Below are 112606 nucleotides of genomic sequence, written 5' to 3'. Positions count from 1 at the left end.
TGAACTCGACTTCTTTGCCCGTTATATTTCAACAAAATCAGCTGTCACCGCTGGTGATGCAAACGGTACGGTCAACTTTACTCTGACTTACAACTAATTGCGCTGAAATTAATCCCCATCATTAGTAATTAACTAAGCCGGGTTGCTCCGGCTTTATTCTTCGAGGTAGAACACATGAAGAAATCTATTCCTTTTACTGTCGCGGCGCTGCTACTAGTAATGAGTTCCGCGCAGGCCGGGATTATTGTCGGTGGAACACGAATTATTTACAAAGGCGATAAAAAGGAGACCTCGATTAGCGTTAAAAACCCGGATAAAACCTCTTATTTAATCCAGTCCTGGAGCGACACGGGGGAAAAAAACGGTGATAAAACGCAGTTTATGATTACCCCACCACTTTTTCGCTTAGGCCCGGAGCAGGAAAACACGCTGCGTATTATTCGCGCTGGTGGCAACCTTCCTGAAGATAGAGAATCATTGTACTGGATGAATATCAAATCCATCCCAGCGACCGAAAAAAATGACAGCGCGAACACGCTGCAAATTGCCGTAAAAACACGCATTAAATTGATCTATCGGCCGCAATCGCTGACTGAACAGCCTGAAAAATTCACCGACAAACTGACCTGGCAGCGCAGCGGCAATTCAGTCACCGTTACCAACCCAACACCGTACTACATGAACTTTAGCTCCGTCAAAGTGGGCGGCAGCACGGTGAAAGACGCCAGCTATGTCGCACCAATGAGTCGCGCCACTTTTACCCTTCCAGCAGGTGCCAGTGGTGATATCAGTTGGGTCATTATCAATGACTTCGGTTCCGCAGGAGCGGAACACCGCTCGCGTTAATTATGGCGCAAGGTGATTACTCCGCCGAAAGGACATCGGAATGAATGCAAATAGTATTAAAAAAAACATGAAATTTAGCCGATTAGCGTGGTTTATTGCGCTACAGTGTATGCTGCCAATTTCTCACTCCGCGATGGCTCGCGATTATTTTAACCCTGTACTGTTAGGGATTGATGGGCCAGGAAAAGAGTTAACGGACCTCTCAGCCTTTGAAGAAGGTATCGGTCAGTTACCCGGTACTTATCGTGTTGATGTGATAGTCAACAAAACCTCAGTAGGTGTGCGTAATATTGACTTTGTGACACACAAAAATGCACAGGGTGAATCCACCTTGCAGCCTTGTTTGAGTATCGATATGCTGCGCGAGTTTGGTATCCGTACTGAGGCATTCCCACGATTAGCCGCCAACGGCGACTGCGCTAACCTCTCTGCAATTCCCCAGGCCAGCGCAGAATTTGCATTTGAGCGCCAGCAATTGCTGTTTTCTATTCCTCAAGCCGCCATCGATAACCTCGCACGAGGCTACATCGCCCCAGAGCGGCTCGACGCAGGGATTAATGCTCTACTGCTCAACTACAACTTTACCGGTGCGGATACCCAAGCGCGCACTAACGACATGAGCGATTACGAAAGTTATTATTTGAGTCTCCAGCCTGGGTTAAATATCGGGTCCTGGCGCATTCGCAACTACAGTACCTGGAATCGTGACGTCAATGACGGCAACGCTCAGGAAAGCTGGGATTCACTCTATACCTATGCCCAGCACGACGTTATTTCGCTTAAAGGCCAGTTAACTCTGGGCGACAGCACCGCGCCTTCAGATATGTTCGACAGCGTGCCATTTCGCGGTATACAGTTAGCTTCAGATGATGACATGTTACCCGACAGTCTTCGCGGATATGCGCCCGTGGTAAGAGGCATTGCGCGAACAAATGCCCAGGTCGTTATCAAACAGAATGGCTACACCATTTACCAGAGTTATGTCTCCCCCGGTGCATTTGAAATTACCGACATGTACCCAACCGGCAGCAGCGGTGACCTTGATGTCACCATCAAAGAAGCTGACGGCAGCGAACAGCATCAGACTGTGGCATTCGCCTCCCTCCCCGTTCTACAGCGTGAAGGTCGTCTGAAATACAACCTGACCAGCGGACAATATCGCCCGTATGACAGCGATATTGATAAAGAGATGTTTACTCAGGCATCGGTCATTTATGGCCTTCCGGATGGATTTACGGTCTATGGTGGTGGGCAGTTCTCGCAACACTACCAGTCACTGCTCTCCGGGTTTGGTAAGAACTTCGGTACGTTAGGTGCAGTTTCCCTTGATGGAACCCAGGCTTGGTCAACACAGAAAGATCAGGATAAAGAAGGAGGTCAGTCCTGGCGTATTCGTTACAGCAAAAACATCCTCGCAACCGGTACGAATATTTCCATTTCAGGCTATCGCTATTCGACCTCAGGCTACTACACCCTACAGGAAGTTCTCGACACCTGGCGTGATGATGAATGGCGAACCAATAATCATCGCCGCCGTAATCGGGCCGAATTTCAGCTCAACCAGAATATAGGTGAAAGCCTGGGTTCGCTGTCATTGAATGCGATAAGTGAAGATTACTGGAACAGCGATCGTCAGATGCAATCCATTGGCGTGGGTTACAGCAACAACTGGGCTGGCATCTCCTGGAACCTCAACTATAGCTATAACCGTAATACCACCGATAACAGTAGTAGCAGTCGTAACTATGAGCATGAAAAGATATACAACGAAGATCAGGTGTTCTCGCTCAGCATGAATATCCCTCTTGATCGTTGGTTAAGCAACAGCTACGCAAACTATGGTTTCAATACCAGCAAAAAAGGCGATACCAGCCATACGGTCGGCTTGAGCGGCTCAGCGCTGGAAGAACGTAACCTGAACTGGAATGTGCAGGAAAGCGAAACTAATCATGGTGAAGGCAGCGGTGGTTACGCTAGCCTGGATTATCAGGGAACCTACGCACGCCTTAACTCTGCCTACAGCTACGATCATGACCAAAAACGCGTGAGCTACGGTATTGAAGGCGGAATGGTGGCCCATGCCCACGGTATCACACTGAGTCAGGCGCTCGGTGAAACCGCTGTACTGGTAGAAGCGCCGGGAACAGAAGGGGTAGCGATAAACAATCAGAACGGTGTTAAAACCGATTTTCGGGGTTATACCGTCGTTCCGTATGTTTCGCCTTACCGCGAAAGCACAATCTCGTTGAACACTGAAACACTCCCCGAAGACGCAGATATTGAACTGACGACCCAAACAATCACCCCTACCCGTGGTGCAATAGTTCGAGCGCATTTTGATACTCGAATTGGCAAACGCGTGCTGATGACTTTAGTTCGTAGCAACGGAGAGAACGTTCCATTCGGTGCAATGGTTACGGACAGCAGTACACCAAATACATCTGGTTCCATTGTGGGTGATGGCGGTATTGTCTACCTCACGGGGATGAAAGACGCGGGTACAGTCACAGCAAAATGGGGACGTGGAACGAATGAGCAGTGCCAGGCGCAATGGCAATTACCGAACAGTGCACCGACTAGTAATATCATTGTAGTCAAAGCAAACTGCCGATAACAGGAAATAATATATGAAGAAGCTATTAACCATTGTGACCCTGACTGCGAGTTGCTTATTGAATATTACACCGGCATTGGCAGATTATGTCTCCAGAGTCGACTGGGGTACCATGAATTATGCGCTTGCTCCTTTGCATATCCCTGCTGCGGTTGGTGGTGTAAGCGGCTGGACTGACAGAGGCTCAATTTTAATGTATACCCTCCCTTATAGTAATCGGGATGCCTATATAGACCTGACAGTTAATGGCACTCTGCTAGGTGATGGCGTTACCTGGGCTACGAATAATCCTGGTATCGGGGTGCAATATCTTGTTGCTGCTCCCAGCACATTAGGGATTGTCTTAAATTCTTTGGAAAGCATAACCGCACCTAACTATCCCCTGTATCTAACGAAGACTAGCGGTTCGGGAACATACAGTGTCGGCGGTTACTACCACCTCAAGTATCGACTGGTCAGATTACTTGAAAAAGTACCGGCGGGAAAAGTAACCACTCTGCCAAATGTAACGCTAAACATCCATAATGGGTCTGCGACTGAAATAGCGTCACTCCCGAAAAGCTCCGGACTTATTCTGTCAGGTATATATTCAAACATTCCGATTGATGCATGTACTATTGTTGCGCCAAGCGAAATTAAGCTTCCGAACCTATATGGCAATCAATTGCAAAATGGTGCACAAAACGTTATTCAAGCACCAAAAATTTCTTTAAATTCTTGCCCTGGCGCTGTTGATGGTATTTCTTATCGTTTCACTGCTGTTTATGGAACCCATAATGCAGCAAATGGTGTGTTAAACACCATGACTGGGCAAGGCTATGCAAGCAATGTTTATATACAACTGCAAAATACGGATGGAACACCGCATCCGGCGAATAGCGCTATTGCAATCAATAATTATGACGGTTCCGGTAATTATGACATCCCTGATTTTAAAGTGGGATATTTTATTGATAATACCGAAACTGTCACTGCCGGTATTGTAAAAACAGCTATTGAGCTTCAAGTAACCTATAATTAAAAGGACTGCGTATGAAAATTATCAATGGAAAAACAGCGACAATATTTATTCTGGCCTGCAGTGGATTATTTTCTGCCACCAGCCAGGCGGGCCAGGCTGTGAATATTGACATTACCGGGCAGGTTATCGCATCACCGTGTGTGGTTAACAGTAGTAATACTTCTCTTGCCGTCGATTTAGGTACGTCCATTCAAGCTAACGACCTCGCGACCGCCGGCAGTGCAACAGCATGGAAAGACGTTATCTTAAAATTAACCAACTGCCCGGCATCAACCAGCTCTTTCACTGTGTCGTTTGCTGGAACCGCAGACACAGACCCGGATTTCTACCAAAACACGGGCACAGCGACCAACCTCAAACTTGAACTCACCGATAATGTCGGTAACGCTGTATACAAAAATGGTGCTTCTCTTGCCAACGTCACGATTCCCAGTGCTACCCACGCCTATGACCTGGAAATGCGCGCCCGTGCAGTATCCAAAGGTAACGTGATGCCAGGTACTATCGTCGGCCAAGTACAAGCTACCTTTACCTACCAGTAATTCAGGATGGGAAAATGGTGCAACAGATAAACAAAGTACTGCCTGTTTTGGCCTGTTTGTGGGCAGTAAGCGGCATGCAATCCGTACAAGCTACGGACATCAATCTGAGTGGTACTGTCGTCGCTTCCGCCTGTACAGTGGATACTAACACGGTCGATCAGACGGTTAATTTCGAACAGGCGCGCGCCGTTGATTACCCTAATATCGGTGATACCAGTGAATGGCAGGACTTTGAGCTAACGCTTTCTGCCTGCCCTGCATCAACAACAAAAGTAACCGCCCTTTTCAGTGGCGAAGTAGACAATGACGATGCCACCAAGTTTGCGAATACTCAGGGTGATGCAAGCGGAATGGCATTGCAAATAATGACGCGAGATCATCTCACCGAGATCTCACCAGGAGCTGTTTATCAGGTTAGCATTGATAGCAGCCATAACGTCGTGTTTCCACTTTCAGCAAGAATGTACACGCCAACCGGCCAGGTAACAGCGGGTGAGTTTCGTACTACCGTACAGCTCACCTTCACCTATCAGTAAACACAAGAAAAAAAAGCGGAGCGCCTGGGCGCTCCGCTTTTTTGCAGTGTAAATAACTAAACGCGTTTAAAGATCAACGAACCGTTAGTCCCGCCAAAGCCGAAGGAGTTACACAGTGCGTACTCCAGACCACTAACCTGACGCGCTTCGTGAGGTACGAAGTCCAGGTCACAACCTTCATCCGGGTTATCCAGGTTGATGGTTGGCGGAATAGCCTGATCGCGCAGCGCCAGGATAGAGAAAATAGACTCTACCGCGCCCGCCGCACCCAACAGGTGTCCGGTCATGGATTTAGTGGAGCTTACCATCACACGGCTTGCCGCATCGCCAAAGACAGATTTCACTGCCTGGGTTTCGGCTTTATCGCCAGCAGGAGTAGACGTGCCATGCGCGTTGACATAGCCGATCTGACCCGCTTCGATAGCCGCATCGCGTAGTGCGTTGACCATTGCCAGCGCAGCGCCCGCACCGTTTTCAGGTGGTGATGTCATGTGGTAAGCATCACTGCTCATGCCAAAACCAACGACTTCAGCATAGATTTTTGCACCGCGCGCTTTCGCATGCTCGTACTCTTCCAGTACCACCATGCCTGCGCCGTCGCCCAGCACAAAGCCATCACGTTCTTTATCCCACGGACGGCTTGCCGCTTGCGGGTTATCATTACGTGTAGACAGCGCACGTGCCGCACCAAAACCACCCACGCCCAGCGGGGTACTGGCTTTTTCTGCACCACCCGCAACCATCGCGTCTGCATCGCCGTATGCAATGATACGTGCTGCATGACCAATGTTATGCACACCTGAAGTACAGGCGGTCGCAATGGAGATGCTTGGCCCTTGCAGGCCGTACATGATGGTCAGGTGACCTGCCACCATGTTAACAATCGTTGACGGAACGAAGAACGGGCTGATCTTACGTGGACCGCCATTCACCAAAGAGGTGTGGTTTTCTTCGATCAATCCGAGACCGCCAATACCAGAGCCGATAGCGGCGCCAATACGGTGAGCGTTCTCTTCCGTAATTTCGAGACCAGAATCCTGCATGGCCTGAACGCCAGCGACAATTCCATATTGAATGAAAGCATCCATCTTGCGCTGTTCTTTGCGCGAGATAATGTCTTCACAGTTAAAATCCTTTACTAAGCCAGCAAATTTCGTTGCATAGGCGCTAGTATCGAAATGGTCGATCAGGCTGATGCCACTCTGACCGGCAAGGAGAGCTTTCCAGGTAGACTCTACGGTATTGCCGACAGGAGACAACATGCCCAGTCCGGTCACAACTACACGACGCTTAGACACGGTTGTCCTCCAGGGAGGGAAAATAATTCAAGTGGGATAAAAAGATAAAACTCAGGCGGTCGAATGACCGCCTGGAGATGTTCACTTACGCCTGGTGGCCGTTGATGTAATCAATGGCAGCCTGAACGGTAGTGATTTTCTCAGCTTCTTCGTCCGGAATCTCAGTATCAAACTCTTCTTCCAGAGCCATTACCAGCTCAACGGTGTCAAGAGAATCTGCGCCCAGGTCTTCAACGAAGGAAGCATTGTTGGTTACTTCTTCCTGCTTAACGCCCAGCTGTTCGCCGATAATTTTCTTAACGCGTTCTTCGATAGTGCTCATACTCTTAAATTTCCTATCAAAACTCGCTTTCGCGATGGTTTTCGTAGTGTATAAAATGTTGAAAAATTTGCAACTAAATCCCGGCAGGTCTTACCACGATTTTACGTTATTTTGAGGGCATTCACCCTAATAACGCAAATTTTTTTATCTCGTGGTTAAACCATGTACATCCCGCCGTTGACGTGCAAAGTCTCACCTGTGATGTAACTTGCTTCGTCAGAAGCTAAAAATGCAACCGCACTGGCGATTTCCTGAGCGCCGCCAAGGCGACCCGCAGGAACCTGCGCCAGAATACCCGCACGCTGATCATCAGACAGCGCACGCGTCATGTCCGTTTCAATAAAGCCCGGAGCAACAACGTTTACAGTAATGCCACGAGACGCAACTTCGCGCGCCAGTGATTTACTGAAGCCGATCAGACCCGCTTTCGCCGCAGCGTAGTTAGCCTGACCCGCATTTCCCATGGTACCAACCACAGAACCAATAGTGATAATACGCCCATGACGCTTTTTCATCATAGCTCGCATTACCGCTTTTGACAGACGGAAAACAGATGACAAGTTGGTTTCGATGATATCGTTCCACTCGTCATCTTTCATGCGCATTAACAGGTTATCACGAGTAATCCCGGCATTATTGACCAGGATATCGACTTCACCAAATTCTGCGCGAATATTTCCCAGAACAGATTCGATAGATGCCGGATCGGTCACATTCAACATCAGACCTTTACCATTTGCACCTAAGTAATCGCTAATGGCCTGCGCACCGCTTTCGCTGGTTGCAGTACCGATAACTTTCGCGCCACGGGCAACGAGTGTTTCAGCAATTGCGCGGCCAATGCCACGGCTTGCACCGGTAACCAGCGCGACTTTTCCTTCAAAACTCATGGTCTTCCTCTTTTATTGCTCTAGCGCCGCAGAAAATGCCGCCGGCTCATTCATTGCCGAAGCAGTCAGGGTGTCAACAATACGTTTCGTCAAACCGGTCAGAACTTTGCCCGGACCAACTTCATACAGGTGCTCTACGCCCTGGGACGCCATGAATTCAACGGTTTTAGTCCATTGAACCGGGCTGTACAGCTGGCGAACCAGCGCATCGCGAATAGCGTCTGCATCTGTTTCGCACTTCACGTCGACGTTGTTCACAACCGGAACAGTCGGCGCGTTAAAAGTGATTTTTTGCAGTTCAACAGCCAGTTTCTCAGCAGCAGGCTTCATCAGCGCGCAGTGAGAAGGAACGCTGACCGGCAGTGGCAGAGCACGCTTAGCGCCAGCCGCTTTACAGGCTGCACCGGCACGTTCTACGGCTTCTTTATGCCCGGCAATAACCACCTGACCCGGTGAGTTAAAGTTTACCGGTGAAACCACCTGACCTTCGGCAGACTCTTCACACGCTTTAGCGATAGCAGCGTCGTCCAGACCGATAATAGCAGACATGCCGCCAGTGCCTTCCGGTACCGCTTCCTGCATGAATTTGCCACGCAGTTCAACCAGACGTACGGCATCGGCAAAACCGATAACACCCGCACACACCAGCGCAGAGTATTCGCCCAGGCTGTGACCAGCCATCAGCGCAGGTGTTTTACCACCCTGCTGCTGCCATACGCGATAAAGCGCAACAGAGGCAGTCAACAGTGCTGGCTGCGTCTGCCAGGTTTTATTCAGCTCTTCGGCCGGTCCCTGCTGAGTCAACGCCCACAGATCATAGCCCAGCGCAGCTGATGCTTCAGCAAAAGTTTCTTCAACAATTGGGTAGTTTGCTGCCATTTCAGACAACATCCCAACGGTCTGGGAACCCTGCCCCGGGAACACAAATGCAAATTGCGTCATGTTTAAATCCTTATACTAGAAACGAATCAGCGCAGAGCCCCAGGTGAATCCACCCCCAAAGGCTTCAAGCAATATCAACTGCCCAGCTTTAATACGCCCGTCGCGGACGGCTTCGTCCAGCGCGCACGGTACGGAGGCCGCGGAGGTATTGCCATGTCTGTCGAGCGTCACGACAACATTATCCATCGACATACCCAGCTTTTTCGCGGTTGCGCTAATAATGCGGAGGTTTGCCTGATGCGGTACCAGCCAGTCCAGTGCAGAACGATCGAGATTATTTGCCTCCAGCGTTTCATCAACGATGTGTGCAAGCTCGGTCACCGCGACTTTAAATACTTCGTTACCCGCCATCGTCAGGTGGATCGGGTTTTCCGGGTTCACGCGATCGGCATTAGGCAGCGTCAACAGTTCGCCATAGCGACCATCAGCGTGCAGATGCGTAGAAAGAATGCCGGGCTCTTCTGATGCGCTCAGTACAACCGCACCTGCGCCATCACCGAAAATAATGATCGTTCCGCGATCGGTTGGATCACAGGTACGAGCGAGGACATCTGAGCCAACCACCAGAGCATGCTTCACTGCACCAGACTTAACGTACTGGTCGGCAACGCTCAGGGCGTAGGTGAAACCGGCACAAGCGGCTGCAACGTCAAACGCCGGACAGCCTTTGATCCCCAGCATACTTTGGATCTGGCATGCCGCACTTGGAAATGCGTGTGTGGATGATGTGGTGGCAACCACAATCAGACCAATTTGTTCTTTGTCGATGCCCGCCATTTCAATTGCACGGTTTGCGGCGGCAAAGCCCATCGTCGCAACTGTTTCATTTGGCGCTGCAATATGGCGTTCACGGATACCTGTGCGAGTGACGATCCACTCATCAGATGTCTCAACCATTTTTTCCAAATCGGCGTTAGTACGCACTTGTTCAGGCAGATAGCTGCCAGTACCAATAATCTTCGTATACATGTACGCTCAGTCACTTTTTGGTTATATACCGCCACGAGCAAATCGCTGATACGTTGGCAGCATTCACAAACGCACCGTTATCTGTGTGCTCGCGAGTTTGCGTTTTCGCCACCGTCCAGCAGTTCGAATCCAGCTGGGTATACAGATTCCAGGCGAGCGGCAATTCGCTGAGGAACTTGTCGCTGCACCGCCTGCACTGCCTGTTCAATCGCGACTTCAAATGCTCGCTGATTGGCCGCACCATGACTCTTAATCACCGTGCCGCGCAATCCTAACAGACAGGCGCCATTATACTGGTCGGGGTTGAGGTGACTAAATCGCCTTGTCAGGCTTTTTTGTAACCAACGTTTTAATAACAGCAGCCACCACGACCGTTTTTTGCCCTCACCCTGAGACTTCAGCAGTGAAAGGAACATTCTGACAACACCTTCCATCGTCTTTAATGTGACATTACCTGTAAAGCCGTCACAGACCAACACATCAGTTTTGCCAGTCAGTAACTCATTGGCTTCAAGATAGCCGATATAATTGATAGAAGGGATTGTTTTTAGCACTACAGAAGCATCCCGAATACTGTCGAGACCCTTGGTTTCTTCTTCACCGATATTGAGCAACGCAACACGGGGATTGGCAATTCCAACCACCTCTTCTGCCAGCACGGAACCCATGACGGCAAATTGCACCAACATCGTGCTATCACAATCCACGTTGGCGCCCAAATCCAGCACCACCGTTTTGCCCTTTTGCTGATGGGGTAAAACCGTCACCAGCGCAGGACGCTCAATCCCCTCAAGGGGTTTGAGCAATAACTTCGCAAGTCCCATTAGCGCGCCTGTATTACCGGCGCTCACACAGGCTTCCGCTCGTCCTTCTTTCACGAGCTCCAGGGCAACACGCATTGAGCTTCCACGACTGGCGCGAATAGCTTGCGAGGGCCGGGCATCACTGGCAATAACTGACTGAGCAGGGATAATCTGCAGACGTGAACGTTGTTCGAAGTCAGCTTTGGCAAGTAATGGCGTGATTGTATCGGGATCCCCGACTAAAAGAAGTGTGAGTTGCGAATTAGAATTCAGTGCCTGCAATGCTGCAGGCACTGTCACGGTAGGGCCAAAATCTCCCCCCATGACATCTAACGCCAGGGTTAGACGTGTCAAGGTATCGTCGCTGCCCGGTTAGGTGTTTCCCCAGTTACCCGGGGAAAGCCTCACTAAGCTTCATCACGCGTGTACTCTTTGTCTTTCTCACCGTAGTAGGAAAGTCATTGAGTCATGCGTGATTACTTAGCGATTACCTTACGGCCACGGTAAAAACCGTCGGCAGTGATGTGGTGACGCAGGTGTTGTTCACCAGAAGTTTTGTCTACAGACAGGCTGGTGACTGCGGTCAGAGCGTCATGAGAACGACGCATGCCACGTTTGGAACGGGTTGGTTTATTCTGTTGTACGGCCATGGACCTTACTCCTCAATTACTTACGCTTTAAGCTGGCTAATACGGCAAATGGGTTTGGTTTTTGCGCTTCATCAGGCAATTCGCCAAAGACCATGTCCGCCTCGGACACTTCACAGTGTTCAGAATCATGCACCGGAACTACCGGCAAGGAGAGGATAATCTCATCTTCAACCATTGCAAGCAGATCGATTTCACCGAATTCGTTAACCTCAATCGGCTCATACGCTTCCGGGAGTGCTTCAGCCTGCTCGTCAGAACGGACAGGACTAAAACAATATGTTGTGTGAACATGAAGTGGGAACGGTTTCCCGCAACGCTGACATTCGAGCGTAACCGACACCTTTGCATCACCGGTTATAACGGCAAGGCGCTGGTTATCGATAGCGAACGACATGGAGCATTCCACATCACTGTCCACACTGACTACAGAATCGGCGACACGCTCAACCAGATCAGAAGTATAGATACCTTCATAATCGAGGCGTTTCTGAGCCGTACGAACCGGATCAAGAGTCAGGGGTAATTTTACCTTTTGCATAGGGCGCGCATATTAACTTTGTAACGTCATATAGTCAAAGAAAAAGGCAGCCTGTGGTTGCCTTTTGCCAATAATTCGCACACATTGCGGGTCATCGACTTAAAATCACTCAACACAAGCCATTACAGCCAGCTTGTAGGACGAAGTCCATAGTTTAAAATGGCTCTCATCAATACGCTATATGCGAGGGAAAAAATATGCCTCAACTTATTCTTGCTTCTACCTCTCCCTGGCGTCGCGCTTTACTAGAAAAACTGGCAATCCCGTTCGAATGCGCAGCACCAGAGGTTGATGAAACGCCGTTACCAGGCGAAGCCCCCCGGCACTTAGTCTTGCGACTGGCGCAGAAAAAAGCGCAATCTCTCGCCCACCGTTATCCATCGCACCTTATTATTGGTTCCGATCAAATTTGTGTTCTCGATGGTGAAATAACCGGCAAACCGTTAACAGAAGAAAATGCACGCCAGCAGTTACTCAAAGCCCGTGGCAATATTGTGACGTTTTATACCGGACTGGCGCTGTATAATTCTGCGACCGGACATTTACAAACTGAAGTTGAACCGTTCGACGTCCATTTTCGTCACTTAAGCGAAACGGAAATTGAAGATTACGTGCGCAAAGAGCGCCCGCTGCATTGTGCCGGTAGTTTTAAAAGCGAAGGATTGGGCATTGCACTTTTTGAGCGCCTGGAAGGTCGCGACCCAAATACCTTAATCGGTTTGCCGCTAATCGCACTGTGTCAAATGCTGCGACGAGAAGATATGAACCCGTTAAAAGCCTGACGGGTTGACGGCTGTTTAGGCCTAATCCTGTAGGCCTGATAGGCACAGCGCCATCAGGTCTACAGGTAATGCGCGATAATATCAATGCGCATCAGCCTTTACTGCGTAACACCTCGAGGCAGCGCTTCAACTGCTTATCCATTGGCGCTTCAATACGCATTACTTCACCCGTCCCCGGATGAGTAAATTTCAACGCTGCGGCGTGCAAAAAGAGCCTGCTCAGTCCGGTATCCGCCAGTTGCTTATCGAACTCACGATCGCCATAGCGGTCGTCAAAGGCAATCGGATGTCCGGCATATTGTGTATGCACGCGAATCTGGTGCGTTCGTCCAGTCACGGGACTGCAGCGCACAAGCGTAGCGAACGCATAACGCTCTTCCACTTTAAAGCGTGTTTCCGATGGTTTGCCTTCCTGATTCACCCGCACAATGCGCTCGCCGCTTTGCAGAATGTTCTTTAACAGCGGGGCCTGCACGGTTTTGACATGGGACTGCCACTGGCCGCGTACCAACGCGAGGTAGTCTTTCTGCATGCCTTTTTCACGCAGTTGTTCATGCAACGAACGCAAGGCAGATCGTTTTTTGGCCACCAGCAGCACGCCGGAGGTATCCCGGTCAAGGCGATGCACCAGCTCAAGGAAACGCGCTTCCGGGCGCAGCGCACGTAAGCCTTCAATGACGCCAAAGCTTAACCCGCTTCCACCATGCACGGCCGTACCTGAAGGCTTGTTAAGCACCAGAATGTGGTCATCTTCATATAAAATGACATCGGTCAGCGCCGCGACCTTCTGCAAATTCGGTGAAATGGCCTCTTCTTCACGTTCAGCGACACGTACAGGTGGAATACGCACAATGTCCCCGTCTTCGAGTTTGTACTCGGGTTTAATGCGTTTTTTGTTCACCCGCACTTCGCCTTTACGCAAAATGCGATAAATCATACTTTTCGGCACGCCCTTGAGCTGGGTGCGCAAAAAGTTGTCGATGCGTTGCCCTGCTTCGTCGGCAGTAATGGCAACTGTTTTTACGGCTGGAGTCTCTGTTTTCATGGGGGCCGATTTTAAATAGCCATCAAGATTCGCGCCACACATTTTTCTATGCTTATATTAACTGCTATACCTTATTACTTAAGTTTGACATAGCCGATTTGGTGGTTATTAAAGCAATCACTACGCGGAAGTGAAAAAACTGTGAGTAACCGGGTGATAAATGGCAAAAGTCATCTTGCTATAACAAGGTTAGCAGTGGAATAATGAGGTTGTTTCCGTGTTGAATCTTGTTAAAACAAGAAATTTTCCGGAATGACCCAATTTTGCCCGACCGATCATCAACGCAGCAATGGCGTAAGACGTATTGATCTTTCAGGCAGTTAGCGGGCTGCGGGTTGCAGTCCTTACCGGTAAGTGCTCTATAGATTTCGCGTTGTAGGAAGGCGGCAAGTCTGGGAACCCCAGGTGCTTACTCCTGTAAGTGGTTGGGGTAAGAAGATGAAGCCAACGCACCCACAGCGTGAAAGACGATAAGCACGATGGAAGCTTCTCTGGAGAGTAACACCCAGACTGTTCCCCTGATAATTGCGCTGTGTTTCCGTATGAAATACAGGCAACCGACACTCTGCGCCTCTTTGAGCTGACGATAACCGTGAGGTTGGCGACGCGAATAGACACGAGGCCATCGGTTCACACCCGGAAAGGCATTACTCTGCCCGCAGCTTAGTCGTCAATGTAAGAATAATGAGTAAGTTACGATGAAAAGAATGTTAATTAACGCGACTCAGCAGGAAGAGTTGCGTGTCGCCCTTGTAGATGGGCAGCGTCTGTACGATCTGGATATCGAAAGTCCTGGACACGAACAGAAAAAAGCCAACATCTATAAAGGCAAAATTACCCGTATTGAACCGAGTCTGGAAGCTGCTTTTGTTGATTACGGCGCTGAACGTCACGGTTTCCTCCCGTTAAAAGAAATTGCCCGCGAATACTTCCCCGCTAGCTACAACTCCCATGGTCGTCCCAACATTAAAGACGTGTTGCGCGAAGGTCAGGAAGTCATTGTTCAGATCGATAAAGAAGAACGCGGCAATAAAGGCGCTGCGCTGACCACCTTTATCAGCCTGGCAGGTAGTTATCTGGTTCTGATGCCGAACAACCCGCGCGCGGGCGGCATCTCCCGTCGCATTGAAGGCGACGACCGTACCGAATTAAAAGAAGCGCTGGCAAGCCTGGAACTGCCTGATGGCATGGGGCTTATCGTGCGTACCGCAGGTGTCGGCAAATCTGCCGAAGCGCTGCAGTGGGACCTGAGTTTCCGCCTGAAGCACTGGGAAGCGATTCAAAAAGCCGCTGACAGCCGCCCTGCTCCGTTCCTGATCCATCAGGAAAGCAACGTTATCGTTCGCGCATTCCGTGACTATTTACGTCAGGACATCGGCGAAATCCTCATCGACAACCCGAAAGTTATGGAGATGGCGCGTCAGCACATCGCCGCGCTGGGTCGTCCGGATTTCAGCAGCAAAATCAAACTGTACACCGGTGAAATCCCGCTGTTCAGCCACTATCAAATCGAATCTCAAATTGAGTCCGCGTTCCAGCGCGAAGTGCGTCTGCCGTCCGGCGGCTCAATCGTTATCGACAGCACAGAAGCGCTGACCGCCATCGATATCAACTCCGCACGCGCGACCCGCGGCGGCGACATCGAAGAAACTGCGTTCAACACCAACCTTGAAGCAGCCGATGAAATTGCTCGTCAGCTGCGTCTGCGCGACCTCGGCGGCCTGATTGTAATCGACTTCATTGATATGACGCCGGTTCGTCACCAGCGTGCGGTTGAAAACCGTCTGCGTGAAGCCGTGCGTCAGGACAGAGCGCGTATTCAGATCAGCCATATTTCTCGCTTCGGCCTGCTGGAGATGTCCCGCCAGCGTCTGAGCCCGTCGCTGGGTGAATCCAGCCATCACGTATGCCCACGCTGCTCCGGCACGGGTACCGTACGTGATAACGAATCACTGTCACTGTCTATTCTGCGTCTGATCGAAGAAGAAGCGCTGAAAGAAAATACGCAGGAAGTTCACGCTATTGTTCCTGTGCCGATCGCATCCTACCTGCTCAACGAAAAACGTACCGCGGTAAATGCCATCGAGACGCGTCAGAATGGCGTGCGCTGTGTGATTGTGCCAAACGATCAGATGGAAACCCCGCATTACTCCGTGCTGCGCGTACGCAAAGGGGAAGAAACACCAACCCTGAGCTACCTGCTGCCGAAACTGCATGAAGAAGCGATGGCATTGCCGACGGAAGAAGAGTTCGTCGAGCGTAAACAGCCAGAGCAGCCGGCATTAGCCACCTTTGCAATGCCAGAGGTGCCGCCAGCCCCTGCTTTGCAGGAACCTACTGCGAAGGCCGCCGCGCCTAAAGCCGCAGCAGCGACCGCGGCCGTCGCCGCACAGCCAGGTTTGATTAGCCGTTTCTTCGGCGCACTGAAGTCCATCTTCAGCGGTAGCGAAGAAGTGAAACCGGTTGAACAACCTGCGCCGAAAGCGGAAGAGAAAACCGATCGCCCGCAGGATCGTCGTAAACCGCGTCAGAACAATCGTCGCGACCGTAACGATCGTCGTGATAATCGCGACAACCGTGGCGAACGTGATAACCGTAACGAGCGTTCAGAAAGCGGCGAAAACCGTGAAGACAACCGCCGTAACCGCCGTCAGTCGCAGCAGCAAAATGCGGAAGCGCGCGATAACCGCCAGCAGTCTACTGAGGTCGCCGACAAAGCGAAATCCGGTGATGACCAGCAGGCTCCGCGTCGCGAGCGCAACCGCCGTCGCAACGATGATAAGCGTCAGGCGCAGCAGGAAGTTAAAGAGCTGAACCTGGCAGAACAACCTGCGCAGGATACCGAGCAGGAAGAGCGCGTTCGTCAGCCTCAGACTCGCCGTAAACAGCGTCAGCTGACTCAGAAAGTTCGTTACACAGACAGCCCGGCTGTTGAAGCCGAAGTTGCTACTGCCGAGGTGGTCACTGAAACGGCTGTCACTCAGCCAACTGAACAGCCCGTACCGGCACAGCGTACTGAACTGGCGAAAGTTGATCTACCTGCCGTCGTTGCGACTGAGCAGGAAGACAACAGCGAAGCGCGTGACTCTAATGGTATGCCGCGTCGTTCCCGTCGCTCACCTCGCCATCTGCGCGTCAGTGGACAACGCCGTCGTCGCTATCGTGACGAGCGTTACCCGGTTCAGTCGCCGATGCCGTTAACGGTTGCCTGCGCATCTCCAGAATTAGCGTCCGGTAAAGTCTGGATCCGCTACCCTGTTGCTCGTCCTCAGGATCAGCAGGTTGCAGAGCAGCGCGAGCAGGAAACGGTTCAGGGGCAAACTGCACCTGTCGCCGTAGAGCCTCAGGTTGCTGCAGCTGCCGTTGAGCATATTGTGAACTCGGTTGAAACCGTACAGTCAGAGGTGGTCATTGCTGAACCTCAGGCTACCGTCGTTGAAACCACGCATCCGGAAGTCATCGCTACTCCGGTCGAGGAACAACCGCAAATTATCGCTGAATCTGACGCGCCTGTTGCTGAGGATACCGCGGCGAAAGCCGAACCTGTCGCTGAAATCGTGGCTGCGCCGGTTGTCGAAGAATCTGCGGAGGTTGTTATTTCTCAGCCTGAAGTGGCTGAAGAGATTGCCGAGGTTGTGGAAACAGCGCCAGTGGTTGAAGAAGTTGCCGCGCCGCAAGAGGTTGTTGCCGCACCGGTCGTCGAAGACGCAGTCGTTAAGGCTGAAGTTGTCGCAACCCACGTTGACGCAGAACATCTTCACAGCCACGCGGCCGCCCCGATGACCCGTGCTCCGGCACCAGAGTATGTGCCTGAAGCGCCGCGTCATAGCGACTGGCAACGCCCGGAATTCACCTTTGAAGGTAAAGGTGCTGCAGGTGGACACAGCGCCACGCATCAGGCGACTGCGCCAGCAACGCGCCCGCAGCCCGTTGAGTAAGTCATAATCAACATCAAAGCCGACCTTCGGGTCGGCTTTTTTTTATCTCTGCTCTACACACTGACAAACTGAGAAGGCGTGGTTACACTGGCAATCTTTAGCGGTGCGATTGCGCGGGTAATAAGATTAACGGGGAATCTGTCGCTGAGAAAAAACAGTGGCCTAAAAAAATGCCCGCTCCGGGGTGTTAAAGGAGCGGGCAGACAAACATATCCAGTTTCATGATATGTTCAAAAAGGTGTTACCGGTTCAGCTGAAATAGCGACATTCCCTGCATATCGGTAAACGTTTTGTACGATGCCTGCAGTGCGGCCTGCTGCATCACGTAGGACGAAATCGCTGCGTTCCAGTCAACATCCACCAGATTGCTCATTTGCTGAGTCTGGCCCAATGCGCGATCGGCGCCCAGTGAATCCAGTGAACTTAACTCGCTGAGCTGAGTCCCTAATTCTGCACGAACAGAAAGCACGTTATTCAATGAATTTTTCAGGCCACGACTGGTTTTATCAATGGCTGCAGAGGCGGTAGCTTTTGCCGCGTCATTGCCCTCAATCGGGGTTTTGAGCGCATCAATAGCGGTATCCAGCATTTTGAACAGGTTCTTTTCCTGAGTACCGCCGCCAGGTTCCGGTACGGCATTGCTGGTCAGATTAACAAATACTTTATCGCCAGTATGACCAATCACCATGGTACGGGAGGCATCGACCTGCTGGGTCACATTTGTTGTACCGCCGCTGTAAGCGCCATCTGCCTGAGCAAACGGTGCAGATTCTGTTTTATATCCGCCAAAAATATAGCGTCCATTACCGTCGGTGCTGTTCGCCAGGTTCATCAGTTGATCGCGGATCCCCTGCAGGTCGGTGGCCAGCGATGCACGGTCGTCATCGCTTAACGTGCCGTTCGCGGCATAGACAATTTTTTCCTGCGCGGTCTGAATTGCCGTCGTTACCTGACTCAGTACGTTCTCTTCCAGCGATACTTTTTGCGTCGCAAATGAACGCGCCAGCGTATATTGGCTGTTCTGCGCCTGAGCTTGAGAAAGCACCACGGCCTGCGAGGCGGCGATCGGATCGTCAGATGGGTTGATCACACGTTTTCCCGTTGACATCTGCTCGCCGAACTTCATCCATTCAGCCTGAGAGTTAGTGATGCCACGCATATTCTGCTGGTACATCATCTGGGTGCTAATACGCATTGTGTCCCTCTCCCTTAGCGAATATTAATCAGTGCATCAAACAGCGCATTTGCAGTTTGCAGCACTTGCGCGTTAGCCAGGTAATACTGTTGGTAGCGCTGTAAGTTACCGTATTCTTCGTCGAGGTTGACGCCGGAAATAGACTGCTGCTGCTTATAAAGCTGCGTTACCACGTTGTTCTGGGTAATGGCGCTGGTTTTCAGCGTCGCGGTTTTGTTCCCGACATCGCTTACCAGCGTGGCATAAGCATCGTTGAAGGTCTTATTACCCACGGTAGCTTTGGTCTGCAGATCCAGCAGTTTCTGACCGTTACGGTTATCGCTTTTTCCCTTATCAATATCCGGGTCCGGATCATTTTTTGAGACCTGGGCCATGGCGATTTTCGACTCATCGGTCACCATGACTTTCATATCAACAACGGCGTTACTGACAGGTTTCACTGTGAAGCTGTCATTTGCTTTTGCGCCAGCATTTACGGTGATTTCCATCCCGTCAAAGGACATCTTCCCACCGGTAACGGTAGCTTTGAAGCTGGTATTATCCACCAGGCGAGTAACCTGCCAGTCCGTCCCGTCATAAACGATTTTATAATCGGTCGCCTGTACAGCAGAGCTGTCGGTAATCTTCGCGCTTAACGATCCTGTTCCTGTATTTTTAGCGTTGTTGAATACTGCCGGGCTACCGATAGCAAAGAAATCCTTACCCTGATCGCCGTTCGCGTCAAAACCCTCTTTATGCTGGGTGTTAAACGCATCGGCGAACGCCAACGCCAGTTGGCCCAGCGTGTTACGCGTCTGGTCAAGCTCTTGAGAACGGAAGGTCAACAGCCCGCCCAGTGAACCGGTATTCAACAGTTTTTCGGGAATTTCAACCTCGCCGGCAACCCCGTCGACGTAGGCCACTGTGGTTCGATTGGGATCATCACTGGAGGGCACAGCCGCCAGCTGGCGTGCATTGCTGCCCTGCACCAGTGAATAGCCGTTCGCCATGGTAATGTTGTAAGTCCCGCCGTCCTGAACGCTGACTTCAACACCGACAATCTGGTTCAGTTCACTGACCAGTTGGTCGCGCTGGTCGAGTAAATCGTTAGGCGATGCGCCCGCGCCGACGCCGGTCAGACGGGAAATCTGATCGTTGAGGCTTGCAATCTGTTTTGAATAGTTGTTGATCTGGTCAACGCTGGCCTTGATCGCAGTATTAACCTGCTTGTCTTGATCGCGCAGATACTGGTCAGTTGTTCTGAACTGGTTGACTAAACCATCAGCTTTACCGATCAGCGCCTGGCGCGCCGCCGGGTCTTCCGCGTTACTGACAAGCGTTTGCAGGCTGGTAAAAAAGTCCTGCATTGAGGTCGAAATGGAACTGGTTTTGCTGGAGAGCAGATTGTCGATTTTCGACATTTGTTCATAGCGCGTTGTCAGGCCGCTGCTTTGGTTCTGCGCGGCACGTAACTGATTCGTGATAAAGGAGTCATACTCGCGCTGTACGCCAGAAACATAGACGCCATTGCCAACCCAGCCCCCCGCACCCAGCGTGCTGTTCGCTTGCGCCATAATTGTCGTTTGACGGGTGTATCCGGCAACGTTATAGCTGGAGATGTTATTACTGGCAGAATTCAACGCGGCCTGCGCTGCGGCGAGTCCACTCATCGCGTTATTAATCAAGCTGGACATGGAGGTTCCTTGTAATCCTTCAATACTCGTTATTATCGGCAGCAGGTTGGTAGACTTGAGCTATTTAAAAGAGATTATCGATATTCGTACTGTAGGTTTTGCTCACTTTTTCGCTCATCGATTTCAACTGCTGGATCATGCTGGTTAATTTACGCGCATAGTTAGGGTCAGTCGCGTAACCGGCATTCTGCAAAGCCTGTGCCCCCTGCTCGGCGGTAGCAGCGGCGGTTACCGCCGCATAGCGCGGGTTACGCGATATCAGACCGACATAATCCGACAGTGCCTCAAGGTAAGAGCTATAGACGCGGAATCGGGCTTTCACCTTTTTCGCCTCGCCGTTTTCATATTCGGTGGTGGTGATTTCGGTGGTTGGGCCTTTCCAGCTTCCCGAAGCCTTCACGCCAAAAATGTTAAAGCTCGGTTCACCGTTCTCACGCCGGATTTGTCGCTGCCCCCATCCGGACTCCAGCGCCGCCTGCGCCAGAATCAGATGATGCGGAACCCCGCTTTGCTGACTTGCCAGCTTAGCCGGCAGCGATAGCTGGGCGAGGAAGTCTTTGCTGTCACCTGACAGCGGCTCATCATTGCTTTCCGTCGCGCGGGGAATGGCTTTACGGACCAGTTGCGTCAGCGCCTGGTTTTGATAGCTGGTCACCGTTTCCAGAGAGAACTTCATTGGCACCTGCGGCGCATCGTCTGCAGGTTGCGCCTGCCCTTCAGTCATCTGCTTAACCATCATTTCAGCCAGTCCCAGACCTTTACCTGCGGTCATCTGCTGCGCAATTTGTTGGTCATACATGCTGGTATACAAACGTGTCGAATCACTGCTAAAAACGCCATCTTTCGGCAGCGCTTCACGCATGCTTTTCAGCATCATTTGTACGAACATCCCTTCAACCTGACGGGCAACCGGGCGGATATTCGCCGCCGGGTCCTGACCCGCTTTCGCTTTCAGTTCGTTCAGTGATTGCGCATCCCAGGCGGCACTGGTCAGCAGTTTGCTGTCACCAATCATTAGATGATTTCCAGTTTGGCGCGTAAGCATCCCGCGCTCTGCATCGATTGCAGAATGGACATCAGATCCATCGGCGTTGCCCCTAGCGCATTAAGCGCACGCACAACATTGTTCAGGTTGGCGCTGGAACGCACGCTTTGCAGCGAACCGCCGCTCTGGCGCAGATCGATCTGGGTTTGAGGTGTCACCACGGTCTGTCCACCGCCAAACGGTGTATCCGGCTGGCTGACGTTCGCCTGGCGGTTTACCGTTATCGACAAGTTGCCTTGCGCGACGGCACAGCTATCCAGCGTGACTTCACGGTTCATGACAACGGATCCGGTGCGCGAGTTGATAATCACTTTCGCATCCTGCGGCGTGACATTCACCTCCATATTCTGGATGTCAGCAAGGAAACGCACCTGCGAACTGTTGCCGCTTGGCACGCGTACCTGAATCGTCCGGGCGTCCAGCGCAGTGGCGCTACCAAAGCCGCGCGAACGGTTAATGGTGTCGGTTATCTGCTGCGCCATAGTGAAATCTTCATTATTGAGCTGCAGATTAATAGTGTTACCGCCGCCGAACTGGCTGGGTAATTCACGTTCGATGGTCGCGCCGTTGGTAATACGTCCGCCATTGAGCTGGTTTACCTGCACGCTGCTGCCACCCGCAGCCGCGCCTGCACCGCCTACCAGAATATTCCCCTGCGCCAGCGCATATACCTGGCTATCGACCCCTTTCAGCGGGGTCATCAGCAACGTTCCGCCGCGCAGGCTTTTGGCGTTCCCCATGGAAGAGACCACCACGTCAATGGTTTGCCCCTGACGACCAAAGGCCGGGAATTGCGCGGTCACCATCACCGCCGCCACGTTTTTCAGCTGCATATTGGTGCCGGTTGGCACGGTAATTCCCAACTGCGAAAGCATGTTGTTGAGCGTTTGCGTAGTAAACGGCGTCTGGGTGGTCTGGTCACCCGTGCCATCCAAACCGACCACCAGCCCATAACCGATCAACGAGTTTTCCCGCACGCCCTGAACGCTGGTCAGGTCACGAATACGGTCGGCATGCGCAAAGGTGGTTATCAGCACCAGCACCATTCCAACTAAAGATTTAAACACTGGCTACCTCGCTTACATCGGCGACAAGTTAAGGAAGAAACGCTGCAACCAGCCCATATTCTGCGCTTCATTGATGTAGCCGTTGCCGACATACTCAATACGTGCGTCCGCAACCTGAGTTGACGGTACGGAGTTGCTGCCACTGATGGTGCGCGGGTTAACGACCCCGGAGAAGCGAATGAATTCAGTGCCCTGATTAATGGCGATCTGTTTTTCACCCACAACATGTAAGTTGCCATTCACCAGTACCTGGTCGACCGTTACGGTCAGGGTACCGCTGAAGGTATTTCTGGCGTTCGCGCCGCCTTTACCGTTAAAGGAGTTACCGCCTGAAGCTTCTACGTCAGCACGCTCGTTGCCAAACAGTCCTTGCAAATAACGCGGTACGGTATCAAAACCAAAGTTGGTCTTGCCGTCGCGGCTGGCATTAGCCGAAGAACTTTTGCTCGCGCTGACGTTTTCCTGCAATACGATGGTCAACGTATCGCCAATATTGCGCGGACGGCGGTCTTCGAATAACGGCTGATAACCGTAGTTAATCGGTTGGGCCGACTGGAAGATTGATCCATTCGCCACTGGCGTCGGGCCAGGAACAGGCTGGGCAGACGTTGCGCCCTGCACGAGGGGCGTGGCCGGGATCCAGGCGCATCCTGTCAGTGAAACTACCAACAGGGCTAAAATTGGGTATGGGTGAAGCGCGTATTTTCGCATTGCGGTCATCTTCAAAATCAGTGTGCCGGTGAGGCTTTCACCCCACCGGGCCACACTTTAGAGTTGCGTCAGTTTTTGCAGCATCTGATCGGTGGTCGATACCGCTTTACTGTTGATTTCGTAAGCGCGCTGAACCTGGATCATGTTAACCAGCTCTTCCGCCACGTTGACGTTAGAGGTTTCAACATAACCCTGGTACAGCAGACCCGCGCCGTTCAGCCCCGGAGTGCTCTCATTCGGCGCACCGGATGACTGCGTTTCGGTGTACAGATTCTCACCAATGCTTTCCAGACCGGTATCGTTCATAAAAGTAGTCAGGTTAAGCTGCCCAACCTGAACCGGTGCTGCCTGGCCCTGCTGGGTTACGCTGACGATACCGTCGCGTCCAATGGTGATACTAAGCGAGTTAGCCGGGATGGTGATAGCCGGCTGAACCTGAAAACCACTCGCAGTCACCAGTTGACCGTTCTGATCCACCTGGAAAGAACCGTCACGGGTGTAGGCGGACGTGCCATCAGGCAGCATGACCTGGAAAAAGCCCTGCCCTTTAATCGCCACATCTTTACTGTTGTTGGTCTGCGACAGGTTCCCCTGGCTGTGTAAACGCTCGGTCGCGACCGGGCGCACACCGGTACCAATCTGCAAACCAGACGGCAGTGTGGTTTGTTCAGAAGACTGTGCGCCAGGCTGGCGAATCGTCTGGTACAACAGATCTTCAAAAACGGCACGTTGACGCTTAAATCCGTTGGTGCTGACGTTTGCCAGGTTGTTGGCAATCACATCCATGTTGGTTTGCTGCGCATCCAGGCCGGTTTTGGCGATCCACAATGAACTGATCATAAAATGTCCTGTATTAACTCATCGACAGCAGTTGGTTGGCGCGACCCGCGTTATCATCCACGCTACTGATAATCTTCATTTGCATTTCGAAACGACGGGCGTTGGCGATCATGTCACTCATCGCGGCTACCGGCTTAACGTTACTGCCTTCCAGCACACCCGACATAACGCGAATGCTGGGGTCGGCCTGTAACGTAGCGCCACGGGTAGCCTGCGCGGCCTGGGTCAGACGGAACATACCGTCATCGCCACGTTGCACTTCACTCCCCGTGGCCTTCACCAGTTTCAGTCGCCCAACTGGCGCAACGGTGTTAGCCGGATCGCCAGGGTTGAGCGCCGAGATCGTGCCGTCTGCCGCAATGGTGACTTCTGAACCTTCCGGTACGGCTATTGGTCCGGCTTCGCCAATCACCGGGTGTCCCTGAATGGTCAGTTCCCCCGTAGGGCTTACCTGAATGGCGCCATTTCGGGTATATCCTTCGCTACCGTCCGCGGTCTGCACAGCCAACCAGCCATCCTGTTGCAGCGCCACGTCCAGCGGACGTGAGGTATAGTCCATCTGACCCGGCGTCATATCGGCCCCCGGCGTGGAGGCCACCACCAGCGTACGCGTCGGTAAAGACAATCCTTCAACGGGAACCGCGCGCAGCGCATTGAGCTGCGCACGAAAACCCGGCGTTGAGGCGTTTGCCAGGTTGCTGGCCGTCACCGCTTGTTGATTCAGCGTCTGACTGGCCGCGCCCATGGCGGTATAAATTGCGTGATCCATTAAGCCATCCCGTCAGGCGCTTAGCGCAGGTTGACCAGCGTGTTGAGGATCTGGTCCTGGGTTTTGATGGTCTGCGCGTTCGACTGATAGTTGCGCTGGGCGACGATCATATTCACCAGTTCTTTACTCAAATCCACGTTTGATGCTTCCAGCGCGCCGTTGGTCAGCTTGCCGAAGTTACCCTCGCCTGCAGTACCCAGCAGCGCCACCCCGGAAGACTGCGTGGCTGCCCAGACGTTGTCACCCTGAGAAGCCAGACCTTCGTTGTTGGCAAAGTTTGCCAGCACGATCTGCCCCAGAACCTGTTGCTGTTCGTTGGAGTAGTTACCGACCACAGTACCGTCATTGTTAATCTGGTAGCTCACCAGGTCGCCCGGCTTATAGCCGTTCTGATTCGTGGCAACGATGTTGTTGGCGCCAGTGTTCTGCTGCATGGAATTGAGGAAGCTCAGGGAGAAGTTCGCCGGAACTGCGCCATTGATCGTACCGGTCGTTATCTGAATTTGCGGTTGGGCATTAGCTGGGCCTTCAACGGGGATTTTTGGTCCAGTCGGATCTGCTGGATCTACTGGCACAGTCCCTGGAACATAATTGTTCACTGAGGTCAGCGTACCGTTAGCACTAAAGTTCATCACCGCATTCTTGTTGGCAACTGAACCCGCAACGCTGGAGTCCTGGGTGTAGACATCCCATTTGTTCGGGCCTGTTTTGACATAAAAAATATTCATGTCGTGGGCGTTACCCTGGCTATCGAAAACGGTAACTGAGCCTTTTTTGTTGTAGGAATCCGCATCGCTGGGATTAAACGGGGTCTTCGTTGGCACCTTGTCAGTGGAGTTCAGGTTGATCTGCATTGACGCAGTCGTGGTGGTTTTAGCCGCCATCAGCGTATTCGGGATAGTGATCGGCGCCGGGTTAGCACCTTGCTGTATCGTTGGCGGTGTACCGGTAGCCGGATAGCCCGTCAGTTGTAGCCCCTGCATGTTGACGATATTGCGGTTTTCATCGAGCTTGAACTGACCGTTACGGCTGTAGAAAACGGAACCGTTGCTGTCTACCATGCGGAAAAAACCGTTCTGGCTGATAGCGACATCCAGCCCGCGACCAGTGTTGGTCGTGGTACCGTCGGTAAAGTCCTGGGTAATGCCCGCAACTTTAACGCCCAGACCCACTTTAGAACCGGCGAACATATCGGCAAAAGAGGCCGTACCGGATTTAAAACCGTAGGTGGCGGAGTTGGCGATGTTGTTACCAATGACATCGAGGTTGGTCGCTGCAGCGTTCAGACCGCTGACCGCTTGTGAAAAGGCCATGACTTACTCCTGATAAGTGTGAAGGCTTAAATGATCTGCCGTACTTCGTCGAGGGTGGTGGTTCCATAGGTGCCCAGATCCAGCGTATTACCGCCGTTGCTGCGAATAACGCCCTGCACCAGCGCAAACTGAAGCGGCTGAGCCACCAGTTGTGTTCCGCCATTACCGGCAGCAATTGACACGTTGTAAGAACCGCTTGGCGCATCCGTGCCATCGGTCATGGTGCCGTCCCAGGTAAAGGTATGAACGCCCGCTTTCAACCCACCAATATCAATGGTGCGTACCACCTTGCCGTCTTTATCGGTAATGGTTGCGGTAACCTTGTCTGCCGGTTGCTGCAGTTCAACGCCAAACGGCGTGGTGGTGGTTTTTGCGCCCTCTTCCGTACCTTTACCGGTCAGGATGGTGGTACCTGGGATCATGACACCGTGGCCAATCAGCGTACTGGCCTGCAGCGACTGACTGTTGTCGATCTGCCCGGAGATCGATCCCAGCGTGGTGTTCAGTTTCTCAATTCCGCTCACGGTACTGATTTGCGCCAACTGGGTGGTCAGTTCGTTGTTTTGCAGCGGGTTGGTTGGATCCTGGTTTTTCAGCTGTGCAACCAGCAGCGTAAGGAAGCTGCTTTGCAGGTCCGCGGCGTTGCTGCCCGTCAGCGAACTCTTCCCCGTTGCGTCATTCACACCCGTCGTGCTCGGGTCATTCATTTTTACAGCAATAGACATGTGCGCCTCCTTTTACTGGCCTAGCGTCAGCGTTTTGAGCATCAAGCTTTTCACCGTATTGAGCACTTCGACGTTTGCCTGGTAGCTACGCGAGGCTGACATGGTGTTGACCATTTCGCCGACGACGTCCACATTCGGCATTTTTACGTAACCATTCGCATCGGCCAGCGGATTACCGGGTTCATAAACCAGCTTATCCGGTGCCTGGCTTTCAATGACGTCAGCGACTTTTACGCCACCGGTTGCCGCGCCTGGCGCGGCATCAACCTGAAAAACAACCTGCTTCGCGCGATAGGGCTGACCGTCAGGTCCGGTGACGCTATCCGCATTCGCCATGTTGCTGGCCGCCACGTTCAGGCGCTTAGACTGAGCCGTCAGCGCAGAGCCTGCGATATCAAAAATATTTAACAGCGCCACGAATTAGTTCCCTCCTTGCAGCACGTTCATCATGCCTTTGATTTGTCCACCCAACGCGGTCAGCCCCATTTGATACTTGAGGCTGTTGTCTGCAAATTGCGTACGCTCCCGGTCCATATCTACCGTGTTGCCATCGAGAGACGGCTGATCAGGAATGCGGTAGAGCAGTTCCGTAGAAGGAGCGGAAACGGTCTGGGCCGGAATGTGTTGTGCAGAGGTCAGCGTCAACGAGACACCGCCGGTTTCTTCCCGTCCTCGCACCATGACTTTTTTTAATTCACTGGCGAAATCCAGGTCGCGCGCCTGATACCCCGGCGTGTCGGCATTGGCTATGTTGGCCGCCAATACTTCCTGGCGTTGGGCGCGCAAATTCAGCGCTTCCTGTTGAAAACGTAAGGCGGCGTCGAGCTTATCGAGCATATCTCCTCCGCAAATGACAAAATTCAGCCGACAGCTTAAATCCCATTACGCGCGCGTTATCGCCGGAATAAACGCAAAATGCGTCGCTATTTGTTGCGTTGATGACTGCGTCACACAGGTAGAATCCTGTCACTACCTGAAAAAGCGCGAGGTTTTGATGCAAACGTTTAAACGTGGAGTCGTCGTGGCAGCACTGCTGTTCAGTCCTATGACGCTGGCGCAAGACCTGAATTCACAGCTGACGGCATGGTTTTCCCAGCGACTGGCCGGATTTAGCGATGAGGTCGTCGTTACTATCCGAACGTCGCCAAACTTATTGCCGAGCTGCGAACAACCAGCATTAAGCGTGTCCGGGAGTGCAAAATTGTGGGGTAATGTGAACGTGCTGGCGCGCTGCGCCAACGAGAAACGTTATCTGCAGGTGAACGTGCAGGCCACGGGAAACTACGTTGTTGCCGCCGCGCCCGTCGCTCGGGGTAGCGCCCTGACTTCGGCCAGCGTAACGCTGAAACGAGGTCGACTGGACCAACTCCCTCCGCGCGCCGTGCTGGATATGAATCAGGTGCAGGATGCCGTAAGCCTGCGCGATCTGGTGCCTGGTCAGCCGATACAGCTTTCCATGTTGCGCCAGGCATGGCGAATCAAGGCCGGTCAGCGCGTCCTGGTTATTGCCAACGGAGATGGCTTTCGGGTGAATGCCGAAGGTAAAGCGCTGAACAATGCCGCCGTCGCCCAGAATGCCCGAGTACGGATGATTTCAGGCCAGGTGGTGAGCGGTGTCGTCGATTCTGATGGGAATATTCTTATTAACCTATAATAGGTTAAAGATTTTTTAGCGTGTGCCGATAGATAAACAACCAATGATTACAGCGGGCCGCTATAGCGTAACCCCTCGATGAGGATAAACAAAATGAGCATTGATCGTACCTCACCATTGAAGCCAGTAAGTACCGTTCAGCCACGTGAAACCAGCGATGCGCCGGTACAAAAAACGCGGAAGGAAAAAACCACCGCCACCACCAGCACCAGCGTCATGCTGAGCGACGCCCAGGCCAAACTGATGCAGCCCGGCACCAATGACATCAATATGGAACGCGTGGAAGCACTCAAAACCGCAATCCGTAATGGCGAGCTGAAAATGGACACCGGAAAAATTGCCGACTCGCTGATCCGCGAGGCGCAGAGCTACCTACAGAGTAAATAAAGTATGACTCGTTTGTCAGAAATACTTGACCAGATGACGACCGTCCTCAATGACCTGAAAACGGTAATGGATGCTGAACAGCAGCAGCTTTCCGCAGGATATATTAACGGCAGCCAGCTACAGCGTATTACAGAAGAAAAAAGCTCTTTGCTGGCAACCCTTGATTATCTGGAGCAGCAGCGCCGTCTGGAGCATGACGCCACGCGCAGCGCCAATGATGAAATTGCCGAGCGTTGGCAGACCATTACCCGAAAAACACAGGACCTACGCGAACTCAACCAGCACAACGGTTGGCTGCTGGAAGGGCAGATCGAGCGCAATCAACAAGCGATTCAAGTGCTGAAACCGCACCAGGAACCGGCGCTGTATGGCGCAAACGGTCAAACCTCTGCTGCGCACCGCGGCGGGAAAAAATTCTCTATCTGATGCTAGCCTGATAACGTTTTGCTTATCAGGCCTACGCGTTTTGTAGGCCGGATACGGCGTCATGCCGCCATCCGGCATTAATCTGTTACGCCGTCCGGCGCACAAACTCTTTCACTTTAAAGCCCAGCACCGCGAGCGCAGCGAAGTAAGCAGCAATACCGGCCACCACAACGGCCATCAGACGCAGCAGACGCCATAACATCGTTCCCTGCGACCAGTCCGGCATGATGTAGAGCATCCCAACCAGCGCCGCCGACATCACCAGCACAGAAATCACCAGTCGCGCCAGGAACCAGGCCCAACCCGGTTGTGGGGTGAAAATTTTCTGTTTCCGCAGTTGCCAGTACAGCAGTGAAGCGTTCAGACACGCCGCCAGACCAATCGACAGCGACAGCCCGGCATGTTTCAGCGGCCCAATAAATGCCAGGTTCATTACCTGGGTCATAATCAGCGTGACAATGGCAATCTTGACTGGCGTTTTAATATCCTGGCGCGAATAAAAACCTGGGGCCAACACTTTCACCACGATCAAGCCAATCAAACCTACCGAGTATGCCACCAGCGCGCGCTGCGTCATCGCTGCGTCAAAGGCGGTAAATTTACCGTACTGGAACAGAGAAACCGTCAGCGGTTTGGCCAGAATCCCCAACGCCACGGCGCTCGGTAATGCCAACAGAAAACACAAACGCAGGCCCCAGTCCATCAGACGGCAATACTCATCATGATTACCGCTGGAAAAACTTTTGGACAGCGAGGGCAGCAGGATAGTCCCCAACGCGACGCCAAGTACGCCAGACGGAAACTCCATCAGACGGTCAGCATAATACATCCATGACACTGAGCCAGAGGCCAGAAACGAAGCGAAAATCGTATTGATGATCAATGAAATCTGGCTGACAGATACCCCAAGGATCGCCGGGCCCATTTGCTTGACGACGCGCATCGCCCCCGCATCACGGAAGTTCACGCGCGGCAGCACCAGCATGCCAATTTTCTTCAGGTGCGGAAGCTGGTAAATCAGCTGCAGCACGCCGCCAACGGTAACGGCCCACGCCAGCGCCAGCACCGGAGGGTGAAAATAAGGCGCAGCAAACAGCGCGAAACCGATCATGCTGATATTCAGAAAGGTCGGCGCAAACGCCGGAATGGAAAAGCGATTCCAGGTATTCAGGATCGCACCCACCAGCGAAGCCAGTGAGATCAGCAGAATATACGGAAAGGTGATCCGTAGCAGTTGAGTGGTCAGCGCAAATTTGTCCGCTGTGTCGGCAAACCCAGGCGCGGTGACTAAAATCACCCACGGGGCAGCCAGCATCCCGGCGACCGTCACCACGGCCAGCGCCAGAGTCAACAGCCCGGAAACGTAAGAGACAAAGACGCGGGTCGCATCCTCACCCTGCTTACTTTTATATTCGGCAAGAATAGGCACAAACGCCTGCGAAAAAGCGCCCTCAGCAAAGATTCGGCGCAGCAGGTTAGGAAGTTTGAATGCCACAAAAAAGGCATCAGTCGCCATCCCTGCGCCAAAGATTCTGGCGACAATCGCATCACGCGCAAAACCCAGCACACGTGAAAACATCGTCATCGAGCTGACGGCTGCCAGCGACTTTAATAAATTCATCTATGTTGTATTCCAGACTCTGAGGCAAAACCCCGACAAACCTGCCCGTAGGTCGGATAAGGCATGATCGCCGCCATCCGGCACTTTTGCTGTGCCTGATGGCGACGCCGTAGCGTCTTATCAGGCCGACAAACCAGCCTATGGTTGAAAAGAGGTGTTATTTTTGAGTTGGCATATAGTACCTGGATTACAATGAATTACTACCGCCAGATGTTACAGGGGGTTATTCAGCCATCGCCTCCCGCCACAGCTTTTCGACAACGCGCTGGGCCAGGAGCGCCTGCTCACCTGCCGTCTGGGGAACCGTCTGATTTTGCACGCACACAATGAAATGACGTGCGCATCCGGCAAAACCACGCTGTTCCAGGGTAGTTTGCCAGCCTGCTACCGGCTTGTGCACCACTCCTTGCCCGCGCTCTTCCCGCCATTCCCGCATATCCGTAACGTCAATCAGGCCACCATCCGTCACCGCCTGCACGCTCTCGCGCTGGCTACCGGCGCGGCGATGCATACTGGTCGTTACCTGCATTTGCCCGGCAGAAAAATGGTGCTCCGCATAGAGCATCGCGCCGGAGTCATTGGTTAACAGCGTACCGTTATTTAACTGCGCTTTCTCTCCCGCCAGCCACAATGCGGTATCGACTACGTGCAGATAGTCGTCCAGCAAAGTGAAGCGCAGATCGTGCGGCCCGACGCTGTCCGTCCGGTGCTTATCCATGCGTACGGACGCCGCATTGCCCAACTGGGATTTGAGATCCTGATACAGCGGCGCAAATCGACGGTTAAACCCCACCATCAGCGTCAGCTTTTTCCGCTCGGCCAGCTCCACCAATTGTTCAGCCTCGCGCAGGTTTTCCGCCAGCGGTTTATCCACGCACACGTGAACCCCGGCATTCAGCAGTTCGCTGACCACCGCATAGTGCGTTGCGGTACTGGAATGGACGAAAACCGCATCGCAGGTTTGCGCCAGATTAACCAGTGAATCAACGTAGGGTATCCGCCAGGTATCACAGATACGCTGCGCTTTTTCCCGCGAAGGTGAAAATGCCCCTTCCAGTGTCCAGTCTGCACTAGCACCCAGCACGGGCAGCCAGGCCTTTTGCGCAATCCCGCCGAGCCCGACAACGCCGATACGTAATTTATTCACATCAGTCTCCCAGGTGCGCCAGCAAGGAATCAAGCCGCTGCTTAAGCTCCGCTACGTCTGTTTCCAGCGCTTCAACGCGCGCCTGTAGATCGCCCGAAGCTGCCGGAAGTTCATCTACCGTTGTCATCGCTTCATCAACGTCACCGCAAAACAGGTGCATATAACGGCTTTCACGTTTGCCCGGCTCACGCGCCAGGCGAACGACATAAGGACCATCTTCCCGGGTTGCCAGTTTCTCCAGTGTCGACTCTACTTCGGCCATGTCGCTGAATTCGTACATCCGGGAGGCGCGGCTACGCAGTTCACCAGGTGTTTGAGCGCCGCGCAGCAACAGCGTGGTAATGAGCGCGACTTCCCCCGCGCTGAGCTTAAGATTACCAAACTCAGAGTTGCAGAAACGCTGCTCATATTTCGTGACGCGATTACCAAAGCCACTCACCGTACGCAAGAAATGCCGTTTCACCAGGTTATCAAGCTGATCCTGCACGTCGGATTCCGACAGGTTCATCACGGGTTCACGATTCGTTTTTTGATTGCAGGCGGTTACGACTCCGTTAACGGAGAGCGGATACTGTTCAGGTGTAGTCACTTGTTTTTCTAATAAACAGCCAATCACCCGTGCTTCAGTGGCGGTTAATTCGTATTTCATCGTCTTCTCCATTAATCATGGCTGCATCTGAAACTTAGCGGCCGGGGGTCCATTCTGATGCGGTCAACGCCGTCAGCACGTGATCGCGCCACTGCCCGTCAATCAGCAGGTAATCTTTGGCATACCCTTCTTTTTCAAAACCCAGTCGCGCCAGCAGGTCACCGCTGCGTTTATTATGTGGCATGTAGTTAGCCATAATGCGGTGAATATGCTGCGTGCGCTGCATATAGCGGATGGCCGAGGTTAAGGCTTCATACATAAGCCCCTGCCCCTGCCACTTCTGTGCAATGGATGTGACGGGACAATGAACTCACGAAAGTAGGTTTTAGTGGGATCTGGTGGAATTACGTGTGATCTAGTGAGATTACCCCATGATTAACAAAGGGGTTTTCTGGATAGGGTCGTATTGCAATTGCTGCAAGTCATTACTGATAAACTTACGAAAAACCAGCCGCCAAGAACGATTGGGACACTTAAAAAACGAATTGAAAACCCACCACTGAAAGTATTAGCCTGCTAACAAACGTCTTTCAAAAGCTCTTAAAACTGCCAGCGAAGACTCCTACAAACTCAGGAGTGCGGGCTATGCTCGTAAGCTAGCCCGCCACTTTGCCCTTATGGGTTACTTGGGCTTGTTCTTCTCCAGTCTCCGCCGCATTGCCTCGTCCAGATAAACCACCTCCGAGCACACTCTCTACGGATTTTTGAGGCTCATCCTCAACCACTGCAGGCATTAAGGCCATCAACCCTCCTTTCCTGAAAACCTCAACGGCTTTAAGCCGTTCTTCTGGGGTCATATAATTTTGAATTATATCTGACAACCTGCAAACCACATCCGAACATTTATTTTCATTGTGCAAACCTGCGGTTTCGCTATCACCAGTAAACCATGCTACAGGTTTATCGGCAGCTTTAGCGATTAACTCTAATTTCGAGAACGATGGAGACGCCTTACCCTTTAGATACTTGTGGATCATTGTATCGGATATCCCACACTTCTTAGCAAATTCTCGGACGGATTCCGAACCTATTGCTAACCGTAAGCGCTCCCCAAATAGATTTTTTTCTTCATAGAGAAAAGATTGATCTGCACTTTTGTTCATTTTATCACCACATTGGAAATTATCATGATTAATATCAGTAGGTTGAACCAAATTCCTTCTGCAAACAGATTTATGAATAAAAGTTTTCATCACCATTGAAGTCCGAACTTTTGTTGTGTATATTGTTTTCACGGTTCAGATAAACAGCACTGTTTAACAGTACCGCTAAACATTTAAGGATCGCAGAATGATGGCGAAAAACCAAGAACGCACAGCAGAAAAGTTCTCTTTCAGAGACTGGCCTGCCGAAAAGGTTAAAGGCCGACTGGTAGAAATGGGGGTCACACTGCGCGACATCGAACGCTCAGCCGGTGCACCGATGGATTCAATCAGAACCGCCCTGGTTCGCGGTTTTCCTAAAGGAGAAATTTTAATTGCCGAGGCCATCGGCATCCCTAAAGAACAAATCTGGCCCAGCAGGTGGGAGAAGCGCCGGAGAATGCAGGAAAAAAAAGGTCTGGCTAACGGAGGGCGGTGACGATGTGGGTTACTGCTCAGGAATGTATGGGGGTTGCGGGTATGCCAACAACAGCATCAAACGTCCGGCGACAACTGGAAAAATTCGCATCCGGTAAATGTGATGTTTTTCGTAAGCGTCAGGGAACCAAGGCTATTGAATACGACGCAACGATACTTCCCGTTGATGTTCGGGCTGCACTTCTGCTCTCTCGTGGTTGCGTGGAGACCTCCAGAGGCGTTATTGAGTTAAGTCGCCCGCAGCCGCAAACTGCCGCTGAATATGATCGTGTTCAGTTATGGCAATGCTGGGAGCGAGCTTCTGAATCACAGCGTGAAAGAGCCAAAAAGTGGCTTAATGCGGTTACGCTGGCCGCAGAACTGATAGATGCAAAAATAAGTGTTCAAACCGCGTTTAATTCTGTCGCTAGTGAGTTGAATATCAACGCTACCACCCTGCGGGATCGGTATTACAGCGCTCAGGCATTCGATCGTAAAGACTGGGCTCCGGTAATGCTGGATAAACGCGCGGGCAAACAGGTAGTAGTGAAAAAAGCTGATTATGACGAAGAGGCATGGGATTTTCTTCTGGCTGATTATTTACGCAATGAAGCACCAACATTATTTAAGTGTTACGAGCGTCTACAGATAACTGCGAAAGAACACGGCTGGAGAATTCCAACTTATAAAACAGCATTAAGGCGCATTAATAAGCTGGATAAAGCAATGGTTGTCGCCTGTCGGGAAGGTGAACACGCCCTGATGCGTTTACTTCCGGCGCAACAGCGCACCGTTGCCAGTCTTGCAACCCTGCAATGGATTAATGGTGATGGCTATCAACATAACGTGTTTGTGAAGTGGTTTAACGGCGAGATCGTGCGACCTAAAACATGGTTTTGGCAGGATGTGAAGACCCGCCGCATTGTCGGCTGGCGTTGTGATATGACGGAAAATATGGATTCCATCCGGCTTTCCTTCATGGATGTAATTAAAAAATACGGCATACCGAAAGATTTCCATATCACGATCGATAACACCCGCGCCGCAGCCAATAAATGGCTGACTGGTGGGACCAAAAATCGCTATCGCTTTAAAGTGCGCGAGGATGACCCTAAAGGATTATTTGTGGTAATCGGTGGCAATATTCACTGGACTTCGGTTGTTGCCGGTAAAGGCTGGGGTCAGGCGAAGCCTGTGGAACGCGCTTTTGGTGTTGGTGGTATGGAAGAGTATATCGACAAACACCCGGCGCTGGCCGGTGCGTATACCGGACCTAACCCACTGGCGAAGCCGGAGAACTATGGCTCAAGAGCCATTGATGCTGAGTTATTCCTGCAGACGATTGCCGAAGGTGTGGCGATGTTTAATGCCCGCGTGGGTCGTAATACCGAAATGTGCGAGGGGCGTTATTCATTTGATCAGGTGTTCGAACGTGATTTCCCGAACACTATCGTGCGTAAGCCTACGGAAGAGCAGTTACGTATGTTCCTGCTGCCTGCGGAGGCGGTGACGGTCAAATTTAACGGTGAATTTACCCTGCACGCTGGCGGCTCACTGCTGAACCAGAAAAACCGTTATCACAACGCCGCGTTAATGGGGATTTCACCCCGAAAAGTGGTAGTACGGTTCGATCCTCAGAATCTTCATGGTGATGTGTACTGCTATACGCTCGACGGTCGTTTTATTTGCGCTGCAACCTGCATCGAAAAAGTGGGATTTGGCGATACTCAGGCTGCGCGAGAGCATAGCCAGGCCAAGAAACAGTTACGTAAAGCAACGAAAGCCCTGACCAAAGCCACGATCAAGAAAGATGCGCTGGAGGTGTCCGAATTGATGCCCCGTCTCAGTGAGCCGGAGCCGCCAGAGTCGCGAGTTGTCGGGATATACCGCCCTGTCGGCAATACAGTGACCGTTCAGCAGGTGGAAACTGAAGAGGAGTACGACGAACAGTATCAGGCGAGCTTCCGGCGCGGCGTGCAGTTACTTGCGGCCAGCCAGAAAAAAGATCCACTGGAATAAATAAAAAATAACCCGAGCGGACACTCAGGTTATTTAGCGAAAAATCAAATTGACTATCAGGCGAGGAAAATATGACTGATATTAGCGAAGTAATCAATACCATTAATGCATTAATCAGCAGCGGCCAGTTAACTCAGATGGTTGTTGCTAAAGAAACTGGTCTTTCTGATGCAACGATTTCTGCCTTCCGCAAGGGGAAATACAAAGGGGATAATGCTTCTGTATCGGAATCGCTGATTGCCTGGTATGGAAACTGGCAGCGCCGTAACACCCTGCCGGAGCGCCCTCAGTTTGTGGAGACGCAGACGGTTAAAGAACTGCGTGACCTGTTCCAGTCGGTTCGCGTGATGGGTTGTATTAACGTGATTGTGGGTGCGCCTGGTGTTGGCAAGACTGTTACTGCGCGGGATTACTGTTCTAACCCCAATACATGGATGATCACCCTGTCGCCTGCGCACTCCAGCGTGACCGAGTGCCTGCTGGAACTGGCTGATGCGCTTGGACTGAAAGATGTCAGCAAAAATAAAGGTGATCTGTCCCGTGCCATTCGTCGCAAGCTGACCGGTGTTCAGGGGCTGTTGATTGTCGATGAAGCCGATCACTTAGGTGTTGAAGGTCTGGAGCAACTGCGAGCCATTCAGGACGCGAGCGGTGTCGGTATGGTGCTGATTGGCAACCCGCAGGGGCTTTCCCGCGCCTCCCGCTACGGCGATCTGGCTCGTCTGTTTAGTCGTATTGCCCGTGCCAAGCAACTTAAAAAAGCCAAAATAGCAGACGTTAAAGCTATTGCTAATGCCTGGGGAATTACGGGCGAAAACGAACTTGCGGTGATGCAGGCTATCGCCGAAAAGCCCGGCGCATTGCGTGTTCTGACGCATACATTAAACCAGGCATGGATAGCGGCCAATGGTGAAGGTTCCCGACTGACTGAAAAGCACATTAAAACCGCTTTCAAAGAGGTTTATTCCAACCCTGAATTACTTTCGCAGGTGTAATTATGACAGCATTTAATCTTCCCGATATTTACGGCAGAAATTACCTTATTAATTTCGATGCCGTTAAATATATTCAGGTATCAGATAACGAAGAGCGCGGTGATTTAATTATTACCTTTACGGATAAGACTATTCAGACCATACCTGTTGGTCTGGACAGAGAGGGCGCTCTCGATACGCTCGAACACATCAGCCGGGTTATTGGCTCGGTCAGTCTTACTGGTAAAAATAAACTGTGGAGGTAACGCTTATGGCTAATCTGTTTGATTCACTCAATGCCGCCCGTCAACTGACGGAGCTGTCTGGTGCCGTTCTGGAACGTAGTAAGCGCTATCCGCAGCGTTACGCGCTGCGCACCACTCCGCCGAAATGTCAGATGCCTGGTGAGATTGAGATCACCGTCTGCAATAAAGGTGTGCGTCGCCTCGTTCATGCTGCCCGCGTGGGCGGCTGTACGGTGTACTGGGAGGATGGCGCATGAAATCCACTATCACAGCGTACTGCTGGGCGTCGGGGTTGATTGAGTTTGGCAATACCCTGCCGGAAGGCGCACTTCCGATCGTAACTGGCAATGAAAAGCAAGTGCGTGATGAGGTTACAGTAATGGCCCGTCATGCATATAGCGGCGATCTGCTTGTTCCGGGTATTCCCGAAGCAGCCAGTCAGGATGAAGCACGCGAGGCGCTGATTAGGTTCTCTCGCGTGGTTCGTGAGCGATTAACACATCCCAATAAAAGGAAATTTAAATGAGCAACAAAGTACAGGTTATTTTCACGTTCGAACTGGTAAACCGTGAAAGAAAAGAGGTTCAGGGGGGGGTAGAAGTTCTCGATATGGTGACGGCCAGCGTGGAAAGTAAGGGGCTGAATAAGGAGTGTCAACTCGGTCCTCAGCACGCTTACGCGCTTATTCTTAAACGTAACTCACCCGGTATTATTCGTTTTCTGACTGATGAGGTGAAAACCAGTGCTGGAAAGTTCGGTTTTGAAATGAATACGCGTAGCGAAGAAATTACAGAAACATCTGACAATATTCACTGAGGTTAATTATGCAGGCTCAAAGAGATAATTCAGTTACGGTTCAAAAAATCCCTGACGGGTATCGCAGTAATGCAATGGGGCATCTGGTGCCGGTGGATAAAATCAAGCCCATCGACTTGTTACGTGATGAGCTGGTTAATGAGCTTTACGAAGAGGCGCGCGAGCTGCGTCGTAAAATGGCCGAGTTTAAGCTGCGCGCCATGCAGCGTATCGGTGATTTTGTTGACCTGTCGGCATCTGAGTACGGCGTGACGTATGGTGGCGCAAAGGGTAATGTCACGCTCCCTAGCTTCGACGGCTCCCGCCGTGTGGTGCGGGCAACGGGTGAGCACCGTGTGTTTGATGAACGTATTCAGGCCGCTAAAGAGATGATTGATGCCTGTATTGCCAAATGGTCGAACGGCGCCAATGAAAACATTATTGCTATCGTCAATCGCTCGTTTCGGGCTAATAAACAGGGAATGATTGATATTAACGAAGTGCTCAGTCTTCGCGATCTGGATATCGATGATGAAGAGTGGCAGGAAGCGATGCGGGCTGTTGTGGACTCCATCAAGGTTAACGGTAGCAGCACCTATCTGCGCTTTTATCAGCGTGAAAACGGTAAGGAATATAAACAGCTTTCGCTGGATATCGCCAAACTGTAATTAATTTAAATCCGAATCAATTTTAAATTATGGCGTTCGCGTCAGGGTACTGCTTACGCCTGAAAAAAGAAAAGAGGTATTGCATGGCAATGCAACGGCGTTATTTTAAATTAAATGAAGCGGACTCGGTTAAATATCATAAGGAATATCAGGAAAAAATCGGTAAACCCCGCAGAGAGGCCATTCGTGATTTTCTGAGTGCGTGTAATGCGGTCGGGCATTTGTCACATAAACATTTTGGTACTGAGTACATCAGTGCGCTCCTGGTACGCGAGGATGTGGACTGCGGCGGAAACAAACGTACCCGCAGTGGCTTTTTTGATGATGACGGTCAGGATCTGTTTAAGGTTGAACCAAATCGCCGCTACAGCGAAGGAAAGCAGCTTGCGACCCGCCTGAAAGAGATAAACAAGAAATTACAGGAGTTACCGCCGTTTGACGCCTGGGCTGTGAAAACGCTGGGCTGCTATGCGGACGTAAGCTACGTTAACCACGGACAGAGTTTTGTCGCCTGGTCTGCTGCCGGTTTTTTCCCTGAGAAGACAGCGCTTGTAGTCAGTATCCCGGTCGGTGAGAACGGAAAACAGCCCCTGCCTGCTGATATGAGTTCGGCACTTATTGAAATTAAACGCTCCGAATTTATCGCCATTACGGAGGAATAACCGATGATCGATCAAAAAGTTCTGGAAGGCGTTAAGGCGCTTTTGCAGGCTCACGGTAAGCTGACCTGCGCCATTCTGGCGGAGAAAATGCAGATGCCGCCCTCGTCGATGGTCTACTTTCTGCGTGATGCGCTGGAGACTGGTGTGTTGACGGAGTGTAACGGCTTTTATGACATTCCCAGACCGCGCCCGGCGAAGCCCTGTAAGCGATATGCGCATATCAGTGATGTACCTGTGAAATGGTGTGCGTTCCGTAAATCAGTTCCCTGGATTGAAGGACATGTCATTCCGGCGCTGGTTAATGACTTTGCGATGGGGGTACTGACCTGCGAATCCGTTTACGTGGTGATGGAGCTGGACGAAGCCATGCAGAATAAAGGCTCGCCCCGGTTTACCCTCGGATATATCGATATACGCCTGGGTAAGTTTATTGACGGCAGAACGGGCTGGAATGTCACCAGCCATGTTTTGCGCTACCTGGTGGTTGATCGTTCTCCGAAACCTGAACACCTTTCTGTCTCTATGGAGGTGGTCTGATGTTCTTTAAAACCTCAAATCCCGCTGCGCTGGCCGCGTGGGATCAGTATCAATTCGACTGTCAGAAAGTACGGGCTGAAGCCAAAGAACTTGAAGCTGCTTTGGGCTGTGGTGGTCGCGCGCTGTTCAGGGTTGATGTAGCCGGCTGTTGTTTTCACGGCATGTGTTTCCCTGACAATCTGCGCCCGTTTGCCCGTGAACTGTGGACGGTACAGCGGGCTACCACTGGCTGGAGTTGTGAGCCGAGACGGTCACGTATCCCCGCCCACCTTCGGGAGCAGGCAAAGGCGCTGGCGGAACTGTGGCGTGACCATCGCCCGACAACGTATGCCCGCACTGATGCCCTGTTACCGGCGCTGGGGCTGGATTTTGGTGTAACACTATTTGGGCCGCTTGAGTGGTTCCGTGCTGGCGATGTGATTTACGTCAGTGCGGGCATAAAACCTTCTCACGATCGCATGATTGAGATTCTGTCTGACGAGTTTTATGCAGCTAAAAAGCAGGCGGAGGCTTCATCATGATAACGACATTATTTGTTGACTCCGAAGAGCCGCTTATCTGTGCGGCGGGTATGCCTGTTTGTGGTGGAAAGCTGGTTAGCGTCTATTTTGGTGATTTGCGTGGTCATCCCTGGCATTCGCTGAATGACTGCTTTCCGCCGGATATGGAGGCTGTAATGCTGGTTGTGCAGTATGGCTATCGCCAGGAACTGCGGATTGGTCATATGGGTTATGAGGGTCTGTTCGTGGATGAAGAGACCGGAGCCTGTATTGAGGATGAAGACGGTCAGGTAACGCACTGGGCATGGATTGCTGCCTTGCCGGAATTATCGGAGGAAGACTAACTCATGACCACTATTATCAGAGATTTCACCAAAGAGCAGTTAATTGAGCACGCGCAAAATCACATCGCACATTCATCATGGGCGAAGGGGAAATTTGGAGAGGATTACAAAACACCAGCAACCGTAGAGCTGGCGCGTATCGCGCTGGCAGCGCTTACCGCTGAGCCTGTGGCGTGGACAGATGAGCAGGAATTAAAGGATGTAGAGAAAGACGGCTCAGGCTACCTGTTTACTGTTAATCCCATAACGCCGAACGCAGACCCGCGTCGCGTCATTAAGCTATACACCGTCCCGCCAGTGCAGGAGACAGGCGTTTACAAGGATATGCTCAATATCATCGGCCTGCTGGAAAACAACGAATGGGCCGAGCATTGTACGAGCACAGTTTTAGGTTCACTCCTGGAATCAGAAATAACGCGTCTGGTTAGTAAAGAGCTGCCTGCGGCAGCGCCGGTAGTGCCTGAGGATTTACGCCATTCATTTGAGGCCGTGGCACGACTCAATAACGAAATGTACCGCTGGACGTCCTGTATGTCTTACAACGGATCATATGTTGGTGAACCAGAAGGATTGCTCAAGCGTAATATTCGCGAGATTGAGCGCATTCTGGATTGCTGTAAAAGTGATAAAGGTGAATAAAATGAATGCTGAAATTAAACCCGCTCAGGATTATCGCGCTGTACTCATGGCGGGCGGTATGCCTAAAGAATGTGCCGACAGACTGGTTGCTTATCTGGATGATGAAAAGCCAGTTGAGAATGATATTGAAAAGTTGCTCGTTAGTGATTTGAAAATTCAGATGGCTGAGGCGCTCAGCCTGTCATGGATTATACGGGAACTCAGAAGGATAGCTACAGGTGAGGATAAACAGGCGGCAGTTGCCGCCCTGCAGATACTTCGTGAGCTTAGTTTTCGCTTACTCAAGGTCGAGCCGGTCTTTAATGAGTTTGGTTAACAGGCTCTTACTGACATCTTTAACCAGTTCAAACGGGGCTTCTGCAAACTCCTTTTTAAGTCTCTCAAGGATGGGTTTCTGATGAAGTGCGTTTGCAAAATCGTGACCTGCCTGGGTAAGCATGATTGGAACGGCTCTTCCACCAATCCCCCTGGAGGTAAACACAAAACCAAGTAGTCTGGGATCACCCGTTTCCAGGTTTCTGTTACAGATAAGTCCATTCTCTATAAGTAACAGTAGGTGGAAATGGAGAGATTCTTCTTCCGCGCCTTTCACCTCAAAGAAATTAAGTTCTTTCAGGGTAATAAAAGCGCTTGGTGATTCGAGGAAGGTGTCAAGAATTTTTGCAAATTCATCATAGTTAATTTTCATTATTTGCTCTCGTTTGTTGTTAATAACATGGCGGTGCTGCCACACTGCCTCTTTTTTTTGGAGGTACGATCATGGATCGCGCATCCCTTATCACGCTAATACACGTAGCCAAAAAAGATCTACGGCTGGACGCTGACACTTACCGCGACGCCCTGCGTGCTGCCGTCGGTAAAACCAGTTGCCGCGATATGACGCAAACGGAGTTGTCGAAAGTGCTGGCGACGTTCAAAAAACGCGGTTTCAAAGTACGTTCAAAGCCGCAAAACAGGGCTTTAAAACCCGCTACGGTGACCGCTAAAATCCGCGCTATCTGGCGTCTTATGTATGCTCAGGGTTTTCTTTCCAGTGACAGCGAAGCGGCGCTTAATGGCTGGGTCAGAAAACAGTCAGCCCCGCAGAACGGCGGCGAAGGTGTGGCAAACTATCAGTGGCTGGAGAGAGAACTGGCGCTGGCGTCTGATATGCTGGAGCGTCTCAAATGCTGGCACCGGCGCGAAATGCTCCGCGTTCTTGGTCTGTCGGAGCGCGAAAAAATCAGCTATGACCAGACCTGCCAGCGCTTCAAATCACACATCGCCGCCCGCCGTTAACCCAAATCCCGCCACAGCGCGGGATTTTTCCTTTATATTAAGGCATCACAGTTTAGGCTTGCTTGAGGTGCGTTATGGCTGAGGTACAGATGGGGATGTTTGAAGGCGATGAGCGCTTAAATGCGCTGATTGACCATCTTGATCACATTCCGGAAGATGAACTCAAAAAAAGCTGGCCTAAGATGCTGTTTGCGCTTGTTGAGGTTGTCAGCGCTGAGTTGCGTCGTCAGGGGCTTGAACCGGCGGAGGCTGACCGCCTTGCCCGTAAAACTATCGCTGCGCAGGCGGGTTATATGGGTGGCCGGGCTTATTACCTGCCGATGGGGGAATCTCTCTTTGCCGAACTGCGTAATCATGAGATTTACTCCCGCTGGTCGAAAAGAGAGCGTATTGAGAAGCTACGCCGCGAGTATCATATGTCTGAGACCCAGATTTACGCCATTATTCGCGAACAGCAAAAACGCTACCGCCGGCGTGTTCAGCCCGATATGTTTGATGCTAACCACCACTGACCGGCGTATGCCGGTTTTTCTTTTCTAAGTTACCGCAATCCTTAACCCTCTTCCTTCATTGTTACTCTCGGTACAGGTTTATTGCTGATGGAGTGACCCGTGCCGAAACTCCCCCCTGCGTTACGTAAAAAACTGATTGCCCTTGTGCTGGCCGGTGCCGGCACGGTTGGCATTGCCACCTCGTACACCGCGTACTGGGAGGGTAAATCGAATGCGACCTACATCGATCCAACCGGCACGCCAACCATCTGTTACGGGCATACCGGGCCGGACGTCAAACCCGGCATGGTGAAAACCGATGCCGAATGCCTTGCGTTGCTGAAACAGGATATGAGCTGGGCGTTCGCCGCCGTTCAGCGTTACGTCAAAGTGCCGCTCACGCAGGGGCAGACCGTGGCGCTGGCTTCCTGGGTGTTCTGGGCGGGCGAAACCAACTTCCGTAACTCCACGCTGCTACGTCTGATTAATGAAGGAAAGATGCCGGCTTCCTGCGGCCAGTACATCCGGTGGATCTATTCCAAAGGTCAGAAGCTGCCGGGACTGGAGGCGCGGCGTTCTGCGGATGAGTGGTTATGCCGTTACGACTTACCGCAGTCTTAGTTCATTACTGGCGGCCTGTGATGGTGTCGGTGCTGTGTGTCGTTCTGCTGTTGCGGGGTGTGTTATGGCTGGCCTGAAAGATGAATTGCCGCTTGTGGCGGTAGTGGTTGCGGTGATTTGTCTTGTTGTCGGGGTGTGGGCTGAACGTCAGCAGGTAAAGCAGCTACAGGCAGATAACGCCACTCTCACGCAACAACGCGACGAGGCCCGGCTCATTCTGAGTAATCAGCAGAACACCATGCAGTTTTTTAACACGCTCGGTAAGGCGGCCACAGATGAAAAACAACGTAATACGCAGCACAGCGAAACGGTCAGGGAGGAGATTCGTCCGGCGCTTGCCGCAGAGCCTGCGGCCCGTGTTGCTGTGCCTGCCGCTGCTGCTGACCGCGTGCGCGCCGCCGTCAGTGAAATACGTACAGGTGCCGCCGGTTCCGCTTCCCGCTGAATGGACGGCTGACTGTGTTGTGCCGCCGCTGCCGGAGCCTTTTACCTTCGGTGCTTCGGTGGACTACAACCTGCAACTGCTGGCGGTGGTGAAAAACTGCAACGTCGATAAAGCGAACATCCGCCGCGCCGAGGAGCAACGACAACATGAATTTACTGATGTGGCCGGAGCGTCTGTTCTTCCGGTCCGAAAGTGAGCGAAAGGAAAGTGATGTGGATGAATTAGATCGCGCCCAGGAGCTGGCGGCGCAGTTTAACGAGCGCTGTCTGGCTGAACATATGCGGCATGCGCATCAAAATACGCCAGTGTCGGCCGTTCGGTACTGTGAAGACTGCGACATTCTCATTCCGGCTGAGCGTCTGGCGGTACAGCCTGACGCCGTGTGTTGTGTGGACTGTCAGGCGTTACGGGAGGCTTACGGTGTGGATCAGCATCGTTAAAGACTATGCGGTGCCGATACTCTCGGCCACCGCGACGGCAGGCGGTATTTTCATGGCACTGATGCGCAAAACCTTTGTGCCGCGCGAGGCATTTGACAAGCTGCATGACCGCGTGGAGCGGGTGGAAACCCGCATTGCGAACTTGCCAACACAGGACGAAGTGAACCGGCTCAATGTGGAGATAGCGACGCTGCGGGGTGACCTGAAAGCGACCAGCGCCACACTGAAGTCCGTCTCTCACCAGAATGAATTATTGCTGGAACAGGCTGTAAGGAAGAATCCGCAATGAGCAATTTTATTACCGAAGACCAGCGTCTGGTCATTCTGCGATCGCTTGCCGACTACAACGGCGAACTCGGCGAATCCGTCCTGCAGGACTGCCTGGATGATTACGGACACAAAGTGTCACGCGACACCGTACATACCCATATGGCCTGGCTTGCCGAGCAGGGGCTGGTTCGTCTGCGTACCCTGAACGGCTATTACATCGCCGAACTGACCGGACGGGGCCAGGACGTGGCCGAGGGGCGCAGCACTGCGCCGGGTGTGAAAAAGCCGCGTGCGAGGGATTAGATCATGGATAAGCCGACCCGTGGCCGTGTGAAAAAAGCCGATCTTCTGCCTGACAGTATCCGTAAACCCCTGCTTGAGATGCTTCGCGAGAAGCGTTTCACGCAGGTACAGGTTCGGGAGGAGATTAACCGCCTTATCGAAGAGGCCGGACTTCCTGATGAAATGAAACTCAGTCGTGGGGCTGTGTGGCGTCTGGCATCAGAAAACGAAGAAGTGGCGCGCGACCTTCGCGATCTGCGTGAGCAGACAAAAGCGATGGTGGCGGAACTCGGCGACAAACCCACTGGCGACACCACCACGCTCATTCTTGAAATGACCCGTTCCATGCTGTTTCGCAAACTCCGCGCCGCCCGCCGTGACCTGGAAGATGACGGCGAGATCGATATTGGCCTGCTTAAAAATATCATGCTGGCAGTTCAGCGCCTGGAGAGTGCCGCCGAGCGCAGCATGAAGCGTGAAAAAGAGATCCGGGCTGCCTTTGCTGAAGAGATGGCGAAAGCCGTCACTGAGGAATTGCACGGTGTGGATGGGATGAGTGAAAAACTGGAAGCTCAGATTACGGGAATTCTGCTGGGTAAGGCGTGAGGTGGCTATGCAACGAAAATATGACTGGTACGCACTGTTATCCGATGCACATGAACAGGCGTTCAGAACGGCTTCATGCGTGAATGACAGTGCATTGCGTCGGTGTCGCTGTGCCGTCGAAAAGGTGATTGCTTCAGGAATTGATCGGGAGGTGTTCACCAGAGCGGCACTTGCTGTGCTGGAAGATAAGGTCAAAAAAGTATGAGTGACGAGCAAAAGCGCCTTGTTGCCCTGACTCCCCCCCGCAAAATCGACCTCGCCGAGCAAAAAGCCCTGCTGGGCGTTGACGTGCCTGAATCACTCGATCTCCCCAAACGTATGCCGGTGCTTCTCGGTTATCAGGCTAAATGGTTTAAAGACGAGAGTCAGATTTGTATTGCCGAAAAATCCCGTCGTACCGGTCTGACCTGGGCGGAAGCCGCCCGTAACGTTATTACCGCTGCAAAGCCAAAGAAACGCGGTGGTCGTAATGTATTTTACGTCGGTTCCAAACAGGAGATGGCGCTGGAATATATTTCTGCCTGCGCCCTGTTTGCCAGAGCCTTTAACCAGCTCGCGCAGGCCGACGTGTATGAGCAGACCTTCTGGGACAGCGAAAAGAAAGAAGAAATCCTGACTTACATGATTCGCTTCCCCAACAGCAGCTTTAAGATCCAGGCGCTGTCCTCGCGACCGTCTAACCTGCGCGGCCTGCAGGGGGATGTTGTCATTGATGAAGCGGCCTTCCATGAGTCCCTCGACGAACTGCTGAAAGCGGCAATGGCGCTCACCATGTGGGGTGCACGCGTGCGGATCATTTCCACCCATAACGGCGTTGATAACCTCTTTAATCAGTACATTCAGGAAGCCCGCGAGGGGCGCAAAGACTATTCGGTACACCGTATCACCCTCGACGATGCCATTGCTGACGGGTTGTATAAGCGCATTTGCTATGTCACTGGTCAGGTATGGTCGCCCCAGACGGAGAAGAAGTGGCGTGACGACCTCTACAGGAATGCCCCCAGTAAAGAGGATGCTGACGAGGAATACGGCTGCGTGCCGAAAAAGTCCGGCGGTGCCTATATTCCCCATGCGCTTATTGAGCTGGCGATGGTACGCGGCATTCCCATTCTGACCTTCGAAGCGCCGGAAGATTTTCTCAGCCGTGCGGCCTGGCTGCGCGAGTCTGAGATTAACGCCTGGTGTGAAGCGCATTTAAAACCGCTTTTAAACGCCCTTAATCCACGCTCGCGCTACAGCTTCGGCGAAGACTTTGCCCGTCGCGGCGATCTGACCTGCTTTACCCTGCTTGAAATCACCGAAGACCTGCAGAAGCGCGAAGCGTTTCGTGTCGAACTGCGCAATATGCCCTACGAGCAGCAGAAGCAAATCATGCTCTATATCCTGGAGCGCGTTACCCGACTTATCGGGGCGGCATTTGATGCCACCGGCAACGGCGGCTATCTGGCTGAGGCGGCGCTTGAGCGGTTCGGTCCTGAACTGGTTGACAGTGTGATATTGTCGGCGAAGTGGTACGGCGAGTGGATGCCGAAGCTGAAAGCGGAGTTTGAAGATCAGAATATCTTTGTTGCCCGCCACCAGACGACGCTTGATGACCTGCGTCATATCAAGGTGGTGGCCGGTACTCCGCAGATTGACAAGGGGCGCACCAAAGACGAGAACGCCACCGCTGCCGGCAGCCGTCGTCATGGTGACTTTGCGGTGGCGCTGTGTATGGCGAACCGGGCTTCTTATATGGATGGCTTCGTGCTTGATGACGAGGCGTGTCTGGCGATGCCGGAACGCGGGCGCACGATGGAAGACGCCGAAGACAGAGGACGGTTCTTTATGACGCCGGAGGAAGAAGACGCCGACAGCGCGTATCACGAATTTGAGCGGGGATGCTGGTAATGGGCAAAATTGTAGACCTGGACGGACAGCCGTTCGACTTTGATCCACAGATGCAGACGGCGGTACTGGATATCCCACAGATAGCGAACCGCTTTATTGAACACCCGGCATCGGGCATCACCCCGAACCGGGCGGCACAGTGTCTTCGCGCTGCCGAACAGGGCGACCTGATGGCGCAGTCCGACCTTGCGGCCGACATCGAGGAGAAAGACACCCACCTGTTCGCCGAACTCAGCAAGCGCCGGCTGGCGATACAGAGCGTCCCCTGGAGCATTGTGCCGCCGTCGAGCGCCACCGCGCAGGAAAAGAAAGACGCGGAGATGCTCGACGAGTACCTTCATGGCGCAGACTGGTTCGATGCGATGCTCTTTGATGCCACTGACGCCATTCTCAAGGGCTACAGTTGCCAGGAGATCGAATGGGGCCGCATTGGTCGCGCGTTTGTAATCAATAAGGTTATCTGGCGTGACGCGGCGCACTTCTGCCTCAATCCGCAGGATTTCAGCGAGCTGCGGCTGCGTGACGGCAGCGCCGAAGGCGTCCCGTTCCAGCCGTTCGGCTGGATTGTTCATCAGGCGCGATCGCGTACCGGTTACGCCGGTGCGCAGGGGCTGGTGCGCACGCTTATCTGGCCGTTTATCTTCAAAAACTATTCCGTGCGTGATCTGGCGGAGTTTCTGGAGGTGTACGGCCTGCCGATGAAGGTCGGTAAATATCCGTCCGGGGCCACGCCGGGCCAGAAAGCCGCCCTGATGCGGGCGGTGATGGAAATCGGACGGCGTACCGGCGGTATTATCCCGACCGGGATGAGTCTGGAGTTTGAGGCGGCGGCCAGCGGTCAGGCTGACCCGTTCCTGGCGATGATGCAGTGGGGCGAACGTTCCATTTCTAAGGCTATTCTTGGCGGTACATTAACCACAGATGCCGGCGACAAAGGCGCCCGCAGCCTCGGTGAAGTACATGACGAGGTGCGCAAAGAGATCCGCGATGCTGACCTGCGCCAGTTAACCACCACGCTAACCCGCGATCTGGTCTATCCGCTGTACGCGCTCAATACCACCCACGCGGTAGATGTTCGTCGCCTGCCGCGTCTGGCCTTCCAGACCAAAGAGCCGGGCGATATCACCAAAATCACTGCGGCCGTCGTGCAGCTCGGAGCCGGGATGCCGGTGCCGCTGGCGTGGATTCGTGACCAGACAGGCATACCTGAACCGGTCGGGGACGAGCCGGTATTTACCATCGCCAGCCCGGAAATGACCCTGCCACCGCCGGAGCGGCCGGAGCGTCAGGAAAAGCAGGCAGCGCTCTCGGCGCAGCTACCCGCGCCGGTCACAACCGGCCCGCGTGATGAACTCGACGACCTGGGTGATTCCGTTCCCGCCGGCGTTCTGCAGGCGGCGATTGATCCGGTGCTGGAGCCGGTTATCAACGCGATTAAAACGAAGGGGCTGGCGGACGCGCTGTCTGACCTGCCGGAACTGTATCAGCAGATGGACGATAAAAAGCTGATGGCACTGCTGACGGATGCGATGTTTGCGGCGGAAGTAAAGGGTATGGTGGACGACCTTGATTGATTTAGGTTACGCCGCCACCCTTGAGCCCAAAGAGGCGATCGCGTATTTCCGGGCTAAAGGGCAGCATATCGGCTGGAACTGGTACGAGACGGCCGCAGACGTTCACGCCCGCTCGTTTACGGTGGCAAAAGCCGCGCGTGTGGACGTGCTGACCACTATCCAGGATGAGGTGAACAGGGCCATATCGCAGGGTGTCAGTCAGCAGGAGTTTATCGATACCCTCGCACCCCGCCTGAAAAAACTCGGATGGTGGGGTAAACAGGTTATCGTGGACAGTGCCGGCAACGCCGAAACCGTCCAGCTTGGCAGTCCCCGCCGTCTGGCGCTGATATATAACGTCAATACCCGCGTGGCGTACAACGTCGGGCGCTATGCGCAACTGATGAACAGTACCGACACGCACCCGTTCTGGCAGTATGTGGCGGTGATGGACAGCCGCACGCGCCCCTCTCACGCCGCGCTTAACGGTCTGGTGTTCCGCTATGATGACCCCTTCTGGAAAACTCACTATCCGCCGAACGGCTGGAACTGCCGCTGCCGCGTCCGTGCATTGTCACAGGCGCGTATGGATGCGCTGGGTCTGAAAGCCACGCAGGGCGATAAATACCTCACCACGAAGAAGGTACAGGCGGCGGTGAATAAGGCGACCGGCGAAATCATTGATATGGACGTGACCACCTTCGCAGATGGTGCGCGCGTCATGACCCCGGATGTTGGCTGGTCATATAACCCCGGTTCGGCGGCGTTCGGCCTCGATCAGACGCTTATCCGTAAGCTGATTGAAGTCAAAAGCCCTCAGCTTCGCGAGATGGTGGTAAAAGAGCTGAACAACAGCCCGGAGCGGCAACTGGCGTTTCGTATCTGGGCGAAAAACATCATGGAAAGCCGACGCGGGGGTAACGATATCCGCACGCTGGGCTTTATGTCTGAATCCGTTGCAGGTGCGGTTGAGCAACGTACCGGTGAACCGCCTGCCCGACTGCTGGCAATGAGCGGTAAGAACGTGCTGCACGCCGACAGTGACAAGCATCACCTGACGGGGGTTGCGCTGCAGGCCGACGATTTTCAGTTGCTGCCTGCGCTGCTGGCTCATCCCGAAGCGGTATTATGGGACAAGTCTCACAATAACCTGATGTATATAGTGACCACAAAAGACGGTCTGGCAAAGATAGTGGTTAATGCACCTTTTGGTATTAAACGCCAGCCGGATCAGCTTGACGTAGTGATCAACACTTACAGAATTCGCGATGTCAGCGATCTTAAAGCTGATATTCGTAGTGGAAAACTGGAACTACTCGAAGGGGAAGTGGATTAGCGGTTAATGGCAGGGGTCGAACCTGCAAAAGTCCTTCGCCCGAAGGCTAGCACCACTTTACCAGTTAAGCGTACATCAACCGCTGACTACATTTTACGCTATTTATTCGCCGGGGGGCAACATGTCTACAATTGATGCCGCAGTGGTCATTGATGTTAAGCGCCTGCAGCGTGTGTTTCTGGAACTGCAGGCGATGGGTGATAACGGTAAGGGGCTAACCCGCTCCGTGGCGGCCAGCCTGCTGTCGTCGTCTGAAATGGCCTTTGAGCAACAAAAAGAACCTGATGGCGACAAATGGCATGAGTGGTCAGAGCCGTGGCGGGCATGGCGCACAAAGCACGGTTATATTCCTGGTAAAATCCTGACGCTGCACGGCAAGCTTGCCGGTGAAATGACCACTGACTACGGCGATACGTATGCGATGATAGGCTCCAGTGAGCCTTACGCGGCGATTCACCAGTGGGGCGGAACGCCTGATATGCGACCGGGGCCGGCGGCCATTCCTGCACGTCCGTATATGGGGTTTGATAAGGTTGCTGAAAAGGAAATCCTGAGCCTTATCAAAAAACGCTTTGAGAAGGCCGTGGACGCGTCGTAATTTTCCGGGGGTGTCTTCGTACTCCTGACGCATTTAAAACGCGCACAGCGATTTTTGAAACTGTTTTGAAACGGTTTGAAAATGGATCATCCCTGCGATCCATTTTCCCTGTCCTGTTTTTTACTGATTTACCGCAAACCCACCCTCTCGCCTGACCGTCATAAGCTGCCGGTCATGACGACGAACACCTTAAAAGCGACAGGCGCTCAGCGCCACACAGAGACCGCGGCTCTCTCGGCTTCACTGGCATCATCCGATGATGGATGGTGCCAGTTGCTGCCGGCCGGTCGGGTCAGAGCGCGCGACGGCAGGCCCAAAAAGCCCGCCGCGGGCTGGCTTATCAATAAAAAGTCCTGTGACCGTATTAAGGCCAACCTTGCTGCCCTTAAACAGCCTTTGCTGATTGACTACGACCACCACTCCGAAATTGCTCAGGAGAAAGGCATTAAGGCCGTGGCGGCCGGCTGGGTCAAAGCTGACAGCGTGCAGTGGCGTGAAGGCCAGGGGATTTTCATTAAGCCCACCTGGACGCCGCAGGCGCAGAAGCATATCGACGATCTGGAGTATGCCTATCTCTCGGCGAAGCTGGAGTATTACGTTGATAACGGCGAACCGGCCTCCATTCGTATTGCGTCCCTGACGAACGATCCAGCTATTACCGGTATGAAGTCCGTCGCGGCCCTCAGCGCTGACGACCTGTATGTAACCACCCCCTCGATGGAGTTAACCCCCATGAATGAGCAATTACGCCAGTTACTGGCGGCGCTCGGCCTGACCGTGCCAGACGATGGCGAACTGACGCCGGAACTTGGTACGGCAGCCCTGTCAGCGCTGACGGATATTCAGGCGAAAGCCGGCAAACACGACGAACTGAAAACGCAGGTTGCCACGCTGTCCGCTGAACTGGATACCGCGAAACAGGCCAGTACCACCGCCGCCGGTGACGTTGACCTGACGAAGTTCGTCCCGGTTGAGACCTACAACGCCCTGCGTACGCAGTACGTCACCCTGTCTGCTGAACACGGTACAACCACGCTTGAGCAGGTGCTGGATAAGGCCGAATCCGAGGGACGCGTATTTAAGTCTGAGCGCGGTTATTACGAAGGCCTTGGGAAACAGATTGGTGTTGCGGCGTTGTCCGCGCAACTGGACGCACGTCAGCCGATTGCCGCCCTGACCGCGAAACAGACGGACACGGTGAACGTGCCGAAGAAAGAAACCAAATCTGCCGCCCTGTCAGCGGAAGACCTTCAGGTAATGAAAATGCTCGGCAAGACCGAGGAAGAATTTCTTAAAGCTAAAGGGGTTAACCAATGAGTACACCAACCACCCCCGCCATGATTGAAGCCCTGTTTACGGGGTATAAATCCGATTTTCAGAACGGTCTGGGCATGGCGGCCTCGCAGTACAAACAGATTGCGATGACTGTCACATCCAACACCCGCTCCAACACCTTCGGCTGGCTGGGTCAGTTCCCGCACTTCCGGGAGTGGATCGGGACGCGTGTCATGCAGCAGATGGCCGCGCACGGGTATTCGATTACCAACAAAACCTGGGAAGATACGGTCGCGATTTCCCGCGACGATTTCGATGACGATATTCTCGGTATCTATTCCCCCATCTTCCAGGAAATGGGCCGCGCGGCGGGCTGCTTCCCGGATGAGCTGGTCTTCCAGGCGCTGGCGAACGCCGACAAAACCGCCTGTTATGACGGCCAGAACTTCTTTGACGCCGAGCACCCGGTCTACGAGAAGGTGGATGGCACCGGAAAAATGGTGCCGACGTCGAATCTGTTTACCGCGAAAGTTGGCGCAGCAGGTGCCACCACCGCTTACACCGGCCCCGGCTGGTATCTGATGGACTGCACCCGCGTCATTAAGCCGATCATCTACCAGAACCGCCGCAACCCGGAACTGGTGATGCAGGCCGACCCGAAAACGGGCGTGACTTTCACCGATAACCAGATTGTGTTCGGTGCATCCCTGCGATCCAACGTCGGCTATGGCTTCTGGCAGATGGCGCAGATGATGAAGGCCCCGCTCGACGGTGACATGTTCTGGGAAGCGTGGCAGGCCATTACGGACCGCAAGGCTGACGGTGGTCGTCCGCTGGGTCTGCGTCCGTCCGTTCTGGTGGTGCCGCCGTCTCTTGAGAAAGTCGCCACCAAACTGCTTGAGCGCGAGCTGACCGTTGATGGTGGCGCCACCACCACCAACGAACTCAAGGGCAAGGTCTCGCTGGTTGTTGCTAACTGGATGCCGGCCGCGACGGCTGCCACGGCATAACCCGTTTCACGGCGGGTTCATCCCGCCTTTAAATCGTTTTCAAAGGGGGTAAAAGTGCCATGTCAGAACAGGAAAACAACGCTGCTTTACCGGGCGGCGCAACGGATAACCCGGGGACTGACGGAGATAGCCAGGTTACTCCGTCAGGCTTTTTTATCGTTGAGGTTCGTTGTCCGCGTGAGCGCTACATTCGCGCCGGCATCCGCTTTATACGCGGTAAACAGACGCTTGAGAACGTGCCACAGGCCACGCTCGATATCTTACAGGCTGACCCATGCCTCATTGTGGTGTCGGTTCAGTCGGCAGCCGCGCCATCTGGTGAGGCTGGCGTGCAAAACCTGGTGGATGTTGTCAATGCAGGCAGTGATGTGACGCCAGCCGAGATTAACAAGGCGATAGATGCGCTGATTGCCCGCGCTGACCCGCAGAGCTTCACCAAATCCGGCGTGCCGGGCGTAAAGGCTGTCAGTGATGAGCTGGGCCAGCCCGTCACCAAAGCACAGGTGGACGCCGCATGGACGGCGCGCCAGGAGCGCCAGAAATGATGTACGCCAGCGCGCAGGATATGCGGGACAGATACGAAAATCTTGATGATCTCTTGAGGCTGCCGGGAACGGACGACCTCAACGAGAAGAAGTTGTCGCAGGCGCTGAATGATGCCGGCGCGCTGGCTGACAGCTATCTGTCGGCGAAATATACCCTGCCGCTGGCCGTTGTGCCGCAGGTGCTGGTACAGCACTGTTGCGCCGTTGCCTTTTATTACCTGTGCGACCAGCAGCCTTCCGATCAGGCGCGCGATCGTTACCGCGAGGCGCTCACCTGGCTGCGGGAGGTGAAGAACGGCAGTATTCCGATTGGCGTGGACGAAGCCGGCAGCGCGCCAGAGTCTGACGACCTGCCGCAGATGCAGGCTGAAGCGCCGGTATTCGGGCGCAACCAGAAGGGGTTCATATGATTGCCGATACCGAAAAGGCTTATCTGGATCGTATTCGTTCCCTCTTTGGCAACCGCCTTAAAAAGGTGGACACGCATCCGGGCGACTGGAGCGAAGCTACCCTGAAAAAGCTGATGCTGCTGCCGCCTTCTGTGTATGTGGCGTGGCTGGGCGCCGGAGAACCGCGCACGCGTAACCGCATGGTGAGCCACTGGGTGTTCTACGTGGTCGGCAGCATGTTAAACGGCCGCGAGACAAACCGTATCGGGATGTATCAGATGGTGGCGGTTCTGCTGGCGGGTATGACGGGTTTTAAAGCGGGAACGGCCTCGCCGCTGGCGTTTGCCAGGGCGGATAACCTGGCTTCCGTGATTCAGAGTTCTGCCGGTGTGGTGCTGTACGCACTGCATTTTACCTGTGAAGAAATCATCGACCCGCTGACCGATATCAGCACGCTCGCTGACTTTCTTCGTCATTACGAGACGTTCGGCGAACCTGACGGCACACCCGCGTTTGAGGCGCATATCGACCTGCCGGGGTATGGGGAGGAGCGTCATGGGTAAATTGATGTTGTTTATCGCTGGCTGCCTGGCAATTGCCGGTAACGTGGCGTGGCCGTGGTTCCTGTTAATCGGAGTGATTTTGTTATGAAAACCTTCTTTATTAAACCTGCGCCGGGACGCATGGTTCGCGACCCTGACACGCTGGAATTTTTAAAGCCTGGCGGTGAGGAGAAACCCTTCACCCCGTACTGGTGCCGCCGGCTGGATGACGGCGATGTGCTCGAACTCAATCCGAATGAGGCGCAGCCAGCCGTGACCGCCGGAAAAGCGAAAGTGACTGACGCTAACGCTGACGCCGTGGAGAAAAAAGCATGATTGGTTTTAACGAGATCCAGAACGACAACCGTATTCCACTGGCGCAGATTGAGTTTGACAACTCAATGGCGGTGGTGGGAACACCCGCACAACACCAGACGGTACTGATGTTCGGTCAGGCAAACCTGAAAGGTGACAAGGTTGACGGGGCCGGGCAGCTCGATACGCCGGTACGTATCACCCGCGATTCGCAGGCCAGCAGCCTGTTTGGTCGTGGCTCAATGCTGGCCTGGATGGTCAAAGAGTTTATCGCCATTAACCCGGATACCGAGCTGTACGTGATTGCTCAGGGAGCCGGGACCGGTAAAGCTGACGCCGGCAGTCTGACACTGAGTGGCACGGCCACCGGTGACGGTGTGCTCAGGGTCTACGTTGGCGGGCGTCGTTACCAGGTGGCAGTCACCAGCGGCCAGCAGGGTAAGGCACTGGCTGACAAACTGGCCGCGCTGATTAATGCCGATCGCGATGCGCCCTTTACGGCGGCGTCTGCGGCTCCCGCCGGCGCTGATGTGGACGCTACAAGCAGCGTGGTATCGATGACCTCCCGATTTATCGGTGAGTGCTCCGCTCACGATATCCGCCTGAACTATTACGACGGTGAAACCACGCCGGACGGTCTGACGGTGGTGATTGCGCCGCCGGCGGCAAAAGCCGCTAACCCGGATATCACCCGCAGTGTCGCGAATATGGGCGAACGTCAGTACAACTATGTGGTGATGCCGTATAAGGACCAGGCTAACCTCAACATCCTCAGCGCCGAACTGCTTAAACGCTGGGGGCCGGTGAAAATGTCCGACGGCGCGGTATGGATGGCGCATACCGGCACGCAGGGCGAAATCACCGCGTTCGGTGAGTCCCGCAACGATTTCTTGTTTACCTGCAGCGCCGTTCCCAAAGCGCCCGAACCGGATTACATCTGGGCGGCGTCCATCTGTGCGACCTGCGCGCCGTCGCTGTCCATCGACCCGGCCCGGCCGCTCCAGACGCTGGCGGTGTCGTCACGCATGGCTCCTCAGCTTGCTGACCGCCTGACCCGCGAGGAGCGTAACCTGCTGCTGCACGGCGGCATTGCGACCGTCACCGTAGCGGCTGGCGACGTGGTGCAGATTGAGCGCCAGGTGACGATGTACCGTGTCAATAGATACGGTGACGTTGATCCGAGCTATCTCGATATCGAAACCATCTACACGCTGGCGTACCTGCGTTACTCCCTGCGCACCTTCGTCACACAGCGATTCCCGCGCCACAAACTGGCTGATGACGATACGCCTGTGGCACCGGGACAGCCCATTGTGACGCCCAAAATCATGTCGCTGCAGCTTATTGCGCTCGGTGAGGAATGGGTTGATCAGGGATTAGTCGAGAACCTGGACACGTTCAAAAAGAATCTGCTGGTAGAGCGTAATACCAGCGATCGTAATCGTCTTGATGTGCTGTGTACGCCTGACCTGGTTAACCAGTTCCGGTTCTTCGCCGCACAGCTTCGTTTCATTCTGTGAGGTAGACAATGGCAGGAAATCAGTATCAGGGCGTGGCGACCATTCGCGTGAACGGCAGCGAGTACGCCACGCTGGACGGAGCGACTTTTACCCCGTCCGGTCATGAACGCGAGGTGGTTAAAGGGGCCGGGGTTTACGGTTATCGCCAGAAACCCAAAGAGGCCACGCTGGAGTGTAAGTTCCCGGCGGGCGGTGATGATTCTCCCGGCACCAGTGATATCAATACCTGGACAAGCGTCACTATTGAGGTGGTAACCGATGTGGGCGAGGTCCATATGATGACAAAGGCGTGGAGTTCAGAGCCTGCGTCCCTGACCGGTAACGGCGAGATCTCCGCAAAGTTTGCCTGCGCCAAAAGTACCCGCGTGCAGTAAGGAGTAAGACATGACCGCAAAGACACGAAAAACACCCCCGAAGAAAGATGCCGGCGAGAACGATCAGGCGGTACTGAATGCCATTCAGCAGGCGCTGGACGGTGATGACCCGCGCACGGCGGGACTGACGGAACAGTTACAGAAAGGCTACGTAGACCTGCTCGATGGCCTGCCGTTCGGCGAGGGGCGCGAGTACCGCGTCACCTTCCGCGAACTGTCGGCGAAAGACTCTATTGATGCGGAAACCGAAGCGGAACGCTACATCGAGACCCGTAATGGTCCGGTGCTGATTGCCTCCCCGTCATTGCGCGGCGTGGCGCTGCTGCGCCGCCAGATTGCCGCCGTGGGCGAAATCGAAGGACCGCTCTCGCTGCTGCAAATCGGGCAACTGAGCGAGCGTGACCTGTCCCGTCTGATGGTGGCGGTTAACCTGCGCGATACGGCGCTGGCCGGAAAGCTGGCAGGTGACAAGGGGCGACTGGGCGCGGTGCCGGAATGAGTTAGAGGAAGCAGCGATCGTGCTGGGAATGGTCACTAAAGGCGGCCCGCAGTGGGCACTTGGCCTTCCCTTATCGCAGCTTTACCGGCACTGCAGACAGGCAGAAAAAATCATTAAACGACAGAACGCATAACCGCCGATGAAGAACCTGAAAGCCTCGTTGATTGTCGATTTACTCGGCAATATCTCCACCAAATCCCGCCAGTGGTCGCAGGACCTGGGAGTGTTTTCGCACGCCGGTCAGCGCGGTCTCGGCGGTGTGGGGACAGCGGTGCGTCGTCTCGGTGGTGAAGCGGAAGTCACCAGTTCCCGTATGCGCCAGGCGTTCAGGGGAATGCGCGGCGGCATTCATGCGGTCTCGGCGGACATGGACCGCCTGAAGCTGAGTGCGGAAGGTGTTTTTAGTTCGCTTACCCGCCTGTACGGTCTGATTACAGGTGGCGCGCTGGTTTACGGGTTCAAGCGGTTGTTTCTCGATCCCGCGTCCCATATGGAGAATTTTAAAACCCGCATCACCTCGCTTAACCACGGTGACGCGACCGCCACGGACAGCACCATTAAGTGGGCCAGACAGAACACCCAGGAAGCGCCCTGGAGTATGAGCCAGATCCTGGAAGAGTACGCGGTCACGCGCGGTTACGGGATGAGTGACGCCGAGTCCCGTAAGTACGTCCATATGCTGGAAGACCAGGCCGGTCGTCACGGCTGGAACAAGCAGATGATCGAAGGCGCGTCCCTGCAACTGCGCGAGATGTATTCCCGCGGCAAAATTCAGGGACAGGATGCCAACCAGCTTGCCGGTTACGGTATTAACGTTTATCAGGTGCTGGCTGAAAGGCTCCACACTAAACCTGGCGTGATTCGCGATCTGGGCGAAAAAGGCAAACTGGGGCCGGACACTATCCGGTTATTCTTCCAGATATTGCAGGAACAGTCTAAGGGCGCGGCCAAGATAGCATCCGGCACCTGGACGGGTATGGTCATGCGTATGCAGTCGGACTGGGAACAGTTCGCTCAGAGTGTCATGGACACCGGCCCGTTCAAGTTCCTGGAAACCCAGATGAACGGCATTCTCGATACGGTTGCCGACATGCAGAAATCCGGTCAGTTTGACGGGCTGGCGAAGGATGTTGGCGAGGGAATGCTGACGGCGTTCCTGTCTGCAAAGGATGCCGTGACCTGGCTTGTTGAAAAAATCAAAGCCGCACGCCAGGCGTTAAAACAACTGCGTGACGACGGCTACGGTAAAACCCTGGACAATATCGCCAGCGGTGCAAAAAACCTCGCCAAATACCTTCTGCTGGTCTATGCCGCCCGTACTGCCCTGCGTTTTGGTCGTGCGGTCGGTCTGGGCGCGTTACGGCTGGCGGCTACTCCCGTTCGCTACGGTCTCGCCACTGTTGGCGCTGTCACATCCCCTTTCCGCAAACGCCAGCCTGTCATTCCCGGCGCTGCGCCCGGACGTGGCGGGCGCTTCATGAATTTCCTCTCAGGTGTCAATCCTGCGGCCGTGCAGCCGGTATTTGTGACGAACTGGCCGGCGGGTGCGCTGGCCGGTGGCGGGGGCAATGGCGGTAATACCCTGATTGAGGAAGGCGGCGGTAAAAAACGCCGCAGCGGGCGCACCAAAAAAGGCCCCGGCAAGGGGCGCGGTGTTTCAACGGTGGTTACCGCCGGCGAAGAGCTGGCCGAAAGCGCCGCCAAAAAAGGTCTTTTCGGGCGTATGGCGTCCCGTGTCGGCGGCTGGTTCGGCAAAATCCCCGGCCTCAGTAAGGCTGGCGGTCTGCTTTCTGCTGCCGGCAGCAAGCTGGGACTGGGTAAGGTGGCGGGCTGGCTCGGTAAGGGCGGGAAACTTCTGGGGCGTTTTGGTGGCGGTGCGTTTGGTGCTGCGCTGCTGGCGGCTCCCACACTGCTTGACAGTCAGGCGACGACCCATGACAAGGGCGCCGCCGTGGGTTCCGGGGTTGGGGCTGTTGTCGGTGGTGCGCTGGGGACGTTCGCAGGTCCGGTCGGGACTGTGATTGGTTCAACTGTGGGCAGCTATCTCGGCGATTACCTGGGTGGCTGGCTCACAGACGCGTATCAGAAAATCACCGGCGGGAATGATAACGGCAGCGGACAGGCCATTCAGAAAGCGAGCGCCCGTGTGGAACTGGTTGCGCCGGAAGGCTGGCAGGCCCGCAGTATTGATATTGATGACTCCGATCCGTTCGGTCTTGATATGAATTTCTACAGCGGAGGCAACTATGTCCCTTACGGGTAAAGGCAGCTTCCGTAACGTTCCCTTCCTTGTCTATAAGGAACAACGGGAGCGCGGTGGTCGTAATATCGTTAAGCGTGAGTACCCGCTGCGCGAATCCGGCGGCGCGGATGACCTCGGCCCTAAGCTGCCGGCGTTCACCTTTACGGTGATTGTTGAGGGAGACGACGCGCAGGCACAGCGTAAGGCGCTGCGTGACGCGCTGTATGCTCCCGGTCCGGGCGAGCTGGTTCATCCCGATTATGGCGCTTTGAGTGTTCTTATAGACAACTTTGAAAGCCGTTATAACGTGTCTGAACAGCGCGTGGTTGAGTTCACCATCAACGCCACCCCGCAGGCGAACGACACGGCCCCGGATGCGAAAAAAGACACCGCCAGCGCGCTGGCCGCCAGTGCCGGCGGCGGGCTTAACAGCGTATTCAATACCCTTGCAGATGGCTGGGCGGTGGTATCTGACAATCTTCACGATCTGCAGGCGATGGCCGATACGGTCAGTGAAAAAATTGACGCGCTGCAGAACACGGTCAGCAGCGTCGGGATCATGCAGGATATCAGCGCCTTTGCTGCCTCATTTACTGCCATGAAGGGCAATATTACCTCACTGATTACCAGCCCGTTACGCATGGCACAACAGTTTGCCGGGGTGTTCAGCGGCCTGATTGCGCTGCCCTCGATGCCGGCAATGTCCCTGCTCAAAAGACGCCACAAATCCGCCCGTGCCGGGCGTCCGGCCTCACCAGTCACCCCCGGCACGCTGGCGGTCACGCTTGTGCCGACTTCCCCTTCCGGGAGTTTTGATTTGCCGGATACGGCCGTCAGAATCCAGGGGGGGACGCAGTTATACCATGCGCTTTCCACGCTGCATGACGCGCTGGTTATCCAGGACGGCCAGCGCAGCCTGAATGGTCTGACACCGGCAGCACAGGCGAATATCCGTCTGTTGCAGTCGGTGCTGAAAAGTGCCGTTGTACTCGCTCAGATACAGACGGCGGGCAGCCTGCTGACCCTCACCGTCAGTCAGTCCGGCGCGCCGGCAAAAGCGGGCGTCGGCACTACAGCCACATCTGCGGTTACGGTCCCGCTTCTTGAGAGCGCGGCGGATGTGCAGACGGTCAGTCGTTCGCTTGGTAATGCGCTGGATGCACAGGTGCTGGAATTCTCCGGTCAGGGTTATCCCCGCACGGCGCTCTCGCTGCGTGAAGCCCGCCTGGCGCTGGTTGAGGATTTAACCACGCGCGGGGTGCAGTTGCCGGGGATGTCATCGGTGACGGTTCGCACGACGGAGCCGGCCCTGGTGACGCTGTACCGGGCCACCGGTGACAGCGTGCAGTGGCAGCGCTTTGTCCGCCGCAACGGCATTGTCAATCCGCTGTTTGTGCCGGGGGGTGATGTGGTGGAGGTGATTAGTGAGCCGCGTTGAGTTGTTTATCGGGGGCAGTATCTTCTCCGGCTGGGTGAGCGTCAGCATCCGCCGTTCGCTGGAGCATCTGGCCGGCTCCTTTGAGCTGGAGTTAATGATACCCGGTCAGCCCGTCCCGGACAGTATCACCCCGGGGCTGCCGCTGAAATTACAGATTAACGGTGTGACGGTCATTACCGGTTATCTCGATACCGTGAAGCACAAAATTACCGCCACCAGTAACAAAATCACCATTGCCGGCCGCGACAAAACCGGCGATTTGGTGGACTGTTCTGCCGTCTTTAAGGGCAGCCAGTGGCACAACCGCACGCTGGAGCAGATTGCCTGCGACCTGTGTAAACCCTTTGGTATCCGGGTTATCTGGCAGGTCAGTGACGCCACGGCCGCAAGGCCGTTTGCCACCTTTACCCTGCAACTGTCCGAAACGGTCAGCGATGCGCTGACCCGCGCCGCCCGTCACCGTGGCGTACTGGTCACCAGTAATGCCGATGGCGACCTGGTGTTTACCCAGGCGGGCAACCGACAGACCGACACGCTGGAGCTGGGTAAAAACCTGCTGGACGCGGATTTTACTGATGACTGGCGCAACCGCTACAGCGAATACCAGGTGAAAGGTCATGGCGGCGGCGGTGGTCACAAAGGCGAGGCAAAAGCGGCGGCGTTGCTGGCGGCGCCCAAAGGTACGACGGATGATAAGACTATCACTCGTTACCGCCCGAAAGTGATCCTCGCCGATCACAAAATTACCGCAGACGGGGCCCGCCAGCGAGCCATACGGGAAGAACGGCGCGCCATTGCGCGTTCTGAGCGCTTTATCGCCACGGCCAAGGGGTGGTTTCGGGACGGCGGCGCGCTGTGGGATGTGAACCTGCTGACCCGCGTTATTGCCCCCCGCGTGAACGTGGACACGCGCGACCTGCTGATTTGTCAGGTGGAATTTACGCTCAATGCGAAGGAAGGTGAAGTGACCCGCCTGACGCTTGCCCCGCGTGACGGCTTTATTGTGCCAGCAGAACCTGACAGCAGCGGTACTGGTGGCGAAGGGGGCGGCGTGGACGCCTGGATCTTACAGCAGATGAAAAAACAGGGAATTAAATTCGATGATGAATGATGACATCCTGCAGCGGATGCTTGCTCCCCTGATGCGTGGCGTTCGCCTGCTGTTCGGGCGTGGCGTGCTGACCGGCACGAACGACGGGCTGAAGATGCAGAACGCGCAGATGACCTCGCTCGACGGTGAGACGTTTGACGACGTGGAGCGCCCGCAGCAGTACGGACAAATCAGCGTCCCGCTGCCGGGGGCGGAGACCTTTTTTGGCTGCCTGATGGGCGACAGGGATCAGGCTGTTATCCTGGTGGTTGAAGATAAACGTTACCGCCCGACAGGACTTCCCGACGGCGACAGCGGTATTTACCACTACGAAGGCCACCGCCTGCGCCTGACAAAAGACGGTCGCGCCATTCTGACGTGTAAAACGCTGGAGGTGTATGCCGACGATCACATCCTGTTTGACAGTCCTGAGGGCACCTTCACTGGCAACCTGACGGTGCAGAAGAACCTGACTGTACAACAGAACACCCATATTCAGGGCAATCTGGCCCTGGACGGCACCGGGAACGCCAAAGGCCATTTCACCATGTCGGATGCGACCATTGCCGGTGTGACCTACAGTGGCCACATCCATCACGAGAACGGTCGTGGCGGCAATACGGGAGGTCCGCAAAATGGCTGATATTGCGATTGTCTGGCGTAACGGTCGCGGCAACCTGGTGCTGAACGGCCCCGACCTGCTGACGGATAACAGTATTGAAACCGCCGTCATTATCTCGCTCTTTACCGACCGTCGCGCGCAACCGTCTGACCCGATACCGGACGGCACCACCGACCGGCGCGGATGGTGGGCAGACAGTTTTCGCCCGCGTCCCATCGGCTCGCGCCTGTGGCTGCTGAACCGCGAAAAGACGGTGCCAGCCGTTGTGGAAAGGACGGCGGCCTATGCCGATGAGGCACTTGCCTGGATGAAGCTGGCTGGACTGGTGAGGTCGGTCACCTGTACGGCCGCACGCGTGGGCCGTGACCGCCTGCAGCTTTCAGTATCACTTGTTATGCCTGACGGCGCACGTCGCCCGATGGCTTTTGAAGCGGATTTAAAGGGGTTTTAAATGCCGTATCAACCCACACCCTTAGCACAACTGATTAACCAGACACAGCAGGATATCAGCCAACGACTGGAAGGCACCCTGCCGGGACTGGATGAAACCACGCTACATGCCATTGGTTATGCACAAGCGGGGCTGTCCGCCCAGGAGCATGAGCATCTGGCCTGGATTGCGCGCCAGATAATCCCGTCCGACGCTGACGAGGCTGAACTACTGAAACACTGCGCCTGGTGGGGGGTTGTCCGTAAACCCGCCTCGCGTGCCGATGGTCCGGTACAACTGACGCTGACTGACACTGCGACAGCGGAGACCGGCGCAGAACTGCAACGCAGCGACGGCACCCTGTACCGTATCACCGAATCCACAAGCGGCGGAGCCGGGACGCTGACGGTCAGTCTGGTGGCGGTTGAACCAGGTGCGGCCGGTAATGCGCCAGCGGGTACATTGCTGACGTTTATCACCCCGCAGGCCGGGATTGTGCAGGCGGCCACTGTCACAGGTTCAGGTATTACCGGTGGCGCGGATGTGGAGTCCCTGTCTGAGTTGCTTTCCCGTCTTGAATTTCGCGTACAGTACCCGCCGTCAGGCGGCACAAAGTACGATTTTGAACGCTGGGCGCGCGAAGTACCGGGCGTTACCCGTTCGTGGTGTCTGCCGGAATGGCCGCAGGCGGGCAGTCTGGGTGTGACATTTGTGATGGATAATAACCCCGATATTTTCCCCGGCGAGGGGGATGTGGCTCGCGTGGCAGAGTACATCAAATCCCACCCTGACCCGGCGACGGGTCAGCCGGTCGGTCAGGCATTGGGGCCGGTGGTGAAGGTGTTTAAACTCACTAATCACCCTGTCGCGTTTCAGATAAAGATTGCGCCGAACACACCAGAGAACCAGCAGGCCGTGAGACAGGCGCTCACCGACCTGCTTTATAACGAAGCCAGACCGGGCGGTATTATCCTGCCGTCGGCGTTCTGGCGGGCGGTTGCCGGTGTGAAGATGCTGGATGATTTTGAACTGCATTCCCCGCTGGCGTCTGTCAGCGCCGGCGCGACGGAGCTGCTTACCGTGGGGAGTATTGCATGGCTGTGATCCTCAGTCCACACCAGCGCGCACTGCTCCAGTTGCTCCCTGACGGGCTGGCGTGGAATAAAGCGCCGGATTCCGTGCTGGCAAACCTGTGTCTTGGTCTGAGTCAGTCCACGGCTCGTGTGGACTGGACGGGACAACAACTGCTCGATGAGCGTTTCCCGGACAGGTCGCACCTGCTGCTGGGTGACTGGGAGCGATTTCTTGGCCTGCCTGAATGCGATATGACCGGCGCCAGCCTGCAGGAACGACAAAGCTATGCCGGTAACAAGTACCGAATGAAGCCCTCAATTAACCGTGAGTTTTATATCCAACTGGCGGCGGGATTCGGGTTTGATATCGATATCCAGCCCGCACCGGAATCGCAGTGGATAAGCATTATTAATGTCAGAACCACCATTGGCTACCGGCATATGAATGTGCTCGACAACATTCTCACACCGTTGCGTATTTACGACGCCAGCGCCCTTGAGTGCATTCTGAACCGTTATAAACCAGCGTGGCAGACGTTTCGTTACGTCTACGAAAGCAGCCAGTCGCACGATAAGTAAGAGGTCACTATGTATTACATTGACAACAACTCCGGTTCACCCACCATGCCGGCCTTATCGCCGGCGCAAAGTAATACGCCTACCTGGTTTACCGAAGGCGATAAAAATAAAGGTATAAGCTGGATTGGTCAGGACTGGCTGAATATCCTGCAGGCGGAATTGCTGAATATTCTGAGCGAAGCCGGAATAAAGCCCGATAAAGGAAAATTAAACCAGCTCACCCTGTCCATTAAAGCCATTATTACGGCAAACGCCTACACGCAGACTAATAACCTGAAAGAAATTTTCGATGCCGGCATTGCGGCTCAGGTTGCGGCGCGAAGTCATCTGGGGCTGGGAAAACTTGCCACCAAAGACAGTCTCGGTCCGGCAGATGTCAATGCCCTGGCAAAAGACCAGAACCTTGCTGATGTACCTGACAAAGCTAAAGCTCGCACAGCTCTCCAGCTCGGCAACAGCGCCACCCGTAACGTCGGCACAACGGCAAACACCGTGGCCGCAGGCGACGACGCCCGCATCATCGCCACCAAAAAAGCCATCGACGACACACAGACCGGCCTTGCGATACAGGGCGTTATGTGGGTAGCCTCAGCCGATGACCTGAGCAATCTCCCGGCAGGCGCTCGCCGGTTCGCTAAAAACAATGCAGGCGTCACCGTTCTGCCAGCAGCGGGTTATTTTTTCCTGGAAGTTCTGGCGAAACGTGATGTGGCGAACGGCAGTTGTATTCTGGCGACAAGTGACAAAAGAGACGTCTGGATCGGCCTGCGCTATACCGTTCCTGCCGACGCGAATTTCACCTGGATACAGTTAAACCAGAATGTAGAAAACCTCGGTTTAACGGAAGCGGTAAAACGGGCCTTAAACGCCGTCCAGAAAAGCGGCGATACGATGACAGGCAGCCTGATGGTGATCGGCAATCTGACACTCCAGAGCGATGCCCGCATGCATTTCACCATTCGGAATGCAGACGGTTCGTCCCGTACCTACATCTACAAAGACAAAGGCGGTGACGGTGTACATATCAATAACGGCGTGGATGGCGGAGGCGACTTCGTTTTCAACAAAAACGGCGAATTTTATTCCCCGTCCGCCATCCATGCAGGCAGTACGACCTACCAGAATGACGGCAACATCAACGGCACTGCCTGGGGTGGCTATATCAGTACCTGGCTTAATGATCGCTTTGTCGCTCGCGACAATAACATCAACACCCGCGCAACATGGGATTGGGTTAATCAGAGCTTTATTACCAATGTGAGATATTCAGCGGAAAGGCAGGTGGGTGCAATCGGTGTCAGGTCATATCACAAAAATACAGTATTAACGGGATTTGATAACCACGATGCTGATTATTCTGCTGAATCACTTTTCTGGAGCGAAATCCAGATTTACAAAAATGGTCAGTGGTTAGTCATTGGACGTTAACCGGGTTAAATAAAAAGGAGTAAGTTAGACTTACTCCTTTTTATTCTTTGCTGTTCCGGCTTATTCAGCCCAGCCTACGGAATAATTCAGAATATCGTTAACCCGGCTTAGTTCTTCAACTTCTTTTTTCATTTCGCGCTGGCGTTCGTGAATTTTCCAGCCCTGCATGACCATTGCGACATTCATGTTTTCATTAATCGAAACCAGGTCGTCAGGCGTGACGACAACATCGTTATTATCGGCGTCAGTCCAGTAAAAACCGGCTGGCAGATTCGCGGTACGGGTCAGTTGCAGAATGGACGACAAACGCTCCTGAGAGGCTTTGCTGGCGTCCCATTTGTGGCCGTTCCACTCAAAAACAGCGCTGCCGTCTTCCTGCCTGTCGCGCCAGCGGTTGATTTCGTCACGCTTCACGCGACGGGCCTTTTCCATCGTCATCAGGTCGATAACGTTCTCACCATCAAAGCCCCAGCGACCGCTGATATCAGCGCGACGATTGGCGGTAGTGTCGGGAACCTCGGCCACACTCAGACCAACCGGCCACAGCGCTGATACGTCACGCGAAATACTGCGAATAACGCCATCGCTGTCATAGGAGAATTTAATAGTGTCAGCCGCAAACTGCTTTTGCGATTCGTACCATTCCTGACCATCCTCAGAAAATAAAAACAGCACCCGGTGCTTATTGGCAAGTTCCAGTTGCTCAGGTGTTTTAGGGTCGCCTGGCGTAAAATTTTTAATATTGACCATGATTTATTACCCTGGTTAAGTTGTGTTTGGCTGTCATTATAAATGATATTCGCAAGTAATGTATGGTGTTTAACCCTTTATTGTCATTACAGCTCCATTGACTCTTTTCTGAATGGGTTTGTAATAAACCCCGCCAATATTATCAGCGGAGTGAGAGCCGGTATCCTGAACAATTATACCCGTAAGCATACAGCCAGCCGGGGTTTTAAACGTCCAGGATACAACGTTACTTATCGGGCAATAAACACCTTCCTGCCCAAGAGTAATGTCAGAAACAAAGTTCTGACTAACCCAGTCCCATGTTGCGCGGATGTTGATGTTGTTGTCGCGTGCGGTGAGTTGTTCGGCGATGGAATCCCACAACCATGCACCGTTAGCATTCCATCGAGTCCCATAGATATTACCGTCGGTAGCTACCGTTGATGCTCCGGCGTGTAAATATCCGGGTGAATAGAAGCCGCCGTCTTTATGAAAAACAAACTCACCGCCGCCATCCACGCCGTTATTAAGGCGAACACCATCACCGCCTTTGTCTTTGTAAAGCCACATGCGGGCATTGCCATCCTCATTCGCAATGGCGAAATGCACGCGGGCATCATTTTTAAGGAATAGGCTTCCGGTCATCGTATCGCCGTTTTTCTGGACGGCGTTTAAGGCCCGGTTTACCGCTTCCGTTAAACCGACGTTAATTGAGTCTTACTGCCAGTCAATATTGCGCCATCCATTGATATACATTTGTAGAGGACGGCGAGTGACATTATCAATCAGGTTGTCAGTATTACCGTTTATAACTCCTGTAATAACGTAAGGTGGTGTGTCGTTATAACCATACGCTCGCCATACCTGGGCGCTTTCAACACTTCCCAGCCTGAAGCCCGAAAGGAAGTTCTGGCGAACCCAATCGACAGTAGCGCGGGCATTGATGTTGTTGTCACGAGTGGCAAACTGACCATATAGCCAGTGACTCAGCCACTCACCCCATAATGAGCCTCTAATATCCCCGTCACTGTTTACATGAAGGGCGCGATTTACCGTATCCGTTAAACCGACGTTTCCCCTGATACCCTATAGCGATAAAAATGCCAGTTACCCAACCTCACAACCGATTAAACGAGGCCCGTAAATGGCAAAAATTGGCTATATCCGCGTGTCAACAAATGAGCAGAACACCGATTTACAGCGTAATGCCCTCATTAGCGCAGAATGTGAACAGATTTTCGATGATAAAATGAGCGGCACAAAGGCCAATAGACCAGGCTTAAAACGCGCTTTAAAGGCCCTTAAAACAGGCGATACACTCGTCGTCTGGAAACTCGACAGATTAGGTCGTAGCGTTAAAAATCTCGTTGGCCTCATCTCAGAACTGCACGAGCGCAAAATCCACTTTCAAAGCCTGACCGACAGCATCGACACCAGTACCCCGATGGGCAGGTTCTTCTTTCACGTCATGAGTGCCCTTGCTGAAATGGAGCGAGAACTTATTGTAGAGCGCACAAACGCCGGTCTTGCAGCCGCTCGCGCTCAGGGTCGTATTGGTGGCAGACGTCCGGCACTACAGCCCGGCCAGATAGCCCAGATAAACCGACTCGTTAAAAACGGCTATTCACGAAGACAACTGGCCATTATTTATAATGTCTCATTATCTACGATATATAAATTCAGTCCGGTTAATTCCGTCACAGTCATTTCTGAGTTACCGTAAATACGCCTGTTTTTTATCCCCGATAAACTAAACAATTAGATATCTGTTAACGGAAAAGCACTGTGGCAATTATTAGCGGGATTATCACCACGGCTACCGGCGACCCCATCGCCGGGGCTATCATTACGCTTACGGCGTTGCAGACCACTCCCTTAATACTCAGGAGCGTCGCCACCCATATCACCACAACGCAGGGGAAGTACAGCTTTGTTGTAACTCCCGGTGTGTACAGCGTTCGCCTGACCCACGGCCGCCAGTCGGGTTACGAGTTGGGCTCCATCCACGTTTATGATGATTCCCCTGACGGCTCGCTGAACAGTTTCCTGAACGCGAAGAATACAGACACACGTCCTGAAGCGTTAAGGCAGTTTGAAGCGCTGGCACAACAGACGCAGGACAGTGCCAGTAAAGCCGCTCAGGTGCTGGAAGACGCCATTAACGCATCTATCAAGGGTGAAAAAGGAGATACGGGCGAACAGGGGCCGCAGGGCATTCCCGGTCCCATCGGCCCTGCTGGCCCCAAAGGTGATAAGGGCGATACTGGCCCACAAGGTATTCCTGGCCCCAAAGGGGATACAGGTCCGCGGGGTCTGAAAGGCGATACGGGGGCGACAGGTCCAAAGGGCGACACGGGCTTGCAGGGGCTGAAAGGAGATACCGGCACAATCGGCCCGCAGGGGCCGAAGGGAGACAAAGGTGATACCGGTGACGGTATCACTACTGTTAAAACGGATGGAGTTACCCTGAAAGGCGATGGCGTAACTACGCCACTGGCAATGAATATCTCTACATCAGGTTATCCAGGTGTGGGAGATTATGTCATTGCCTGGGATATGGGGAATCCTGATTATCAGTTTTTTGGGTACAAAGTCCCCGGCTCACAGTTAAGGCAGACCGCGCTTTCTTTTGGTGATAACGGTACAGCCTATGCCAGTAAACATACTTATCTTACCTTTATGGGAACATTCATTGGAACGGGGTATTTTTATACCAGTGATGTCGGCCTTTTTCGTCGAGTGGCATAAGGAAACTCCATATGAAAATAGTGACAGCAAAAAATGGATTTTATAATGAAGACGGCTCCATTAACTGTCTTGCTCATTTTGAAGGCTTTGATGATTTCATTCCGTTCACTTCCTCCCCTGACGACTCGGAAGCGCATGGTCGCCAGCTCTACGCCGACCTTAAAGCCGGGAAATACGGCCCCGTTACTCCCTTTACCGTGACACCAGAAATGATCCAGGCTGCGAAAGATGCCAAACGTGCTGAAATCAATAACTGGCGTGATACTCAGGAAAACGGCAGCATTATCTTCACGCTGAACGGCCATCGCTGGGACTGCGGTAAAGCCTCACAAACCCGCCTTGCGCCTGTAGTCGCTGTTGCCAAAACCGGTGTACTCCCGCCCGGCTTCTTCTGGACGGATGCCGATAACATCGATGTGCCGATGACCGCCGACGAACTCACCGCGCTGGAAGCAGCCATGCAGCAGAACATGGTATTGCAGGGCTTTAAAATCCACGAGCGCCAGCGGGTGATGAAAGAACAGGTGGATAATCTCACCGACTATAAGGCGATTCAGGGTTATGTTGCCGGCTGGACTGAGGGGAGTTAAAAAAAAAGAGCCTGTACGCTGGGCAGGCTCTAATTAATTTAAAAAGAAAGGAACCTTTTATTTCTTATGAGTCAGATTCCTTATTTCATAAGCAGCAGATAAAAAACCATGAGCCAATTCACAACTCCGGCAATTCTTGAAATGCTGGACCATTATTTATGGCGCGTATACGAGCCGTTTGAGTTCTACCTCAGCGACGACGACAGCGACGTGATAGAAGTGCCAGCAGGATTCGTTACCGACCTTGCCACGATACCGCGCATATTCTGGTCACTGATGCCGCCTGATGGCAAATACGCCAAAGCGGCGATAATCCACGATTACCTATATGACAACGCGCTACGCACTAAGCGGGAAGCAGACCTGATATTCCTGGATGGCATGACGGTGCTGGGTGTGCCGAAGTGGAAGTGTATGGTGATGTATTGGGCGGTACGGTTGTTTGGTCGTGGCATGTATGGAAGAGTTGAAAGCCAGGGAGGCCTGAATTGAGCAACGCCTTAAATTGGTTGTATGTATTAAATAAATCAAAACGATCGTTTTTATCGATCGATAAGTTATACTGACACCTCCAGTGGCAACACAGGAGGCAGCAATAAATGCCACATAACGTAAGATGCCGGCATTGCAATAAACTGCTCGCAAGAGCCAGTTTTGACTTCATTGAGGTCAAATGCCCGCGCTGTAAGACACTCAACATCGTCACCTCACCGAGCGCCATCGAGCACCCCACATACACAAGGAATCGCACCTGTGGGGAACAAACAACAACACCTTCCACCCGATAATCCTGTTACCTATGGTTCTGTATGCAGTGGCATAGAAGCCGCTACTGTCGCCTGGCATCCGCTCGGCTGGAAGCCCTCCTGGTTCAGTGAGATAGAGCCTTTCCCCTGCGCCGTTCTGGCGCATCACTGGCCGTCAGTCCCTAATCTGGGTGATATGACTCAAATTGCAGCACGCATCCAGTCAGGCAGTATTCCGGCTCCCGATATTCTTGTAGGTGGCACACCGTGCCAGGCATTCAGTTTATCGGGCAAACGCCAGGGGCTAAAAGACCCTCGCGGCCAGCTTACGCTCGCCTTTGTTCAACTGGCAGATCAGATTGATAAGACCCGTCAGGAGCTAGGCGAGCAACCCGCTATCATCGTATGGGAAAACGTTACAGGGGTATTAAACAGTCATGATAATGCATTCGGTTATTTTCTCGGTGCGCTGGCCGGCGAACGTCGCCCACTACAGCCAGCAGGGAAACGGTGGGCAAACACTGGTGCTGTGTCTGGACCATCGCGCACTGTCGTCTGGCGAACGCTCAACGCCGAATTTTTCGGAGTCCCCCAGTCACGTAAAAGAGTGTTTGTTATGGCAAGTGCTCGACCAGAATTTGACCCCGGAGCGATATTATTTGAGTTCCCGACTGTGCCGCCGCGCACTGAGAACTATTACGGAACACAGAAAAAATCCGCATCCAGTGCTCATTCAGGCATTGAAAGAGAATTCCGCCGATACTGTTTCGACGCCATCCCTGACACCGCCGGAACGTTGATTGCTGGTTATGATGGTTCAACCAATCAGGACATGCGAATGCGTGGCGGTCTGATAGTAGAGCAACACCCTCGACTGAGAGTCCGACGACTCACGCCAACGGAATGTGAAAGGCTACAGGGATTCCCAACAGGTTATACAGACATTCCGTGGCACAGTTCATCATCAAGACATCGATATAAAGCCATCGGAAACTCAATGCCGGTTCCTGTTATGAAATGGATTGGAGAGAGGATTCAAGAGGCTTTAAAAGAGGGTTAAATCATGCTTAAAAAACCGCCAGATTTTGGCGGTTTGACACATAAAATACGAAAGATTGTTTTTTCGTGTTTTCGTTGTCCCGTTTTCGCGTTTTTAGTGTCCCGCCTCAATGGAGTAACCGAGATAACAGGCGTGGAAAGATCCCCGCACGATGTTCGAGAAGTTCGCGACGCCAATAATCTCTTTTTCTTCCGGATCGAGCAGCGCAAAGTAATAAGCGGTGCCCTGTTTATGAAACTCAGAGATCATGCTCAGACGCGCCTGCCAGCCTGACGGATAACAGTGGCTTTCATCGCGAATAGGTTCCCAGGGTTTTAAGAAATGACGATTTTCTGCGTAATAATCTGCCAGACGCCAGGCATCACGCTCATGCACTAAACGCACGACCAGGCGGTCCGTGGTTAAGCGCACTTTTGGCACGTTACTGCGATAGCCAAACATTCTATACCTACTCCTTCCCGTAACGTCTTCAATACGCTATTCGCATTACTATACCTGCGCAAATACGCCCTGTGAAAAGAGCAAAATGCCATTTTTTGAATTATTCACACATTTTGATGAAAACTCTCTATCAAGACGGACTTTTGATAAAAAAATATTGTCCCGCGAAGGGTGGGAAAAGCGATGACGACACCGCAGAATAGGAGGTGCTTATCTTTTAAACTCTATCCAGAGTGACGAGTTTTTCCCTGGAGGGGAAATGTCGCAAGTCTCGCAGGCAAGGAACCTGGGTAAATACTTCCTTCTTATCGATAACATGCTGGTCGTGCTGGGTTTCTTCGTCGTTTTCCCGCTGATCTCAATTCGTTTCGTCGATCAAATGGGCTGGGCCGCCGTGATGGTCGGTATCGCGCTTGGATTACGTCAATTTATCCAGCAAGGTTTAGGTATCTTCGGCGGTGCTATTGCTGACCGTTTCGGGGCAAAACCGATGATCGTCACCGGCATGCTGATGCGCGCTGCCGGATTCGCCACCATGGGCATTGCCCATGAACCGTGGCTGCTGTGGTTTTCCTGCTTTCTTTCCGGGCTGGGCGGCACGTTGTTCGACCCTCCCCGCTCGGCGCTGGTGGTCAAACTGATCCGTCCGGAAAAGCGCGGGCGTTTTTTCTCTATTCTGATGATGCAGGATAGCGCCGGGGCAGTGGTTGGCGCGTTGCTCGGCAGTTGGTTATTGCAATACGATTTCCGTCTGGTGTGTGCCACCGGCGCAATTTTGTTCGTTCTGTGCGCGGCGTTTAACGCCTGGCTACTTCCGGCATGGAAGCTGTCAACGGTGAAAATTCCGGTGCGCGAAGGAATGAGCCACGTGATGCATGACAAGCGCTTTGTCACTTATGTGCTGACGCTGGCGGGCTATTACATGCTGGCGGTGCAAGTGATGCTGATGCTGCCAATAATGGTGAACGACATCGCTGGCTCACCGGCCGCTGTGAAATGGATGTATGCCATCGAGGCGTGCCTCTCTTTAACGTTGCTCTACCCGATTGCCCGCTGGAGTGAAAAACGCTTTCGCCTTGAGCATCGCCTGATGGCCGGTCTGCTGGTGATGTCTTTAAGCATGATGCCCATCGGCCTGGTCGGGAATTTGCAGCAGCTGTTCACCCTGATTTGCACGTTCTATATTGGCTCAATCATCGCCGAACCGGCGCGTGAAACCCTGAGCGCCTCGCTGGCGAATGCACGGGCACGGGGAAGCTATATGGGTTTCAGTCGACTGGGACTCGCCATCGGCGGCGCCATTGGTTATATCGGCGGCGGCTGGCTGTTTGACATGGGTAAAGCCCTGGCACAACCTGAACTGCCCTGGATGATGCTCGGTATTATCGGCTTCATCACTTTCCTGGCGCTGGGCTGGCAATTCAGTCTCAAACGCCCAACGCGTGGTATGCTGGAGCCTGACGCCTGATAGCCAATCTGGCGTACGCGTGTTTTTCAGTTTTTTCTGCTGTTACCCGCAGCGCTGGTGCTCGATGATGCTTTGTGTCACGATTACACCACAAGCATCATGTTGAGGAACCCCATGAAAAAGTTTTTTTTTGCCGCTGCACTAATTGTCAGCGGCCTGTTGGTTGGTTGTAATCAACTCACGCAATACACGGTTAGCGAGCAAGAGATTAATCAGGCCCTGGCGAAGAATAATAACTTTTCAAAAGATATCGGTTTGCCTGGCGTCGCTGAAGCACATATCGTACTGAACAATCTCGCCAGCCAGATAGGCCGTGAAGAACCCAATAAAGTGACGCTGACCGGAGACGCCAATCTGGACATGAACTCCCTGTTTGGCAGTCAGAAAGCAACCATGAAGTTGAAGCTAAAAGCCTTACCGGTTTTCAATAAAGAAAAAGGCGCGATTTATCTGCAAGAAATGGAAGTCGTGGACGCTACCGTCACGCCGGAAAAAATGCAGTCGGTACTGCAAACGCTGATGCCTTATTTAAATCAGTCGCTGCGCAACTATTTCAACCAGCAGCCGGCATACATTCTGCGGGATGACAGCAGCCAGGGGGAAGCGCTGGCGAAAAAACTGGCGAAAGGCATTGAGGTGAAACCGGGAGAAATCATTATCCCGTTCACCGACTAATATGACAGAGGGCGCCGATGCGCCCTTTTTTTTCGTGCAAACGAAAACGTTTCCGCTTATCCTTTGTTTCCGGCAAAAAAGACTATCCTCAGCCGGAGCATATTGATGACTGCACCATCCCAGGTTTTAAAGATCCGCCGCCCAGACGACTGGCATCTTCACTTTCGCGATGGCGACATGTTAAAAACTGTCGTGCCCTATACCAGCGAAGTTTATGGCCGCGCCATTGTCATGCCGAACCTGGCTCCGCCCGTCACCACGGTGGACGCGGCTATCGCTTACCGCCAGCGAATTCTTGACGCGGTACCTGCCGGACACGACTTCACGCCATTAATGACCTGCTACTTAACGGATACGCTGGATCCCAATGAGCTGGAACGTGGATTCAACGAAGGCGTGTTCACCGCCGCAAAACTCTATCCGGCCAATGCCACCACCAACTCGACGCATGGCGTAACCTCTATTGATGCCATTATGCCAGTGCTGGAACGGATGGAAAAATTGGGTATGCCTCTGCTGGTGCACGGCGAAGTGACGCATGCGGATATCGATATTTTCGATCGCGAGGCGCGCTTTATTGAGACGGTAATGGAACCACTGCGTCAGCGTTTAACTGCGCTGAAAGTGGTGTTCGAACATATCACGACTAAAGATGCTGCCGAATACGTGCGCGACGGCAATGACCTTCTGGCGGCGACCATTACGCCGCAGCACCTGATGTTTAACCGCAACCACATGCTGGTCGGCGGGATTCGCCCTCATCTGTACTGCCTGCCGATCCTCAAACGTAACGTCCATCAACAGGCGCTGCGTGAGCTGGTCGCCAGCGGGTTTAACCGCGCCTTCCTCGGTACCGACTCAGCGCCGCATGCGCGTCATCGCAAAGAGTCAAGCTGTGGCTGTGCGGGCTGCTTTAATGCGCCGACCGCACTGGGCAGTTATGCCACCGTGTTTGAAGAGATGAATGCACTGGACCATTTTGAAGCCTTCTGCTCACTCAATGGCCCACAGTTCTACGGTTTGCCGGTAAATGAAACCTTTATTGAGCTGGAACGCGTGGAGCACAAAGTCCCGGAGAGCATTGCGCTGCAAGATGATACGCTGGTGCCTTTCCTGGGTGGCGAAACGGTACACTGGTCCGTGAAAAGCTAAAAAAAGTGTAGCCAACTGGCGAGAATAACTGTATAAATAAACAGTATATTCCACAGGGGGCTACTATGCGTATTGAAGTCACTATTGCCAAAACTTCACCTTTACCTGCTGGTGCAATTGACGCGCTGGCAGGTGAACTCTCCCGCCGTATTCAGCACCATTTTCCGGATAACGAAGGTAACGTTACCGTCCGTTATGCCGGCGCAAACAATCTGTCGGTTATTGGTGCCACCAAAGAGGATAAAGAACGCATCAGCGAGATCCTCCAGGAGACCTGGGAAAGCGCGGATGACTGGTTCATCAATGAATAAATAATGATATGCAATGATGTTTGTTTGCCGGGTCGCCCCGGCTTTTTTATACACACCATCTTTTAATCAATAGTTCATTCCTTCTGGCAAACTGATATTTTAATAATAAATTCCTGTCTATCTTTTAACCACAACACCAAAATAATTGTGCAACATGCTTAAAAAAAATGAATAACATGTCGGTTTGTTAGTCAGATAACGCTGAAAACGAAAATTTTATGTGCTTACCTCTTTAAATTTTCAATGAACACCCTTATTTATTGATATACTGAAGTTGCTTCAGAAAAAACGCATTGAACCTCGAAAACCGTTGTCTAGTAACACGAATTAGGGGGCATGATGGAAAAGAATAATGAAGTCATTCAGACTCATCCGTTAGTAGGATGGGACATCAGCACTGTTGATAGCTACGATGCGCTGATGCTGCGTTTGCACTACCAGACCCCGAATCGTCCAGACCCGGATGGGACTGAAGTTGGTCAAACGCTCTGGTTAACCACTGATGTTGCCAGGCAATTTATTTCGATATTAGAAGCAGGAATCGCTAAAATTGAATCCGGCGATTACCAGGTAAATGAGTATCAGCGACATTAAATCTGATACATCCAACCATCAAAAGGCACCTTTCCGGTGCCTTTCTTATTTCCAGGTTGAATATTCCGGGTCACTTATTTACCCTGCTACTATCGCGATTGCAGAGAGAAGCGGATGAAATACGACTTAATCATAATTGGCAGCGGTTCCGTGGGCGCCGCAGCCGGATACTATGCCACTCGCGCCGGTCTGAAGGTTCTGATGATCGATGCGCATATGCCACCGCATCAGCAGGGCAGCCACCACGGCGACACTCGATTAATTCGTCATGCCTATGGCGAAGGTGAAAAATATGTTCCGCTGGTGCTGCGTGCGCAAACATTATGGGATGAATTATCCACCCAAAATGAAGAGCCGATTTTTGTGCGCTCTGGTGTCATCAACCTTGGTCCGGCAAATTCAACCTTCTTAGCGACCGCGGCGCAAAGCGCAAAACAGTGGCAACTCAATGTTGAACAACTGGATGCAGCAGCCATTATGGCGCGCTGGCCAGAGATTCGCGTACCTGAAAACTATATCGGTTTGTTTGAAGCGGAGTCTGGTTTTTTACGTAGTGAGTTAGCGATTAAAACCTGGATCCGTCTGGCGGAAGAAGCAGGCTGTGCGCAGCTATTTAAATGCCCGGTCAGCGCAATTCGTCATAGTGATGATGGCGTCACGGTAGAAACCGCCGATGGTGACTATCACGCGCAAAAAGCGGTGATCAGCGCCGGAACCTGGGTACAGGCATTAGTCCCTGAACTACCGATACAACCGGTACGCAAAGTGTTCGCCTGGTATCAAGCCGATGGGCGTTTCAGCGTTAAGAATAACTTCCCTGCCTTCACCGGGGAGCTACCAAATGGCGATCAATTCTACGGTTTCCCGGCAGAAAACGACGAGCTAAAAATTGGTAAACACAATGGCGGACAGGTAATTCATTCGGCAGAAGAGCGCAAGCCGTTTGCCGCTGTAGCCAGCGATGGTTCTGAAGCCTTCCCATTCCTGCGCACAATTCTGCCAGGCGTGGGCTGCTGTCTGCACGGTGCGTCCTGCACCTATGATAACTCACCAGATGAAGACTTTATTATTGATACTCTACCGGAGCATGACAACACGCTGATCATCACCGGGCTGAGCGGACATGGCTTTAAGTTTGCCTCCGTCCTCGGAGAGATTGCGGCAGACTTCGCCCAGAACAAATCGTCTGACTTTGACCTGACGCCCTTCAGGCTAAGTCGTTTTAAGCGATAATAAATGAATGGCCTCGTTGGTGAGGCCATTTTTAATGACAGGAATAACGTTGATGCGCCGCATCTTTCACTATCTGGTTAATAATATTCGCGAGCATCTTATGCTCTACATTATTTTATGGTCGCTGCTGGCAATTATGGATGTGATATATATTATGTTTTTCTGAATCCGCAACACTGACACTAATTGACATAAACTGATATTAATTTAATTTTCATTGCAATTAACTGAACAAGAAAAATACCTTAAACACCCAGAAACCAAGCCTTAATGTCATCCACCCCTACTAATTCCTTGATGATTACTTCATAATTCAATCAATTTTATTGAATCAAAAACAAATATCACCATTATTGTTATTTATTAGTTGCATTAATGTCTTTTACGCGCCATTTTCATTCACTTCTGAAATATCTAACGGTGCACTTATGCAATTCAATAATACTCCACAACGCTATGGCGTGGTGTCTGCCGCTTTACACTGGCTGATTGCGATTGCTGTATATGGCATGTTTGCGCTGGGATTGTGGATGGTCACGCTTAGCTATTACGACGGCTGGTATCACCAGGCCCCTGAACTGCATAAAAGCATCGGCGTTGTGCTTATGATGGGGCTGGTTATCCGCGTCGTCTGGCGGTTGATCTCCCCTCCTCCTCCTGCGCTGGCAAGTTATTCCCGTTTCACCCGCATCGCGGCGGCACTGGGTCACCTCGCGCTATACACATTGCTCTTTTCAATTGTCATCAGCGGGTATTTGATTTCCACCGCTGATGGCAAAGCGATAAGCGTATTTGGTTGGTTCGACATTCCTGCCACCCTTGCCAATGCGGGCGCTCAGGCCGACCTCGCCGGTAGTCTGCACCTGTGGCTTGCGTGGACCGTGGTGGTTTTATCGCTTCTGCACGGACTGATGGCCCTGAAACATCACTTTATCGATAACGACGATACCCTGAATCGCATGTTGGGAAAATCGTCATCTGACTATGGAGCTTAAAATGAAAAAAAACCTGCTGGGACTTACACTCGCCTCTCTGTTATTCACCACCGGGTCAGCCGTGGCGGCAGATTACAAAATTGACAAAGAAGGACAGCATGCCTTTGTTAATTTCCGTATTCAGCACCTGGGTTACAGTTGGCTGTACGGCACATTTAAAGATTTCGACGGGACTTTTACCTTTGATGAGAAAAATCCCGCAGCCGATAAGGTTAACGTCACCATCAAAACCAACAGCGTTGACACCAATCACGCCGAACGCGACAAGCACCTGCGCAGCGCAGATTTCCTTAACGTGGCCAAATTCCCGCAGGCGACCTTTAGCTCTACCAGCGTGAAGAAAGAGGGGAACGACCTGGATATCACCGGTAATCTCACCCTGAACGGCGTCACCAAACCGGTTACGCTGGATGCGAAGCTGATCGGTCAGGGCGGCGATCCGTGGGGTGGCACGCGTGCGGGTTTTGAAGCAGAAGGTAAAATTAAGCTGAAGGACTTCAACATCACCACCGATCTCGGCCCGACGTCTCAGGAAGTCGATCTGATCATCTCAGTGGAAGGCGTCCAACAGAAGTAACGTATGAGTTGCCGGATGGGGCTAAAGCCGCCATCCGGCATGATGACTATTGCGCAGGGTCCGGAATACCCAGTTTGGTATTCAGGCGACCGCGTGACTTATTAAATATTTTGTTGCCATTTTCACGTCCGGCGCGCAGACGACGTTGCTCTTCTTCCGGCAACTTACTCTCTTCGCTACACAACTCGCTACAGCAGCCGTTATACTTCTGCGCGCAGGCCGGACACTGGATAAACAACAGATGGCAGCCATCATTTTTGCAATTAGTATGGCTGTCGCACGCCGTTCCGCACTGATGACAATGCGCAATAACATCTTCAGAAATCCTTTCGCCCATACGCTCATCAAAAACGAAGTTTTTACCGACAAAACGTACAGGAAGCCCCTGTTCACGTGCCTTGCGGGCATATTCAATAATACCGCCCTCAATGTGCCAGACTTTGCTAAATCCGTTGTGTTTCATCCAGGCGCTGGCTTTCTCACAACGGATCCCGCCCGTGCAATACATAACGATTTTTTTATCTTTATGCGCCTGCATCATTTCAACGGCTTTCGGTAACTGGTCGCGGAACGTGTCTGCCGGGATTTCTAGCGCATTCTCGAAATGGCCCACTTCATATTCATAGTGGTTGCGCATATCAATGAATACCGCGTCAGGATCGTCCAGCATGGCGTTTACTTCCGCCGCCTTCAGGTAATCACCTACGTTGCTGGCGTCAAATTGCGGATCGTCAATACCATCCGCCACGATGCGTTCACGCACTTTCATACGCAGCACCCAGAACGATTTACCATCATCATCCAGCGCGATATTCAGACGTAACCCGGCGAATGCGGGATCAAACGCATAAAGCTGCTGGCGGAATGCCTCGACGTTGCTTTGCGGTACGCTGATTTGCGCATTGATTCCTTCATGGGCAAGATAAACGCGCCCGAAGACGTTCAATGCAGTGAACATCTGGTACAGCGCATCACGCGTGTGCTGAGGATTGGCGATGGTGAAATATTTATAGAATGAGATCGTCGTGCGTGGCTCGGTCTCAGCCAACATTTTGGCTTTGAGCGCATCGTTCGAAATGCGGTTGTGTAACACTGGCATGGTGTACGTATCCTGCAAATAGGGAAAAATGAAAATCGGCGGCATAATAAAGCAAACACCGCCAATTTACATCCACACATTTTACGCTACATTTCTTACTCCAATATAAAAGTGCAACAACAATTGCTGGTTTAATCACCGTTCTCCCGTCACAAATTTTTGATATGCGCGAAAAAATGCGACAATACAGGCAATTGGTCGTTTGAAGACAGGATAGACATGACGAATTTACCCAAGTTTTCGGCTGCGTTACTGCATCCACGTTATTGGTTAACCTGGCTGGGCATTGGCATCCTTTGGTTAATCGTGCAGTTACCCTACCCGATTCTTTACAAGTTGGGCTGCGCATTAGGTCGTCTGGCATTACGTTTGATGAAACGTCGGGCAAAAATTGTTTCCCGTAATCTGGAACTGTGCTTCCCGCAAATGAGCGAGCAGGAACGCCAGCAGATGATCATCAAGAACTTCGAGTCCGTGGGCATGGGCGTGATGGAAACCGGAATGGCCTGGTTTTGGTCTGACAAGCGCATTTCACGCTGGACGGAAGTTATCGGGATGGAACATATCCGCGACGTTCAGGCGCAAAAACGGGGAATTTTGTTAGTGGGTCTGCACTTTCTGACCCTTGAACTGGGTGCGCGTCAGTTTGGTTTGCAGGAGCCGGGGATAGGCGTATATCGCCCTAACGACAACCCACTGCTCGACTGGCTACAAACCTGGGGCCGTATGCGCTCTAATAAATCCATGCTCGATCGTAAAGACCTGAAAGGAATGATTAAAGCGTTGAAAAAAGGCGAAGTGGTCTGGTACGCGCCGGATCATGACTACGGTCCCCGCGCCAGCGTATTTGTCCCGCTTTTTGCTGTTGAACAGGCCGCAACAACCTCCGGGACCTGGATGCTTTCACGCATGTCGAATGCCTGCCTGGTACCGTTTGTTCCTCGCCGCAAGCCTGACGGTAAAGGTTATCAATTGATTATGCTGCCTCCGGAGTGTTCACCGCCGTTAGACAACGCGGAGACTACGGCTGCGTGGATGAATAAGATTGTTGAGCAATGCATCATGATGGCCCCAGAGCAGTACATGTGGCTACACCGTCGTTTCAAGACGCGTCCTGAAGGTTCACCTTCCCTGTACTAAAGCACGGTTGCAGTCCTGCGGACTGCAACACCTTCCCTGCCCGCTTTAGGTTTAACTGCTATCCGCATTGCAGCAACTATCTACCAGGCGCATAATTAGCCTGCTTGCTTATATTCAATCGATAGCGCAAACAGCGCGCCACACTGCGGAACGCTATGTCACCCTCAGATGCTCCCATAAACTGGAAACGCAACCTCACCGTTGCCTGGTTGGGTTGTTTTTTAACCGGTGCAGCATTTAGCCTGGTTATGCCCTTTTTGCCCCTCTATGTCGAGAGCCTCGGCGTCACGGGTCATAGCGCCCTGAATATGTGGTCAGGTCTGGTCTTCAGCATCACTTTTCTCTTTTCCGCCATCGCCTCTCCTTTCTGGGGTGGACTTGCCGATCGCAAAGGGCGAAAAATCATGCTGCTGCGTTCCGCATTGGGTATGGCGATTGTGATGCTGCTGATGGGGCTGGCGCAAAATATCTGGCAGTTCCTGGTCCTGCGTGCCATGTTGGGTCTGCTCGGCGGTTTCATTCCCAACGCCAATGCACTCATCGCCACCCAGGTTCCGCGCAATAAAAGCGGCTGGGCGCTGGGAACGCTTTCCACCGGCGGCGTCAGCGGCGCACTGCTCGGACCGTTGGCAGGCGGGCTGCTCGCGGATCAGTACGGACTACGCCCGGTATTTTTCATCACCGCCAGCGTACTGCTGCTCTGTTTTATCCTGACGCTATTTTTTATTCGCGAACGTTTCCAACCGGTGAGCAAGAAAGAGATGCTGCACATTCGCGAAGTCGTGGCCTCGTTAAAAAATCCCAAACTGGTGCTGAGCCTGTTTGTCACAACGCTGATAATCCAGGTGGCAACCGGGTCCATCGCGCCAATTCTGACGCTGTACGTTAGAGAGTTGGCTGGCAACGTCAGTAACATCGCCTTTATCAGCGGGATGATTGCTTCCGTACCGGGCGTGGCTGCGTTAATTAGCGCCCCGCGACTTGGCAAATTAGGTGACCGAATTGGCCCGGAGAAGATCCTGATTGTTGCTCTGGTCATCTCCGTGCTGCTGCTTATTCCAATGTCGTTTGTACAATCGCCCTGGCAACTTGCCGTTCTGCGCTTTTTATTGGGGGCCGCTGATGGGGCTCTGCTCCCGGCAGTACAAACGCTGCTGGTCTATAACTCAACCAATCAGATCGCCGGGCGTATTTTCAGTTATAACCAGTCATTTCGCGATATCGGTAACGTAACGGGACCGTTAATGGGGGCGGCAATTTCCGCCAACTACGGTTTTCGCGCCGTCTTCTGCGTGACCGCGGGCGTCGTACTGTTTAACGCTTTCTACTCGTGGAATAGTCTGCGCCGTCGCCGGAGCACTGAGGCTACGGGATGATTTTTGTGCATTCATACTTGCAATATCGGAGAATCAACTATTATTTCCCTGAATACTTCATTAAATCAAAGGGAGACTCTGATGACCATGTATGCCACGCTGGAAGAAGCCATTGATGCCGCTCGTGAAGAATTTCTGGCTGATAACCCTGACCTTGAGCCCGACGAAGCCAGCGTTCAACAGCTAAGCGTACAAAAATACGTGCTACAGGATGGTGACATTATGTGGCAGGCGGAATTCTTTGCTGATGAGGATGAGGGCGAGGGTGAATGCCTGCCAATGCTGAGTGGTGAAGCGGCCCAAAGCGTTTTTGATGGCGACTATGATGAAATTGAGATCCGTCAGGAGTGGCAGGAAGAAAACACGCTTCACGAATGGGATGAAGGTGAATTCCAGTTGGAACCTCCCCTGGATACCGAAGAGGGTCAGACCGCGGCCGATGAATGGGATGAGCGATAGCTTACTCGTAAGGTCCATGGTGAATGTCGAGCGGGAGCAGCAAGGTATCAAACACCAGCGAAAATGGCAGGTCGAGGATGGTGACGTAGCGCCACGCGGAGTCCCGGACATCCCATTGCACGCCAGGATAGTATTGGTTTCCGTGCCCTTGCCCTGGGATAGTTCGGCTAATAATACTGCCGCATCCGCTCAGCAAGCACACCATGATTGCCACTGCCAATATTCGCACCTGATACCTCACGGCTCTTTTATTTAGTATAAAAAAATACCGGCACCAGGCCGGTATTTTCACGTTACATAACGCTTACTTTTTCCTGAGCGCCAGCGGATTCAGGGTCAGTCCCTGGTAGTAATTCACCCACGAAGAATACTTATCAGGTGAATTCCAGACGCGATAGTGCAAACGCGCCATCGTCACCGGATCGCTCAACAGCACCAGACGGCGGTCACGGTTTAGTTTCTCCGGCGTTTCGTTCAGCGCCTGCTCCACATGGCGGTCACGGGCAATCTCAAGCACGTTACTCGCGCGGTGACGTGCAGTCGCCATTGCCGTTGCCAGTGCGTTAAATGACGGGTTAAACACCGCATGCATAAAGCCGTCGTCCAGCGTACGATTGCGGTTCATCACCAGATAGGTATCCGTATCCACCAGCACCTGCGGCGGAGAATACTCTTCCGGGATCAGGAACAGCTTCCAGCGCTTGGTACGTAACCCAACCGTGGAACGGCTGGAAATCACGGAAACAAACGGCGACAGGATCAGCGAGAAGACAATCGGCGCCAGCCAGAACAGGAAACGCAGATCCAGCCAGGCCATACCTACCGCCCACACCAGCCCCAGCAGTAACTGAGAACCGTGACGCATAAATGCTTCACCCCACGGGGTGGAATCGTCATCACGCTGCGGTGAATTCCACACCACTTCCCAACCGAGGAAGGCGCTCACGACAAAGACGGTATGGAACAGCATACGCACCGGCGCCAGCAGCACGGAGAACAGAACCTCCAGCAGCAGCGACAGCGTGACGCGGATAAACCCGCCGTACTCTTTCGTCCCTTTACACCAGATGAGCAAAATACTCAGCAGCTTCGGCAGGAACAGCAGCACCATCGTAGAAGCAAACAGCGCGATCGCCAGTTCAGGACGCCACTGCGGCCATACCGGGAACAGCTGGCGCGGTTGCAGGAAGTATTGTGGTTCCGTCAACGCATGCACCACCTGCAATGCGGTCGATAACGCGAGGAACATAAACCACAGCGGCGCGGACAGATAGGACATAACGCCGGTCAGGAACACCGCACGGTGAACCGGGTGCATCCCCTTCACCAGGAACAGACGGAAGTTCATCAGGTTGCCATGACACCAGCGACGGTCACGCTTGAGTTCATCCAGCAGGTTCGGCGGTAGCTCTTCATAAGAGCCCGGCAGATCGTAAGCAATCCATACGCCCCAGCCGGCACGACGCATCAACGCCGCTTCGACGAAGTCATGGGAGAGGATCGAACCCGCAAACGAGCCTTCGCCCGGTAACGGCGCAAGCGCACAGTGTTCGATAAACGGCTTCACGCGAATAATCGCGTTATGGCCCCAGTAGTGCGATTCCCCCAATTGCCAGAAGTGAAGTCCAGCGGTAAACAACGGACCATAAACACGGGTCGCAAACTGCTGACAGCGTGCATACAGCGTATCCATACCGGAAGCCTTCGGTGAAGACTGGATAATCCCGGCATTTGGATTCGCTTCCATCAGGCGCACCAGCCCGCTCAGACAGTCACCGCTCATCACGGAGTCAGCGTCCAGCACCACCATGTAGCTGTACTGATTTCCCCAGCGACGGCAGAAGTCATCAATGTTACCGCTTTTACGCTTCACGCGACGACGACGACGACGGTAGAAAATCTGCCCTTCGCCTTGCACTTCGGCAATCAGCTCCATCCACGCTTTTTGTTCTGCTACGCAGATATCGGGGTTGTAGCTGTCGCTCAGGATGTAAACATCAAAATGCTCGGCGTTGCCCGTCGCTTTGACCGACTCCCACGTGGCGCGAAGTCCCGCGAATACGCGATCAACGTCCTCGTTACAGATCGGCATAATCAACGCGGTCCGGTGCTCGGGATTTAACGGTTCGTCCCCAACCGTTGAGGCGGAGATACTGTACTTATCTCGCCCAATCAACAGTTGCAGGAAGCCCATCAACGCGGTCCAGAATCCTGCTGAAACCCAACAGAAAAGCACGGCAAACAAAATGAGAATGCCGGTCTGGAGCATGTAGGGCAGCAGTTGCATAAAGGAGACCCATAAATCCTGCCCCATCATGTCAACAGGATTAATGAATGCCCACCCCTGATACGGAAGGATCGTCTTCATATACCAGGTTGCGACGACCGTTTGCGCCAGCGTTAAGATCAACAACGTATAGCGGCGGATGGTGCCAACCGTACGCCATTTTTGCTCGCTCTCCTGTTCTTCTTTCGTCAAACGCGAAAGATAACGCGGAGTCACATCGCGCCCGCGCAGGCGATCCCAAAAGCGGCCAACCGGGTTGGTACGCCAGGGATCGGGGAACATAGAGGTACGCGTTGCTTTTGGCATCGCCTGCAGCTGATCGCGCCCCTCATCGTCCTTAACCAACTGCTCTTTGGCCAGAGAATCAGGCCACGCCTGCTCCAGGCGAGCTTTCACCGAACCCTGCGGTGAATCATCTTCGCGCGAGTACGTACGATGCTCGGCATCCAGCGCCTGATGAACGGCGCGGATGTCAGTTTTCGGCAGTGCCGCTTTTTCGATATCCGAAAGCGGCATTGCGTCAATATACTCAGTTGTCTTATTCATTGGCAGGTAACTGGTAGCTCCAGGTTTCACTCAGCGTCTGATCGGCATTGACCAAGGCAGCACGCATTTCAGTGGTTTTCTTCACGTCTTTCACTTTCACGCGCAATACCAAACGCCAACCTTTAGTTACCGGGTTGTAGCGCACAGTACTTTCAACGATCTCGCCGTTGTCGCCAATACTGGTTTGTGCGGTAACCGGGGTATCCTGCGGCAGCTTTTTCATATCCGTGCCGGTAAAGTCCACCACAAACGCGATGGTGCCATCAGGCTGACGAATGAGGTTAGACTGTTTTACATCACCGGTAGAACGACGAGTCTGCTGGACCCAGGCGCTATCAGGGGCATGAAGCTTGTCTTCGTCACGCGTGAACGTCAGGGTGTACTTGAAGTTCATCTCTTTGCCGGCTTCAGGCAGTTGATCCGGCGTCCAGTACGCAACGATGTTATCGTTCGTTTCATCGTTAGTTGGGATTTCAACTAACTCAATCTTACCTTTACCCCAATCACCTTTTGGCGTGATCCAGGCGCTTGGGCGCAGATCGTAACGATCGTCGATATCTTCAAAACGCGAGAACTGACGGCCACGCTGCAGCAAGCCGAAACCTTGCGGGTTTTCCATCGCAAAGCTGCTCACCGCCAGATGTTTCGGGTTATTCAGCGGACGCCAAATCCACTCGCCGTTGCCAGCGTGGATCGACAAACCGTTAGAGTCGTGCAGTTCCGGACGATAGTTGGTCGCCGGAGAAGGCTGGTTTGGTCCGTACAGGAACATACTGGTTAACGGTGCCACGCCCAGTTTGCCCACTTTGTCGCGCAGATAAACTTTGGACTGAACATCGACTACCGTGTCACGACCCGGAATGATGACAAAGCGATACGCTCCGGTTGCGCGCGGAGAATCCAGCAAGGCATAAATGGTCAAACGTTTGTCAGTCGGTTTCGGACGCTCGATCCAAAACTCACGGAAGCGGGGAAATTCTTCGCCAGAAGGCAGAGCGGTATCAATCGCGAGACCGCGCGCAGACAGACCGTAGACCTGCCCTGCCCCCAGAACACGGAAATAGCTGGCACCGAGCATGCTGACGATTTCGTCGTTTTTATCTTTGCTGTTGATCGGATACAGCACTTTGAACCCGGCGAAACCGAGATCTTTTACCGTGTCTTTATCATGCTGAACATCGCCAAAATTAAAATAATCCGGGCTGTATTTGATTCTTTTCACCGCTGTAGCGGTAACTTCGTTGATTTTTACCGGCGTGTCGAAGTACATACCCTGGTGGTAGAACTCGAGCTTAAATGGGGTCTTGAGATTGCTCCAGTAGGCTTTATCGCGGTTAAACTGGATCTGCTGATAATCCGCATATTTCATGTCGCGGAAAACGGAGGGCAAGTTACTTTTTGGCGCCTCATAGCCTTTACCGGCTAAGGATTGAGCTTGTTTTGCAACATCATCGATGCTGAACGCCCAGCTCGATGATGTGTACAGCGTTAACATAACTGCTGCACCCAACCAACGCATTTTCATCATTTGTAGTTTATGTTTCATAATTAGTAAGCACTTCCCCCTTTGTGTGCTTATATTGATCCGATCCATTTTAATGGATAATCGGGTATTCCGACAACTGAATCCCTGTATTGTTCGCGCGCTGGCTCATGGTTTAATCAGGTTCAACTACCTGTTTTCACTTTGCGTGCTTATCCTGGAGACAGGTTGTTGGACTTCGTGTAGGGTTGCCCTCGAATGTAACCATTATTCGTCTTAGGGATAAGACGAAAAGTCTGAGAATACATAACTGTCTATGAGCTCTGTATCACCACCACGCGAATATTTTCTTGACTCCATCCGTGCCTGGCTAATGTTGTTAGGGATCCCATTCCATATTTCATTGATTTACTCGACCCACACCTGGCACGTGAACAGCGCGGAACCGTCGTGGTGGTTGACCCTGTTTAACGACTTTATCCATGCTTTTCGCATGCAAGTCTTCTTTGTCATTTCGGGTTATTTTTCCTACATGCTATTTTTGCGCTATCCACTAAAGCGCTGGTGGAAGGTGCGTGTAGAACGCGTGGGGATCCCGATGCTGACCGCGATTCCATTACTTACGCTGCCGCAATTTATCATGCTGCAATACGTAAAGGGAAAAGCAGACAGTTGGCATACTCTCAGCGGCTACGATAAATACAATGCGCTGGCCTGGGAGCTGATTTCCCATCTGTGGTTTTTACTGGTTCTGGTCGTATTAACGACCGTGAGCATGTGGGTGTTCACCCAGATGAAAAACAGACTGACGCGTAGTGACGCCGCCAGTGCCCCGGCGGTGTCGATGACTAAATTATCGCTGATTTTCATCTTGTTAGGTGTCGGTTACGCTGCCGTCAGAAGGACAATTTTCATCCTCTACCCTTCGATTCTCAGCGATGGCATGTTCAATTTTATCGTTATGCAAACGCTGTTCTATGCGCCGTTCTTTATCCTCGGCGCACTGGCGTTTATCAACCCGAATCTGAAAGCGCTGTTTACCACACCGTCACGCGGTTGCACGCTCGGTGCTGCATTCGCATTTGTGGCATACCTGCTCAATCAGCGTTATGGCAACGGCGATGCCTGGATGTATGAAACCGAATATGTCATTACCATGGTCATGGGACTGTGGATGGTGAACGTCGTCTTTTCGTTGGGTCACCGTTTGCTTAATTTCCAGTCTGCCCGCGTGACCTATTTTGTCAACGCGTCGCTGTTTATCTATCTGGTGCACCACCCGTTAACGCTGTTTTTTGGCGCTTACATCACACCGCATATCACATCGAATCTGCTGGGTTTTCTCTGCGGTCTGCTGTTTGTGGTTGGGATTGCGGTAATACTGTACGAAATCCATTTACGCATACCGGTGCTGAAGTTTCTCTTTTCGGGTAAACCGCCCGTTAAGCAGGATAAAAACAAGGCCGTAGCCGGCTAGTTTTTCCCTCAATCATTGTGTGGTTCAAAGCAGCCATTCAATGGGTAACACGGACGCCAGCTTTACCAGAACCCGCTTCCAGAATCCTGTGGCGGGTTCTTTTTTCAGGACCTGTTCACTGCCAGAAAGTCGGTCGACCCAATTAATTCTCCCCCAACGGTCAAGGCGTAGCTGCCAGGCCATATCACGCTGGCTTTGCATAAACCGTTTATGAATCAATTCGGCCAGCACTTCACTCTCAATCACAAATCCCATTTCCGTATTGAGCAGCGTCGAACGAGGATCAAAATTAAGCGAGCCGATAAACACTTTGCGATCATCAATACTGAACGTTTTCGCATGCAGGCTGGACCCTGAATTACCGGTTAATCCACGATCGTGAACGACCGAGACGCGATCGCGGGTCGGTTTAAGTTCGTATAATTCTACACCGTAGCGCAGCAGTTTTTTTCGCCAGCGCGCATAGCCCGCATGGACGATCGCCACATCATTCGCCGCCAGTGAATTGGTTAAAATGGCAATCTTGACGCCTTTTCTTACCAGTCTCAGGAGCTGCGCCACACCGGCACGCGTCGGCACAAAGTAGGCAGAAATAATATCAATACGTTCGGTCGGCGAGCCCATTACGTCAAACAAACGCTGCGGTAATAGCGAGTGGCGCGGCGCTTTCCCTTCTCCTTTTGCAGGATCATCGCTCAGCAAACGCGTTTTGGCCCAAATCAGCGGCAGCGATCTTTGATCGAGACTGGACATAAACTGGCTGGTTTCCAGCTTATGCAGATAGCGGCGGGTAATATCATCGTTATACCAGGATTCGGGTAGCTCAATACGCTGCACAGAATCTGGCTCGGACGTCTCAAGCACATTTTGTAACGTTGAAACCGAGCGGCAGTGCCAGTAACGCTCAAAATCATCCGCCACATCTTTGACAACCGGCCCGATAGCCATGACGTCCAGGTCGGAAAATAGCGGTTGCTCACCCGCGCCAAAATAGGCATCGCCAATATTACGCCCACCAACGAGAGTCACCACGCCGTCAGCGGTATAACTTTTATTGTGCATGCGCCGATTAAGCCGGGCAAAATCGGTTAAATAGCCCAGCGCGCGCAGGATGCGAAAGGAAAACGGATTGAAGAGGCGAACTTCTATATTGGGGTGCTTATCCAGCAGACGCAGCGTGTCGTCCAAACCCGGCGTGTTGTTATCATCCAGCAGCAAACGCACCCGTACGCCTCGCTTCGCTGCGGCCAGCAGAACGGAAAATAACAATAGCCCGGACATGTCGTTTTCCCAGATGTAATACTGCACATCCAGGGTACGTTCCGCCATTTCCGTTAACCGATAGCGAGCAGCAAACGCATCCAGGCTGTCATCCAACGCAAGAATGCCGCATTCTCCCGGGTGGTCTTCGCAAAGGGGCGTGATGGCACGCTCAAGTCGCGTCATATCAGTCCGTGTGATCATCACCTTGTTGTGTTAGCAATCTCTTATAAAGTTGAGCGTTTTCGTCATCAAAGCACACGAAGTATATCTGATCAGGAAGTGCGCGGCGGGTAATAAATTTCAGCACCGTTTTCACCGCTATTTCTGCCGCTACGGCGCGTGGATAGCCATAAGCCCCGGTGCTAATCGCCGGAAAAGCAATGGAGTGATAACCATTGGCCAGGGCCAGTTGCAGGGTGTTTAAGTAAGCTTCTTCGAGGCGTTCGGCCTCATGATGACCTCCCCCTTGCCAGACGGGTCCTACGGTATGAATGACCGCTTTTGCCGCAAGCGCCCCCGCCAGAGTGATCACCGCATGCCCTGTCGGGCATTCTCCTTGTTGCTGGATAACCTGTTTGCAGGCCTCCAGCAATGCTGGTCCGGCAGCGCGATGGATTGCGCCATCGACGCCACCGCCTCCCAGTAGCGATGAATTCGCCGCATTGACAATCACATCAACAGCGACAGTCGTAATATCGCCATGTAACACATGAACACGTGATTGCATAAGTTCCCCCTGACAAAACACCATTCGTTAAGTGTACAGCAGGGTTTTCCCTTAAATCTCTCTTTTTAACCGTAAGTGTGCATATCTACGCCACAGCGAGTCATTTATATTCAATATTAAGAATCGCCATGTTTTTCTGTTCATTGAGGTAGTGCATTTTGACTGTGGCAATTTCCTGCACATTCTGAGGGGCTGTCGCGAGCTGTTGCGGGTTGTAAAGACTATTCTGGTTGGTGCCGTTGCGGATACATGACAATTCAATTTGCTGCTGCTGTCTGTTAACGTCGCAAGGTGATTCAACTATCGCTCCGCGAAAATGAATAACCCCGCCGGTTGTGATTTGCTGCGCAATTGCAGGGAGGGTTAAAAGAGAAAAAGCACATAAACTGGTACTTAAAATACGCTTTAATAATGTACACATAAGGGTTCCTCAATGATTAGCCATCTTTGAGGGATCGAAATGATCCTTCACCGCTACGATTAACGATCAAATACAAACGCTCACACGCTTCTATATTCATAGAACAGCAGCGCATTCCCAGCCACACCCTTAATGCAAATACAGCAAAAAATTATGGGTGACTGTTTGAGTCAGGCCATTGTTGCGACAGATGCAGAGACTGCCCATCTGAAACGGTAACGATAATTTTGACCGAATCCTCAGATGAAATATTAAAGCTCAGTTTGGTTAATTCAATCGGTCGATTAGCAGGGACCGAAAGGCTTATTTTCTGCTGCGACTGGCTTTGTCCCCCCTGCCCTTGACGTATGGCAAGGACTTGTACCTCACATACGCACGGTTGGGTTAACGTCACCTGAGGAATAATGGTGTACATATCACCTTGCTGAGTAGTATTGAATGTTATTTGATTTGCCAGCGCGGCAATGAGTAATAGCGTATGCATCATATTCTCCCGAAAAAAAAACAGGGCTCACGCCCTGTTTATTATCAGTCAGAAAACTGAATTAGTGTTGGTTAGCTGTAGCGTTGTTGCCAAAGCCAACTTGCTGAATCAGCACATTGGAGTCAGACGCGGTCTGATTAACCAACGCACCGTTACGGCCACCGAACTGGGTTACACTAATATCAGCATTTTTAGCATTCCACTGATCGATAGTGGCATTGTTCTGGAAGCCAGTCTGTTTCAGGCTAATGGTACTGTCATCAGCGCCTTGACCAACTACAGCCCCGTTACCACGCCCATGTTGTGTGATAGTGACATCTGATTTACGCGCATCACTTTGCAGAGCATTCGCAGCGTTGTTTGACCCATATTGGTAGATACTCAGTGAAGAGTCTGGGCCATAATTACTACCGCCACCATGATGATTGCCGCCCCATTGCGGAACAACACCAGCCAGAGCACTGCCAGAAACTACGATTGCTGCGAATGCTGCCACTTTTAAAAGTTTCATGGTAAACCCCCATCGGATTGATTTAATCGTCGTTAATGGATTAGCGTTGAGTAACGCGAATTGCCATTTGCGACTGTCTCTGCACCACAACTGCTGTTTTTTGTGTACCGTACTGAGTAATATTGGCTTTATTACCAGAACCTTTCTGGATAATTACCGCCGTATTACCGTATGAACCTTGTTTAATACTCGCGTCATTGGAACTACCCGTTTGATCAATATATGCAAAGTTATATGACCCCGTCTGGTCTGTTTTCGCTCGGTTACCAGAACCTTCTTGCGAAATAACCGACAATAACTTCGAGCCCCCCTGCCGAGTATTTGCACTGTTCGCAGTGCCAACCTGACCAATAATGGCTGCCTGATTAAATGAAGACTTACTTAATTCATTTACCGCAAAGTTATATTCTGAGTTAGCTAAATCATAACTTGTAGCGGATGCAATCCCAGGCACACCCAGCATTGTAAACATCATAAATAACAACTTGTTTTTCATGTTGTCACCCTGGACCTGGTCGTACATAAGGTTAAATTATTTACCACTCAAATTATTGTTAACGTGACTTACATTTGTTAACGCCACGTTACGATGAAGAGTATGTCCGTTGAAACATTTTAAATAACTCACCCACCAGTTGTATTTTTATATCCAGATTCACCCCAAAGTACTAATTAACCGCAATTAACACCGTTATAGCTCTGGATTTTATTTATTTTGTAACCCGATGAGTGAATTTCTATGCAGTAACAAAAAAACGCGTTTCCCGCGTTTTATGGGCCTTGCAGACGGTAGTGGGATTGTCCTCGGTACAAGTCGTGACAAGTGTCATTTTTTTCTATCTAAAATTGTTCAACTTAAAGTGAGACAAAAAAATCAAAATTCATTAGAAATCTAAAACCATCTAATTACAATTTTATTTCTTAAAATTCAATAAGATATTATAATTTGTATGATTTTTTAAATCTATGCAATAACGATAAAATGTACAACTTTACTATCAAATCTAAACTCCACAAAAACGCAAAAATCACATTTTAATATATAAATTTACATTATGTAACATGTTTAACACTTGCTTTAAGATTTGTAATAGCTAGATTGAAATCAGTTGAAGTCCATTTGTTTTAATATTTTCACCCCGTTGGGTCGAAGTTTTATTTCTACACAGCAGTGCAACATCTGTCAGTACTTCTGGTGCCTCTATTTTAGTAGAGGCAACTGTCAGGTGTGCGACTAAAAAGTGGAGTTTCATCATGTTTAATGAAGTCCATAGTATTCATGGTCATACATTATTGTTGATCACTAAACCATCCCTGCAGGCAACTGCGTTATTACAGCATTTAAAGCAATCGCTGGCGTTAACCGGAAAACTACATAATATTCAACGTTCTCTGGATGATATATCCTCCAGCTGCATTGTTTTACTGGATATGATGGAGGCAGATAAAAAACTGATCCATTACTGGCAAGATAATTTGAGCAGAAAAAACAACAATATAAAAACTTTATTGTTGAATACCCCAGATGATTATCCTTACCGGGATATTGAAAACTGGCCGCATATCAATGGCGTATTTTACGCAACTGAAGATGAGCAGCGTGTAGTCAGCGGTTTGCAGGGTGTGTTGCGGGGCGAATGCTACTTTTCGCAAAAGCTTGCCAGCTACCTGATCACGCATTCCGGGAACTACCGCTATAACAGCACGGAGTCGGCATTACTTACGCACCGTGAAAAAGAGATCCTTAATAAACTGCGTATCGGCGCCTCAAATATTGAAATCGCGCGTTCACTATTTATTAGTGAAAATACGGTGAAAACACATCTTTATAATCTTTTCAAAAAGATAGCTGTCAAAAATCGTACGCAGGCGGTCTCGTGGGCCAATGATAACCTCAGGCGATAAAGCCATGAAACGCTATTTGACCTGGATTGTGGCAGCAAATTTGTTCCTTGCTGCCGGGAATCTACACGCGGCTGTAGAGGTGGAGGTTCCCGGACTGTTAACCGACCACACTGTCTCTTCCATTGGCCATGATTTTTACCGGGCCTTTAGTGACAAGTGGGAAAGTAAGTACACAGGAAACTTAACCATTAATGAAAGACCCAGTGCACGTTGGGGAAGTTGGATCACCATAACGGTCAATCAGGACGTTATCTTCCAGACTTTTTTATTCCCGACGAAAAGAGACTTCGACAAAATTGTGGTCTTTGCATTGGCAGAAACAGAGGAAGCATTAAATCGTCGGCAAATAGATCAAACACTATTAAGCACGAGCGATTTAGCGCGCGATGAATTCTAAAACATGATTTTGTCCGGAGGCTTTCATGCGTGTCAAACATGCAGTGGTTTTGCTCATGCTGATTTCACCATTAAGTTGGGCCGGAAATATGACGTTCCAGTTCCGCAACCCTAACTTTGGTGGTAACCCAAATAACGGCTCTTTTTTACTGAACAGCGCCCAGGCGCAAAACTCGTATAAAGATCCGAGTGCCGGCGACTACGGGATTGAAACCCCAACAGCGCTGGATAACTTTACCCAGGCGATCCAGTCACAAATACTCGGTGGCTTACTTACCAATATCAATACCGGTAAGCCGGGAAGGATGGTAACCAGCGATTTTATCGTTGATATCGCCAACCGGGATGGACAACTGCAACTGAATGTCACGGACAGGAAAACGGGGAGAACGTCGACTATTGAAGTGTCGGGTTTACAAAATCAGTCGACCGATTTCTAAATTATAGCCACGAAAGGAAAAAATCATGCAGCGCTTACTTATCATGGTGGCAGTAATTTTACTCAGCGGATGTTTAACAGCCCCGCCGCAAGAAGCCGCTAAGCCGACATTAATGCCCCGAGCCCAAAGCTATAAAGACTTGACGCACCTGCCCATGCCTACAGGTAAGATTTTTGTCTCGGTATACAATATTCAGGATGAGACTGGCCAGTTTAAACCTTATCCGGCAAGTAACTTCTCAACCGCCGTCCCGCAAAGCGCCACGGCGATGCTTGTCACCGCATTGAAGGATTCTCGTTGGTTCGTTCCGCTGGAACGTCAGGGATTGCAGAACTTGCTTAACGAACGAAAAATCATTCGTGCAGCTCAGGAAAACGGCACAGTTGCCATTAATAACCGGATCCCTCTGCAGTCTCTGACCGCGGCAAACATCATGGTAGAAGGATCAATTATTGGTTATGAAAGCAACGTTAAATCGGGTGGCGTTGGTGCGCGCTATTTCGGTATTGGCGCCGATACGCAGTACCAGCTCGACCAGATAGCGGTCAACCTGCGTGTGGTTAACGTTAGTACTGGTGAAATCCTCTCATCGGTGAATACCAGCAAAACTATCTTGTCTTATGAAGTGCAGGCTGGGGTATTCCGCTTCATTGACTACCAGCGACTGCTGGAAGGTGAAATTGGCTACACCTCTAACGAACCGGTTATGCTTTGTCTGATGTCAGCAATTGAAACCGGCGTTATCTTCCTGATTAATGACGGGATTGATCGCGGATTGTGGGATTTGCAGGATAAGAAACAAGTTGATAATGACATCCTGGTTAAATACCGCCATTTGTCGGTACCTCCGGAATCCTGAGTGGTCGATACAGCATAAAAAGCGTGAGGAAAACCCTCACGCTTTTTTTATTTACTGGTCAACGTCGACGATAGCCGATTCTCACGACGAGATGCCAGCCACAATCCGCTGTTTTTCATCGCATAGCCGAATACCAGCCCCAGCGCCAGAGATGGCACGACCAACTGCCAGTCACCCTGCCCTGCAAACGTTGTGCAGGCGCCAATAAAGGTGCCCGGCACAAATGAAAGCAACCATTGCTTTGCCTGAATACACATGAGAAACGCGACAATTCCCGTCATGACATAACCAATAATGTCCATATGCGGGGCAAGCGCGCTACCGTTAATAATCACCAACGCCCACACCACACCGCTTAGCAGCGTACACGCCGAGATCCACAACCCTTTCAGCCCACCCTGCGGACAGGCAAAATAGGCCGTGCAGCCCAGAAAGCCAGCCCAACTGAGTAAACCAAGAGATACGGCCACCCATCCCCAAATCCCAGAGAGAATGCCCGTTGTGATTGCAATTGAGAGAAGTATGTTCATGCCGCGTATCTTAGCAGAAAAACGGCATGGGAATGAGATCGTGCACACAATTCATGCAATGATGTAATTTGAGTTGCAGTTTAATGTGATATAAATCACATTTACTCTTCAGTATCTTCCTGCAATTCGTCCCACATCGCGCCAATGGCATCACGCGTTAACGGTGCCATGGTACGCCAGAACTGTGTGTTTGCGTGTGCTTCAACTTTGCCAAGGAACGTGCCGCACCAGGGCAACAGGTATTCCACAAACAAGGTTTCGAGTGCTTCACTTTCATCTTCCGCAGACTGGTCTTCAAGCCATGAAGCCGCCAGCAACAGCGTGCCAATATGATCTGCAGGCGTATCTGCCAGCGGCATTCCGCGGGCAGAAAGAAAAGCACGAACATCGGATTCTTTCGCCCCTTCTACCCAGGCGCTACGATAAGGCGGCACCGCACACTCGTCGCCGACAAACAGCGCGTTGTAATCCGCAGCCAACTGAGGCATATCGCAGCTTTTCTGCAGACGAGTGAGCAGTTCGTCCTGTTCCAGCGGCCAGTTGGCGGACAGTTTACCTTCACTAATCAGGGTAAACAGAGGAACCAGTAAAGGGTCCTGCGGTTGGCGGTAAAACAGCGAGCCCAGTACACGACACAGGATAGAAAACTCGTTCATTGATATATTCCAGTTAGTAACAATTACAGTTCAGCAAATTCCGCGATCGGCTCCATGCCTCGCGATTCCAGAAACGCCAGCAGGCGTTTAGGGGTGACGTTTAAAATTCTGTCTTCCGGGAAATTTACATCATCCAGAATTTTACGGCATTCACCAAATTCACCCAGTGTGAAAGCGGTATGTGAATCCGATCCTAACGCCACCCAGCCTCCGGCATCACGCACTGCCGCAGCGACCGCGCGACAATTGTCCTCACTCCCCTTACGCGAATGCAAAAACGAGGAGTTATTGATTTCCAGCGCGACCTGGTATTTTGCCGCCGCCTGCGCAATCGCTGTGATATCCACGGGATATTTAGGATTCCCCGGATGGCTGATGATATGCACGTGACCACTGGCCATCGTGGCTATCATTGCCTGGGTATTGGTGTCTTTATCGTGAGGTGCAAAAACCGGCTCATGGAAGCCCGCAATGATGAGATCCAGGGAGGTAAACATCGGACCTGAACAGTCGATTTCGCCTTCAATATTCTTAATATTCGCCTCGATACCGCGCAGGATCCCTACGCCATCAACGATACGAGGCCAAATGCGCATATTAATAAAGTGCCAGTGATGAGGCGCATCCGCCATGTCCGGTCCATGATCGGTTATGGCAAACAGCTTGATGCCTTTGCGATGGGCTTCAGCGATGTAATCACTTAAGGTGCTGTAGGCGTGGGTACTGGCGACGGTATGCATATGCAGGTCAACGGGATACATAACTCTCTCCTGTAGTCATTTTCCGTCAAGGATAGCAGGTATCGTCGCCATTTATTAGCTCAAACCCGGCACTTGCCGGGTTACCATCAATATCCCCGAACGCGATCGACCTGACCCGTTACGGATTTCCCACTTTCCAGGTCCAAAATCGTACGGGAGATGTAGTCCACCGCCTCTGCCGGGCGTGTTACCGCGGCGATATGCGGCGTCATTGCCACACGCGGATGTTTCCATAGCGGGCTGGTTTCCGGCAGCGGTTCACGGCTATAGACATCCAGCATGGCACCTTTCACTTTGCCGCTGTCCAGCGATGCCAGAAGATCGTCTTCATTGAGATGAACGCCGCGCGCCAGGTTGAGCACGTAAGCGCCATCCTGCAATTGGCTTAGTAAATCAGCGTTAATAATGCCTACGGTTTCTGCCGTATTAGGCAGGAGGTTGATCAGCACGCGAGTTTGACTCAAAAACGCGCCCAGTTCCTCGGTACCGGCGAAGCTTTCCACACCAGACCAGGATTTACGCGTACGACTCCAGCAGCGTAGCGGGAACCCCCATGCTTGCAGACTTTCTGCAACTTTTGCGCCTAAAACACCAGCGCCCATGATCCCGACGCTAAACTCATCGCGGGTATATTCTGGCAACGGTTGCCATTTCGCCTGGTTTTTTAATGCCTGGTAGTCATCAAAGCGACGGAACCAGTGCAATACCTGACTAACCGCATATTCCTGCATTTGCAGGCCCATCCCCGTATCTTCCAGACGGAAAAGCGGGATCGACGCATCCAACATTTCCGGATGAGCGTTTAGTTTACTGAGAATAGAATCGACGCCCGCACCCAGCGCAAATACGGCTTTTAATTTTCGTCCGGCGAGCATTTCAACCGGAGGATGCCAGACCAGCGCGTAGTCAGCATGCGCATTATCACCTGCCTTCCACTCACGGACCCGCGCGCCAGGTATGGCCTTTGTCAGCGCATTTAGCCACCAGGTTGTATCGAATGTTGGGTGATAGAAAATTATATCCATAGCGTCTCCTGAACATTGTTATGCGGAACGTACTCGCACTTATAATCATCATTTTTCGAGGGAACATCAGAGTAGCAAATTTTAGGGTGCTGGCAAAAAAAACAATTCCCGCTTATTTAAGCTGCATATTGATTGAAGTTTGTGTAAATGCACGTTTTTTTCAAAAAGTTGATTGACGCCGGAGCGGTATTTCCCTAAATTAGCGCCCGTTCCGGTAGCACAGGAACAACAATATGGTGAGGTGTCCGAGTGGCTGAAGGAGCACGCCTGGAAAGTGTGTATACGGCAACGTATCGGGGGTTCGAATCCCCCCCTCACCGCCATATTCGAGAAAGAGCTCGTACGCAAGTACGGGCTTTTTTTTCGCATGTTGCACGCCTGTGGGGGGATGAGAAGCCCCGACCGGGGGTCGACAACTGGCGCAGCCAGTTGGACAGACTGAGAGCGCAGCGAACAGGCTGCCCGAAGGGCGAGCGAAGCGAGTCAATCCCCCCCTCACTGCCATATTCGAGAAAGAGCTCATACGCAAGTACGGGCTTTTTTTTTCGCATGTGACTCGTCCTGAATAGCGTTAACCTGTAGGTCTGATAAGCATCGCGCTATCAAGCATCATCCCCCGCCCCGTTGCACATTATCCAATCCACTCTTATGCTGTAACAACCGCTTTCTCAAGCAATCAGGAAAATAACGGCATGTTAAACATAGAAGGAACTTTGCTGGATGAGCTCATGTCGCAGGCAGACGAAGCAGGATTTATTCCGTTGAAGGTTTTCTCGCGAAAAATCCTCAAACGTACACCGAATGAAATAAATACGTTTTTCGATCCTGACAGCCGATTCTACGAAGAGTATCAGCGAACGGTTATTTGCAACGTCAGGCATAACGTCACCATTAAAAAAACCTACACCAGCAATGGGATCTTACGAAAAGAAACTACGGTAGGTGGGATTTATAAGGATGACCTACTGACCTTTCTGGCACAAGCGCTAAAGAAAATAGACGAAAATAACCAGTTGTTTGACCAGGCCTGCGCCAACTACTGGAGCAGCAAAAGAAAGTAATCTGCTGACGTCAAATAACAAAGCCCGGTTTCCCGGGCCTTGAAGACGGAGTACTTATCAGTTGTAAGCATTGAGCGTCCGCTGACAGAGTGCCGAACGGACGCAATCGTCTTTATTGAAACGAACAATCCCAACCATATCATCTTCTTCGAAACGGGCCAGCGCATCGCTTAGCCCTGAGCGAACGTGGGCGGGTAGATCGCACTGGGTCACATCCCCGTTCACAATCACCGTCACATTCTCCCCGAGGCGAGTCAAAAACATCTTCATCTGTGCTGCAGTAACATTCTGAGCCTCGTCAAGAATGACCACTGCATTTTCAAATGTGCGTCCACGCATATAGGCGAATGGCGCGATTTCCACCTTACCAATCTCAGGCCGCAGGCAATATTGCATGAAGGAGGCGCCCAGACGTTTCACCAGCACGTCATACACTGGACGAAAATAAGGCGCAAACTTCTCGGAAACATCTCCAGGTAAGAAGCCGAGGTCTTCATCAGCTTGCAGAACTGGACGGGTTACAATGATCCTGTCCACGTCTTTGTGGATCAGGGCCTCTGCTGCTTTTGCCGCGCTGATCCAGGTTTTACCACACCCGGCTTCACCGGTAGCGAAGATCAGCTGTTTACTCTCGATAGCATTCAGGTACTGGGCCTGAGCTTCATTCCGCGCCGTGATTGGCGTGGCGTCGCGACTATCACGCGCCATACCAATCGCTTCTACGCCGCCCATCTGCACAAGCGAGGTGACCGATTCATCTTCACGTTGTTTATGGCTACGCGAATCCCGCCTCAGCACACGTTTTGCTTCACGACGAGCTTTGATCACTGCTTTTTGTCTTCCCATGGATAGCACCTTGAGTTGTAGGTATACATCACACGCGCCGTTGGCGGCACGATTATGCGCACGAACATCTGAGGGTTGGCTTCCTTGTAAGCCATTGCTTGCTTTCGGATAAGACGCCACACACGGCTACGCGCACCGTACAAGGTGTCAGTTACGAAGATAAGAAGTGAAAGGGAGAGAGATTTAGCGGTGACGAGGTGGCTACCGGAAGAGAAACGTCCGCGTAACGTACTGCAGCTACTGTGAAAAATGAGTCCAATACAGGACTTTTCCATCGCGATCTCCATAGTGAACGACTATCACCGCCGGGAACTACCGCTGTTTCTTATAATTACATCATAATCTTTCGTTAATGCAACAATATTTTTACTTGTCGTTAACTTAAATTCTATCTAATCACCAGAGACAGTCTCTTGCAGAGAGATGACAGAATTATTTCAGTCTCGTACCGATCATAAAAAATAATTTGTTCATTCATACAGATGTCAGGAAAAGCCCCGCTGTACAACGGGGCGTAATCATCAGGCTTCGAGTAGAGACTGTCCCAGATATTGATCTGCGGTTTTGACACCCGGCAAAGCAAAGAAGTAGCCCCCACCAATTGGTTTGACATACTCTTCCAGCGCTTCACCGTTGAGGCGTTTCTGCACAGTCAAAAAGCCTTTTTCCAGATCGTGTTGATAGCAGACAAACAACAGTCCCATATCCAGTTGACCGGATGGGGTCACACCGAGCGAATAGCTGTAGCCACGGCGCATCATCAGGCTGGACTCGGTCTCTTTCGTGCGCGGATTCGCCAGGCGGATATGACTGTCGAGCGCAATCACCTCACCCTCGGGATCGCTGGCATAGTCAGGCACATCATGCTCGTACTGCATACCCAGCGGCGCGCCGGTGTGTTTATCTCGACCAAATATCTTTTGCTGCTCTTTCAGCGGCGTACGATCCCAGAACTCGACGCGAAACTGAATGAGCCTGACGGCCTGATAACTACCACCTTGCGCCCAGACAGGTTCGCCCTGCCCGTCCGTAACCCACACCACGTCTTGCATCAACTTCGCATCCGTCGCGTCCGGATTCGCGGTGCCATCCTTAAAACCAAGCAAGTTGACCGGGGTCTCTTTGCCTTTGCTGCGCGCGGCATGGTCGGAAATAAACCCTTCACGTTTCCAGCGCACGCTAAGGAGATCGGGCGTATGTTTAATGATATCGCGCAGCGCATGGATAACGGTGTCCTGCGTGTTGGCACAAATCTGCAGCAGCAAATCACCATGGCACAGCGCCGCATCCAGCGAATCATTCGGGAAGCGGGTCATTTTTTGCAGCTTTTTCGGCATCTGCGATTTCAGGCCATAACGTTCATCAAATAGCGAGGCGCCGACTGACAACGTCATCGTCAGGTTGTCTGGCGCAATGTATGCGCCGAGGATACCGGAATCCATAGGGGGTAAACGCGGGTTCGGCGTATCCGGCACCGGCCCGCCCGTGGTCAGAAACGCAAATCGGGTGGTCAGCAAGCGGAACAAGCGTTCCAGATCAGCCTTATCGCTGGCGAGAACATCGAACGCCACCAGCATCATCGATGCCTGCTGCGGCGTCAGGATCCCTGCCTGATGCTGACCATAAAACGGCTGCGCTTCACTACGCGCATCGGGGGACAGCGTTCCCGGCGCGCTTTGTGGTTTTTGCGCGTGGGCAACCGGACATCCACCCGCCAGCGCCAGCGCCCCACCCAGGGCGCCCATCCCTTTCAGTAAACGTCGGCGTGAAGGTTCGCTCACGCCGTTTTCATTATCTTGCTGCATTTTGCTTAATCCAGACCCAGAACACCGCGTAATTGCGACAAGTCTTCCGCCAGCGTCGTGATTGGCCCTTTCAGCGCATTGCGATCGGCGTCGGTCAGTTTGTCATAGGTTTCAAAACCGTCTTTGGTACGGTACTTACTCAGAATGGTATCGACTTTTTTGAAGTTCGCATCCACCTTCGCCAACAGCTCAGCATTGGATTTTTGTAACTGAGGGCGCAGGAGATCGACGATTTTCTGCGCGCCATCGATATTGGCCTGGAAATCCCACAGATCGGTATGGCTGTAGCGATCCTCTTCTCCGCTAATTTTGCTGGCAGCGACTTCTTCAATCAGTCCTGCTGCCCCGCCAACCACTTTTGACGGTGGGAAGGCCAGTTCGCTAATACGCGTTTGCAGGTCAAGAACATCGCGGTTTAATTGGTCGGCATACTTGTCCATACCTTTGGTGGTGTTGTCGCCGAACAACGCTTTCTCCAGACGGTGGAAGCCGGTGAATTTAGGATCGGCGGCTTTTTGCTCATAATCATCTTCACGTGCATCGATGCTGCCGTCGAGATCGGAGAACAGTTCAGCAATCGGTTCAATACGCTCATAATGCTGACGAGTTGGCGCATACAGCGATTTCGCTTTTTCCAGATCGCCAGCTTTAATCGCATCGGTGAATGCTTTGGTGCCCGCAACCAGTTGTGCAGTTTCGGCTGTCACATAGGCTTTGTATTCAGTAATCGCGCCACTTAGGCTCAGCAGAGCATCGCCCTGCGCGGCATCCGCCGTTGCGCTACCTTTTACAATTAGTTTGCCTTTCGGGTTGGTCAACAGACCGCAGGTCATATCATATTCACCTGGCTGCAGGTTAGCTGTCATTTTCTGGCTAAAGCCCGGCGCAATGTTTTCACGTTCTTCAACCACCATAACCCCTTTAAGGATCTCCCACTCCAGCGCTTTCTGGCTGTGGTTCTGGATGATGAACTGCGTTTTCCCAGCGTTAACCGTGATCGTCATCGGCTCACACTGTTTGTCGTTAACCGTGACTTTCACCTGCGGAATATCGGCGGCTTGTGCAGAAAAAGCGGAGGCAAACAGCGCGGCAATACCCAACTGCAGCGCACTACGGCGAAAATTAAACGTCATAACCTATCCCTATAAATAAGTATGTTGTAACTAAGGAGTATTCTGCATCGCGTTTTTATCAGGGTGCGGTACGCGATGCCGTAGTGCCTGAACGCGGCGGCAGTGCAAACATAATCAATGCCGGAATCAGGTAGATAAACCAAATGGCGACTTCACTGACGCTCGGCGCTTCCTGATAGCCGAAAATACCTTCCATCAATGTGCCAAACAGCGAATGCGTTGAAAGCACGCTGCTCATGTCAAACGCCACATCCTGAAAATGATTCCATAACCCGGCTTCGTGGAACGCGCGGATGGCCCCAGCGGCAAGACCAGCGGCCACCAGCAAAATGAACAGGCTGGTCCATTTGAAGAATGCCCCGAGGTTGAGGCGAATGCCGCCGAGGTAAATCAGGTAACCCAGTACCACTGCGGTGGCCAGCCCCAGCATCGCACCTAACGGTGGCCAAATGCCTACATCCTGCTGGAATGCCGCCAGCAGGAAGAACACCGATTCCAGGCCTTCACGGGCAACGGCAAAAAAGACCATCATCACCAGCGCCCAGCCGTGATGATTGCCGCGTTGCAACGCGTTATCGACAGCCTGTTCAAGCTGGACTTTGACGTTGCGCGAAACTTTACGCATCCAGAACACCATCCAGGTGAGGATCACCACGGCAATGACCGCCACGATGCCTTCAAACAGCTCCTGTTCTTTTTGCGGAAATTCACCGGTGGTTTCATTGATGAAAACGCCTAACGCCAGACATAACGCCGCCGCCAGCAGAACACCAATCCACATCACACCAATCCATCGACCACGCTGAGTCCGTTTCAGGTAGCTGGCAATCAGGCTGACTATCAGCGCGGCCTCTAACCCTTCGCGCAACATAATAAGAAATGGAACAAACATGCGAAGAACCCTTAAACGTTATTCTCAGTCAATTGATGAAAAGAAAAGTAAATTACAGTGATAGTGATTATCATTACAGTAAAGAAAAACTCAAGCAGAATGTTTTGAGAATGATGACTTAATGTAAACAGTTAGGCGGGTAACGATTAGGGCGGTTTGCAGCGGGGACAAATAAAAAAGCCCGCACGCGGCGGGCTTAAAGATCGAGGCGGATTACTCTGCCTGTAAACGTGATGGCGGAGCTGTGTGATAATGCGCATCAGCCTCGGCAAAACGTTGCTGCATAGCGGCTGAAGGCGCTTTACCCAACAGGCTGAAGACCACAATACCGATGCTGCCGAAAATAAAGCCTGGGATGATTTCATACAGACCCAACCAGGCAAACTGCTTCCAGACGATTACCGTCACCGCACCGATGAGCATCCCGGCCAGCGCGCCGTTACGCGTCATACGCGACCACATTACGGAGAACAGAACCACCGGACCAAACGCCGCGCCAAAGCCGGCCCAGGCGTAGCTTACCAGACCAAGCACACGGTTCTCCGGGTTCGCCGCCAGCGCGATAGACACCAGCGCCACAACCAGCACCATGATGCGACCAATCCATACCAGCTCTTTCTGGCTGGCATTTTTACGCAGGAACGCTTTATACAAGTCTTCGGTGATTGCACTGGAGCACACCAGCAGCTGGCAGCTCAGGGTCGACATCACCGCTGCGAGGATAGCAGACAGCAGAATACCGGCAATCCACGGGTTGAACAGGATTTGCGCCAGTTCAATAAACACGCGTTCGGCGTTCTGGTTAACGGCACCGGCAAGCTGTGGGTTGTTGTTAAAGTAAGCGATACCAAAGAAGCCAACGGCAACTGCACCTGCCAGACACAGGATCATCCAGGTCATACTGATGCGGCGGGCATGAACAATGCTATGGTGAGAATCAGCCGCCATAAAGCGCGCCAGAATATGCGGCTGACCGAAATAGCCCAGACCCCAGCCCATCAGGGAAATAATGGCAACAAAATTCAGCCCTTTGAACATGTCCACGTTCTCAATGCTCTTTTGTTTAATCACTTCCAGCGAATCGTCAAACCCACCCACGCCAATGACTACCATTACCGGCGTCAGGATCAGGGCGAAGATCATCAGGCTGGCCTGGACGGTATCGGTCCAGCTTACCGCCAGGAAACCACCGATAAAGGTATAAATAATCGTCGCGGCCGCCCCTGCCCACAGCGCTGTTTCGTAACTCATGCCAAAGGTGCTTTCAAACAGACGCGCCCCTGCCACAATACCGGAAGCACAGTAGATGGTGAAAAACAGCAGAATAACCAGCGCGGAGATAATACGCAGAATTCGGCTTTTATCTTCAAAGCGACCGGTAAAGTAATCCGGTAACGTCAGCGCATTGTTATTGTATTCGGTATGCACGCGTAAACGTCCGGCCACCAGTTTCCAGTTGATCCACGCACCCAAAATAAGGCCAATAGCAATCCAACTTTCTGAAATCCCCGACAGGAAAATCGCGCCAGGCAGCCCCATCAGCAACCAGCCGCTCATGTCAGATGCCCCGGCGGATAACGCGGTCACGAATGGACCCAGACTGCGTCCACCAAGAATGTAATCGTCAAAGTTTTTGGTTGAACGCCATGCAATAAACCCTATCAATATCATGCCGAAAATATAGACACAGAATGTCACTAACATCGGTGTGCTAATAGCCATCAAAACTCTCCAAAATTATGTATCAGCAATGCCGTGGCTTGCCGTTTTATTACCCTGCCGGAACGTGGCAAAGATATCTATGTTTACCAGGGCGACCGTATCCTGCCGGAAGCGATGGTCATTCACAATCGATTTAACACACCATTTACATCAAATTTAATCCAGAGTAGATAGCATTTTTCTGTAGGTTGCACTCTCTCACACTTTTTTAGGTTGCACCTTTTAAAAGTGTTAACTACCGCAGAGAAAAAGATTCGGCAACTTTTATAGCCCCCGTCAAAACACTCACGTTTATTAACATTTCATTCATTTCCAAGCTTGCAAACCAAGTCACATTTAACACGGTTGCACAAAGTTGCAACATAGTGGATATTTCTCGGTAACTATCAGCCCCGTATTTCAGTACAACAGGAGTAAACGGCATGGGAACCACCACGATGGGGGTTAAGCTGGATGACGCCACTCGCGAGCGTATTAAAACAGCAGCATCACGAATCGATCGCACGCCACATTGGCTGATCAAACAAGCCATTTTTAATTATCTCGAAAGACTGGAAAATGACGACGCGCTTCCTGAACTACCGGCCCTGCTGGCGGGTGCTGCGAATGAGGGCGATGAGTCGACCACGTTGCAAAATGAAGCGCATCAGCCTTTCCTGGAATTTGCTGAACAGATCCTGCCGCAGTCAGTTTCCCGCGCGGCAATCACCGCTGCTTACCGCCGCGCCGAAACTGACGCCGTACCGATGCTGATGGAGCAGGCTCGTCTGCCGCAGCCTATCGCTGAGCAGGCGCATAAGCTGGCATACGATCTGGCAGACAAACTACGTAACCAGAAGACCGCTAGCGGTCGCGCCGGGATGGTACAAGGTTTATTGCAGGAATTCTCCCTTTCTTCACAGGAAGGCGTCGCGCTGATGTGTCTGGCCGAAGCCTTGCTGCGTATTCCAGATAAAGCGACCCGCGATGCGTTAATCCGCGACAAGATCAGCAACGGTAACTGGCAGTCGCACATTGGCCGCAGCCCATCCCTGTTCGTCAACGCGGCGACCTGGGGGCTGTTGTTTACCGGTCGTCTGGTTTCAACGCATAACGAAGCCAGCCTCTCACGCTCACTCAACCGTATTATCGGCAAGAGCGGTGAGCCGCTGGTGCGTAAAGGCGTCGACATGGCCATGCGCTTGATGGGCGAGCAGTTTGTCACCGGGGAGACCATCGCTGAAGCGCTGGCTAACGCGCGTAAACTGGAAGAAAAAGGCTTCCGTTACTCCTATGACATGCTGGGCGAAGCGGCCCTGACCGCCGCCGATGCACAGGCTTATATGGTTTCATACCAGCAGGCGATCCACGCCATTGGTAAAGCCTCTAACGGGCGCGGTATCTACGAAGGGCCAGGTATTTCTATCAAGCTGTCGGCACTGCATCCGCGTTACAGCCGTGCGCAGTACGATCGCGTGATGGATGAACTCTATCCTCGTCTGAAATCGCTTACTCTGCTGGCACGTCAGTACGACATCGGCATTAATATCGACGCCGAAGAGGCTGACCGACTGGAGATCTCCCTCGATCTGCTGGAAAAACTGTGCTTTGAACCCGAACTGGCAGGCTGGAACGGGATCGGTTTTGTTATCCAGGCCTACCAGAAGCGCTGCCCGTATGTTATCGACTACCTGATTGACCTCGCCACGCGCAGCCGCCGCCGCCTGATGATCCGTCTGGTTAAGGGCGCCTACTGGGATAGCGAAATTAAACGTGCCCAGATGGACGGTCTGGAAGGTTATCCGGTCTACACCCGTAAGGTGTACACCGACGTTTCCTACCTGGCCTGTGCGAAAAAGCTGCTTGCCGTACCGAATCTGATCTACCCGCAGTTCGCCACCCACAACGCCCATACGCTGGCGGCGATTTATCAGTTAGCCGGTCAAAACTACTATCCGGGTCAGTACGAGTTCCAGTGCCTGCACGGCATGGGCGAACCGCTGTATGAGCAGGTCACCGGCAAAGTTGCGGATGGCAAACTGAATCGTCCATGCCGCATTTATGCACCGGTCGGCACGCACGAAACGCTGCTGGCTTACCTGGTGCGTCGTCTGCTGGAAAACGGCGCCAACACCTCGTTCGTCAACCGCATTGCCGACACGACCCTGCCGCTGGATGAACTGGTTGCCGATCCGGTCGAGGCTGTTGAAAAACTGGCGCAGCAAGAAGGTCAGGCCGGTCTGCCGCATCCGAAGATTGCCCTGCCGCGTGACCTGTACGGTAAAGGCCGCGAAAACTCAGGCGGGCTGGATTTAGCTAACGAACATCGTCTGGCCTCGCTGTCCTCTGCCCTGCTCAACAGCGCGCTACAAAAATGGCACGCTAAACCCATTCTGGAGCACCCGGTTGCTGACGGAGAAATGACGCCAGTCGTTAACCCGGCCGAGCCGAAAGACATTGTCGGTTACGTGCGTGAGGCGACTCACGCTGAAGTGGAACAGGCGTTACAGAACGCAGCGAATAACGCGCCGATCTGGTTCGCCACACCGCCACAAGAGCGCGCCGCCATTTTGCATCGTGCCGCCGTTCTGATGGAAGGTCAGATGCAGCAGTTGATTGGCATCCTGGTACGCGAAGCGGGTAAAACCTTCAGCAACGCCATTGCGGAAGTGCGCGAAGCGGTAGACTTCCTGCATTATTATGCCGGTCAGGTTCGCGATGATTTCGATAATGAAACCCATCGACCGTTAGGACCGGTGGTTTGTATCAGCCCATGGAACTTCCCGCTGGCCATTTTCACCGGGCAGATTGCCGCCGCGCTGGCGGCGGGTAACAGCGTGCTGGCGAAACCGGCGGAACAAACCCCGTTAATTGCCGCCCAGGGCATCGCTATTTTGCTCGAAGCGGGTGTACCGCCGGGCGTGGTGCAACTGTTGCCTGGTCAGGGTGAAACCGTCGGGGCGCAGCTCACTTCCGATGAGCGCGTACGCGGCGTCATGTTTACCGGCTCAACGGAAGTCGCCACGCTGTTGCAACGCAATATCGCCACCCGCCTTGATGCTCAGGGGCGTCCAATCCCGCTTATCGCCGAAACCGGTGGGATGAACGCAATGATTGTCGACTCCTCCGCGTTGACGGAACAGGTCGTGGTCGACGTTCTGGCTTCAGCGTTTGACAGCGCCGGACAGCGCTGCTCCGCGCTGCGCGTCCTGTGTCTGCAGGACGATGTAGCCGACCATACGCTGAAAATGCTGCGCGGCGCGATGGCGGAATGTCGCATGGGTAATCCAGGTCGCCTGACCACCGATATTGGGCCGGTAATTGATGAAGAAGCCAAAACCAATATTGAGCGCCATATTCAGGCCATGCGCGCCAAAGGACGCCCGGTATTTCAGGCCGTGCGCGACAACAGTGACGATGCGCGTGAATGGCAAACCGGTACCTTTATTGCTCCGACGCTGATCGAGCTGGAAAGCTTCGACGAATTACAAAAAGAGGTGTTTGGTCCGGTACTGCACGTCGTGCGCTACACCCGTAACAATCTGGGCAACCTGATTGAGCAAATTAATGCCTCCGGCTACGGCCTGACGCTGGGCGTACACACTCGTATCGATGAAACCATCGCCCAGGTCACAGGATCGGCACACGTGGGGAACCTGTACGTTAACCGCAATATGGTCGGCGCCGTTGTCGGCGTGCAGCCATTCGGTGGCGAAGGCTTGTCTGGTACCGGGCCAAAAGCAGGTGGACCGCTGTATCTGTATCGCCTGCTGGCTAACCGCCCGGAAAATGCGTTAGGCATTACGCTTGCCCGCCAGGATGCCGACTACCCGGTCGATGCGCAGCTTAAAGCTGCACTCGTTCAGCCGCTGGAAGCGCTCAGCGAATGGGCAACCGATCGACCCTCACTGCAGGCGCTCTGCCAGCAGTTTGGCGAACTGGCGCAGGCCGGTACTCAGCGTCTGCTGCCAGGACCCACTGGCGAGCGCAATACCTGGACGCTGTTGCCGCGTGAACGCGTACTGTGTATCGCCGATGATGAACAGGACGCGCTGGTACAGGTTGCCGCTGTGGCTTCCGTTGGTAGCTTAATCCTGTGGCCAGATGATGCGTTCCATCGTGAACTGGCAAAACGTCTGCCAGCCGCCGTCTCCGGGCGCATTCAGTTTGCCAAAGCGGACAACATCACTACGCAGCCGTTTGATGCCGTTATTTTCCACGGCGATTCCGACCAACTGCGTTCACTGTGCGAAGCGGTAGCTGCCCGCGAAGGGGCGATTGTATCAGTCCAGGGCTTTGCCCGTGGCGAAAGCAATATTCTGCTGGAGAGGCTGTACATTGAACGCTCCCTGAGCGTCAATACCGCCGCTGCCGGGGGGAACGCCAGCCTGATGACAATCGGCTAAGGTTGTGGTTAATTAAGGCTCCGGTTAGGGGGTAATGCCTGTCAATTAAGCATTACGGCGAACATGTGATTTCGGCTCAGGGTTCCGTTCACCTCAGTGGTATCACTTTTCTGAGGCTCAGACACCCGTGAACGTGCAAGAGAGGCTCACCGCCGCCTCCCTTGCATCCCTGGCTCCCGGCGGGAAAATCGTCGCTGCGCGATTCATTCGTCTTATGCCGTCTGCCTTCGGGTCGGGGCCGGGCCTGCGTCCCTGCAGGCCGCCCCCTCTGCCCGCATCCCTGCGGGCAGACCCGGTCAGCCGTCAACGCCTCATCGATTTTCAGCCGGACCGGGGTCATCGCTGCAACGCACTGACTTCCAGTTAACTCTGTTTTGCTGTTCAGATAAAAAACGCAGGGGGTCAGGTGTGGGCTGGTCCGGCTGAAAATTGCCGACGTGTTTCCGTAAGGCAGGGAGAACCCGCAGGGATGCGGGTTCAGGGCGCGTTTTACAGGGAAGTTTCCTCGCGCCCGGCC

Annotated in this window: 128 protein-coding genes, 1 tRNA gene and 3 pseudogenes (1 of these 132 only partly in view); 83 read left to right on the top strand and 49 right to left on the bottom strand. The window is 52.6% G+C overall.

Translation table 11 applies throughout. The features are described 5' to 3' along the window. The 6 genes from BZK42_RS01585 to BZK42_RS01560 form a co-directional block, all read left to right on the top strand. On the top strand, positions 1 to 97 hold the final stretch of the coding sequence (locus tag BZK42_RS01585; RefSeq protein WP_046274795.1) for a fimbrial protein. 446 nt of this gene lie to the left of the window's left edge; only the last 97 of its 543 coding nucleotides appear in the window; its start codon lies off the left edge, out of view; the stop codon is at positions 95 to 97. A gap of 77 nt (positions 98 to 174) precedes the next feature. Further along, on the top strand, positions 175 to 846 hold the full coding sequence (locus tag BZK42_RS01580; RefSeq protein ID WP_046274796.1) for a fimbrial biogenesis chaperone: 672 nt from the start codon (positions 175 to 177) through the stop codon (positions 844 to 846). Positions 847 to 886: 40 nt separating this feature from the next. After that, on the top strand, positions 887 to 3460 hold the full coding sequence (locus BZK42_RS01575; RefSeq protein WP_080858643.1) for a fimbria/pilus outer membrane usher protein: 2574 nt from the start codon (positions 887 to 889) through the stop codon (positions 3458 to 3460). Positions 3461 to 3473: 13 nt separating this feature from the next. Beyond that, a complete protein-coding gene (locus BZK42_RS01570) occupies positions 3474 to 4481 on the top strand; it encodes a fimbrial protein (RefSeq protein ID WP_065554504.1) in 1008 nt (335 codons plus the stop codon). 11 nt (positions 4482 to 4492) lie between these two features. Continuing rightward, positions 4493 to 5023 carry a fimbrial protein gene (locus BZK42_RS01565; RefSeq protein WP_047359331.1) on the top strand — a complete coding sequence of 177 codons (531 nt, stop codon included), beginning with the start codon at positions 4493 to 4495 and terminating at the stop codon, positions 5021 to 5023. A 14-nt stretch (positions 5024 to 5037) separates the two neighbouring features. Next, positions 5038 to 5559, top strand: a complete 522-nt coding sequence (locus BZK42_RS01560) for a fimbrial protein (RefSeq protein WP_046274753.1) — start codon at positions 5038 to 5040, stop codon at positions 5557 to 5559. A 56-nt stretch (positions 5560 to 5615) separates the two neighbouring features. Here the strand turns inward: BZK42_RS01560 and fabF are convergent, their stop codons facing one another. From fabF to yceD, 8 genes are all read right to left on the bottom strand, one after another. Beyond that, positions 5616 to 6857, bottom strand: a complete 1242-nt coding sequence (gene fabF, locus BZK42_RS01555; protein WP_016152642.1) for a beta-ketoacyl-ACP synthase II — start codon at positions 6855 to 6857, stop codon at positions 5616 to 5618. 85 nt (positions 6858 to 6942) lie between these two features. Continuing rightward, the gene (acpP, locus tag BZK42_RS01550; RefSeq protein ID WP_000103754.1) at positions 6943 to 7179 is read right to left on the bottom strand and encodes an acyl carrier protein; all 237 of its coding nucleotides are present in this window, start codon (positions 7177 to 7179) and stop codon (positions 6943 to 6945) included. A 155-nt stretch (positions 7180 to 7334) separates the two neighbouring features. Next, a complete protein-coding gene (fabG, locus tag BZK42_RS01545) occupies positions 7335 to 8069 on the bottom strand; it encodes a 3-oxoacyl-ACP reductase FabG (RefSeq protein ID WP_016152641.1) in 735 nt (244 codons plus the stop codon). A 12-nt stretch (positions 8070 to 8081) separates the two neighbouring features. Then, positions 8082 to 9011: an ACP S-malonyltransferase gene (fabD, locus tag BZK42_RS01540; protein WP_080858642.1), complete on the bottom strand. Its 930-nt coding sequence runs from the start codon at positions 9009 to 9011 to the stop codon at positions 8082 to 8084. A gap of 15 nt (positions 9012 to 9026) precedes the next feature. Next, a complete protein-coding gene (gene fabH / locus BZK42_RS01535) occupies positions 9027 to 9980 on the bottom strand; it encodes a beta-ketoacyl-ACP synthase III (protein ID WP_016152639.1) in 954 nt (317 codons plus the stop codon). Positions 9981 to 10057: 77 nt separating this feature from the next. After that, positions 10058 to 11137, bottom strand: coding sequence for a phosphate acyltransferase PlsX (gene plsX, locus BZK42_RS01530; RefSeq protein ID WP_072050762.1), 1080 nt, complete (start codon positions 11135 to 11137; stop codon positions 10058 to 10060). 122 nt (positions 11138 to 11259) lie between these two features. Beyond that, positions 11260 to 11433, bottom strand: a complete 174-nt coding sequence (gene rpmF / locus BZK42_RS01525) for a 50S ribosomal protein L32 (RefSeq protein ID WP_003036242.1) — start codon at positions 11431 to 11433, stop codon at positions 11260 to 11262. 16 nt (positions 11434 to 11449) lie between these two features. Beyond that, the gene (gene yceD, locus BZK42_RS01520; RefSeq protein WP_003036239.1) at positions 11450 to 11971 is read right to left on the bottom strand and encodes a 23S rRNA accumulation protein YceD; all 522 of its coding nucleotides are present in this window, start codon (positions 11969 to 11971) and stop codon (positions 11450 to 11452) included. A gap of 197 nt (positions 11972 to 12168) precedes the next feature. Here yceD and BZK42_RS01515 point away from each other — a divergent pair, with 197 nt between their 5' ends. After that, complete coding sequence (locus BZK42_RS01515) at positions 12169 to 12753, top strand: Maf family protein (RefSeq protein ID WP_016152637.1); 585 nt, start codon at positions 12169 to 12171, stop codon at positions 12751 to 12753. A 91-nt stretch (positions 12754 to 12844) separates the two neighbouring features. On the opposite strand, the gene rluC is transcribed toward BZK42_RS01515, so the two are convergent. Next, positions 12845 to 13798: a 23S rRNA pseudouridine(955/2504/2580) synthase RluC gene (gene rluC / locus BZK42_RS01510; protein ID WP_049259723.1), complete on the bottom strand. Its 954-nt coding sequence runs from the start codon at positions 13796 to 13798 to the stop codon at positions 12845 to 12847. Positions 13799 to 14496: 698 nt separating this feature from the next. Between rluC and rne the strand changes: the two genes are divergently transcribed. Further along, positions 14497 to 17736: a ribonuclease E gene (gene rne, locus BZK42_RS01500; protein ID WP_080858641.1), complete on the top strand. Its 3240-nt coding sequence runs from the start codon at positions 14497 to 14499 to the stop codon at positions 17734 to 17736. A gap of 241 nt (positions 17737 to 17977) precedes the next feature. Here the strand turns inward: rne and flgL are convergent, their stop codons facing one another. The 11 genes from flgL to flgB form a co-directional block, all read right to left on the bottom strand. Continuing rightward, the gene (gene flgL, locus BZK42_RS01495; RefSeq protein WP_016152634.1) at positions 17978 to 18931 is read right to left on the bottom strand and encodes a flagellar hook-associated protein FlgL; all 954 of its coding nucleotides are present in this window, start codon (positions 18929 to 18931) and stop codon (positions 17978 to 17980) included. Between the two features lie 14 nt (positions 18932 to 18945). After that, positions 18946 to 20604: a flagellar hook-associated protein FlgK gene (gene flgK / locus BZK42_RS01490; RefSeq protein ID WP_080858640.1), complete on the bottom strand. Its 1659-nt coding sequence runs from the start codon at positions 20602 to 20604 to the stop codon at positions 18946 to 18948. A 64-nt stretch (positions 20605 to 20668) separates the two neighbouring features. Further along, the gene (gene flgJ / locus BZK42_RS01485) at positions 20669 to 21619 is read right to left on the bottom strand and encodes a flagellar assembly peptidoglycan hydrolase FlgJ (protein WP_016152632.1); all 951 of its coding nucleotides are present in this window, start codon (positions 21617 to 21619) and stop codon (positions 20669 to 20671) included. Continuing rightward, complete coding sequence (locus tag BZK42_RS01480) at positions 21619 to 22695, bottom strand: flagellar basal body P-ring protein FlgI (RefSeq protein ID WP_019076467.1); 1077 nt, start codon at positions 22693 to 22695, stop codon at positions 21619 to 21621. Before BZK42_RS01480 ends, flgJ begins: the two co-directional genes overlap by 1 nt. A gap of 33 nt (positions 22696 to 22728) precedes the next feature. Beyond that, complete coding sequence (locus BZK42_RS01475; protein ID WP_046274759.1) at positions 22729 to 23427, bottom strand: flagellar basal body L-ring protein FlgH; 699 nt, start codon at positions 23425 to 23427, stop codon at positions 22729 to 22731. A 57-nt stretch (positions 23428 to 23484) separates the two neighbouring features. Beyond that, positions 23485 to 24267, bottom strand: a complete 783-nt coding sequence (gene flgG / locus BZK42_RS01470; RefSeq protein ID WP_080858639.1) for a flagellar basal-body rod protein FlgG — start codon at positions 24265 to 24267, stop codon at positions 23485 to 23487. A gap of 13 nt (positions 24268 to 24280) precedes the next feature. After that, the gene (locus BZK42_RS01465) at positions 24281 to 25036 is read right to left on the bottom strand and encodes a flagellar basal body rod protein FlgF (protein ID WP_016156188.1); all 756 of its coding nucleotides are present in this window, start codon (positions 25034 to 25036) and stop codon (positions 24281 to 24283) included. A 20-nt stretch (positions 25037 to 25056) separates the two neighbouring features. Beyond that, positions 25057 to 26349 (bottom strand): flagellar hook protein FlgE, encoded by a 1293-nt coding sequence (gene flgE / locus BZK42_RS01460; protein ID WP_046274760.1) that lies wholly within the window; start codon positions 26347 to 26349, stop codon positions 25057 to 25059. Positions 26350 to 26375: 26 nt separating this feature from the next. Then, on the bottom strand, positions 26376 to 27074 hold the full coding sequence (gene flgD / locus BZK42_RS01455) for a flagellar hook assembly protein FlgD (protein ID WP_080858638.1): 699 nt from the start codon (positions 27072 to 27074) through the stop codon (positions 26376 to 26378). 12 nt (positions 27075 to 27086) lie between these two features. Continuing rightward, the gene (gene flgC / locus BZK42_RS01450; protein ID WP_006685091.1) at positions 27087 to 27491 is read right to left on the bottom strand and encodes a flagellar basal body rod protein FlgC; all 405 of its coding nucleotides are present in this window, start codon (positions 27489 to 27491) and stop codon (positions 27087 to 27089) included. Between the two features lie 3 nt (positions 27492 to 27494). Next, positions 27495 to 27911: a flagellar basal body rod protein FlgB gene (gene flgB / locus BZK42_RS01445; protein ID WP_016152626.1), complete on the bottom strand. Its 417-nt coding sequence runs from the start codon at positions 27909 to 27911 to the stop codon at positions 27495 to 27497. A gap of 157 nt (positions 27912 to 28068) precedes the next feature. On the opposite strand from flgB, the gene flgA reads away from it, so the two are divergent. From flgA to flgN, 3 genes are all read left to right on the top strand, one after another. Next, positions 28069 to 28728: a flagellar basal body P-ring formation chaperone FlgA gene (flgA, locus tag BZK42_RS01440; protein ID WP_016156187.1), complete on the top strand. Its 660-nt coding sequence runs from the start codon at positions 28069 to 28071 to the stop codon at positions 28726 to 28728. A 93-nt stretch (positions 28729 to 28821) separates the two neighbouring features. After that, a complete protein-coding gene (gene flgM, locus BZK42_RS01435) occupies positions 28822 to 29115 on the top strand; it encodes a flagellar biosynthesis anti-sigma factor FlgM (RefSeq protein WP_016152624.1) in 294 nt (97 codons plus the stop codon). 3 nt (positions 29116 to 29118) lie between these two features. Further along, entirely contained in the window at positions 29119 to 29541 is a 423-nt protein-coding gene (flgN, locus tag BZK42_RS01430) for a flagella biosynthesis chaperone FlgN (RefSeq protein ID WP_016152623.1), read from the top strand. 85 nt (positions 29542 to 29626) lie between these two features. On the opposite strand, the gene murJ is transcribed toward flgN, so the two are convergent. From murJ to BZK42_RS01405, 5 genes and pseudogenes are all read right to left on the bottom strand, one after another. Continuing rightward, complete coding sequence (gene murJ, locus BZK42_RS01425; protein ID WP_016152622.1) at positions 29627 to 31162, bottom strand: murein biosynthesis integral membrane protein MurJ; 1536 nt, start codon at positions 31160 to 31162, stop codon at positions 29627 to 29629. A 223-nt stretch (positions 31163 to 31385) separates the two neighbouring features. Next, positions 31386 to 32309, bottom strand: coding sequence for a Gfo/Idh/MocA family protein (locus BZK42_RS01420; RefSeq protein ID WP_075847099.1), 924 nt, complete (start codon positions 32307 to 32309; stop codon positions 31386 to 31388). A gap of 1 nt (position 32310) precedes the next feature. Beyond that, positions 32311 to 32958 carry a YceH family protein gene (locus BZK42_RS01415; RefSeq protein ID WP_049040969.1) on the bottom strand — a complete coding sequence of 216 codons (648 nt, stop codon included), beginning with the start codon at positions 32956 to 32958 and terminating at the stop codon, positions 32311 to 32313. Positions 32959 to 32992: 34 nt separating this feature from the next. Then, positions 32993 to 33250 (bottom strand): annotated as a pseudogene (locus BZK42_RS01410) (GNAT family N-acetyltransferase); the annotation flags it as partial. A 304-nt stretch (positions 33251 to 33554) separates the two neighbouring features. Beyond that, positions 33555 to 34151, bottom strand: a complete 597-nt coding sequence (locus BZK42_RS01405; RefSeq protein WP_158083346.1) for a helix-turn-helix domain-containing protein — start codon at positions 34149 to 34151, stop codon at positions 33555 to 33557. 97 nt (positions 34152 to 34248) lie between these two features. On the opposite strand from BZK42_RS01405, the gene BZK42_RS01400 reads away from it, so the two are divergent. From BZK42_RS01400 to BZK42_RS01335, 14 genes are all read left to right on the top strand, one after another. Continuing rightward, entirely contained in the window at positions 34249 to 34539 is a 291-nt protein-coding gene (locus BZK42_RS01400) for a helix-turn-helix domain-containing protein (RefSeq protein WP_232751739.1), read from the top strand. Further along, on the top strand, positions 34536 to 36536 hold the full coding sequence (locus BZK42_RS01395; protein WP_249025122.1) for a transposase domain-containing protein: 2001 nt from the start codon (positions 34536 to 34538) through the stop codon (positions 36534 to 36536). The genes BZK42_RS01400 and BZK42_RS01395 overlap by 4 nt, the downstream gene beginning before the upstream one ends. Positions 36537 to 36607: 71 nt before the next feature. Next, positions 36608 to 37531 carry an AAA family ATPase gene (locus BZK42_RS01390; RefSeq protein WP_080858634.1) on the top strand — a complete coding sequence of 308 codons (924 nt, stop codon included), beginning with the start codon at positions 36608 to 36610 and terminating at the stop codon, positions 37529 to 37531. A gap of 2 nt (positions 37532 to 37533) precedes the next feature. After that, the gene (locus BZK42_RS01385; RefSeq protein ID WP_080858633.1) at positions 37534 to 37776 is read left to right on the top strand and encodes a hypothetical protein; all 243 of its coding nucleotides are present in this window, start codon (positions 37534 to 37536) and stop codon (positions 37774 to 37776) included. A gap of 5 nt (positions 37777 to 37781) precedes the next feature. Then, a complete protein-coding gene (locus BZK42_RS01380; RefSeq protein ID WP_080858632.1) occupies positions 37782 to 38012 on the top strand; it encodes a hypothetical protein in 231 nt (76 codons plus the stop codon). Further along, a complete protein-coding gene (locus BZK42_RS01375) occupies positions 38009 to 38281 on the top strand; it encodes a host nuclease inhibitor protein (protein ID WP_080858631.1) in 273 nt (90 codons plus the stop codon). The genes BZK42_RS01380 and BZK42_RS01375 overlap by 4 nt, the downstream gene beginning before the upstream one ends. Continuing rightward, complete coding sequence (locus tag BZK42_RS01370; RefSeq protein WP_080858630.1) at positions 38278 to 38571, top strand: hypothetical protein; 294 nt, start codon at positions 38278 to 38280, stop codon at positions 38569 to 38571. Before BZK42_RS01375 ends, BZK42_RS01370 begins: the two co-directional genes overlap by 4 nt. An 8-nt stretch (positions 38572 to 38579) precedes the next feature. After that, positions 38580 to 39218: a DUF3164 family protein gene (locus BZK42_RS01365; RefSeq protein WP_080858629.1), complete on the top strand. Its 639-nt coding sequence runs from the start codon at positions 38580 to 38582 to the stop codon at positions 39216 to 39218. 83 nt (positions 39219 to 39301) lie between these two features. Further along, complete coding sequence (locus tag BZK42_RS01360) at positions 39302 to 39880, top strand: DUF5420 family protein (protein WP_080858628.1); 579 nt, start codon at positions 39302 to 39304, stop codon at positions 39878 to 39880. 3 nt (positions 39881 to 39883) lie between these two features. After that, positions 39884 to 40417 (top strand): hypothetical protein, encoded by a 534-nt coding sequence (locus tag BZK42_RS01355; protein ID WP_080858627.1) that lies wholly within the window; start codon positions 39884 to 39886, stop codon positions 40415 to 40417. Further along, positions 40417 to 40938, top strand: coding sequence for a hypothetical protein (locus tag BZK42_RS01350; protein ID WP_080858626.1), 522 nt, complete (start codon positions 40417 to 40419; stop codon positions 40936 to 40938). The genes BZK42_RS01355 and BZK42_RS01350 overlap by 1 nt, the downstream gene beginning before the upstream one ends. Then, positions 40935 to 41261: a hypothetical protein gene (locus BZK42_RS01345; RefSeq protein WP_080858625.1), complete on the top strand. Its 327-nt coding sequence runs from the start codon at positions 40935 to 40937 to the stop codon at positions 41259 to 41261. The genes BZK42_RS01350 and BZK42_RS01345 overlap by 4 nt, the downstream gene beginning before the upstream one ends. A gap of 3 nt (positions 41262 to 41264) precedes the next feature. Then, a complete protein-coding gene (locus BZK42_RS29020; protein WP_211280437.1) occupies positions 41265 to 41900 on the top strand; it encodes a hypothetical protein in 636 nt (211 codons plus the stop codon). 1 nt (position 41901) lies between these two features. After that, positions 41902 to 42216, top strand: coding sequence for a hypothetical protein (locus BZK42_RS01335; RefSeq protein WP_080858624.1), 315 nt, complete (start codon positions 41902 to 41904; stop codon positions 42214 to 42216). Here the strand turns inward: BZK42_RS01335 and BZK42_RS01330 are convergent. Then, a complete protein-coding gene (locus tag BZK42_RS01330) occupies positions 42178 to 42588 on the bottom strand; it encodes a DUF2513 domain-containing protein (RefSeq protein ID WP_080858623.1) in 411 nt (136 codons plus the stop codon). The genes BZK42_RS01335 and BZK42_RS01330 overlap by 39 nt on opposite strands. A 71-nt stretch (positions 42589 to 42659) precedes the next feature. On the opposite strand from BZK42_RS01330, the gene BZK42_RS01325 reads away from it, so the two are divergent. From BZK42_RS01325 to BZK42_RS29550, 32 genes and pseudogenes are all read left to right on the top strand, one after another. Next, the gene (locus tag BZK42_RS01325; protein ID WP_080858622.1) at positions 42660 to 43178 is read left to right on the top strand and encodes a gp16 family protein; all 519 of its coding nucleotides are present in this window, start codon (positions 42660 to 42662) and stop codon (positions 43176 to 43178) included. 74 nt (positions 43179 to 43252) lie between these two features. Continuing rightward, positions 43253 to 43690 carry a Mor transcription activator family protein gene (locus tag BZK42_RS01320; protein WP_080858621.1) on the top strand — a complete coding sequence of 146 codons (438 nt, stop codon included), beginning with the start codon at positions 43253 to 43255 and terminating at the stop codon, positions 43688 to 43690. Between the two features lie 99 nt (positions 43691 to 43789). Next, complete coding sequence (locus tag BZK42_RS01315) at positions 43790 to 44290, top strand: lysozyme (protein ID WP_080858620.1); 501 nt, start codon at positions 43790 to 43792, stop codon at positions 44288 to 44290. 64 nt (positions 44291 to 44354) lie between these two features. Next, positions 44355 to 44735, top strand: coding sequence for a DUF2570 family protein (locus BZK42_RS01310; RefSeq protein ID WP_080858619.1), 381 nt, complete (start codon positions 44355 to 44357; stop codon positions 44733 to 44735). Next, positions 44695 to 44931, top strand: coding sequence for an Rz1-like lysis system protein LysC (gene lysC, locus BZK42_RS01305; RefSeq protein ID WP_249025121.1), 237 nt, complete (start codon positions 44695 to 44697; stop codon positions 44929 to 44931). The genes BZK42_RS01310 and lysC overlap by 41 nt, the downstream gene beginning before the upstream one ends. Before the next feature lie 16 nt (positions 44932 to 44947). Then, on the top strand, positions 44948 to 45175 hold the full coding sequence (locus BZK42_RS28120) for a TraR/DksA C4-type zinc finger protein (RefSeq protein WP_249025120.1): 228 nt from the start codon (positions 44948 to 44950) through the stop codon (positions 45173 to 45175). Next, entirely contained in the window at positions 45156 to 45464 is a 309-nt protein-coding gene (locus tag BZK42_RS01295; protein ID WP_080858616.1) for a DUF2730 family protein, read from the top strand. Before BZK42_RS28120 ends, BZK42_RS01295 begins: the two co-directional genes overlap by 20 nt. Then, positions 45461 to 45748: a VpaChn25_0724 family phage protein gene (locus BZK42_RS01290; RefSeq protein WP_080067308.1), complete on the top strand. Its 288-nt coding sequence runs from the start codon at positions 45461 to 45463 to the stop codon at positions 45746 to 45748. Before BZK42_RS01295 ends, BZK42_RS01290 begins: the two co-directional genes overlap by 4 nt. Positions 45749 to 45751: 3 nt before the next feature. Beyond that, positions 45752 to 46333, top strand: coding sequence for a DUF3486 family protein (locus tag BZK42_RS01285; protein WP_080858615.1), 582 nt, complete (start codon positions 45752 to 45754; stop codon positions 46331 to 46333). 7 nt (positions 46334 to 46340) lie between these two features. Beyond that, positions 46341 to 46538, top strand: coding sequence for a hypothetical protein (locus tag BZK42_RS01280; protein WP_080858614.1), 198 nt, complete (start codon positions 46341 to 46343; stop codon positions 46536 to 46538). Further along, positions 46535 to 48223 carry a hypothetical protein gene (locus BZK42_RS01275; protein ID WP_080858613.1) on the top strand — a complete coding sequence of 563 codons (1689 nt, stop codon included), beginning with the start codon at positions 46535 to 46537 and terminating at the stop codon, positions 48221 to 48223. Before BZK42_RS01280 ends, BZK42_RS01275 begins: the two co-directional genes overlap by 4 nt. Beyond that, positions 48223 to 49797: a DUF935 domain-containing protein gene (locus BZK42_RS01270; protein WP_080858806.1), complete on the top strand. Its 1575-nt coding sequence runs from the start codon at positions 48223 to 48225 to the stop codon at positions 49795 to 49797. Before BZK42_RS01275 ends, BZK42_RS01270 begins: the two co-directional genes overlap by 1 nt. Further along, the gene (locus BZK42_RS01265; protein ID WP_080858612.1) at positions 49790 to 51112 is read left to right on the top strand and encodes a phage minor head protein; all 1323 of its coding nucleotides are present in this window, start codon (positions 49790 to 49792) and stop codon (positions 51110 to 51112) included. The genes BZK42_RS01270 and BZK42_RS01265 overlap by 8 nt, the downstream gene beginning before the upstream one ends. 121 nt (positions 51113 to 51233) lie before the next feature. Then, on the top strand, positions 51234 to 51710 hold the full coding sequence (locus BZK42_RS01260; RefSeq protein WP_079813630.1) for a phage virion morphogenesis protein: 477 nt from the start codon (positions 51234 to 51236) through the stop codon (positions 51708 to 51710). 174 nt (positions 51711 to 51884) lie between these two features. Then, positions 51885 to 53027, top strand: coding sequence for a phage protease (locus tag BZK42_RS01255; RefSeq protein WP_249025119.1), 1143 nt, complete (start codon positions 51885 to 51887; stop codon positions 53025 to 53027). Continuing rightward, a complete protein-coding gene (locus BZK42_RS01250; protein WP_080858610.1) occupies positions 53024 to 53995 on the top strand; it encodes a Mu-like prophage major head subunit gpT family protein in 972 nt (323 codons plus the stop codon). The genes BZK42_RS01255 and BZK42_RS01250 overlap by 4 nt, the downstream gene beginning before the upstream one ends. Before the next feature lie 59 nt (positions 53996 to 54054). After that, a complete protein-coding gene (locus tag BZK42_RS01245) occupies positions 54055 to 54540 on the top strand; it encodes an HI1506-related protein (RefSeq protein ID WP_080858609.1) in 486 nt (161 codons plus the stop codon). After that, positions 54510 to 54950, top strand: a complete 441-nt coding sequence (locus BZK42_RS01240) for a gp436 family protein (protein ID WP_249025118.1) — start codon at positions 54510 to 54512, stop codon at positions 54948 to 54950. The genes BZK42_RS01245 and BZK42_RS01240 overlap by 31 nt, the downstream gene beginning before the upstream one ends. Beyond that, on the top strand, positions 54947 to 55492 hold the full coding sequence (locus BZK42_RS01235) for a phage protein Gp37 (RefSeq protein ID WP_080858607.1): 546 nt from the start codon (positions 54947 to 54949) through the stop codon (positions 55490 to 55492). The genes BZK42_RS01240 and BZK42_RS01235 overlap by 4 nt, the downstream gene beginning before the upstream one ends. Before the next feature lie 84 nt (positions 55493 to 55576). Next, a complete protein-coding gene (locus BZK42_RS01230; protein ID WP_080858606.1) occupies positions 55577 to 55807 on the top strand; it encodes a DUF2635 domain-containing protein in 231 nt (76 codons plus the stop codon). Further along, a complete protein-coding gene (locus BZK42_RS01225) occupies positions 55804 to 57306 on the top strand; it encodes a phage tail sheath subtilisin-like domain-containing protein (protein WP_080858605.1) in 1503 nt (500 codons plus the stop codon). The genes BZK42_RS01230 and BZK42_RS01225 overlap by 4 nt, the downstream gene beginning before the upstream one ends. A gap of 8 nt (positions 57307 to 57314) precedes the next feature. Beyond that, complete coding sequence (locus BZK42_RS01220; RefSeq protein ID WP_080858604.1) at positions 57315 to 57680, top strand: phage tail tube protein; 366 nt, start codon at positions 57315 to 57317, stop codon at positions 57678 to 57680. 10 nt (positions 57681 to 57690) lie between these two features. Next, positions 57691 to 58179, top strand: coding sequence for a phage tail assembly protein (locus BZK42_RS01215; protein ID WP_080858603.1), 489 nt, complete (start codon positions 57691 to 57693; stop codon positions 58177 to 58179). A gap of 139 nt (positions 58180 to 58318) precedes the next feature. After that, complete coding sequence (locus BZK42_RS01210) at positions 58319 to 60442, top strand: tape measure protein (protein WP_080858602.1); 2124 nt, start codon at positions 58319 to 58321, stop codon at positions 60440 to 60442. Beyond that, entirely contained in the window at positions 60426 to 61859 is a 1434-nt protein-coding gene (locus tag BZK42_RS01205) for a DNA circularization protein (RefSeq protein ID WP_080858601.1), read from the top strand. The genes BZK42_RS01210 and BZK42_RS01205 overlap by 17 nt, the downstream gene beginning before the upstream one ends. Then, entirely contained in the window at positions 61846 to 62970 is a 1125-nt protein-coding gene (locus BZK42_RS01200; RefSeq protein WP_080858600.1) for a phage baseplate assembly protein, read from the top strand. The genes BZK42_RS01205 and BZK42_RS01200 overlap by 14 nt, the downstream gene beginning before the upstream one ends. Continuing rightward, positions 62963 to 63592, top strand: coding sequence for a phage baseplate assembly protein V (locus BZK42_RS01195; RefSeq protein WP_080858805.1), 630 nt, complete (start codon positions 62963 to 62965; stop codon positions 63590 to 63592). Before BZK42_RS01200 ends, BZK42_RS01195 begins: the two co-directional genes overlap by 8 nt. Next, positions 63585 to 64022: a phage GP46 family protein gene (locus BZK42_RS01190; protein WP_079796639.1), complete on the top strand. Its 438-nt coding sequence runs from the start codon at positions 63585 to 63587 to the stop codon at positions 64020 to 64022. The genes BZK42_RS01195 and BZK42_RS01190 overlap by 8 nt, the downstream gene beginning before the upstream one ends. Next, complete coding sequence (locus BZK42_RS01185; protein WP_080858599.1) at positions 64023 to 65105, top strand: baseplate J/gp47 family protein; 1083 nt, start codon at positions 64023 to 64025, stop codon at positions 65103 to 65105. Beyond that, positions 65096 to 65653 (top strand): YmfQ family protein, encoded by a 558-nt coding sequence (locus BZK42_RS01180; protein ID WP_079796637.1) that lies wholly within the window; start codon positions 65096 to 65098, stop codon positions 65651 to 65653. The genes BZK42_RS01185 and BZK42_RS01180 overlap by 10 nt, the downstream gene beginning before the upstream one ends. A gap of 9 nt (positions 65654 to 65662) precedes the next feature. Further along, positions 65663 to 66103: pseudogene (locus BZK42_RS29190) on the top strand (hypothetical protein); the annotation flags it as partial. A gap of 126 nt (positions 66104 to 66229) precedes the next feature. Continuing rightward, positions 66230 to 67081: a hypothetical protein gene (locus tag BZK42_RS29550; RefSeq protein WP_346190198.1), complete on the top strand. Its 852-nt coding sequence runs from the start codon at positions 66230 to 66232 to the stop codon at positions 67079 to 67081. 60 nt (positions 67082 to 67141) lie between these two features. Here BZK42_RS29550 and BZK42_RS01170 read toward each other — a convergent pair whose 3' ends face one another. Further along, positions 67142 to 67831 carry a DUF4376 domain-containing protein gene (locus BZK42_RS01170; RefSeq protein WP_080858597.1) on the bottom strand — a complete coding sequence of 230 codons (690 nt, stop codon included), beginning with the start codon at positions 67829 to 67831 and terminating at the stop codon, positions 67142 to 67144. Between the two features lie 69 nt (positions 67832 to 67900). After that, entirely contained in the window at positions 67901 to 68455 is a 555-nt protein-coding gene (locus tag BZK42_RS29180) for a hypothetical protein (protein WP_249025117.1), read from the bottom strand. 499 nt (positions 68456 to 68954) lie between these two features. Here BZK42_RS29180 and BZK42_RS01155 point away from each other — a divergent pair, with 499 nt between their 5' ends. The 6 genes from BZK42_RS01155 to BZK42_RS01130 all read left to right on the top strand — a co-directional run bounded on the left by BZK42_RS01155 (position 68955) and on the right by BZK42_RS01130 (position 72954). Beyond that, positions 68955 to 69533, top strand: coding sequence for a recombinase family protein (locus BZK42_RS01155; protein WP_080858596.1), 579 nt, complete (start codon positions 68955 to 68957; stop codon positions 69531 to 69533). Between the two features lie 62 nt (positions 69534 to 69595). After that, on the top strand, positions 69596 to 70558 hold the full coding sequence (locus tag BZK42_RS29475) for a prophage tail fiber N-terminal domain-containing protein (protein WP_080858595.1): 963 nt from the start codon (positions 69596 to 69598) through the stop codon (positions 70556 to 70558). Between the two features lie 11 nt (positions 70559 to 70569). Continuing rightward, positions 70570 to 71148: a DUF4376 domain-containing protein gene (locus BZK42_RS01145; protein ID WP_080858594.1), complete on the top strand. Its 579-nt coding sequence runs from the start codon at positions 70570 to 70572 to the stop codon at positions 71146 to 71148. Positions 71149 to 71256: 108 nt separating this feature from the next. After that, complete coding sequence (locus BZK42_RS01140; protein ID WP_080858593.1) at positions 71257 to 71640, top strand: DUF1353 domain-containing protein; 384 nt, start codon at positions 71257 to 71259, stop codon at positions 71638 to 71640. Between the two features lie 107 nt (positions 71641 to 71747). After that, entirely contained in the window at positions 71748 to 71936 is a 189-nt protein-coding gene (locus BZK42_RS01135) for a Com family DNA-binding transcriptional regulator (RefSeq protein WP_080858592.1), read from the top strand. Further along, on the top strand, positions 71902 to 72954 hold the full coding sequence (locus BZK42_RS01130) for a DNA cytosine methyltransferase (RefSeq protein ID WP_080858591.1): 1053 nt from the start codon (positions 71902 to 71904) through the stop codon (positions 72952 to 72954). The genes BZK42_RS01135 and BZK42_RS01130 overlap by 35 nt, the downstream gene beginning before the upstream one ends. Before the next feature lie 108 nt (positions 72955 to 73062). On the opposite strand, the pseudogene rimJ reads toward BZK42_RS01130, so the two are convergent. Beyond that, positions 73063 to 73395 (bottom strand): annotated as a pseudogene (gene rimJ, locus BZK42_RS01125) (ribosomal protein S5-alanine N-acetyltransferase); the annotation flags it as partial. Positions 73396 to 73654: 259 nt separating this feature from the next. Here rimJ and mdtH point away from each other — a divergent pair. From mdtH to BZK42_RS01080, 9 genes are all read left to right on the top strand, one after another. Continuing rightward, positions 73655 to 74863, top strand: coding sequence for a multidrug efflux MFS transporter MdtH (gene mdtH / locus BZK42_RS01120; RefSeq protein ID WP_016156184.1), 1209 nt, complete (start codon positions 73655 to 73657; stop codon positions 74861 to 74863). 114 nt (positions 74864 to 74977) lie between these two features. Then, positions 74978 to 75538 carry a lipoprotein gene (locus BZK42_RS01115; protein ID WP_016152618.1) on the top strand — a complete coding sequence of 187 codons (561 nt, stop codon included), beginning with the start codon at positions 74978 to 74980 and terminating at the stop codon, positions 75536 to 75538. Between the two features lie 105 nt (positions 75539 to 75643). Continuing rightward, entirely contained in the window at positions 75644 to 76690 is a 1047-nt protein-coding gene (pyrC, locus tag BZK42_RS01110; RefSeq protein ID WP_047359338.1) for a dihydroorotase, read from the top strand. Between the two features lie 65 nt (positions 76691 to 76755). After that, on the top strand, positions 76756 to 77001 hold the full coding sequence (gene dinI / locus BZK42_RS01105) for a DNA damage-inducible protein I (protein WP_003036157.1): 246 nt from the start codon (positions 76756 to 76758) through the stop codon (positions 76999 to 77001). Between the two features lie 339 nt (positions 77002 to 77340). Next, positions 77341 to 77595: a biofilm formation regulator BssS gene (gene bssS, locus BZK42_RS01100; protein WP_003036154.1), complete on the top strand. Its 255-nt coding sequence runs from the start codon at positions 77341 to 77343 to the stop codon at positions 77593 to 77595. A gap of 114 nt (positions 77596 to 77709) precedes the next feature. Beyond that, on the top strand, positions 77710 to 78828 hold the full coding sequence (gene solA, locus BZK42_RS01095) for an N-methyl-L-tryptophan oxidase (RefSeq protein ID WP_080858590.1): 1119 nt from the start codon (positions 77710 to 77712) through the stop codon (positions 78826 to 78828). 52 nt (positions 78829 to 78880) lie between these two features. Further along, positions 78881 to 78994, top strand: a complete 114-nt coding sequence (locus BZK42_RS01090; protein WP_003036148.1) for a YceO family protein — start codon at positions 78881 to 78883, stop codon at positions 78992 to 78994. A gap of 262 nt (positions 78995 to 79256) precedes the next feature. Next, entirely contained in the window at positions 79257 to 79823 is a 567-nt protein-coding gene (locus BZK42_RS01085; protein ID WP_016152615.1) for a cytochrome b, read from the top strand. A 1-nt stretch (position 79824) separates the two neighbouring features. After that, positions 79825 to 80400: a YceI family protein gene (locus BZK42_RS01080; RefSeq protein WP_080858589.1), complete on the top strand. Its 576-nt coding sequence runs from the start codon at positions 79825 to 79827 to the stop codon at positions 80398 to 80400. 46 nt (positions 80401 to 80446) lie between these two features. Here the strand turns inward: BZK42_RS01080 and trhO are convergent, their stop codons facing one another. Beyond that, the gene (gene trhO, locus BZK42_RS01075; protein WP_016152613.1) at positions 80447 to 81499 is read right to left on the bottom strand and encodes an oxygen-dependent tRNA uridine(34) hydroxylase TrhO; all 1053 of its coding nucleotides are present in this window, start codon (positions 81497 to 81499) and stop codon (positions 80447 to 80449) included. 219 nt (positions 81500 to 81718) lie between these two features. Between trhO and BZK42_RS01070 the strand changes: the two genes are divergently transcribed. The 3 genes from BZK42_RS01070 (at position 81719) to BZK42_RS01060 (ending at position 84474) form a co-directional block, all read left to right on the top strand. Then, positions 81719 to 82639: a Kdo(2)-lipid IV(A) acyltransferase gene (locus tag BZK42_RS01070; RefSeq protein WP_049282344.1), complete on the top strand. Its 921-nt coding sequence runs from the start codon at positions 81719 to 81721 to the stop codon at positions 82637 to 82639. 155 nt (positions 82640 to 82794) lie between these two features. Next, positions 82795 to 84015, top strand: a complete 1221-nt coding sequence (gene mdtG / locus BZK42_RS01065; RefSeq protein WP_080858588.1) for a multidrug efflux MFS transporter MdtG — start codon at positions 82795 to 82797, stop codon at positions 84013 to 84015. Positions 84016 to 84096: 81 nt separating this feature from the next. Further along, the gene (locus BZK42_RS01060) at positions 84097 to 84474 is read left to right on the top strand and encodes a MysB family protein (RefSeq protein ID WP_016152610.1); all 378 of its coding nucleotides are present in this window, start codon (positions 84097 to 84099) and stop codon (positions 84472 to 84474) included. A 1-nt stretch (position 84475) separates the two neighbouring features. Here the strand turns inward: BZK42_RS01060 and BZK42_RS01055 are convergent, their stop codons facing one another. The 3 genes from BZK42_RS01055 to mdoG all read right to left on the bottom strand — a co-directional run bounded on the left by BZK42_RS01055 (position 84476) and on the right by mdoG (position 88835). Then, positions 84476 to 84703 (bottom strand): YceK/YidQ family lipoprotein, encoded by a 228-nt coding sequence (locus tag BZK42_RS01055; protein WP_016152609.1) that lies wholly within the window; start codon positions 84701 to 84703, stop codon positions 84476 to 84478. A gap of 75 nt (positions 84704 to 84778) precedes the next feature. Next, positions 84779 to 87307, bottom strand: coding sequence for a glucans biosynthesis glucosyltransferase MdoH (gene mdoH, locus BZK42_RS01050; RefSeq protein WP_019076449.1), 2529 nt, complete (start codon positions 87305 to 87307; stop codon positions 84779 to 84781). Further along, a complete protein-coding gene (mdoG, locus tag BZK42_RS01045) occupies positions 87300 to 88835 on the bottom strand; it encodes a glucans biosynthesis protein MdoG (protein WP_085951042.1) in 1536 nt (511 codons plus the stop codon). The genes mdoH and mdoG overlap by 8 nt, the downstream gene beginning before the upstream one ends. Before the next feature lie 271 nt (positions 88836 to 89106). Between mdoG and mdoC the strand changes: the two genes are divergently transcribed. After that, positions 89107 to 90267 (top strand): glucans biosynthesis protein MdoC, encoded by a 1161-nt coding sequence (mdoC, locus tag BZK42_RS01035; RefSeq protein WP_016152606.1) that lies wholly within the window; start codon positions 89107 to 89109, stop codon positions 90265 to 90267. Positions 90268 to 90291: 24 nt separating this feature from the next. Here the strand turns inward: mdoC and BZK42_RS01030 are convergent, their stop codons facing one another. The 6 genes from BZK42_RS01030 to csgB all read right to left on the bottom strand — a co-directional run bounded on the left by BZK42_RS01030 (position 90292) and on the right by csgB (position 94169). Continuing rightward, entirely contained in the window at positions 90292 to 91731 is a 1440-nt protein-coding gene (locus BZK42_RS01030; RefSeq protein WP_276569461.1) for a phospholipase D family protein, read from the bottom strand. Continuing rightward, positions 91715 to 92257, bottom strand: coding sequence for an O-acetyl-ADP-ribose deacetylase (ymdB, locus tag BZK42_RS01025; RefSeq protein WP_080858586.1), 543 nt, complete (start codon positions 92255 to 92257; stop codon positions 91715 to 91717). The genes BZK42_RS01030 and ymdB overlap by 17 nt, the downstream gene beginning before the upstream one ends. Positions 92258 to 92357: 100 nt before the next feature. Then, complete coding sequence (locus BZK42_RS01020) at positions 92358 to 92678, bottom strand: type 1 fimbrial protein (protein WP_016152603.1); 321 nt, start codon at positions 92676 to 92678, stop codon at positions 92358 to 92360. Between the two features lie 151 nt (positions 92679 to 92829). Next, positions 92830 to 93162 (bottom strand): curli assembly chaperone CsgC, encoded by a 333-nt coding sequence (gene csgC / locus BZK42_RS01015; protein WP_046274771.1) that lies wholly within the window; start codon positions 93160 to 93162, stop codon positions 92830 to 92832. A 61-nt stretch (positions 93163 to 93223) separates the two neighbouring features. Beyond that, positions 93224 to 93673 carry a curli major subunit CsgA gene (gene csgA / locus BZK42_RS01010; protein WP_006685125.1) on the bottom strand — a complete coding sequence of 150 codons (450 nt, stop codon included), beginning with the start codon at positions 93671 to 93673 and terminating at the stop codon, positions 93224 to 93226. A 40-nt stretch (positions 93674 to 93713) separates the two neighbouring features. Continuing rightward, positions 93714 to 94169, bottom strand: a complete 456-nt coding sequence (gene csgB, locus BZK42_RS01005) for a curli minor subunit CsgB (RefSeq protein WP_019076446.1) — start codon at positions 94167 to 94169, stop codon at positions 93714 to 93716. Between the two features lie 758 nt (positions 94170 to 94927). Here csgB and csgD point away from each other — a divergent pair. Genes csgD through csgG form a run of 4 tightly spaced genes read left to right on the top strand, consistent with a single transcriptional unit; the run spans position 94928 to position 97273 of the window. Then, positions 94928 to 95578 carry a biofilm master transcriptional regulator CsgD gene (csgD, locus tag BZK42_RS01000; RefSeq protein WP_003036091.1) on the top strand — a complete coding sequence of 217 codons (651 nt, stop codon included), beginning with the start codon at positions 94928 to 94930 and terminating at the stop codon, positions 95576 to 95578. 4 nt (positions 95579 to 95582) lie between these two features. Continuing rightward, entirely contained in the window at positions 95583 to 95975 is a 393-nt protein-coding gene (gene csgE, locus BZK42_RS00995; protein WP_016152600.1) for a curli production assembly/transport protein CsgE, read from the top strand. A gap of 25 nt (positions 95976 to 96000) precedes the next feature. Continuing rightward, on the top strand, positions 96001 to 96414 hold the full coding sequence (gene csgF / locus BZK42_RS00990; protein WP_016152599.1) for a curli production assembly/transport protein CsgF: 414 nt from the start codon (positions 96001 to 96003) through the stop codon (positions 96412 to 96414). 25 nt (positions 96415 to 96439) lie between these two features. Then, complete coding sequence (gene csgG / locus BZK42_RS00985; protein WP_016152598.1) at positions 96440 to 97273, top strand: curli production assembly/transport protein CsgG; 834 nt, start codon at positions 96440 to 96442, stop codon at positions 97271 to 97273. A 47-nt stretch (positions 97274 to 97320) separates the two neighbouring features. Here the strand turns inward: csgG and BZK42_RS00980 are convergent, their stop codons facing one another. From BZK42_RS00980 to ghrA, 4 genes are all read right to left on the bottom strand, one after another. Then, positions 97321 to 97803, bottom strand: a complete 483-nt coding sequence (locus BZK42_RS00980) for a DUF1097 domain-containing protein (RefSeq protein WP_080858585.1) — start codon at positions 97801 to 97803, stop codon at positions 97321 to 97323. A gap of 101 nt (positions 97804 to 97904) precedes the next feature. Continuing rightward, on the bottom strand, positions 97905 to 98459 hold the full coding sequence (locus BZK42_RS00975; RefSeq protein ID WP_016152596.1) for a TorD/DmsD family molecular chaperone: 555 nt from the start codon (positions 98457 to 98459) through the stop codon (positions 97905 to 97907). 23 nt (positions 98460 to 98482) lie between these two features. Beyond that, positions 98483 to 99220: a phosphatase gene (locus tag BZK42_RS00970; protein WP_016156173.1), complete on the bottom strand. Its 738-nt coding sequence runs from the start codon at positions 99218 to 99220 to the stop codon at positions 98483 to 98485. A gap of 86 nt (positions 99221 to 99306) precedes the next feature. Next, entirely contained in the window at positions 99307 to 100245 is a 939-nt protein-coding gene (gene ghrA, locus BZK42_RS00965; protein WP_016152594.1) for a glyoxylate/hydroxypyruvate reductase GhrA, read from the bottom strand. 235 nt (positions 100246 to 100480) lie between these two features. On the opposite strand from ghrA, the gene BZK42_RS00960 reads away from it, so the two are divergent. After that, positions 100481 to 100568: transfer RNA gene (locus tag BZK42_RS00960), tRNA-Ser, on the top strand. Positions 100569 to 100937: 369 nt separating this feature from the next. Beyond that, positions 100938 to 101306 carry a hypothetical protein gene (locus BZK42_RS00950; RefSeq protein ID WP_080858584.1) on the top strand — a complete coding sequence of 123 codons (369 nt, stop codon included), beginning with the start codon at positions 100938 to 100940 and terminating at the stop codon, positions 101304 to 101306. A gap of 57 nt (positions 101307 to 101363) precedes the next feature. On the opposite strand, the gene phoH is transcribed toward BZK42_RS00950, so the two are convergent. The 6 genes from phoH to putP all read right to left on the bottom strand — a co-directional run bounded on the left by phoH (position 101364) and on the right by putP (position 107704). After that, positions 101364 to 102152 (bottom strand): phosphate starvation-inducible protein PhoH, encoded by a 789-nt coding sequence (gene phoH, locus BZK42_RS00945; protein WP_016152592.1) that lies wholly within the window; start codon positions 102150 to 102152, stop codon positions 101364 to 101366. Then, complete coding sequence (locus tag BZK42_RS28870) at positions 102131 to 102427, bottom strand: hypothetical protein (RefSeq protein WP_169922376.1); 297 nt, start codon at positions 102425 to 102427, stop codon at positions 102131 to 102133. The genes phoH and BZK42_RS28870 overlap by 22 nt, the downstream gene beginning before the upstream one ends. A gap of 246 nt (positions 102428 to 102673) precedes the next feature. Continuing rightward, positions 102674 to 103957: an iron uptake transporter deferrochelatase/peroxidase subunit gene (gene efeB, locus BZK42_RS00940; RefSeq protein ID WP_080858583.1), complete on the bottom strand. Its 1284-nt coding sequence runs from the start codon at positions 103955 to 103957 to the stop codon at positions 102674 to 102676. Positions 103958 to 103962: 5 nt separating this feature from the next. Then, positions 103963 to 105090: an iron uptake system protein EfeO gene (efeO, locus tag BZK42_RS00935; RefSeq protein ID WP_016156169.1), complete on the bottom strand. Its 1128-nt coding sequence runs from the start codon at positions 105088 to 105090 to the stop codon at positions 103963 to 103965. A 58-nt stretch (positions 105091 to 105148) separates the two neighbouring features. Continuing rightward, complete coding sequence (efeU, locus tag BZK42_RS00930) at positions 105149 to 105982, bottom strand: iron uptake transporter permease EfeU (protein ID WP_019076441.1); 834 nt, start codon at positions 105980 to 105982, stop codon at positions 105149 to 105151. A gap of 213 nt (positions 105983 to 106195) precedes the next feature. Continuing rightward, positions 106196 to 107704, bottom strand: coding sequence for a sodium/proline symporter PutP (putP, locus tag BZK42_RS00925; RefSeq protein WP_016152586.1), 1509 nt, complete (start codon positions 107702 to 107704; stop codon positions 106196 to 106198). 422 nt (positions 107705 to 108126) lie between these two features. Here putP and putA point away from each other — a divergent pair, with 422 nt between their 5' ends. Next, complete coding sequence (gene putA / locus BZK42_RS00915) at positions 108127 to 112089, top strand: trifunctional transcriptional regulator/proline dehydrogenase/L-glutamate gamma-semialdehyde dehydrogenase (protein WP_047501093.1); 3963 nt, start codon at positions 108127 to 108129, stop codon at positions 112087 to 112089. Positions 112090 to 112606: the final 517 nt, after the last annotated feature.

It is taken from the genome of Citrobacter braakii (assembly GCF_002075345.1).
Taxonomy (GTDB): domain Bacteria; phylum Pseudomonadota; class Gammaproteobacteria; order Enterobacterales; family Enterobacteriaceae; genus Citrobacter; species Citrobacter braakii.
This window is presented reverse-complemented; position numbering and strand designations above follow the sequence as displayed.

Bases quoted from the DNA above. Each gene is read 5' to 3' on its own strand.
- BZK42_RS01480 (WP_019076467.1), bottom strand. From the start codon at position 22,695: ATGGTGCTGGTGCTGATAACCACCTTTGCGCATGCCGACCGTATTCGT.
- BZK42_RS01570 (WP_065554504.1), top strand. From the start codon at position 3,474: ATGAAGAAGCTATTAACCATTGTGACCCTGACTGCGAGTTGCTTATTG.
- BZK42_RS01195 (WP_080858805.1), top strand. From the start codon at position 62,963: ATGAATGATGACATCCTGCAGCGGATGCTTGCTCCCCTGATGCGTGGC.
- BZK42_RS00975 (WP_016152596.1), bottom strand. From the start codon at position 98,459: ATGAACGAGTTTTCTATCCTGTGTCGTGTACTGGGCTCGCTGTTTTAC.
- BZK42_RS01185 (WP_080858599.1), top strand. From the start codon at position 64,023: ATGCCGTATCAACCCACACCCTTAGCACAACTGATTAACCAGACACAG.
- rluC (WP_049259723.1), bottom strand. From the start codon at position 13,798: ATGAAAACAGAGACTCCAGCCGTAAAAACAGTTGCCATTACTGCCGAC.
- BZK42_RS01415 (WP_049040969.1), bottom strand. From the start codon at position 32,958: ATGAAATACGAATTAACCGCCACTGAAGCACGGGTGATTGGCTGTTTA.
- BZK42_RS01240 (WP_249025118.1), top strand. From the start codon at position 54,510: ATGGACGGCGCGCCAGGAGCGCCAGAAATGATGTACGCCAGCGCGCAG.
- BZK42_RS00970 (WP_016156173.1), bottom strand. From the start codon at position 99,220: ATGTATCCCGTTGACCTGCATATGCATACCGTCGCCAGTACCCACGCC.
- BZK42_RS01325 (WP_080858622.1), top strand. From the start codon at position 42,660: ATGGATCGCGCATCCCTTATCACGCTAATACACGTAGCCAAAAAAGAT.
- BZK42_RS01085 (WP_016152615.1), top strand. From the start codon at position 79,257: ATGCAATTCAATAATACTCCACAACGCTATGGCGTGGTGTCTGCCGCT.
- BZK42_RS01020 (WP_016152603.1), bottom strand. From the start codon at position 92,678: ATGTGTACATTATTAAAGCGTATTTTAAGTACCAGTTTATGTGCTTTT.
- trhO (WP_016152613.1), bottom strand. From the start codon at position 81,499: ATGCCAGTGTTACACAACCGCATTTCGAACGATGCGCTCAAAGCCAAA.
- BZK42_RS01350 (WP_080858626.1), top strand. From the start codon at position 40,417: ATGTTCTTTAAAACCTCAAATCCCGCTGCGCTGGCCGCGTGGGATCAG.
- BZK42_RS00950 (WP_080858584.1), top strand. From the start codon at position 100,938: ATGTTAAACATAGAAGGAACTTTGCTGGATGAGCTCATGTCGCAGGCA.
- flgA (WP_016156187.1), top strand. From the start codon at position 28,069: ATGCAAACGTTTAAACGTGGAGTCGTCGTGGCAGCACTGCTGTTCAGT.
- fabD (WP_080858642.1), bottom strand. From the start codon at position 9,011: ATGACGCAATTTGCATTTGTGTTCCCGGGGCAGGGTTCCCAGACCGTT.
- csgB (WP_019076446.1), bottom strand. From the start codon at position 94,169: ATGAAAAACAAGTTGTTATTTATGATGTTTACAATGCTGGGTGTGCCT.
- BZK42_RS01575 (WP_080858643.1), top strand. From the start codon at position 887: ATGAATGCAAATAGTATTAAAAAAAACATGAAATTTAGCCGATTAGCG.
- ymdB (WP_080858586.1), bottom strand. From the start codon at position 92,257: ATGCAATCACGTGTTCATGTGTTACATGGCGATATTACGACTGTCGCT.
- BZK42_RS28870 (WP_169922376.1), bottom strand. From the start codon at position 102,427: ATGGAAAAGTCCTGTATTGGACTCATTTTTCACAGTAGCTGCAGTACG.
- BZK42_RS01260 (WP_079813630.1), top strand. From the start codon at position 51,234: ATGTCTACAATTGATGCCGCAGTGGTCATTGATGTTAAGCGCCTGCAG.
- flgE (WP_046274760.1), bottom strand. From the start codon at position 26,349: ATGGCCTTTTCACAAGCGGTCAGCGGTCTGAACGCTGCAGCGACCAAC.
- phoH (WP_016152592.1), bottom strand. From the start codon at position 102,152: ATGGGAAGACAAAAAGCAGTGATCAAAGCTCGTCGTGAAGCAAAACGT.
- BZK42_RS01275 (WP_080858613.1), top strand. From the start codon at position 46,535: ATGAGTGACGAGCAAAAGCGCCTTGTTGCCCTGACTCCCCCCCGCAAA.
- BZK42_RS01360 (WP_080858628.1), top strand. From the start codon at position 39,302: ATGGCAATGCAACGGCGTTATTTTAAATTAAATGAAGCGGACTCGGTT.
- BZK42_RS01580 (WP_046274796.1), top strand. From the start codon at position 175: ATGAAGAAATCTATTCCTTTTACTGTCGCGGCGCTGCTACTAGTAATG.
- acpP (WP_000103754.1), bottom strand. From the start codon at position 7,179: ATGAGCACTATCGAAGAACGCGTTAAGAAAATTATCGGCGAACAGCTG.
- flgD (WP_080858638.1), bottom strand. From the start codon at position 27,074: ATGTCTATTGCTGTAAAAATGAATGACCCGAGCACGACGGGTGTGAAT.
- BZK42_RS29020 (WP_211280437.1), top strand. From the start codon at position 41,265: ATGACCACTATTATCAGAGATTTCACCAAAGAGCAGTTAATTGAGCAC.
- csgD (WP_003036091.1), top strand. From the start codon at position 94,928: ATGTTTAATGAAGTCCATAGTATTCATGGTCATACATTATTGTTGATC.
- BZK42_RS01180 (WP_079796637.1), top strand. From the start codon at position 65,096: ATGGCTGTGATCCTCAGTCCACACCAGCGCGCACTGCTCCAGTTGCTC.
- BZK42_RS01220 (WP_080858604.1), top strand. From the start codon at position 57,315: ATGGCAGGAAATCAGTATCAGGGCGTGGCGACCATTCGCGTGAACGGC.
- BZK42_RS29180 (WP_249025117.1), bottom strand. From the start codon at position 68,455: ATGACCGGAAGCCTATTCCTTAAAAATGATGCCCGCGTGCATTTCGCC.
- BZK42_RS01355 (WP_080858627.1), top strand. From the start codon at position 39,884: ATGATCGATCAAAAAGTTCTGGAAGGCGTTAAGGCGCTTTTGCAGGCT.
- csgG (WP_016152598.1), top strand. From the start codon at position 96,440: ATGCAGCGCTTACTTATCATGGTGGCAGTAATTTTACTCAGCGGATGT.
- putA (WP_047501093.1), top strand. From the start codon at position 108,127: ATGGGAACCACCACGATGGGGGTTAAGCTGGATGACGCCACTCGCGAG.
- BZK42_RS01205 (WP_080858601.1), top strand. From the start codon at position 60,426: ATGTCCCTTACGGGTAAAGGCAGCTTCCGTAACGTTCCCTTCCTTGTC.
- BZK42_RS01135 (WP_080858592.1), top strand. From the start codon at position 71,748: ATGCCACATAACGTAAGATGCCGGCATTGCAATAAACTGCTCGCAAGA.
- bssS (WP_003036154.1), top strand. From the start codon at position 77,341: ATGGAAAAGAATAATGAAGTCATTCAGACTCATCCGTTAGTAGGATGG.
- mdtG (WP_080858588.1), top strand. From the start codon at position 82,795: ATGTCACCCTCAGATGCTCCCATAAACTGGAAACGCAACCTCACCGTT.
- BZK42_RS00980 (WP_080858585.1), bottom strand. From the start codon at position 97,803: ATGAACATACTTCTCTCAATTGCAATCACAACGGGCATTCTCTCTGGG.
- efeU (WP_019076441.1), bottom strand. From the start codon at position 105,982: ATGTTTGTTCCATTTCTTATTATGTTGCGCGAAGGGTTAGAGGCCGCG.
- BZK42_RS01225 (WP_080858605.1), top strand. From the start codon at position 55,804: ATGATTGGTTTTAACGAGATCCAGAACGACAACCGTATTCCACTGGCG.
- BZK42_RS01245 (WP_080858609.1), top strand. From the start codon at position 54,055: ATGTCAGAACAGGAAAACAACGCTGCTTTACCGGGCGGCGCAACGGAT.
- mdoC (WP_016152606.1), top strand. From the start codon at position 89,107: ATGAGCTCTGTATCACCACCACGCGAATATTTTCTTGACTCCATCCGT.
- BZK42_RS01155 (WP_080858596.1), top strand. From the start codon at position 68,955: ATGGCAAAAATTGGCTATATCCGCGTGTCAACAAATGAGCAGAACACC.
- flgK (WP_080858640.1), bottom strand. From the start codon at position 20,604: ATGTCCAGCTTGATTAATAACGCGATGAGTGGACTCGCCGCAGCGCAG.
- BZK42_RS01255 (WP_249025119.1), top strand. From the start codon at position 51,885: ATGACGACGAACACCTTAAAAGCGACAGGCGCTCAGCGCCACACAGAG.
- BZK42_RS01560 (WP_046274753.1), top strand. From the start codon at position 5,038: ATGGTGCAACAGATAAACAAAGTACTGCCTGTTTTGGCCTGTTTGTGG.
- flgN (WP_016152623.1), top strand. From the start codon at position 29,119: ATGACTCGTTTGTCAGAAATACTTGACCAGATGACGACCGTCCTCAAT.
- BZK42_RS01280 (WP_080858614.1), top strand. From the start codon at position 46,341: ATGCAACGAAAATATGACTGGTACGCACTGTTATCCGATGCACATGAA.
- csgE (WP_016152600.1), top strand. From the start codon at position 95,583: ATGAAACGCTATTTGACCTGGATTGTGGCAGCAAATTTGTTCCTTGCT.
- BZK42_RS01070 (WP_049282344.1), top strand. From the start codon at position 81,719: ATGACGAATTTACCCAAGTTTTCGGCTGCGTTACTGCATCCACGTTAT.
- mdtH (WP_016156184.1), top strand. From the start codon at position 73,655: ATGTCGCAAGTCTCGCAGGCAAGGAACCTGGGTAAATACTTCCTTCTT.
- BZK42_RS01405 (WP_158083346.1), bottom strand. From the start codon at position 34,151: ATGAAAACTTTTATTCATAAATCTGTTTGCAGAAGGAATTTGGTTCAA.
- BZK42_RS01030 (WP_276569461.1), bottom strand. From the start codon at position 91,731: ATGATCACACGGACTGATATGACGCGACTTGAGCGTGCCATCACGCCC.
- BZK42_RS01230 (WP_080858606.1), top strand. From the start codon at position 55,577: ATGAAAACCTTCTTTATTAAACCTGCGCCGGGACGCATGGTTCGCGAC.
- murJ (WP_016152622.1), bottom strand. From the start codon at position 31,162: ATGAATTTATTAAAGTCGCTGGCAGCCGTCAGCTCGATGACGATGTTT.
- BZK42_RS01210 (WP_080858602.1), top strand. From the start codon at position 58,319: ATGAAGAACCTGAAAGCCTCGTTGATTGTCGATTTACTCGGCAATATC.
- BZK42_RS01370 (WP_080858630.1), top strand. From the start codon at position 38,278: ATGAGCAACAAAGTACAGGTTATTTTCACGTTCGAACTGGTAAACCGT.
- fabH (WP_016152639.1), bottom strand. From the start codon at position 9,980: ATGTATACGAAGATTATTGGTACTGGCAGCTATCTGCCTGAACAAGTG.
- flgJ (WP_016152632.1), bottom strand. From the start codon at position 21,619: ATGATTGGTGACAGCAAACTGCTGACCAGTGCCGCCTGGGATGCGCAA.
- mdoG (WP_085951042.1), bottom strand. From the start codon at position 88,835: ATGATGAAAATGCGTTGGTTGGGTGCAGCAGTTATGTTAACGCTGTAC.
- BZK42_RS01380 (WP_080858632.1), top strand. From the start codon at position 37,782: ATGGCTAATCTGTTTGATTCACTCAATGCCGCCCGTCAACTGACGGAG.
- BZK42_RS01365 (WP_080858629.1), top strand. From the start codon at position 38,580: ATGCAGGCTCAAAGAGATAATTCAGTTACGGTTCAAAAAATCCCTGAC.
- BZK42_RS01400 (WP_232751739.1), top strand. From the start codon at position 34,249: ATGATGGCGAAAAACCAAGAACGCACAGCAGAAAAGTTCTCTTTCAGA.
- BZK42_RS01345 (WP_080858625.1), top strand. From the start codon at position 40,935: ATGATAACGACATTATTTGTTGACTCCGAAGAGCCGCTTATCTGTGCG.
- pyrC (WP_047359338.1), top strand. From the start codon at position 75,644: ATGACTGCACCATCCCAGGTTTTAAAGATCCGCCGCCCAGACGACTGG.
- BZK42_RS01270 (WP_080858806.1), top strand. From the start codon at position 48,223: ATGGGCAAAATTGTAGACCTGGACGGACAGCCGTTCGACTTTGATCCA.
- BZK42_RS01170 (WP_080858597.1), bottom strand. From the start codon at position 67,831: ATGGTCAATATTAAAAATTTTACGCCAGGCGACCCTAAAACACCTGAG.
- csgA (WP_006685125.1), bottom strand. From the start codon at position 93,673: ATGAAACTTTTAAAAGTGGCAGCATTCGCAGCAATCGTAGTTTCTGGC.
- BZK42_RS01190 (WP_079796639.1), top strand. From the start codon at position 63,585: ATGGCTGATATTGCGATTGTCTGGCGTAACGGTCGCGGCAACCTGGTG.
- efeO (WP_016156169.1), bottom strand. From the start codon at position 105,090: ATGACGTTTAATTTTCGCCGTAGTGCGCTGCAGTTGGGTATTGCCGCG.
- BZK42_RS01285 (WP_080858615.1), top strand. From the start codon at position 45,752: ATGGATAAGCCGACCCGTGGCCGTGTGAAAAAAGCCGATCTTCTGCCT.
- BZK42_RS01475 (WP_046274759.1), bottom strand. From the start codon at position 23,427: ATGCGAAAATACGCGCTTCACCCATACCCAATTTTAGCCCTGTTGGTA.
- rne (WP_080858641.1), top strand. From the start codon at position 14,497: ATGAAAAGAATGTTAATTAACGCGACTCAGCAGGAAGAGTTGCGTGTC.
- flgM (WP_016152624.1), top strand. From the start codon at position 28,822: ATGAGCATTGATCGTACCTCACCATTGAAGCCAGTAAGTACCGTTCAG.
- BZK42_RS01565 (WP_047359331.1), top strand. From the start codon at position 4,493: ATGAAAATTATCAATGGAAAAACAGCGACAATATTTATTCTGGCCTGC.
- BZK42_RS01250 (WP_080858610.1), top strand. From the start codon at position 53,024: ATGAGTACACCAACCACCCCCGCCATGATTGAAGCCCTGTTTACGGGG.
- BZK42_RS01140 (WP_080858593.1), top strand. From the start codon at position 71,257: ATGAGCCAATTCACAACTCCGGCAATTCTTGAAATGCTGGACCATTAT.
- BZK42_RS01330 (WP_080858623.1), bottom strand. From the start codon at position 42,588: ATGAAAATTAACTATGATGAATTTGCAAAAATTCTTGACACCTTCCTC.
- flgB (WP_016152626.1), bottom strand. From the start codon at position 27,911: ATGCTCGATAAGCTCGACGCCGCCTTACGTTTTCAACAGGAAGCGCTG.
- BZK42_RS29550 (WP_346190198.1), top strand. From the start codon at position 66,230: ATGTGGGTAGCCTCAGCCGATGACCTGAGCAATCTCCCGGCAGGCGCT.
- BZK42_RS01060 (WP_016152610.1), top strand. From the start codon at position 84,097: ATGACCATGTATGCCACGCTGGAAGAAGCCATTGATGCCGCTCGTGAA.
- BZK42_RS01515 (WP_016152637.1), top strand. From the start codon at position 12,169: ATGCCTCAACTTATTCTTGCTTCTACCTCTCCCTGGCGTCGCGCTTTA.
- csgC (WP_046274771.1), bottom strand. From the start codon at position 93,162: ATGCATACGCTATTACTCATTGCCGCGCTGGCAAATCAAATAACATTC.
- flgL (WP_016152634.1), bottom strand. From the start codon at position 18,931: ATGCGTATTAGCACCCAGATGATGTACCAGCAGAATATGCGTGGCATC.
- BZK42_RS01115 (WP_016152618.1), top strand. From the start codon at position 74,978: ATGAAAAAGTTTTTTTTTGCCGCTGCACTAATTGTCAGCGGCCTGTTG.
- BZK42_RS01080 (WP_080858589.1), top strand. From the start codon at position 79,825: ATGAAAAAAAACCTGCTGGGACTTACACTCGCCTCTCTGTTATTCACC.
- BZK42_RS01235 (WP_080858607.1), top strand. From the start codon at position 54,947: ATGATTGCCGATACCGAAAAGGCTTATCTGGATCGTATTCGTTCCCTC.
- BZK42_RS01390 (WP_080858634.1), top strand. From the start codon at position 36,608: ATGACTGATATTAGCGAAGTAATCAATACCATTAATGCATTAATCAGC.
- BZK42_RS01215 (WP_080858603.1), top strand. From the start codon at position 57,691: ATGACCGCAAAGACACGAAAAACACCCCCGAAGAAAGATGCCGGCGAG.
- rpmF (WP_003036242.1), bottom strand. From the start codon at position 11,433: ATGGCCGTACAACAGAATAAACCAACCCGTTCCAAACGTGGCATGCGT.
- dinI (WP_003036157.1), top strand. From the start codon at position 76,756: ATGCGTATTGAAGTCACTATTGCCAAAACTTCACCTTTACCTGCTGGT.
- csgF (WP_016152599.1), top strand. From the start codon at position 96,001: ATGCGTGTCAAACATGCAGTGGTTTTGCTCATGCTGATTTCACCATTA.
- yceD (WP_003036239.1), bottom strand. From the start codon at position 11,971: ATGCAAAAGGTAAAATTACCCCTGACTCTTGATCCGGTTCGTACGGCT.
- ghrA (WP_016152594.1), bottom strand. From the start codon at position 100,245: ATGGATATAATTTTCTATCACCCAACATTCGATACAACCTGGTGGCTA.
- BZK42_RS01310 (WP_080858619.1), top strand. From the start codon at position 44,355: ATGGCTGGCCTGAAAGATGAATTGCCGCTTGTGGCGGTAGTGGTTGCG.
- fabG (WP_016152641.1), bottom strand. From the start codon at position 8,069: ATGAGTTTTGAAGGAAAAGTCGCGCTGGTTACCGGTGCAAGCCGTGGC.
- mdoH (WP_019076449.1), bottom strand. From the start codon at position 87,307: ATGAATAAGACAACTGAGTATATTGACGCAATGCCGCTTTCGGATATC.
- solA (WP_080858590.1), top strand. From the start codon at position 77,710: ATGAAATACGACTTAATCATAATTGGCAGCGGTTCCGTGGGCGCCGCA.
- putP (WP_016152586.1), bottom strand. From the start codon at position 107,704: ATGGCTATTAGCACACCGATGTTAGTGACATTCTGTGTCTATATTTTC.
- BZK42_RS01375 (WP_080858631.1), top strand. From the start codon at position 38,009: ATGAAATCCACTATCACAGCGTACTGCTGGGCGTCGGGGTTGATTGAG.
- BZK42_RS01290 (WP_080067308.1), top strand. From the start codon at position 45,461: ATGAGCAATTTTATTACCGAAGACCAGCGTCTGGTCATTCTGCGATCG.
- flgG (WP_080858639.1), bottom strand. From the start codon at position 24,267: ATGATCAGTTCATTGTGGATCGCCAAAACCGGCCTGGATGCGCAGCAA.
- BZK42_RS01090 (WP_003036148.1), top strand. From the start codon at position 78,881: ATGCGCCGCATCTTTCACTATCTGGTTAATAATATTCGCGAGCATCTT.
- BZK42_RS01385 (WP_080858633.1), top strand. From the start codon at position 37,534: ATGACAGCATTTAATCTTCCCGATATTTACGGCAGAAATTACCTTATT.
- efeB (WP_080858583.1), bottom strand. From the start codon at position 103,957: ATGCAGCAAGATAATGAAAACGGCGTGAGCGAACCTTCACGCCGACGT.
- BZK42_RS01335 (WP_080858624.1), top strand. From the start codon at position 41,902: ATGAATGCTGAAATTAAACCCGCTCAGGATTATCGCGCTGTACTCATG.
- BZK42_RS01465 (WP_016156188.1), bottom strand. From the start codon at position 25,036: ATGGATCACGCAATTTATACCGCCATGGGCGCGGCCAGTCAGACGCTG.
- BZK42_RS01320 (WP_080858621.1), top strand. From the start codon at position 43,253: ATGGCTGAGGTACAGATGGGGATGTTTGAAGGCGATGAGCGCTTAAAT.
- BZK42_RS01145 (WP_080858594.1), top strand. From the start codon at position 70,570: ATGAAAATAGTGACAGCAAAAAATGGATTTTATAATGAAGACGGCTCC.